The 115,343-nt window shown below is 67.8% G+C and carries 102 protein-coding genes (2 of these 102 only partly in view); 67 read left to right on the top strand and 35 right to left on the bottom strand.

The window, feature by feature from the left end; genetic code table 11:
- Positions 1 to 241 carry the 5' end (the start) of an SDR family NAD(P)-dependent oxidoreductase gene (locus G6N09_RS10590; RefSeq protein ID WP_083022634.1) on the bottom strand. It extends 671 nt beyond the left edge of the window, so the window shows 241 of its 912 coding nt (coding positions 1-241); it begins with the start codon at positions 239 to 241; the stop codon falls past the left edge of the window.
- A 100-nt stretch (positions 242 to 341) separates the two neighbouring features.
- Between G6N09_RS10590 and G6N09_RS10595 the strand changes: the two genes are divergently transcribed.
- The 3 genes from G6N09_RS10595 (at position 342) to G6N09_RS10605 (ending at position 4,190) form a co-directional block, all read left to right on the top strand.
- Complete coding sequence (locus tag G6N09_RS10595; protein ID WP_083022635.1) at positions 342 to 896, top strand: TetR/AcrR family transcriptional regulator; 555 nt, start codon at positions 342 to 344, stop codon at positions 894 to 896.
- A gap of 199 nt (positions 897 to 1,095) precedes the next feature.
- Positions 1,096 to 2,721, top strand: coding sequence for a chaperonin GroEL (gene groL, locus G6N09_RS10600; protein ID WP_083022636.1), 1,626 nt, complete (start codon positions 1,096 to 1,098; stop codon positions 2,719 to 2,721).
- A gap of 131 nt (positions 2,722 to 2,852) precedes the next feature.
- The gene (locus G6N09_RS10605; protein ID WP_083022637.1) at positions 2,853 to 4,190 is read left to right on the top strand and encodes a bifunctional adenosylcobinamide kinase/adenosylcobinamide-phosphate guanylyltransferase; all 1,338 of its coding nucleotides are present in this window, start codon (positions 2,853 to 2,855) and stop codon (positions 4,188 to 4,190) included.
- Here the strand turns inward: G6N09_RS10605 and G6N09_RS10610 are convergent.
- A complete protein-coding gene (locus tag G6N09_RS10610) occupies positions 4,177 to 4,563 on the bottom strand; it encodes a pyridoxamine 5'-phosphate oxidase family protein (protein ID WP_083022638.1) in 387 nt (128 codons plus the stop codon). The genes G6N09_RS10605 and G6N09_RS10610 overlap by 14 nt on opposite strands.
- Before the next feature lie 60 nt (positions 4,564 to 4,623).
- Here G6N09_RS10610 and G6N09_RS10615 point away from each other — a divergent pair, with 60 nt between their 5' ends.
- Complete coding sequence (locus G6N09_RS10615; protein WP_083022639.1) at positions 4,624 to 5,640, top strand: aldo/keto reductase family protein; 1,017 nt, start codon at positions 4,624 to 4,626, stop codon at positions 5,638 to 5,640.
- Between the two features lie 4 nt (positions 5,641 to 5,644).
- Here G6N09_RS10615 and G6N09_RS10620 read toward each other — a convergent pair whose 3' ends face one another.
- Positions 5,645 to 6,457: a class I SAM-dependent methyltransferase gene (locus tag G6N09_RS10620; RefSeq protein WP_083022640.1), complete on the bottom strand. Its 813-nt coding sequence runs from the start codon at positions 6,455 to 6,457 to the stop codon at positions 5,645 to 5,647.
- A 25-nt stretch (positions 6,458 to 6,482) separates the two neighbouring features.
- On the bottom strand, positions 6,483 to 8,207 hold the full coding sequence (locus G6N09_RS10625) for an N-acyl-D-amino-acid deacylase family protein (RefSeq protein WP_083022641.1): 1,725 nt from the start codon (positions 8,205 to 8,207) through the stop codon (positions 6,483 to 6,485).
- A gap of 45 nt (positions 8,208 to 8,252) precedes the next feature.
- Here G6N09_RS10625 and G6N09_RS10630 point away from each other — a divergent pair, with 45 nt between their 5' ends.
- Genes G6N09_RS10630 through G6N09_RS10645 form a run of 4 tightly spaced genes read left to right on the top strand, consistent with a single transcriptional unit; the run spans position 8,253 to position 11,578 of the window.
- Positions 8,253 to 8,630 (top strand): VOC family protein, encoded by a 378-nt coding sequence (locus G6N09_RS10630; RefSeq protein WP_083022801.1) that lies wholly within the window; start codon positions 8,253 to 8,255, stop codon positions 8,628 to 8,630.
- Positions 8,631 to 8,640: 10 nt separating this feature from the next.
- A complete protein-coding gene (locus G6N09_RS10635) occupies positions 8,641 to 9,174 on the top strand; it encodes a mycothiol transferase (protein ID WP_083022642.1) in 534 nt (177 codons plus the stop codon).
- Positions 9,175 to 9,227: 53 nt separating this feature from the next.
- Entirely contained in the window at positions 9,228 to 10,748 is a 1,521-nt protein-coding gene (locus G6N09_RS10640) for an aldehyde dehydrogenase family protein (RefSeq protein WP_083022643.1), read from the top strand.
- The gene (locus tag G6N09_RS10645) at positions 10,748 to 11,578 is read left to right on the top strand and encodes a hypothetical protein (protein WP_083022644.1); all 831 of its coding nucleotides are present in this window, start codon (positions 10,748 to 10,750) and stop codon (positions 11,576 to 11,578) included. The genes G6N09_RS10640 and G6N09_RS10645 overlap by 1 nt, the downstream gene beginning before the upstream one ends.
- A 39-nt stretch (positions 11,579 to 11,617) precedes the next feature.
- Here G6N09_RS10645 and G6N09_RS10650 read toward each other — a convergent pair whose 3' ends face one another.
- Positions 11,618 to 13,660 carry a prolyl oligopeptidase family serine peptidase gene (locus G6N09_RS10650; RefSeq protein ID WP_083022645.1) on the bottom strand — a complete coding sequence of 681 codons (2,043 nt, stop codon included), beginning with the start codon at positions 13,658 to 13,660 and terminating at the stop codon, positions 11,618 to 11,620.
- A gap of 65 nt (positions 13,661 to 13,725) precedes the next feature.
- Between G6N09_RS10650 and adh the strand changes: the two genes are divergently transcribed.
- The 8 genes from adh to G6N09_RS10690 all read left to right on the top strand — a co-directional run bounded on the left by adh (position 13,726) and on the right by G6N09_RS10690 (position 21,091).
- Positions 13,726 to 15,249, top strand: coding sequence for an aldehyde dehydrogenase (gene adh / locus G6N09_RS10655; RefSeq protein ID WP_083022646.1), 1,524 nt, complete (start codon positions 13,726 to 13,728; stop codon positions 15,247 to 15,249).
- A complete protein-coding gene (locus G6N09_RS10660) occupies positions 15,249 to 15,665 on the top strand; it encodes a DUF779 domain-containing protein (protein ID WP_083022647.1) in 417 nt (138 codons plus the stop codon). The genes adh and G6N09_RS10660 overlap by 1 nt, the downstream gene beginning before the upstream one ends.
- Positions 15,666 to 15,694: 29 nt before the next feature.
- Positions 15,695 to 15,973: a putative holin gene (locus tag G6N09_RS10665; protein ID WP_083022648.1), complete on the top strand. Its 279-nt coding sequence runs from the start codon at positions 15,695 to 15,697 to the stop codon at positions 15,971 to 15,973.
- Entirely contained in the window at positions 15,966 to 16,490 is a 525-nt protein-coding gene (locus tag G6N09_RS10670; protein ID WP_083022649.1) for a hypothetical protein, read from the top strand. The genes G6N09_RS10665 and G6N09_RS10670 overlap by 8 nt, the downstream gene beginning before the upstream one ends.
- A 33-nt stretch (positions 16,491 to 16,523) precedes the next feature.
- Positions 16,524 to 17,918: a dihydrolipoyl dehydrogenase gene (lpdA, locus tag G6N09_RS10675; RefSeq protein WP_083022650.1), complete on the top strand. Its 1,395-nt coding sequence runs from the start codon at positions 16,524 to 16,526 to the stop codon at positions 17,916 to 17,918.
- Between the two features lie 197 nt (positions 17,919 to 18,115).
- Positions 18,116 to 19,402 carry a PPE family protein gene (locus tag G6N09_RS10680; protein ID WP_109558783.1) on the top strand — a complete coding sequence of 429 codons (1,287 nt, stop codon included), beginning with the start codon at positions 18,116 to 18,118 and terminating at the stop codon, positions 19,400 to 19,402.
- Between the two features lie 25 nt (positions 19,403 to 19,427).
- On the top strand, positions 19,428 to 20,762 hold the full coding sequence (locus tag G6N09_RS10685; RefSeq protein WP_083022652.1) for a PPE family protein: 1,335 nt from the start codon (positions 19,428 to 19,430) through the stop codon (positions 20,760 to 20,762).
- 14 nt (positions 20,763 to 20,776) lie between these two features.
- Entirely contained in the window at positions 20,777 to 21,091 is a 315-nt protein-coding gene (locus G6N09_RS10690; RefSeq protein ID WP_244959503.1) for a DUF732 domain-containing protein, read from the top strand.
- A gap of 10 nt (positions 21,092 to 21,101) precedes the next feature.
- Here the strand turns inward: G6N09_RS10690 and G6N09_RS10695 are convergent, their stop codons facing one another.
- The 3 genes from G6N09_RS10695 to ramB are packed head-to-tail and all read right to left on the bottom strand — an operon-like array spanning position 21,102 to position 24,529.
- Positions 21,102 to 22,559 (bottom strand): DUF92 domain-containing protein, encoded by a 1,458-nt coding sequence (locus G6N09_RS10695; protein ID WP_234806891.1) that lies wholly within the window; start codon positions 22,557 to 22,559, stop codon positions 21,102 to 21,104.
- Positions 22,560 to 22,565: 6 nt separating this feature from the next.
- Entirely contained in the window at positions 22,566 to 23,105 is a 540-nt protein-coding gene (locus G6N09_RS10700; RefSeq protein WP_083022655.1) for a carboxymuconolactone decarboxylase family protein, read from the bottom strand.
- Entirely contained in the window at positions 23,102 to 24,529 is a 1,428-nt protein-coding gene (gene ramB, locus G6N09_RS10705) for an acetate metabolism transcriptional regulator RamB (protein ID WP_083022802.1), read from the bottom strand. The genes G6N09_RS10700 and ramB overlap by 4 nt, the downstream gene beginning before the upstream one ends.
- A gap of 85 nt (positions 24,530 to 24,614) precedes the next feature.
- On the opposite strand from ramB, the gene G6N09_RS10710 reads away from it, so the two are divergent.
- The 3 genes from G6N09_RS10710 to G6N09_RS10720 all read left to right on the top strand — a co-directional run bounded on the left by G6N09_RS10710 (position 24,615) and on the right by G6N09_RS10720 (position 28,064).
- A complete protein-coding gene (locus G6N09_RS10710; RefSeq protein ID WP_083022656.1) occupies positions 24,615 to 25,430 on the top strand; it encodes an acyl-[acyl-carrier-protein] thioesterase in 816 nt (271 codons plus the stop codon).
- Between the two features lie 311 nt (positions 25,431 to 25,741).
- Positions 25,742 to 27,028 (top strand): isocitrate lyase, encoded by a 1,287-nt coding sequence (gene aceA / locus G6N09_RS10715; protein WP_083022657.1) that lies wholly within the window; start codon positions 25,742 to 25,744, stop codon positions 27,026 to 27,028.
- A gap of 220 nt (positions 27,029 to 27,248) precedes the next feature.
- A complete protein-coding gene (locus tag G6N09_RS10720; protein WP_234806901.1) occupies positions 27,249 to 28,064 on the top strand; it encodes a 3-hydroxybutyryl-CoA dehydrogenase in 816 nt (271 codons plus the stop codon).
- Between the two features lie 43 nt (positions 28,065 to 28,107).
- Here the strand turns inward: G6N09_RS10720 and G6N09_RS10725 are convergent, their stop codons facing one another.
- Both G6N09_RS10725 and G6N09_RS10730 read right to left on the bottom strand, forming a co-directional pair.
- Positions 28,108 to 28,572, bottom strand: coding sequence for a hypothetical protein (locus tag G6N09_RS10725; protein ID WP_083022659.1), 465 nt, complete (start codon positions 28,570 to 28,572; stop codon positions 28,108 to 28,110).
- A gap of 171 nt (positions 28,573 to 28,743) precedes the next feature.
- Complete coding sequence (locus G6N09_RS10730; RefSeq protein WP_083022660.1) at positions 28,744 to 29,493, bottom strand: TetR/AcrR family transcriptional regulator; 750 nt, start codon at positions 29,491 to 29,493, stop codon at positions 28,744 to 28,746.
- A gap of 203 nt (positions 29,494 to 29,696) precedes the next feature.
- Between G6N09_RS10730 and G6N09_RS10735 the strand changes: the two genes are divergently transcribed.
- The 6 genes from G6N09_RS10735 (at position 29,697) to deoC (ending at position 33,642) form a co-directional block, all read left to right on the top strand.
- Positions 29,697 to 31,049, top strand: coding sequence for a DUF445 domain-containing protein (locus G6N09_RS10735; RefSeq protein ID WP_407662605.1), 1,353 nt, complete (start codon positions 29,697 to 29,699; stop codon positions 31,047 to 31,049).
- An 87-nt stretch (positions 31,050 to 31,136) separates the two neighbouring features.
- Complete coding sequence (locus G6N09_RS10740; RefSeq protein WP_046190363.1) at positions 31,137 to 31,529, top strand: helix-turn-helix domain-containing protein; 393 nt, start codon at positions 31,137 to 31,139, stop codon at positions 31,527 to 31,529.
- 61 nt (positions 31,530 to 31,590) lie between these two features.
- Complete coding sequence (locus G6N09_RS10745) at positions 31,591 to 32,205, top strand: heparin-binding hemagglutinin (RefSeq protein WP_083022661.1); 615 nt, start codon at positions 31,591 to 31,593, stop codon at positions 32,203 to 32,205.
- A 60-nt stretch (positions 32,206 to 32,265) separates the two neighbouring features.
- The gene (locus G6N09_RS10750) at positions 32,266 to 32,535 is read left to right on the top strand and encodes a DUF2516 family protein (RefSeq protein ID WP_083022804.1); all 270 of its coding nucleotides are present in this window, start codon (positions 32,266 to 32,268) and stop codon (positions 32,533 to 32,535) included.
- A 4-nt stretch (positions 32,536 to 32,539) separates the two neighbouring features.
- A complete protein-coding gene (locus G6N09_RS10755; protein ID WP_109558784.1) occupies positions 32,540 to 32,950 on the top strand; it encodes a DUF2599 domain-containing protein in 411 nt (136 codons plus the stop codon).
- Positions 32,950 to 33,642 carry a deoxyribose-phosphate aldolase gene (deoC, locus tag G6N09_RS10760; RefSeq protein ID WP_083022663.1) on the top strand — a complete coding sequence of 231 codons (693 nt, stop codon included), beginning with the start codon at positions 32,950 to 32,952 and terminating at the stop codon, positions 33,640 to 33,642. Before G6N09_RS10755 ends, deoC begins: the two co-directional genes overlap by 1 nt.
- 14 nt (positions 33,643 to 33,656) lie before the next feature.
- On the opposite strand, the gene G6N09_RS10765 is transcribed toward deoC, so the two are convergent.
- The 4 genes from G6N09_RS10765 to G6N09_RS10780 form a co-directional block, all read right to left on the bottom strand.
- A complete protein-coding gene (locus G6N09_RS10765; RefSeq protein ID WP_083022664.1) occupies positions 33,657 to 34,421 on the bottom strand; it encodes an LmeA family phospholipid-binding protein in 765 nt (254 codons plus the stop codon).
- A gap of 9 nt (positions 34,422 to 34,430) precedes the next feature.
- Positions 34,431 to 35,288 carry an LmeA family phospholipid-binding protein gene (locus G6N09_RS10770; protein ID WP_109558785.1) on the bottom strand — a complete coding sequence of 286 codons (858 nt, stop codon included), beginning with the start codon at positions 35,286 to 35,288 and terminating at the stop codon, positions 34,431 to 34,433.
- 119 nt (positions 35,289 to 35,407) lie between these two features.
- Positions 35,408 to 36,226: a carbon-nitrogen hydrolase family protein gene (locus G6N09_RS10775; RefSeq protein WP_083022666.1), complete on the bottom strand. Its 819-nt coding sequence runs from the start codon at positions 36,224 to 36,226 to the stop codon at positions 35,408 to 35,410.
- A gap of 9 nt (positions 36,227 to 36,235) precedes the next feature.
- Entirely contained in the window at positions 36,236 to 36,757 is a 522-nt protein-coding gene (locus G6N09_RS10780) for a DUF2505 domain-containing protein (RefSeq protein ID WP_083022667.1), read from the bottom strand.
- 26 nt (positions 36,758 to 36,783) lie between these two features.
- On the opposite strand from G6N09_RS10780, the gene G6N09_RS10785 reads away from it, so the two are divergent.
- Positions 36,784 to 37,842, top strand: a complete 1,059-nt coding sequence (locus tag G6N09_RS10785; RefSeq protein ID WP_083022668.1) for a UDP-N-acetylmuramate dehydrogenase — start codon at positions 36,784 to 36,786, stop codon at positions 37,840 to 37,842.
- 64 nt (positions 37,843 to 37,906) lie between these two features.
- Entirely contained in the window at positions 37,907 to 39,187 is a 1,281-nt protein-coding gene (locus G6N09_RS10790) for a L,D-transpeptidase (protein WP_275985652.1), read from the top strand.
- Between the two features lie 167 nt (positions 39,188 to 39,354).
- Here the strand turns inward: G6N09_RS10790 and G6N09_RS10795 are convergent, their stop codons facing one another.
- The gene (locus G6N09_RS10795; protein ID WP_083022670.1) at positions 39,355 to 40,122 is read right to left on the bottom strand and encodes an SDR family NAD(P)-dependent oxidoreductase; all 768 of its coding nucleotides are present in this window, start codon (positions 40,120 to 40,122) and stop codon (positions 39,355 to 39,357) included.
- 234 nt (positions 40,123 to 40,356) lie between these two features.
- Here G6N09_RS10795 and G6N09_RS10800 point away from each other — a divergent pair, with 234 nt between their 5' ends.
- The 11 genes from G6N09_RS10800 to G6N09_RS20305 all read left to right on the top strand — a co-directional run bounded on the left by G6N09_RS10800 (position 40,357) and on the right by G6N09_RS20305 (position 65,117).
- Complete coding sequence (locus tag G6N09_RS10800; protein ID WP_234806902.1) at positions 40,357 to 41,613, top strand: ROK family protein; 1,257 nt, start codon at positions 40,357 to 40,359, stop codon at positions 41,611 to 41,613.
- Between the two features lie 22 nt (positions 41,614 to 41,635).
- Entirely contained in the window at positions 41,636 to 42,964 is a 1,329-nt protein-coding gene (mshA, locus tag G6N09_RS10805) for a D-inositol-3-phosphate glycosyltransferase (RefSeq protein ID WP_109558786.1), read from the top strand.
- Positions 42,961 to 43,473, top strand: a complete 513-nt coding sequence (locus tag G6N09_RS10810; protein WP_083022672.1) for a type III secretion system chaperone family protein — start codon at positions 42,961 to 42,963, stop codon at positions 43,471 to 43,473. Before mshA ends, G6N09_RS10810 begins: the two co-directional genes overlap by 4 nt.
- A 13-nt stretch (positions 43,474 to 43,486) precedes the next feature.
- Positions 43,487 to 44,236, top strand: a complete 750-nt coding sequence (locus tag G6N09_RS10815; RefSeq protein WP_083022673.1) for a phosphoglyceromutase — start codon at positions 43,487 to 43,489, stop codon at positions 44,234 to 44,236.
- A gap of 129 nt (positions 44,237 to 44,365) precedes the next feature.
- On the top strand, positions 44,366 to 45,544 hold the full coding sequence (locus G6N09_RS10820) for a sensor histidine kinase (RefSeq protein WP_083022674.1): 1,179 nt from the start codon (positions 44,366 to 44,368) through the stop codon (positions 45,542 to 45,544).
- A gap of 52 nt (positions 45,545 to 45,596) precedes the next feature.
- Positions 45,597 to 46,280: a two-component sensory transduction protein RegX gene (regX, locus tag G6N09_RS10825; protein WP_024443448.1), complete on the top strand. Its 684-nt coding sequence runs from the start codon at positions 45,597 to 45,599 to the stop codon at positions 46,278 to 46,280.
- A gap of 164 nt (positions 46,281 to 46,444) precedes the next feature.
- A complete protein-coding gene (locus tag G6N09_RS10830) occupies positions 46,445 to 53,593 on the top strand; it encodes a type I polyketide synthase (protein WP_083022675.1) in 7,149 nt (2,382 codons plus the stop codon).
- Positions 53,590 to 58,995, top strand: coding sequence for a non-ribosomal peptide synthetase (locus G6N09_RS10835; protein WP_083022676.1), 5,406 nt, complete (start codon positions 53,590 to 53,592; stop codon positions 58,993 to 58,995). The genes G6N09_RS10830 and G6N09_RS10835 overlap by 4 nt, the downstream gene beginning before the upstream one ends.
- Before the next feature lie 5 nt (positions 58,996 to 59,000).
- On the top strand, positions 59,001 to 59,990 hold the full coding sequence (locus G6N09_RS10840) for an NAD-dependent epimerase/dehydratase family protein (RefSeq protein ID WP_083022677.1): 990 nt from the start codon (positions 59,001 to 59,003) through the stop codon (positions 59,988 to 59,990).
- Between the two features lie 223 nt (positions 59,991 to 60,213).
- On the top strand, positions 60,214 to 62,454 hold the full coding sequence (locus tag G6N09_RS20300) for a PE family protein (protein WP_163752763.1): 2,241 nt from the start codon (positions 60,214 to 60,216) through the stop codon (positions 62,452 to 62,454).
- Positions 62,455 to 62,885: 431 nt separating this feature from the next.
- Positions 62,886 to 65,117: a hypothetical protein gene (locus G6N09_RS20305; RefSeq protein WP_163752766.1), complete on the top strand. Its 2,232-nt coding sequence runs from the start codon at positions 62,886 to 62,888 to the stop codon at positions 65,115 to 65,117.
- A gap of 108 nt (positions 65,118 to 65,225) precedes the next feature.
- Here the strand turns inward: G6N09_RS20305 and G6N09_RS10855 are convergent, their stop codons facing one another.
- The 5 genes from G6N09_RS10855 to G6N09_RS10875 all read right to left on the bottom strand — a co-directional run bounded on the left by G6N09_RS10855 (position 65,226) and on the right by G6N09_RS10875 (position 72,565).
- On the bottom strand, positions 65,226 to 66,671 hold the full coding sequence (locus G6N09_RS10855; RefSeq protein ID WP_083022678.1) for an amidase family protein: 1,446 nt from the start codon (positions 66,669 to 66,671) through the stop codon (positions 65,226 to 65,228).
- Between the two features lie 93 nt (positions 66,672 to 66,764).
- On the bottom strand, positions 66,765 to 68,132 hold the full coding sequence (locus tag G6N09_RS10860) for an FAD-binding oxidoreductase (protein WP_083022679.1): 1,368 nt from the start codon (positions 68,130 to 68,132) through the stop codon (positions 66,765 to 66,767).
- 29 nt (positions 68,133 to 68,161) lie between these two features.
- Positions 68,162 to 70,693 (bottom strand): FtsX-like permease family protein, encoded by a 2,532-nt coding sequence (locus tag G6N09_RS10865; RefSeq protein ID WP_234806893.1) that lies wholly within the window; start codon positions 70,691 to 70,693, stop codon positions 68,162 to 68,164.
- Positions 70,675 to 71,499 (bottom strand): ABC transporter ATP-binding protein, encoded by an 825-nt coding sequence (locus G6N09_RS10870; RefSeq protein WP_234806894.1) that lies wholly within the window; start codon positions 71,497 to 71,499, stop codon positions 70,675 to 70,677. The genes G6N09_RS10865 and G6N09_RS10870 overlap by 19 nt, the downstream gene beginning before the upstream one ends.
- Before the next feature lie 271 nt (positions 71,500 to 71,770).
- Positions 71,771 to 72,565, bottom strand: coding sequence for a DUF3109 family protein (locus tag G6N09_RS10875; RefSeq protein ID WP_083022680.1), 795 nt, complete (start codon positions 72,563 to 72,565; stop codon positions 71,771 to 71,773).
- Between the two features lie 71 nt (positions 72,566 to 72,636).
- On the opposite strand from G6N09_RS10875, the gene G6N09_RS10880 reads away from it, so the two are divergent.
- The 9 genes from G6N09_RS10880 (at position 72,637) to G6N09_RS10920 (ending at position 80,306) form a co-directional block, all read left to right on the top strand.
- Positions 72,637 to 73,632: a Ppx/GppA family phosphatase gene (locus tag G6N09_RS10880; protein WP_083022681.1), complete on the top strand. Its 996-nt coding sequence runs from the start codon at positions 72,637 to 72,639 to the stop codon at positions 73,630 to 73,632.
- Positions 73,629 to 74,633: an Rv0497 family membrane protein gene (locus tag G6N09_RS10885; RefSeq protein WP_083022682.1), complete on the top strand. Its 1,005-nt coding sequence runs from the start codon at positions 73,629 to 73,631 to the stop codon at positions 74,631 to 74,633. Before G6N09_RS10880 ends, G6N09_RS10885 begins: the two co-directional genes overlap by 4 nt.
- A 17-nt stretch (positions 74,634 to 74,650) precedes the next feature.
- On the top strand, positions 74,651 to 75,493 hold the full coding sequence (locus G6N09_RS10890) for a sugar phosphate isomerase/epimerase family protein (protein WP_083022683.1): 843 nt from the start codon (positions 74,651 to 74,653) through the stop codon (positions 75,491 to 75,493).
- Between the two features lie 42 nt (positions 75,494 to 75,535).
- Positions 75,536 to 76,375: a thioesterase family protein gene (locus G6N09_RS10895; RefSeq protein ID WP_083022684.1), complete on the top strand. Its 840-nt coding sequence runs from the start codon at positions 75,536 to 75,538 to the stop codon at positions 76,373 to 76,375.
- A 208-nt stretch (positions 76,376 to 76,583) separates the two neighbouring features.
- The gene (proC, locus tag G6N09_RS10900; RefSeq protein ID WP_083022685.1) at positions 76,584 to 77,444 is read left to right on the top strand and encodes a pyrroline-5-carboxylate reductase; all 861 of its coding nucleotides are present in this window, start codon (positions 76,584 to 76,586) and stop codon (positions 77,442 to 77,444) included.
- Positions 77,445 to 77,582: 138 nt separating this feature from the next.
- On the top strand, positions 77,583 to 77,792 hold the full coding sequence (locus G6N09_RS10905) for a helix-turn-helix domain-containing protein (protein WP_024442553.1): 210 nt from the start codon (positions 77,583 to 77,585) through the stop codon (positions 77,790 to 77,792).
- Positions 77,793 to 77,975: 183 nt separating this feature from the next.
- Positions 77,976 to 78,077 carry a 30S ribosomal protein bS22 gene (locus tag G6N09_RS10910; RefSeq protein WP_003402602.1) on the top strand — a complete coding sequence of 34 codons (102 nt, stop codon included), beginning with the start codon at positions 77,976 to 77,978 and terminating at the stop codon, positions 78,075 to 78,077.
- Positions 78,078 to 78,160: 83 nt separating this feature from the next.
- Entirely contained in the window at positions 78,161 to 79,276 is a 1,116-nt protein-coding gene (locus G6N09_RS10915; protein ID WP_083022686.1) for an SDR family oxidoreductase, read from the top strand.
- Between the two features lie 4 nt (positions 79,277 to 79,280).
- Positions 79,281 to 80,306, top strand: coding sequence for a lysophospholipid acyltransferase family protein (locus G6N09_RS10920; protein WP_083022687.1), 1,026 nt, complete (start codon positions 79,281 to 79,283; stop codon positions 80,304 to 80,306).
- A gap of 95 nt (positions 80,307 to 80,401) precedes the next feature.
- Here G6N09_RS10920 and G6N09_RS10925 read toward each other — a convergent pair whose 3' ends face one another.
- The 3 genes from G6N09_RS10925 to G6N09_RS10935 are packed head-to-tail and all read right to left on the bottom strand — an operon-like array spanning position 80,402 to position 82,394.
- Positions 80,402 to 80,929, bottom strand: a complete 528-nt coding sequence (locus G6N09_RS10925) for an FAS1-like dehydratase domain-containing protein (RefSeq protein WP_083022688.1) — start codon at positions 80,927 to 80,929, stop codon at positions 80,402 to 80,404.
- Between the two features lie 59 nt (positions 80,930 to 80,988).
- The gene (locus G6N09_RS10930) at positions 80,989 to 81,879 is read right to left on the bottom strand and encodes an HAD family hydrolase (RefSeq protein ID WP_083022689.1); all 891 of its coding nucleotides are present in this window, start codon (positions 81,877 to 81,879) and stop codon (positions 80,989 to 80,991) included.
- 56 nt (positions 81,880 to 81,935) lie between these two features.
- The gene (locus G6N09_RS10935; RefSeq protein ID WP_083022690.1) at positions 81,936 to 82,394 is read right to left on the bottom strand and encodes a nuclear transport factor 2 family protein; all 459 of its coding nucleotides are present in this window, start codon (positions 82,392 to 82,394) and stop codon (positions 81,936 to 81,938) included.
- 36 nt (positions 82,395 to 82,430) lie between these two features.
- On the opposite strand from G6N09_RS10935, the gene G6N09_RS10940 reads away from it, so the two are divergent.
- The 6 genes from G6N09_RS10940 to G6N09_RS10965 all read left to right on the top strand — a co-directional run bounded on the left by G6N09_RS10940 (position 82,431) and on the right by G6N09_RS10965 (position 88,457).
- Positions 82,431 to 82,691 (top strand): glutaredoxin family protein, encoded by a 261-nt coding sequence (locus G6N09_RS10940; RefSeq protein WP_083022691.1) that lies wholly within the window; start codon positions 82,431 to 82,433, stop codon positions 82,689 to 82,691.
- Between the two features lie 190 nt (positions 82,692 to 82,881).
- Positions 82,882 to 84,261 (top strand): glutamyl-tRNA reductase, encoded by a 1,380-nt coding sequence (locus tag G6N09_RS10945; RefSeq protein ID WP_083022692.1) that lies wholly within the window; start codon positions 82,882 to 82,884, stop codon positions 84,259 to 84,261.
- A 5-nt stretch (positions 84,262 to 84,266) separates the two neighbouring features.
- A complete protein-coding gene (hemC, locus tag G6N09_RS10950) occupies positions 84,267 to 85,202 on the top strand; it encodes a hydroxymethylbilane synthase (protein WP_083022693.1) in 936 nt (311 codons plus the stop codon).
- 33 nt (positions 85,203 to 85,235) lie between these two features.
- The gene (locus tag G6N09_RS10955; RefSeq protein ID WP_083022694.1) at positions 85,236 to 86,948 is read left to right on the top strand and encodes a bifunctional uroporphyrinogen-III C-methyltransferase/uroporphyrinogen-III synthase; all 1,713 of its coding nucleotides are present in this window, start codon (positions 85,236 to 85,238) and stop codon (positions 86,946 to 86,948) included.
- Positions 86,949 to 87,039: 91 nt separating this feature from the next.
- A complete protein-coding gene (hemB, locus tag G6N09_RS10960; RefSeq protein WP_083022695.1) occupies positions 87,040 to 88,020 on the top strand; it encodes a porphobilinogen synthase in 981 nt (326 codons plus the stop codon).
- Positions 88,017 to 88,457 (top strand): hypothetical protein, encoded by a 441-nt coding sequence (locus G6N09_RS10965; RefSeq protein ID WP_083022696.1) that lies wholly within the window; start codon positions 88,017 to 88,019, stop codon positions 88,455 to 88,457. Before hemB ends, G6N09_RS10965 begins: the two co-directional genes overlap by 4 nt.
- Before the next feature lie 6 nt (positions 88,458 to 88,463).
- Here the strand turns inward: G6N09_RS10965 and G6N09_RS20310 are convergent, their stop codons facing one another.
- The 4 genes from G6N09_RS20310 to G6N09_RS10985 all read right to left on the bottom strand — a co-directional run bounded on the left by G6N09_RS20310 (position 88,464) and on the right by G6N09_RS10985 (position 96,481).
- Positions 88,464 to 90,806, bottom strand: a complete 2,343-nt coding sequence (locus tag G6N09_RS20310) for a cellulase family glycosylhydrolase (RefSeq protein WP_083022808.1) — start codon at positions 90,804 to 90,806, stop codon at positions 88,464 to 88,466.
- A gap of 27 nt (positions 90,807 to 90,833) precedes the next feature.
- The gene (locus tag G6N09_RS20315; protein ID WP_083022809.1) at positions 90,834 to 93,092 is read right to left on the bottom strand and encodes a cellulase family glycosylhydrolase; all 2,259 of its coding nucleotides are present in this window, start codon (positions 93,090 to 93,092) and stop codon (positions 90,834 to 90,836) included.
- A gap of 167 nt (positions 93,093 to 93,259) precedes the next feature.
- Positions 93,260 to 94,204 (bottom strand): LysR family transcriptional regulator, encoded by a 945-nt coding sequence (locus G6N09_RS10980; protein WP_163752768.1) that lies wholly within the window; start codon positions 94,202 to 94,204, stop codon positions 93,260 to 93,262.
- Between the two features lie 63 nt (positions 94,205 to 94,267).
- Positions 94,268 to 96,481, bottom strand: coding sequence for a cellulase family glycosylhydrolase (locus G6N09_RS10985; protein ID WP_234806895.1), 2,214 nt, complete (start codon positions 96,479 to 96,481; stop codon positions 94,268 to 94,270).
- A 158-nt stretch (positions 96,482 to 96,639) separates the two neighbouring features.
- Between G6N09_RS10985 and G6N09_RS10990 the strand changes: the two genes are divergently transcribed.
- Genes G6N09_RS10990 through G6N09_RS11005 form a run of 4 tightly spaced genes read left to right on the top strand, consistent with a single transcriptional unit; the run spans position 96,640 to position 99,887 of the window.
- Positions 96,640 to 97,179 carry a transport-regulating membrane protein Mce1N gene (locus tag G6N09_RS10990; RefSeq protein ID WP_083022698.1) on the top strand — a complete coding sequence of 180 codons (540 nt, stop codon included), beginning with the start codon at positions 96,640 to 96,642 and terminating at the stop codon, positions 97,177 to 97,179.
- Positions 97,176 to 97,466 (top strand): hypothetical protein, encoded by a 291-nt coding sequence (locus G6N09_RS10995; protein ID WP_407662606.1) that lies wholly within the window; start codon positions 97,176 to 97,178, stop codon positions 97,464 to 97,466. Before G6N09_RS10990 ends, G6N09_RS10995 begins: the two co-directional genes overlap by 4 nt.
- 26 nt (positions 97,467 to 97,492) lie before the next feature.
- Positions 97,493 to 99,571: a heavy metal translocating P-type ATPase gene (locus G6N09_RS11000; RefSeq protein ID WP_083022811.1), complete on the top strand. Its 2,079-nt coding sequence runs from the start codon at positions 97,493 to 97,495 to the stop codon at positions 99,569 to 99,571.
- 16 nt (positions 99,572 to 99,587) lie between these two features.
- Positions 99,588 to 99,887 (top strand): hypothetical protein, encoded by a 300-nt coding sequence (locus G6N09_RS11005; RefSeq protein ID WP_083022699.1) that lies wholly within the window; start codon positions 99,588 to 99,590, stop codon positions 99,885 to 99,887.
- Between the two features lie 4 nt (positions 99,888 to 99,891).
- Here the strand turns inward: G6N09_RS11005 and G6N09_RS11010 are convergent, their stop codons facing one another.
- From G6N09_RS11010 to G6N09_RS11020, 3 genes are read right to left on the bottom strand one after another with little or no spacing between them, the layout of a single operon-like run.
- Entirely contained in the window at positions 99,892 to 100,722 is an 831-nt protein-coding gene (locus G6N09_RS11010; protein WP_083022813.1) for an alpha/beta hydrolase, read from the bottom strand.
- A 47-nt stretch (positions 100,723 to 100,769) separates the two neighbouring features.
- The gene (locus tag G6N09_RS11015; RefSeq protein ID WP_083022700.1) at positions 100,770 to 101,759 is read right to left on the bottom strand and encodes an ABC transporter ATP-binding protein; all 990 of its coding nucleotides are present in this window, start codon (positions 101,757 to 101,759) and stop codon (positions 100,770 to 100,772) included.
- A 3-nt stretch (positions 101,760 to 101,762) separates the two neighbouring features.
- The gene (locus tag G6N09_RS11020; RefSeq protein ID WP_083022814.1) at positions 101,763 to 102,806 is read right to left on the bottom strand and encodes an ABC transporter permease; all 1,044 of its coding nucleotides are present in this window, start codon (positions 102,804 to 102,806) and stop codon (positions 101,763 to 101,765) included.
- A gap of 170 nt (positions 102,807 to 102,976) precedes the next feature.
- On the opposite strand from G6N09_RS11020, the gene G6N09_RS11025 reads away from it, so the two are divergent.
- Complete coding sequence (locus tag G6N09_RS11025; protein WP_083022701.1) at positions 102,977 to 104,353, top strand: PPE family protein, SVP subgroup; 1,377 nt, start codon at positions 102,977 to 102,979, stop codon at positions 104,351 to 104,353.
- Between the two features lie 7 nt (positions 104,354 to 104,360).
- Here G6N09_RS11025 and G6N09_RS11030 read toward each other — a convergent pair whose 3' ends face one another.
- Positions 104,361 to 104,741 (bottom strand): nitroreductase family deazaflavin-dependent oxidoreductase, encoded by a 381-nt coding sequence (locus G6N09_RS11030; RefSeq protein ID WP_083022702.1) that lies wholly within the window; start codon positions 104,739 to 104,741, stop codon positions 104,361 to 104,363.
- A gap of 3 nt (positions 104,742 to 104,744) precedes the next feature.
- The gene (locus tag G6N09_RS11035; protein ID WP_083022815.1) at positions 104,745 to 105,128 is read right to left on the bottom strand and encodes a nitroreductase family deazaflavin-dependent oxidoreductase; all 384 of its coding nucleotides are present in this window, start codon (positions 105,126 to 105,128) and stop codon (positions 104,745 to 104,747) included.
- Between the two features lie 83 nt (positions 105,129 to 105,211).
- On the opposite strand from G6N09_RS11035, the gene hemL reads away from it, so the two are divergent.
- From hemL to G6N09_RS11070, 7 genes are all read left to right on the top strand, one after another.
- Positions 105,212 to 106,540 carry a glutamate-1-semialdehyde 2,1-aminomutase gene (hemL, locus tag G6N09_RS11040; protein WP_407662691.1) on the top strand — a complete coding sequence of 443 codons (1,329 nt, stop codon included), beginning with the start codon at positions 105,212 to 105,214 and terminating at the stop codon, positions 106,538 to 106,540.
- Positions 106,540 to 107,148 (top strand): histidine phosphatase family protein, encoded by a 609-nt coding sequence (locus G6N09_RS11045; protein WP_083022704.1) that lies wholly within the window; start codon positions 106,540 to 106,542, stop codon positions 107,146 to 107,148. Before hemL ends, G6N09_RS11045 begins: the two co-directional genes overlap by 1 nt.
- A gap of 2 nt (positions 107,149 to 107,150) precedes the next feature.
- On the top strand, positions 107,151 to 107,741 hold the full coding sequence (locus tag G6N09_RS11050; RefSeq protein WP_083022705.1) for a TlpA disulfide reductase family protein: 591 nt from the start codon (positions 107,151 to 107,153) through the stop codon (positions 107,739 to 107,741).
- A complete protein-coding gene (locus G6N09_RS11055; protein ID WP_083022706.1) occupies positions 107,738 to 108,517 on the top strand; it encodes a cytochrome c biogenesis CcdA family protein in 780 nt (259 codons plus the stop codon). Before G6N09_RS11050 ends, G6N09_RS11055 begins: the two co-directional genes overlap by 4 nt.
- A complete protein-coding gene (gene resB, locus G6N09_RS11060; RefSeq protein WP_109558790.1) occupies positions 108,517 to 110,076 on the top strand; it encodes a cytochrome c biogenesis protein ResB in 1,560 nt (519 codons plus the stop codon). Before G6N09_RS11055 ends, resB begins: the two co-directional genes overlap by 1 nt.
- Positions 110,077 to 111,054 (top strand): c-type cytochrome biogenesis protein CcsB, encoded by a 978-nt coding sequence (ccsB, locus tag G6N09_RS11065; protein ID WP_083022707.1) that lies wholly within the window; start codon positions 110,077 to 110,079, stop codon positions 111,052 to 111,054.
- A 91-nt stretch (positions 111,055 to 111,145) separates the two neighbouring features.
- Complete coding sequence (locus tag G6N09_RS11070) at positions 111,146 to 112,468, top strand: MinD/ParA family ATP-binding protein (RefSeq protein WP_109558791.1); 1,323 nt, start codon at positions 111,146 to 111,148, stop codon at positions 112,466 to 112,468.
- A 25-nt stretch (positions 112,469 to 112,493) separates the two neighbouring features.
- On the opposite strand, the gene G6N09_RS11075 is transcribed toward G6N09_RS11070, so the two are convergent.
- Positions 112,494 to 112,643 (bottom strand): hypothetical protein, encoded by a 150-nt coding sequence (locus tag G6N09_RS11075; RefSeq protein ID WP_109558792.1) that lies wholly within the window; start codon positions 112,641 to 112,643, stop codon positions 112,494 to 112,496.
- Positions 112,644 to 112,719: 76 nt separating this feature from the next.
- On the opposite strand from G6N09_RS11075, the gene G6N09_RS11080 reads away from it, so the two are divergent.
- Positions 112,720 to 113,016, top strand: a complete 297-nt coding sequence (locus tag G6N09_RS11080) for a DUF4229 domain-containing protein (RefSeq protein ID WP_179959828.1) — start codon at positions 112,720 to 112,722, stop codon at positions 113,014 to 113,016.
- Positions 113,017 to 113,083: 67 nt separating this feature from the next.
- Here the strand turns inward: G6N09_RS11080 and G6N09_RS11085 are convergent, their stop codons facing one another.
- Positions 113,084 to 113,953, bottom strand: coding sequence for a 1,4-dihydroxy-2-naphthoate polyprenyltransferase (locus G6N09_RS11085; RefSeq protein WP_083022709.1), 870 nt, complete (start codon positions 113,951 to 113,953; stop codon positions 113,084 to 113,086).
- 74 nt (positions 113,954 to 114,027) lie between these two features.
- Here G6N09_RS11085 and G6N09_RS11090 point away from each other — a divergent pair, with 74 nt between their 5' ends.
- Positions 114,028 to 114,804: an S-methyl-5'-thioadenosine phosphorylase gene (locus G6N09_RS11090; RefSeq protein WP_083022710.1), complete on the top strand. Its 777-nt coding sequence runs from the start codon at positions 114,028 to 114,030 to the stop codon at positions 114,802 to 114,804.
- Here G6N09_RS11090 and G6N09_RS11095 read toward each other — a convergent pair.
- Positions 114,780 to 115,343 carry the 3' portion of a DUF7937 domain-containing protein gene (locus tag G6N09_RS11095; RefSeq protein ID WP_275985638.1) on the bottom strand. The gene runs 849 nt beyond the window's last position, so 564 of the gene's 1,413 nt are visible here — the last part of the coding sequence; its start codon lies beyond the right edge, outside the window; it ends in the stop codon at positions 114,780 to 114,782. The genes G6N09_RS11090 and G6N09_RS11095 overlap by 25 nt on opposite strands.

Consider the following 115,343-nt stretch of genomic DNA (forward strand, 5'->3'; position numbering starts at 1 on the left):
GGATCGAGTCCAGTGACGTGAGGTCGAGCTCCTGCAACGACACGTGGGCGCCCGGATTGCGCCTGCTGATCAGGGTGGCGGCGTCCTTGCCTTTGTCGCGATTGCGCACGGCCAGAACCACGTGGGCGCCCCGCGCGGCGAGCGCGGCAGCGGTCTCGTAGCCGAGGCCGGTGTTGGCTCCGGTGATGACGGCGACGCGGCCGGCCTGGTCGGGGATGTCTGCGGTGGTCCACTTGGCCATGGGGTGCTCCTGAGCGGTAGGGTAAGCGGGGCGATCGCTCCGGTTAACCGAGACTATACGGAACGTGCGCCCCGTTTTGTCAACCGATAGGGGCTGTCTAGTGGCTGAGCAGGCACGTCCGTTACGCGCCGACGCGGCGCGTAACCGCGCCCGTGTGCTGGAAGTCGCCTACGAGACGTTTGCCTCCGAGGGTCTGTCGGTGCCCATCGATGAGATCGCCCGGCGCGCCGGCGTCGGGGCCGGGACCATCTACCGTCACTTTCCGACCAAAGAGGAGCTGTTTCGTGCGGTGGTCCAGGACCACATCCGGCGCCTGATCGACGGGGGCTACGCCCTGCTGGAGTCCGACGGTCCCGGTGAGGCGCTCTTCGGTTTTCTGCGCACGATGGTGAGGTGGGGGGCGAAGGACCGCGGGGTGGTCGAGGCGCTTGCCGGACTCGGCATCGACGTCGGGCAGGAGGCGGAGGAGGCATTTCTCGCCCTGCTCGGGGAGCTGCTGCGGTCCGCTCAGGATGCGGGCACCGCACGTCGTGACATCGGCACGCGCGAAGTGAAGTCACTCCTGGTCGGCTGTCAGGCGATGGAGTCCTACCATCCGGAGTCGGCGGAGCGGGTGACCGACGTCGTCATCGACGGTTTACGCGCTCCGAGATAGGGGCTGAGCTTCACCGTCCCGACCTTGCACTCTCCATGGGCGAGTGCTAAAAATGACGTTGGCACTCGCGACCAGTGAGTGCTAGGTCGGGACGGTGAGGCAGGGGCCGCACCTGCGGAGCACACCCACAGCCGTCCGTCGCGGGCACTGAACCCGACCAACAAGACGTGCACCCCCTAACCGGAGGAAACACTTCGCAATGGCTAAGCAAATTGCGTACGACGAAGAGGCCCGTCGCGGCCTCGAGCGGGGCCTGAACGCCCTCGCCGACGCCGTCAAGGTGACGCTGGGCCCCAAGGGCCGCAACGTCGTCCTGGAGAAGAAGTGGGGCGCCCCCACGATCACCAACGATGGTGTGTCCATCGCCAAGGAGATCGAGCTGGAGGACCCGTACGAGAAGATCGGCGCTGAGCTGGTCAAAGAGGTCGCCAAGAAGACCGACGACGTCGCGGGTGACGGCACCACCACCGCCACCGTGCTGGCCCAGGCCCTGGTCAAGGAAGGGCTGCGCAACGTAGCCGCCGGCGCCAACCCGCTGGGTCTGAAGCGCGGCATCGAGAAGGCCGTCGCAAAGATCACCGAAGGCCTGCTCGCCACGGCCAAGGCGATCGAGACCAAGGACCAGATCGCGGCCACGGCCGGTATCTCCGCTGGCGACCAGACCATCGGTGACCTGATCGCCGAGGCCATGGACAAGGTGGGCAACGAGGGTGTCATCACCGTCGAGGAGTCCAACACCTTCGGCCTGCAGCTCGAGCTCACCGAGGGCATGCGCTTCGACAAGGGCTACATCTCGGGCTACTTCGTCACTGACGCCGAGCGTCAGGAAGCCGTCCTGGAGGACCCCTACATCCTGCTGGTCAGCTCGAAGATCTCGACGGTCAAGGACCTGCTGCCCTTGCTGGAGAAGGTCATCCAGTCCGGCAAGCCGCTGCTGATCATCGCCGAGGACGTCGAGGGCGAGGCCCTGTCGACCCTGGTCGTGAACAAGATCCGCGGCACCTTCAAGTCGGTGGCCGTCAAGGCCCCGGGCTTCGGTGACCGTCGCAAGGCGATGCTGCAGGACATGGCGATCCTCACCGGTGGCCAGGTCATCAGCGAAGAGGTCGGCCTGTCGCTGGAGAGCGCCGACGTCGCCCTGCTGGGCACCGCCCGCAAGGTCGTCATCACCAAGGACGAGACCACCATCGTCGAGGGCTCGGGTGACTCCGACGCCATCGCCGGTCGGGTGGCCCAGATCCGCGCCGAGATCGAGAACAGCGACTCCGACTACGACCGCGAGAAGCTGCAGGAGCGCCTGGCCAAGCTGGCCGGCGGTGTTGCGGTGATCAAGGCCGGGGCTGCCACCGAGGTGGAGCTCAAGGAGCGCAAGCACCGCATCGAGGACGCGGTGCGCAACGCCAAGGCCGCCGTGGAGGAGGGCATCGTCGCCGGTGGCGGCGTGGCTCTGCTGCAGGCCGCTCCGTCGCTCGACGAGCTCAAGCTCGAAGGTGACGAGGCCACCGGTGCCAACATCGTGCGCGTCGCGCTGTCGGCTCCGCTGAAGCAGATCGCCTTCAACGCGGGCCTGGAGCCCGGCGTTGTCGCCGAGAAGGTCACCAACTCGCCCTCGGGAACCGGCCTCAACGCCGCGACCGGTGTGTACGAGGACCTGCTCAAGGCCGGCGTTGCCGACCCGGTGAAGGTGACCCGCTCGGCGCTGCAGAACGCGGCGTCCATCGCGGCACTGTTCCTGACCACCGAGGCCGTTGTCGCCGACAAGCCGGAGAAGTCGGCCGCACCCGCGGGCGACCCGACCGGTGGCATGGGCGGCATGGACTTCTAAGAGTCTGAGCACGACAGGGCCCGGTCTGCCTTCGGCAGGCCGGGCCTTCGTCGTCTACGTTGACTCTGCGCACACCGGGCAGAAATGCGAGTGGAGTGTCTGGTCAACGCAGAGTCAACGAGGATGAGTGCATGGAGATCCTGCTGCTGGGCACTGGCAGCGCCGACGGCTGGCCGAATCCGTTCTGCCGCTGCACGTCCTGTACCTCGGCGACCCAGGTTCGAGGCCAGACCGCCGCGCTGGTCGACGGTGTCCTACTGCTGGACTGCGGGCCAGAGGTGCCGCGCGCCGCGATGCGCTTCGGGCGGTCCCTGGCAGGCGTGCGTCACATCCTCTTCACTCACGGCCACCCCGATCACGTCGGCCCGGCCGCGCTGCTGATGCGGCACTGGACCGGGGCGACCGAACCGCTCGACGTGGTCGGCCCGCCCAGCGCGCTCGAGCAGTGTGAACACTGGGTGGGGCCCGACGACCCGGTGCGATTCATCACCGTGCAGTCCGGCGACCGAATCCGACTCGGCGACTACGACGTACGGGTGCTGGCTGCCAACCATGGGGCCGACATCGGCGGCGACGCAGTGCTCTATGACCTGGAATCCGATGGTGGCCGGATTTTCTGGGCCACCGACACCGGCCCGCTCCCCGACGCCACCCACCTCGCCGTGACCGGCGCCGGATACGACGCGGTGTTCCTGGAAGAGACCTTCGGGACCTACGCCGAACATGGCACCGAACACCACGACCTGCTCGAGTTCGCGAACACGGTGGCGCACCTGCGGACCGTCGGCGCCGTCACCGACACCACCGACGTGGTCGCGATACACCTGAGCCACCACAATCCTTCCGAGTCGGAATTGACTGCCGTACTGTCGGATTCAGGTGCTCGACCGGGACGCGACGGTGAGGCGGTGTGCGTGGGTGCAGCAACGAATGCCCCGACCCGGACCCTGGTGCTGGGCGGCGCCCGCTCCGGCAAGTCAGCGCACGCCGAGGCACTGCTGGCCGCCGAGCCGGCCGTGACCTACCTGGCGACCGGCGGAGTTCGCGAGGGTGACCCGGAATGGGCGCAGCGGGTGCGGCTGCACCGGGCCCGGCGCCCGGACTGCTGGCGCACGGTGGAGACCACCGAGGTCGCCGAAGAACTGCGGTCGGCCACCCACGCGCTGCTACTGGACTGCCTGGGCACCTGGCTCACCGCCCGCATGGACCTGCACCACGTCTGGGACGGCGGCGCGCTGGAGCGCGTGCACGCCGATATCGACGAGCTGGTGGCGGCCTGGCGGGCGTGCCCGGCACCTGCGGCGGCGGTGAGCAACGAGGTGGGTAGCGGGGTGGTACCGGCTACCGCGTCGGGGCGACTGTTCCGCGACCTGTTGGGAGTGCTCAACGCGCGGATGGCCGCGGCCTCCGACGACGTGGTGCTGATGGTCGCCGGGCGACCGCTCAAGCTGCCCGTCAGTGCGCCTTGAGTTGCACACAGTCGTGGGCGGTGCCGACCGCTCGCTGTGTCCCGGGTTCGAACATCGGCCGGTGCAGCAGGGCTTTCGTCGGGGTCACCAGCACCGGGACCGCTGGATCCTCAGGGAGCTCGGCCTGGCCGTCGACGAGCAGTGAGTACTGGTCGACGTCGGTGGCCGGCCAGACCAGGGTGACAGCGTTGCGACGGGACAGGTTCTCCCGGCCGTGCGGACCCACCGGCCCGATGTCCAGGCGGTTGCCGTCGAATCGTGGTGTGATCGCGGTGGTGCGGACCCGGTAGTCGTCTCCGACGGTGACCAAGAAGGCGAAGCGGTAACCGCTCAGCAACTCGGCCAGGCGTGGCAGATCGACGGTGGCGGCCATGGTGTCGAGGATAGTTATCCGGCAGGAGACTCGCCGCCGGTTGTGGGCCATGATGGCGCTATGGAATTTCGCTACCTGGGCAACTCCGGCCTGCAGATCTCGGAAATCACCTACGGCAACTGGCTGACCCATGGTTCGCAGGTGGAGAACGACGTCGCCACCGCCTGTGTGCATGCCGCGCTGGATGCCGGGATCACCACGTTCGACACCGCCGACGTCTATGCGAACGGGCGCGCCGAAGAGGTGCTGGGCGCGGCGCTGCAGGGCCGGCGGCGGGAATCGTTGGAGATCTTCACCAAGGTCTACTGGCCGATCGGGCCGGCGCCGTTGGGCCGCAACGACACCGGCCTGTCCCGCAAGCACATGATGGAGGCCATCGACGGGTCACTGCGCAGGCTGGGTACCGACTATGTGGACCTGTATCAAGCGCACCGGTATGACTCCTTCACTCCGCTGGAGGAGACCATGCAGGCCTTCGCTGACATCGTCCGGGCGGGCAAGGCCCTCTACATCGGAGTCAGTGAATGGACTGCTGAACAGATCCGCCAAGCCCACGGCCTGGCCCGCCAGCTCGGCATCTCGCTGATCTCCAACCAGCCGCAGTACTCGATGTTGTGGCGGGTGATCGAGCCTGAGGTGGTGCCGACCTGTCGAGAGCTGGGCTTGAGGCAGATCGTCTGGTCGCCGATGGCCCAGGGCGTGCTGTCGGGCAAGTATCTGCCGGGGCAACCGCCGCCGGCGGGCTCGCGGGCCACCGACGAGAAGGGCGGGGCGAACTTCATCAAACGGTTCATGGCCGACGACGTCCTGACCCGAGTGCAACAGTTACAGCCCATCGCCGCCGAGCTGGGTCTCACCACGGCACAGTTGGCGATCGCCTGGGTGCTGCAGAACGACAACGTCGCCGCCGCGCTGGTCGGGGCATCACGCCCGGAGCAGGTCACCGAGAACGTCAAAGCCGCCGGTGTTCAGATCCCCGACGAGCTGCTGGCCCGCGTCGATCAGGTGCTGGGCGACGCGGTGACCAGCGACGCCGAACTGGTCGCCCGGTCCACCCCGCCGAAGCGGCTGATCTGAGGCGTCACACCCGGCACAGGATCTGGCTGTGCGGGATCATCAAGTAGCCGTCGGGGTGCTCGGCCCAGCTTTGCCAGGCAAGTGAAATTGCCTGCAGCTTGGCCTGATCGGCGGCCCCGCTGACCAGCAGCTGTTCGGCGATCGCGGATTGCAGGATCCGGTCGGCCCACATCCCGCCCCAGTGCTCCCGATCCGCCGGGGTGGCAAAACACGATGCGCTCGCGGTCGGGGTGATGTCGGTGAAGCCGGCCGCGTGGGCCCACGCCAGCAGGTGCCGGCCCGCGTCGGGCTCGCCGCCGTTGGCCCGTGCGGCGTCGCGGTAGAGCCGCAGCCAGTCCTCCAACTCCGCCGACGCCGGGTACCAGGTGAATGCCGCGTAGTCGCTGTCGCGTGCGGCGACCACGCCCCCGGGCCTGCACACCCGTCGCATCTCGGACAGCGCGGTCACCGGGTCGGCAACGTGCTGCAACACCTGATGGGCGTGGACGACGTCAAAACTGTTGTCGGGGAACTGCAGTGCGTGCACGTCGGCGACCACGAAGTCGATGTTGCGCTGCCCGCGCTGCGCGGCGCAGTCGCGAGCCAGGTCCAGCGCCTCGGGGACGGGTTCGATGGCGGTCACCTGGCCGGGCGCGACGAGAGCGGCCAGGTCCGCGGTGATGGTTCCCGGGCCGCAGCCGACATCCAGCAACCGCAGGCCAGGTTTCAGCTCCGGCAACAGGTAGGCGGCGGAGTTCTGTGCCGTGCGAGCACGGTGGGCGCGCAGCACCGATTCGTGATGGCCGTGGGTGTATTTGGGCTCCGAAGGCTCGGTCACATCTGCGAACGGTACTCCGGTGATTTCAGGCCGGCGCGGATCGGCGGCCGCGCACCAGCTTGCCCGGCCGGGCCGCGGTGGGCTTGCCGTTCTCGGCGATCACCTCGCCGGCGACGATCGTCGCGACGTAACCGTCGGCGGTCTGATCCAGGCGGCGTCCACCGGCGGGCAGGTCATAGGTGACCACCGGCTTATGTAGGCGCAGGTTCTGGTGATCGATGACGTTGAGGTCGGCTTTGTAGCCGACCGCGAGGCGGCCCCGGTCACCGAGCCCGGCGACGTTGGCCGGAGTAGAGGTGAGTTCACGCACCGCCGCTTCGATGCTGAGGCGGCCGGATGCGCGATCACGGGCCCAGTGGGTCAGCACGTAGGTGGGAAAGCTGGAGTCGCAGATCATTCCGTAGTGCGCTCCGCCGTCGCCCAGGCCCAGCACCACATCATCGCGGCGCATCAGCGTGCTGACGGTGTCCAGCGAGTTGTTCTCGAAGTTGGCCAGGGCATCGAGCATGATCGCGTGGCCGTCGTCATCGAGCAGCCGATCGTAGGCCTCCTCGGCCGGCGATACCCCGCGTGCCCGGGCGCGTGCCGCGATGCTCTGTGCTGGATCCGGCTCATAGTCGGGCTCATCGCCGAGGGGGAAGGTCCAGTCCCAGGACTGGGCCAGGTAGGCCAGCGGGTTGGTCGGGACGATGGTGGGCTGGTCAGCCAGAATCCGTTGCCGTACCTCGGGTCTACGCATCTCGGCGACCCGCTCCGCCAGCGGCAGGCGGGCGATCTCGTGATAGCTCGGGTACAGCACGAACGGGTGGATGCTCAGGTCCAGGCCGACCATGAGTCCGATGGGGCGGGGAAAGATCTGAGCGGTGATCGTGGCGCCAGAGCCGTTGGCGGCCTCCACCATGGCCATGGCGTCGCGCCACAGTGGCGCACCGGCGTTGCCGATCAGCAGGCTGAAGGTGACGGGCAGGCCGGCCAGGGTGGCCGCGTCGAACACCTGCTGCAGGACGGGTTGATAGGCGCCGTCGGGCAGATCGGGCACGAACTGGATCAGGCCGCCGCCGCCCTCGGCCAGGCCACGGCTGATCGCGAGGATCTCGGCGTAGGAGGCGTCGTAGCTGGGGATCTGGGAGCCGGTCTTGGTGCGGTGGGTCATCAGCCGTGACGAGGAGAACCCCAGTGCCCCGGCTTGGACGGCCTCCTGGGCCAGCCGACGCATCTGCGCCAAATCTGCGGGTGTGGCCGGCTCGCGGTCCGCGCCGCGCTGGCCCATCACGTAGACGCGCAGCGGCGAATGCGGCAACAACGCCGCCACGTCGATATCCCGATGCCGTTTGTCGACGGCGTCCATGAACTGTGGGAAGGTCTCCCAGGTCCATGGCAGCCCGTCCGTCATCACCACGCCGGGGATGTCTTCGACGCCGGCCATCAGGTCCACCAGTACGTCGTGGTCGTCGAGGCGGCACGGCGCGAAGCCCACGCCGCAATTGCCCATCAGCGCGGTCGTCACGCCATGCGCCGAGGAAGGGTTGAGCCGGTCAGACCAGATGGACTGGCCGTCGTAGTGGGTGTGCAGGTCTACAAAACCCGGTGTGACCAGCAGTCCGGTCGCATCGATCACGTGGCGTGCGCCGCCGGACACCGCGCCGATCTCGGTGATCACCCCGTCGCGGATCGCGACGTCGCCGACATACGGCCGGCCACCCAGACCGTCGACGATCGTGCCGTTGCGGACCACGAGGTCGAGGCTCATCTGGACAATCTACGACCCGTCGGTGCCGCGTGCCAGGATGATGGCGTGATCGATCACTTCGGCATTAACTGCACTGACTACGCCAGTTCACAGGAGTTTTACGACGCGATCCTGGCGGTCCTGGGCTACACACGGCAGATGGATGTCGGCCCGGCCACCGGCTACGGCACCGAGGGCAAGCCGACGTTTTGGATCGCCGACGCTGCAGCGGGTGATGCCTCGGGCGCCAACCGGGAAGTGCACATCGCTTTCAGCGCCGCCGACCGTGCGCAGGTGCAGGAGTTCTACGACACCGCGCTGCGGCTGGGCGCGGAGTCGCTGCATGCCCCGCGGCTGTGGCCGGAGTACCACCCCGGATATTTCGGCGCGTTCGTGCGCGATCCGGATGGCAACAACGTCGAGGCGGTCTGCCACCAGGCGTAGCGTCGCCCCTATGACGGGCAACGAGAGCGCTGCAGTCGCCGCGTTGCGGGTGCTGCTGGCAGATGCGTTCACTCGGCTGATCGAACACGTCGACCAGCTCACCGACGGGCTCACCGACGCTGTCGCAGAGTATCGGCCGACGGCACAGGCCAACAGCATCGCCTGGCTGCTCTGGCACAGCGCCCGGGTGCAGGACATCCAGATCGCGCAGATCGCCGGTGTCGAGCAGGTGTGGACACGCGACGGCTGGGTGGACCGGTTCGGCCTGGACCTGCCGGCGCAGGACAGCGGCTACGGCCATGGGCCAGACGATGTCGCCAAGGTCAAAGCCCCGCCGCAGCTGCTTGCCGGGTATTACCGCGACGTGCATCAGTTCACGCTGGGCTACCTCGACGGTGTCACCGCGCAGGAGCTGGCCCGGGTGGTCGACACCCAGTGGGATCCACCGGTCACGGCGGGTGTGCGGGTGGTCAGCATTCTCGACGACTGCGCCCAACACCTGGGGCAGGCCGGGTACCTGCGCGGTATCGTGCCAGTGACTTGACACCTGTCGAGGCCCGGTGCGATCCGCGTCACAGACCGGGTTAGCATGGCGCCATGACCGCCACCAATTCAGTCGCCAGCTTCACCGGCACCGGAACCGTGTTCAGCCCCGCCACCGGGGAGACTGCCGGTGAGGTGCGCTGGACCGATTCTTCCGACGTCGCCACGATTGCGGCCGGGCTGCGCACCGCCCAGCGCGAGTGGGAGCACCGCGGTGCCAAGGGCCGGGCCAAGGCCCTGGCACGTTTCGCGGTGTGGCTCGGCGACAACCGGGACGAGATCGAGAAGCTGCTGATCGCCGAGACCGGCAAATCCAGCACTGACGCCGCCCAAGAAGTCCCACTGTTGATCATGATCCTGTCGTACGTGATCAAGGTGATGGAGAAGGCGGTCGCCCCGGAGACCCGGCCGGCGTCGACGCCGGTGTTGAAGGTCAAGAAGATCACCATCCACTACCGGCCGCGGCCGGTAGTCGGCGTGATCGCGCCGTGGAACTACCCGGTGGCCAATGCCTTGATGGATGCGATCGGCGCATTGGCGGCCGGGTGCGCCGTCTTGCTCAAGCCGTCCGAGCAGACCCCGCTGACCGCTGAGCTGTTGCGCCAGGGCTGGCTGGCCTCGGGCGCACCGGATGTGTTCGCGGTGGTGCAGGGCGCCCGCGAGGTGGCCGAAGCGGTGATCGACAACTCCGACTACGTGCAGTTCACGGGTTCCACCGCTACCGGGCGCAAGGTCGCCGAGCGGGCCGCGAGCCGGCTGGTGCCGGTCAGCCTGGAACTGGGCGGCAAGGACCCGATGATCGTGTGCGAAGACGCCGATGTCGACCTGGCCGCGCATGCCGCGGTCTGGGGCGCGATGTTCAACGCCGGGCAGACCTGCGTGTCGGTCGAGCGGGTCTATGTCCTCGAACCCGTCTACGACAAGTTCGTCGCCGCGGTCGTCCGCGATGTCGAGGCCCTGCAGATGGGCGTCGGCGAAGGCAAGCACTTCGGTGCCCTGATCAGCGACCAGCAGCTGGCGATCGCCGAGCGGCACGTGAAGGAGGCGGTGGCCGCCGGAGCGCGGGCATTGACCGGTGGAGAACGCGCGAGCGGTCCCGGCAGCTTCTTTGCGCCCACCGTGCTGGTCGATGTGGATCACTCGATGGCCTGCATGACCGAGGAGACCTTCGGCCCGACCCTGCCGATCATGAAGGTTGCCAGTGTCGAAGAGGCGATTCGCCTCGCCAACGACAGCGTCTACGGGCTGAGCGCATCGGTGTTCTCCCGCGATGTGGCGCGCGCCAAAGACATCGCACTGCAGCTGGACTGCGGGGCGGTCAACGTCAACGACGTGATCTCCAACCTGATGTGCACCACGGCTCCGATGGGCGGGTGGAAGACGTCGGGTATCGGGGCGCGTTTCGGCGGCGAGGACGGCATCCGCAAGTTCTGCAAGCAGGAGACTGTCGTGGTGCCGCGCACGAATGTCGGCGCCGGCGGTAACTACTACCACAACTCACTGGCCACACTGGCTCGCACCAACCGGTTGCTCACCCGCATCGTGTTGGCGCGACCGCGACGCACCGCGAAATAGTGCGCGTCTTCTCGGCGGCGCTGTTCTGGCTGCTGGCCACCGTGACATTTGCGGTGGCGCTGCCGACGGCGTGGGCGCAGACCAACCTCATCGATGCCGACGGTTACGCGCGCCTGGCGTCCCATGCCGCGACTCAACCGGCCTTGCAGGACGCGGTCGCCGCTGAGCTGAGCGCCCAGACGGTGCTGTTGATCCGGGCCAGTGGTTTCAGCATCGACCCGTCGGAGGTGCGGGCGGCGGCCCGTTCCTTCACCACCGGGCCGTCCTTTCCGGCACAGTTCGTTCGGGTCAACCGGGACGGGCACGCCTGGCTGCTCAATGTCGGCGATCCGGGTCCCTGGGAGATCGACGTGATCCCGATGCTGCGCGACGACGCGTTCGCGCAACTGCTGGCCGACTACCCGATCACGTTGCCCGCCTCGCTGACGATCCCCCTGACCTCGACGTCGACGGAGGTCATGCGCCCCGGCGGTCTGCACCGGCTGTCGGTGTGGGGGCCGCTGCTCAGCGTCGTGCTGGGTGCGATGGCCGGCCTGTGTGCGATCCTGACGCTGGTCGCGGCCCGCCACCGCGGTAGGGCACTGGCGAGCCTGGGTGTGTCGGCCCTGCTGGTGGGTGCGATCGGCTGGTCGGGGATCGAAGTGGCGCGGCGCCTCCTCAGCCAGGTGCTCAGTCAGGCCACCGGCGATGTCCGCCGGATCGCTGATGCCCTCGTGGACGTGGCCGAAGACAGCTTGCACCAATGGCTGGGCGTGACCCTGGCAGCCGGGGCGGTGCTGGTGGTGGTGGGAGTCGGCGTCGCGGTGCTGGGTGGACTGCGCAAGTCCTGACTGCCCGGCGCTACACCCACGGCCGGCACTGCGGCGTTCTCAGCGCGCAGTGCCCAGCATCCGCCACAGGAACGAGAAACTCAGCGCGGACTTGAACGCCGCCTGCGCGTTGTCGGCCGCCCCGCCGTGCCCGCCCTCGATGTTCTCGTAGTAGGCGACGCGGTGTCCAGCGTCCTGAAGCGCCGCAGTCATCTTGCGGGCATGGCCCGGATGTACGCGGTCATCACGGGTGGACGTGGTGATCAGAACCGGCGGGTACGCCGCGTCGGCCGAAATATTCTGATACGGCGAGTATTTGCTGATGAATTCCCATTCCTCGGGGTCGTCCGGATCGCCGTATTCGGCGACCCAGGAAGCCCCGGCCAACAGCAGGTGGTAGCGCCGCATGTCCAGTAGCGGCACCTGGCACACCAGCGCCCCGAACAGCTGCGGATACGCGGTCAGCATGATGCCCATCAGCAGGCCGCCGTTACTGCCTCCCACCGCGCCGAGCTGATCCACGGTGGTGATGCCGCGCTCCACCAGATCGGTTGCCACCGCGGCGAAGTCCTCGGCCACCAGGTGTCGGCCGGCGCGCATGGCCTGGGTGTGCCAGCTCGGACCGTATTCGCCGCCGCCGCGGATGTTGGCCAGCACGTAGGTTCCGCCGCGCGCCAGCCACAATCGGCCCAGCACGCCGTCGTAGCCGGGTGTGCGCGCCACCTCGAAGCCGCCGTAGCCGCCCAGCAGCGTCGCGCCGGTGGCGTTTGCCGGGCGCACCACGAAGTAGGGGATCGCGATGCCGTCTTGAGAAGTGGCGAAGTACTGGTTGACCGCCAGGCCTTCAGCGTCGAAGAATGCCGGTGCAGACTTGATCTCGGTCAGGGGACCGCCCACCGGCCCATGTAGCAGTCGAGACGGCCGGTCGAATCCGCTGGAGTCCAGGAAGATCTCGTCCCCGGTGTCGTCGGCGGCCGCGATCACGGTGTTGGTGTTTTCCGGTACTTCGGCAACGGGCCGGCACTGCCAGTCGCCAGGCCTGACGATCTCGACCCGGCTGGCCACGTCGTGCAGGGTGACCAGGACCAGTTGATCGCGAGTCCACGCGTAGTGATGAAGCGCGGTGTGGTTGTCCGGTTCGAAGACAACGGTGCACTGCGCGGTGCCGGCGAGGAACTCGTCGTAGTCGGCGGCCAACAGCGAGCCGGCCCGGTAGGACGCGGTGCCGGTGTCCCAGTCGGTACGCAGGTCGATCAGAATCCATTGCCGGTGCACCGACACCGAGGCGTCGGTGGGCGCGTCGATGCGGATCAGCTCTTGCTGGCCGGGGAGGCCGCGCAATTCATAGACTTCGTCGTTGAAGAAGTCGATCGCCCGTGACACCAAGGTGCGCTCGAATCCGGGGGTGCGGTCGCGACCTGCGGCAACCACCACATCGGAGGCGGATCCGGTGAACACCGTCTCCGCCTGTGCCAGGTCCTGGCCTCGGCGCCAGCGCTTCACCATCCGGGGATATCCGGATTCGGTCAGGGACTCAGGCCCGAAGTCGGTGCCCACCAGAACGGTGTCGTGGTCTTCCCAGCTGATCCGCGTCTTGGCCTCGGGAAGCTCGAAGCCCTGCCGGTCAGGCGCGACGAATTCTCTTGTTGCCATGTCGAATTCGCGAACCACCACGGCGTCCGATCCGCCCCGGGACAGCGATATCAGGGCGCGGCTGTGGTCCGGTTCGATGACGTTGGCGCCACCCCACACCCAGTTCTCTCCGTCGGCGCGTCCCACCGCGTCGAGGTCGATCACCACATCCCACTGCGGACTGTCGGTGCGGTAACTGTCCAACGTGGTGCGCCGCCACAGCCCACGCGGATTGGTGGCATCACGCCAGAAGTTGTAGAGGTACTCACCGCGGCGTCGCACGTACGGGATGCGGGCGTCGGTGTCGAGCACTTCGCGAGCGGCGGCGCGCATGGCTTCGAACTCGTCGCCGGCGAACTCGTCGACCGTCGGGGTGTTGTGGGCGCGCACCCAGTCCAGCGCCCGCTCGCCGGTGACATCCTCGAGCCACAGGTACGGATCCTCGACGTCATGAGCAGGCTGCGCGGGCATGGAAACCATTGTGACCGTGACGGTAATGTGAGGTGCGTAACACCCACGGCTAAGGAGCAGCATCGATGACCGTTTTCGCACGTCCGGGTTCCGCAGGCGCACTGATGAGCTACGAATCCCGCTACGGCAATTTCATCGGGGGCCAGTGGGTGGCGCCGGTCGGTGGAGAGTATTTCGAGAACACCACACCGGTCACCGGTGAGCCGTTCTGCGAGATCCCCCGCTCCACCGCGGCCGACATCGACCTGGCGCTCGACGCCGCGCATGCCGCCGCCCCGGCGTGGGGCAAGGCCTCGCCGGCGGACCGCGCGGATGTGCTCAGCAAGATCGCCGACCGGATCGACGCGCACCGCGAGGCGCTTGCGGTCGCCGAGGTGTGGGACAACGGCAAGCCGATCCGGGAGACGTTGGCCGCCGACATCCCGCTGGCCGCCGACCACTTCCGTTATTTCGCGGCCGCGATCCGCACCCAGGAGGGTGCGCTGAGCCAGCTCGACGACGACACCGTCGCCTACCACTTCCACGAGCCGTTGGGCGTGGTCGGCCAGATCATCCCGTGGAACTTCCCGCTGCTGATGGCCGCCTGGAAGTTGGCGCCCGCCCTGGCCGCCGGCAATGCGGTGGTACTCAAGCCGGCCGAGCAGACCCCCGCCTCGATCCTGTTCCTGATGAGCCTGATCGGCGACCTGCTGCCGCCGGGAGTCGTCAACGTGGTCAATGGATTCGGCGTCGAGGCAGGCAAGCCGCTGGCGACCAGCAACCGGATCGCCAAGATCGGCTTCACCGGCGAGACCACCACCGGGCGGCTGATCATGCAGTACGCCAGCCAGAACCTGATCCCGGTCACCCTGGAATTGGGCGGCAAGAGCCCCAACATCTTCTTCGCCGACGTGCTTGCGGCCAACGATGACTTCCAGGACAAGGCGCTCGAAGGGTTCGCCGGGTTCGCCCTCAACCAGGGCGAGGTGTGCACCTGCCCGTCACGCTCGTTGCTGCAGGCCCCCATCTACGACGAGTTCCTGGAGCTGGCCGCCATCCGCACCAAGGCGATCCGCCAAGGTGACCCGCTGGACAGCACCACGATGATCGGTGCCCAGGCCTCCAACGATCAGCTGGAGAAGATCCTGTCCTACATCGAGATCGGCAAGGGGGAGGGCGCGAAGGTCGTCACCGGCGGTGAGCGCGCCGAGCTCGGCGGCGAGCTGTCCGGCGGCTACTACGTGCAGCCCACGATCTTCGCCGGGCACAACAAGATGCGGGTGTTCCAGGAGGAGATCTTCGGGCCGGTGGTGTCGGTGACCTCGTTCACCGACTACGCCGAGGCGATCGCTATCGCCAACGACACCCTCTACGGCCTTGCCGCCGGCGTCTGGAGCCGCGACGGCAACACCGCCTATCGGGCCGGACGCGACATCCAGGCCGGACGGGTCTGGGTCAACTGCTATCACGCCTATCCCGCCCACGCGGCGTTCGGCGGCTACAAGCAGTCCGGCATCGGCCGGGAGAACCACAAGATGGTGCTCGACCACTACCAGCACACCAAGAACCTGCTGGTGTCCTACTCCCAGACGGCGAACGGCTTGTTCTGATGGCGGCACCGGCGCGGGTGCTGATCACCGACGCCGCCACCGACCTGGTGACCCGGCTGGTGGCACGTCACGGTCCGGTGATGTTCCACCAGTCCGGAGGCTGCTGCGACGGTTCGGCACCGATGTGTTACCCCGACGGGGACTTCATCATCGGTGAGCACGACGTGCTGCTCGGTGTCCTGCACCTGGACAACGGGGGCGCCGGTATCGACGTGCCGGTCTGGATCTCCGGTCCGCAGTTCGCCGCCTGGAAACACACCCAGGTGATCATCGACGTGGTTCCCGGTCGCGGCGCCGGTTTCAGCCTGGAGGCACCCGAGGGCTTGCGGTTCCTGACCCGGGGCCGGGCCTTCACCGCAGCCGAGAACACGGAGCTGGAAACAATCCCGGTGATCACCGGGTCGCTGCCACGCTGACCACTTAGATCGCCGTAAAATCTACTGGTGTGATCCCGCTGCCGCGCCCCTGGTTGCTCAGCAGCGCGATGCTGGTCGGGGCCGCAGTCGGCGTGCTGATCGGGATCGGGTTGAGCCTGCTGGTCGCCGCGCCGATTCGTCCGGATGTCGCGATCACGCTGGTGCTCGGAGCGCCCAGCGTCGCCGGTCTGGTGTTGTTGTTCGTGGCGTCGCGTCGATGGGTTGCGGCGCTGGGGGCGTCTCTGCTCGCGATGGCCGTGGGGTGGTTCGGCGCGCTGGCTGCGATTCAGGTGGTGTCGGGTGTCTGAGGACATCGACACCGGAGCATTGCCGATGACCGAGCCGCACATGGCCCCGATCTTCGACACCGGCCCGCACCCAGTGCCACTGCCCGGGGCGTCGGCCGCACCGGAGCAGCCGAGGACCGGTCCCGAACAGATTCCGGTGCCGGTCGTGCTGTCGCCGGCCAAGCCGCCCAAGCCGGTGGTCGTCGCGGGCCAATACCGGTACCTGAAGTGGTGGCAGCTCGCCCTTGCACTGGTTGCGGTCTGGATTCCGGCGGCCGGGATCGGCCTGGGACTGTTCGCCTGGTGGTATTCGCTGGCCGATAAAACCCCGGCCGTCTTCGTTGTGCTGGTCTACGCGGTGGTCTGTACCGTCGCCGGGCTGATCGTCGCGATGGTTGCTGAGCGGCCGGTGCTGTCGGCGGTGGCGATAGCGCTGCTGTCGGCCGTGTTCGCCTCCGCGCTCGCCGCGGCGCCGCTCTACGGCCACCACTACTGCCAGCATGTGAGTCGTTGCGTAGCCGGAATCCTGCCGTACTGAGGCGCCGCGGTCGATGCCCGTTAGGGTGGTTCTGTGACCCACTTTGACGTTGTCGTAATCGGAGCCGGCCCCGGCGGTTATGTCGCGGCCATTCGCGCTGCCCAGCTGGGCCTGAACACCGCCATCGTCGAGCCGAAGTATTGGGGCGGGGTGTGCCTCAACGTCGGCTGCATCCCCTCGAAAGCGCTGCTGCGCAACGCGGAGCTGGCACACATCTTCACCAAGGAAGCCCAGACCTTCGGCATCTCCGGAGAAGCCACCTTCGACTACGGCGCGGCGTTCGATCGCAGCCGCAAGGTCGCCGAGGGCCGGGTCGCCGGCGTGCACTTCCTGATGAAGAAGAACAAGATCACCGAGATCAACGGCTACGGCCGGTTCACCGACGCCCACACCCTGGCGGTCGACCTCAACGAGGGCGGAACCGAAACCGTCACCTTCGACAACGCGATCATCGCGACCGGTTCGAGCACCCGGTTGGTACCGGGCACGTCGCTGTCGGACAACGTGGTCACCTACGAGCAACTGATCCTGAGTCGGGAGCTGCCGAGCTCGATCATCATCGCGGGCGCCGGAGCCATCGGCATGGAGTTCTCCTACGTGCTGGCCAACTACGGCGTGGACGTCACCGTGGTGGAATTCCTGCCACGGGCGCTGCCCAACGAGGACGCTGACGTCTCCAAGGAGATCGAGAAGCAGTTCAAGAAGCTGGGTGTCACGATCCGCACCGGGACCAAGGTGGAGAGCATCACCGATGACGGGTCCGCGGTCACCGTCGTGGTCAGCAAGGACGGTAAGACCGAGGAGCTCAAGGCCGATAAGGTCCTGCAGGCCATCGGGTTCGCGCCCAACGTCGACGGCTACGGACTGGAGGCGGCCGGCGTCGCCCTGACCGAGCGCCGCGCCATCGGTGTCGGCGAGTACCTGCAGACCTCGGTGCCGCACATCTACGCCATCGGCGATGTCACCGGGCTGCTTCAGCTGGCGCACGTCGCCGAGGCGCAGGGCGTGGTGGCCGCTGAGACCATCGGCGGGGCCGAGACCATGTCGCTGGGTGACTACCGGATGATGCCGCGGGCCACCTTCTGCCAGCCGCAGGTGGCCAGCTTCGGGCTCACCGAAGAGCAGGCCAAGGCCGAGGGTTACGACGTCAAGGTGGTGAAGTTCCCGTTCACCGCCAATGGCAAGGCGCATGGCGTTGGGGACCCGAGCGGGTTCGTGAAGCTGATCGCCGACGCCCGCTACGGCGAGCTGATCGGCGGTCACCTGGTGGGCCACGATGTGTCGGAGTTGCTGCCGGAGCTCACCTTGGCCCAGAAGTGGGACCTGACCGCACATGAGCTGGCCCGTAACGTGCACACCCACCCGACCATGTCCGAGGCGTTGCAGGAGTGCTTCCACGGCTTGACCGGCCACATGATCAACTTCTAGCTGCGGATTTCGGTGAAACTGCCCAGCGTGTAGAGGCTGAAGCAGTAGTTTGAGCGTGTCTCTGACAGGTGGACGCGCCCAGGCGGTGGGGTTCGCCACAACCGCGGTCACGAGTCAAAGACGGCCAACGGTCCCTGCGGGGGTCGGGTGCCGGACTGCCAGTCATGCAGTCCTTCGTGACGCGGAGGAATGTTCAGATGGGTGCTCAGGGTTGGTTGGTCGACTTCGGAGCGTTGCCGCCCGAAATTAACTCCGGCAGAATCTATTCCGGCCCTGGATCGGCACCCATGTTCGCCGTCGCCAATGCCTGGGATGGGTTGGCCGGCGAGTTGCATTCCGCGGCCGCGTCCTATGAGACGGTGATCTCGGATCTGACCAGTGCCGGTTGGCACGGCCCCTCGTCGGAGTCGATGGCCGCCGCGGCGGGACCGTATGCGGCGTGGCTGGCCGCCACTGCGGCACAGGCCGAGCGGACGGCCCTGCAGGCCAATTCTGCGGCGGGCGCCTACGAGGCCGCCTTTGCCGCAACAGTGCCACCGCCGGTGATCGTGGATAACAGGATTCTCACCGCGTCACTGATCGCGACCAACATTCTGGGGCAGAACGCCGCGGCGATCGCCGCCGCCGAGGCGCATTACGCGCAGATGTGGGCCCAGGATGCCGCGGCGATGTACGGCTACGCTGGAGCCTCCGCGGCGGCGACCCAGCTGGGGGTGTTCGCCTCGCCGCCAACCACCACCGACGGCGACGGCCTCTCCGCTCAGCCGAACTCCGTGGCGTCGGCCGCCGGATCTGCGGTCGCGACTACCGCGCAATCCCTCATTGCCGGGGCTGCCGCGCCCACCTCGGCGGGGGGTGAACTGGCCGAAATCTTGGCCACGCTGACCAATCTCATCAACACGATCGCGGGGCCCTACACGCCGATTGGCGTCGCCGGTCTGCTGAAGAGCTGGTGGCAGGTCGCCATCAGCATTCCCAACCTGGGAACCGGCATACAAAGCCTGGGCCCGTTCCTCACTCCCAAGATTCCGACCGGCCTCTTGGCGCCATTGCTCTCCAGCGAATTGCTCACAACGTCATTCACGCACCTGGCGACTCCGACGGCGGCCCTAGGACGGGCGGGGCTGATCGGGTCGCTTTCCGTCCCGCAGAATTGGGCTGCGGCTGTGCCCGCGATCCGTTCGGTGACAACGGCTTTGGACGCGGGAGCGGTAGCGGCCGGTCCTGCGCTTGCCGGCGAGGCGCAGAGCGCCATGTTCGGCGAGATGGCCCTGTCGAGCGTCGTCGGGCGGGCGCTCGGAGGGGGAGCCACGGCTGCGATCGCCGGCCCGGCCGCAGCGGGAACCCAGACAAGCGGCCGCGCAGCGGGTCGCCCGGTCAGTCGCGTGCTTGCCGGCGGGCCCGGCCGTCTCACCAGTGCGGAGGTTGCCGAAGAAATCGCTACCACATCCACCGTCATCGTCATCCCGCCGAACCGGAAGTAGCTTCCGGTCGAGGAAGGAAACAGCAATGGTCCTAGGGGATTTCGCCGCGCGGACGCCGGAGGTCATCTCCGGTCAGATCCACGCCGGCCCGGGTTCTGCGTCACTGCTGGAAGCGGCAGCCGGGTGGGACCTGCTGGCTGCGGAGCTGAACTCGTCGGCGGCGTCCTACGGTGCGGTGATCGCCGGACTGGCCGGCGAGTTATGGCTGGGTCCGTCGTCGGCGTCCATGGCGGCCGCCGTCGCACCCTACGTGAGCTGGATGTCGACCACGGCTGCTCAGGCGGCGCAGGCCGCCGCCGAGGCCCGAGTCGCCGCCGCGGCCTATGAGACGGTACTGGCGGCCACGGTGCCACCGGAGATGATTGCGGCCAACCGCAGTCAACTGGTGACGCTGCTGGCCACCAACGTGGTGGGACAGAACTCCGCGGCGATCGCAGCCACCGAAGCCCAATACGCACAGATGTGGGCGCAAGACGTCGCGGCGATGTTGGGCTACGCCACCGCATCGACCGCCACCGGAACACGGTTGAGGCTGTTCACCAAACCCCCGCAAACCAGCAGCGGCAGCGCGCAGTCGACGAATGAGCCCGGCGCTGCTGCGACGGGCCCACTGCAGTCGATCCTCGACCTCATCAACGACCTCACCGCGGGCTACAAGAGTTTCTGGGAGGCATTGCTGGGGGCACCGGCTTCGGCCCTGTGGGAGGCGTTTTTCGGCTTCGCTCAGGCAGTGGGCAACCAAGCCACCTGGACCAACGTCGTCAACGGTACGACCAGCTTGGGTATCGGGCAGTTCAAGAATTTCTACCGAGTACCGGTGGTCACCGTTTCGAAGTCGCCGCTACAGGCCGGTCTCACCGGGCCCGGGCTGAGACCACCCGCTGGTGGTGCCACGACGGCCGTTTCGGCCACTGCAGGCGGCGCGCCAGCGGTCGGGGCGCTGAAGGTTCCCCCGAGCTGGGCGGGCGCCGCCCCGGCGATCAGGCTGGCCTCCGCAGGTTTTCCGGTTACCGGAGCGGCAGGGTTGCCACAGACAGGGCTCGCGGCGGGACTACCCGGCGAGGCGGCATTGGGCGCTATGACAGGAGGCATGTTGGGCAGTCCGGCAGCTCGGGTGGTCAGCTCGGCCAAAGTCCCCTCGAAGGTACCCACCGCCAAGCGGCTCAAGGAGCCGGTTCAACTCGACCGGCTCATCGAATGCCTGCAGGAGCAGCCCGATGCGGTCCAGCATTGGACAGTCGATGAAGCCGGGCTCGATGACCTTGTTGCGGAGCTGACCCTGAAACCCGGGATACACGCGGTTCACGTCCTCGATGAGGAAGACGAAGCGGTGGTTCCCGGGCAATTCGGCGCGACATGATGAAGGTTCCACTGGTGCTCATCGGTGCAGCGATATTCGGGTGCGCCGTGGCTCATGCTGAGCCCACGGGAGCAGCCGACCCGGTGGGTGACGACTCGGCCTTCCTTGCGGAACTGCAGCAGGCAGGGATCTCCTACCCCGGGGACGACGGAGCTGTGGAGGCTGGAAAAACCGTGTGCCGGTTAGCCAACAACGGTGAAACGGCTCTGCAGGTGCTCAATGACCTGCGAGCTGCCGACCCGGAACTGAGTCTTCAGGGTGCAGCACTGTTCGTGACCATCGCCGCGCGGACCTACTGCCCGCATCAGCTCGACGCGCTGGGTTCGTGACCGGGTGTGCTCAACTCCCGAAAAGCCCGAAGACCGCAAGTCCCACCACCATGCCGGCCAGGTTCGCGCAGGCATTGACGGCGTCGTTGCCCATCCACCGCCAACCGGTGGACGCACGTGTCGGCGCGCCGCAGTGCAGGTTCTCCTCCACCGTGGCACCGCACGTCGCGCAGCTGAAGCGGGCCTGCATGCTGGCGCCGATCGCGGTGTCGACCAGGGAACCGAGGATTCCTGCGGCCAGCCCCACCGGCACCATCAGTACGCCGCCGAACAGGGCACCGAATGCGCCGACGGCCAGCGCCCCCAGCACCGTTGCACCCGAACCCAGCGGAGACACCGCACCGGAGGTGCCCTTGGGCACCCGCGTCCAGGTGCGCACTGACAGCGGCTCGTGCGCGGAGAAGCGGCCGATCTCCGAGGCCCAGGAATCGGCGATGCCAGCCGCGATCCCACCGATCGACACGGCGTACCAGAGCGGGTCACCGGTGAACGCATAGCCGATCACCGGGACCAGCACCGGCAGGCCGGCGTTCACCGCCACCTGGCTCAAGCTGCGCATACCTGTGGCCCGGGTGGGCCGACGGTACGCGGTGAGCAGGCTGGTCAGCGAGAAGAACACGGCGGCCGGGATGATCCACGGCCACCCGCCCAAGCCGACTGCCACACCGGCGATCAGGCCCCCGCCCAGCGCGCCCGGTAGATCCAGCCACCGCATCCGCAGCATGAACGGCACAATGGCGCAGCCGAACGCCAACGCGGCCAGCCACCGCAGCGCGTCGTCGGTGGACAGATCCCGCGCTACGTGCAGCAACAGGGCAACCCACGGCGTGATCAGCAGGTTGTCTGCGGCCGGCAACACCAGCAGCTCAACAGCGGCGGTGGTGATCGCGACGAAAAGTGAAACCGAGACCGCCATGAACGTGTTCAGCTCCAGGCCGAACCGGCAGAACGCCCACGACACGGCGAAGGCGATGACGACGAAGCCGAGCGACCCCTCCAGGGAGCGCACTCCGCCGCCGGCCTCGACCCGATGTCTGCCGTATCGATCGCCGATCAGCGCGGCACCGGCGTCGGCCAGTCCCAGCACCAGGACACCCGCCGCGATGGCGATCCGGTCCGGCCAGAACGCCAGCACCGCGATCAAGGCCCCGGCGGCAAAACCCACCAACCCGTAGTCGCGGGACCGGGTGCCGTCGAAGACACCCGGCACCGGGATGAGGCCCCGCTCGACGATGATCGTCAACGCCACCGTCGCGGCGGCCAACACGCCCGCCACCACGGCTCCGTGCGACAACTGAAACGCGGCCAGCGCAGCGAACACCCCACACAACGCGTGCGGGATCTTGCGGGTGACCAGTGGCCCGGCCCCGCGCCGGGCCAGGGCTCGTCCCACGACGATCAGTACTGCTGCGATCAGCAGGACCCCGCCGCCGGCGACGGCCAGGTCATGGCTCACGGGAGTGGTCACGCAGTACTACTCATCGAAGTCCAACGGCACCCGCAATGCGCTCAGGGTGGCGGCCAATGCGTCGTACTGGCTGGTCAGCATCACGAACTCGATCAGCCGAGGGCGATCGAGGTGGGTGGCCAGTTGGCCCCAGGTCGCATCGGAGAGGGTCCGGGTCTGCACCAGTTCGTCGACCGCGGTGAGCAGGATGTGCTGGCGGTCGGTGAGTCCGGCCGCGCCGGGGCCTTCGAAGATCAACGCCTGGGTGGCGTCGTCGAGACCGACCGCCCGGCCCATCCGACGGTGGTGCTGCAGTTCGTACTGGCTGTCGCGCAGGTGGCCGACTCGCAAGATCACCAGCTCGGTGTCGCGGTTAGGGAGCTTGCCGCCGCGCATGAGTACTCCGCCGAACGGCAACCAGGACCACATCAGCCGCCGGTGCTGTCCCAGCGTGGTGAACAGGTGCGCACGGGGCACACGTTGACGCAGCGCGATGACCTTACAGACCAGCCAGTTGGCGGCACCGAGGTCGCGCAGGCCGGGAGATTCAGGAATGCGAACAGTCACCGCTGTTGCTTTACCAGATACGGCGAGACGGTGCTGCGATGTTCGTTGAGATCCAGGTCACGGCCTAAAGCGGGGAAGGCCCGCTGCGGGCAGTTGTCGTGGTCGCACACGCGGCAGCCCACCCCGATCGGGGTGGCTGGAACATCGTGGCCGGCCGCCAGATCCAGGCCCTCGGAGTAGACCAGCCGGTGGGCGTGGCGCAGTTCGCAGCCGAGCCCGATCGCAAAAGTCTTGTCGGGCTGTCCCCAGCGGGACGCGCGGCGTTCGACGGTGCGCGCCACCCACATGTATTTTCGGCCGTCGGGCATCTCAGCGATCTGCACCAGGATTTTGCCTGGATTGCCGAAAGTCTCGTAGACGTTCCACAACGGGCAGGTGCCTCCGCTAGAGGAGAAATGAAAGCCGGTGGCGGACTGACGCTTTGACATGTTTCCGGCTCTATCGACCCGGACGAAGGAGAAGGGCACCCCGCGCATCGACGGCCGCTGCAGGGTGGACAATCGGTGAGCGATCGTCTCGTAGCTGACCCGGTAGAACGCCGAGAGTCGTTCGATGTCGTAGCGGAAAGTCTCGGCGCTGTCGTGGAATTGTCCGTAGGGCAACACGATTGCCGCGGCGAAGTAGTTGGCCAGTCCGAGGCGGGCCAGCGTGCGCGCATCTTTCGAGGTGAACTTGCCCTCGTCGACCATGGTTGAGATCTGGCCGTCGAATTCCAGGTATGCCAGCTCGGCGGCCATCTTGAAGACGCGCTGCCCCCAAGACAGGTGGTTGGAGATGTCCAGAGTCCGGGTGCCCGCGTCGTAGCGGTGCAGCACCGTCTCGCCCAGGTCGATTCGACGGTTGATGTGCACCCCGTGCACCTCGGTGAGTCGATTGGCCAGTTCGACCGCTAACTCGCCTTGGTGCCTGCGCATCCGGGTCGCCAGTTCCTCGGCGGCGGTGTCGAGTTCGTGCAGGTAGTTCTGGCGTTGGTAGAAGTAGTCCCGAACCTCTTCGTGCGGCATGGTGATAGCGCCGGTGCCACTGCCGTCGGAGAAGCGTTCCTCGGTGGCAGCAGCCAGCTGGGCTGAGGTGTTGCGGTACCGACGGTGCAGGTTGACCATCGCGCGCGCCAATTTGGGGTGGGTGCTGACCAATTCGGCCACCTCGGCCAGATCCACGTCGATGTCGAGGTCGCGATCCATCGCGACTTCACGTAACTCCGCCACCAGCCGGGTGTCGTCTTGGGAGGAGAAGAAACTGGCGTCCACCCCGAAGACTTCGGCAATGCGCAGGAGCACTGCGACGGTCAGTGGGCGAACATCATGTTCGATCTGGTTGAGGTAGCTCGGCGAGATCTCCAACATCTGCGCCAGAGCAGCCTGGCTGAACCCGCGCTCGCTGCGCAATTGGCGCACCCGGGAGCCGACGTACGTCTTGGCCACCACGCTGACCCTACCCGCTGTGAAGGCCGCATTCGCATTGTTGGCATGGCATGATCCGCGCAGGCAAAGACATACGGGAGCATCGATGCAACAAACACAGGAGTCGACCGGCCTCGCCAAGGCTCTGATGCCGGTACCGGACCCCCATCCCGACGTGTTCGACCGCCAGTGGCCGCTTCGGGTCGCCGATATCGACCGGCTGGGTCGCCTGCGGATGGACGCGGCCGCCCGCCACATTCAGGACATCGGCCAGGATCAGTTGCGCGAGGGCGGATTTCAGGAGACGCATCCGCTGTGGATCGTTCGGCGCACCATGATGGATCTGATCGCGCCGATCGAGTTCCAGGACATGCTGCGGATGCGCCGCTGGTGCTCGGGTACTTCCAACCGTTGGTGCGAGATGCGGGTCCGAATCGATGGCCGTAAGGGCGGTCTGATCGAATCCGAGGCATTCTGGATCAACATCAACCGTGAGACCCAGGGGCCGGCGCGCATCTCCGAGGACTTTCTGGCCAGGCTCAAGCGCACCACCAGCATCGACCGGCTGCGCTGGAAGGCCTACCTCAAGGCCGGTGGTCGTGAGGACGCGGATGCGATCCATGAGTACCCGCTGCGATTCACCGACATCGACCTGTTCGACCACATGAACAACTCGGTGTATTGGACCGTGGTCGAGGACTACCTGTCGAGTTATCCCGAGCTGCTCGCCGCGCCGCTGCGCGTCACGCTGGAACACGACGCCGCCGTCGCGCTGGGCGACAAACTAGAGATCGTCTGCCATGTCCACCCGGCCGGGTCGACGGAGATGTTCGGGCCCGAACTGGTCGATCGCACTGTTAGAACGCTCACATACCTGGTGGGTGACGAGGTCAAGGCGCTCGCCGCGATCTTCTCGCTGTAACACGTTCTAGTCAGTACGAGCGTACTGCTAAAACCGGCGCTGACCTGTGAGGATATGTTACCGACCGGTAGCTTTTCTGTCGTTTTCACGACGAATTGTCCCGACCGTTCTTTGCAACCTTAGCAATTAGTCGCTGATGCATGGCTGAAATTGGCAATGGAAACGGCTGGACCTGGGGAGATGTGCTGTGCCAAGGTCGCATTAACACACCAGTGAATCGTTCGGGGTGTTAGCAAAGGCGGGAAGGGGAGCGCAGCGCGCTTCACTCGCCCACCAGCCCCGACGATCGAGAACGCAAAGGAGCGGATCCTATGTCGACCGTCGGCACGCCGAAGAGCCCTGAGCAGATCCAGCACGACTGGGACAGCAACCCGCGGTGGAAGGGCGTCACCCGCACCTACACCGCCGAGGACGTCGTCGCGCTGCAGGGCCACGTCGTCGAGGAGAACACCCTGGCCCGCCGCGGCGCTGAGGTGCTGTGGGAGCAGCTGCACGACCTGGACTACATCAACGCCCTCGGCGCGCTGACCGGCAACATGGCCGTCCAGCAGGTCCGGGCCGGTCTGAAGGCCATCTACCTGTCCGGTTGGCAGGTCGCCGGTGACGCGAACCTGTCCGGGCACACCTACCCCGACCAGAGCCTCTACCCGGCTAACTCGGTCCCCCAGGTGGTTCGCCGGATCAACAACGCACTGCTGCGCGCCGACGAGATCGCCAAGGTCGAGGGCGACACCTCGGTGGAGAACTGGCTGGCCCCGATCGTGGCCGACGGTGAGGCCGGCTTCGGTGGTGCGCTCAATGTCTACGAACTGCAGAAGGCGATGATCGCCGCCGGTGTCGCGGGTTCGCACTGGGAGGACCAGCTGGCCTCGGAGAAGAAGTGTGGCCACCTGGGCGGCAAGGTGCTGATCCCCACCCAGCAGCACATCCGGACCCTGACCTCGGCGCGTCTGGCCGCCGACGTGGCCGATGTGCCGACCGTGGTGATCGCCCGGACCGACGCCGAGGCTGCCACCTTGATCACCTCCGACGTCGACGAGCGTGACCAGCCGTTCATCACCGGTGAGCGCACGAAAGAGGGCTTCTTCTACACCAAGAACGGCCTGGAGCCCTGCATCGCCCGGGCCAAGGCGTACGCCCCCTACGCCGACCTGATCTGGATGGAGACCGGTACCCCGGACCTGGAGCTGGCCCGCAAGTTCGCCGAGGGCGTCAAGTCCGAGTTCCCCGACCAGATGCTGGCCTACAACTGCTCGCCGTCCTTCAACTGGAAGCAGCACCTGGACGACGCCACGATCGCCAAGTTCCAGAACGAGCTGGGCGCGATGGGCTTCAAGTTCCAGTTCATCACGCTGGCGGGCTTCCACGCCCTGAACTACTCGATGTTCGATCTGGCCCACGGCTACGCCCGCAAGCAGATGAGTGCTTACGTCGAGCTGCAGGAGCGCGAGTTCGCTGCCGAGGAGCGCGGCTACACCGCCACCAAGCACCAGCGCGAGGTCGGCGCGGGTTACTTCGACCGGATCGCCACCACGGTCGACCCGACGTCGTCGACCACCGCGCTGGCGGGTTCGACCGAAGAGGGTCAGTTCCACTGAGCCGAGTGGCGCCAGCCACGAGGCGAAGTGGAACCGAAGGTGTGAGCCACTGAGCCTTACTAGCGGTAAAGACATTTCCCGCGGTGGAAGTCGGATTGCGCCGCGGGGGAGTTGACAGCGCAGGCCCCGCCCAGCCAGCCTGGGCGGGGCTTGTTGCTGCGTGTTGACGGAAAGGGAGACAGTGTCGATCCAACGAGTGGGTGTTATCGGGGCCGGGCAGATGGGCGCCGGGATCGCTGAGGTTTCGGCACGTGCCGGTGTCGAGGTGAAGGTCTTTGAGACCACCGAAGCGCTGGTCACCGCGGGCCGCAATCGGATCGTCAAGTCGCTGGACCGCGGTGTGAGCGCCGGCAAGATCACCGAGCGTGAGCGTGACGACGCCGTGGGCAACCTGACCTTCACCACCGACCTCGGCGACCTGGCGGATCGGCAGTTGGTGATCGAGGCGGTCATCGAAGACGACACCGTCAAGTCGAAGATCTTCGCCGAGCTTGACCGGGTGATCACCGACCCGGACGCCGTGTTGGCATCGAACACCTCATCCATTCCGATCATGAAGATCGCGGCCGCCACGCAAAACCCGAAGCGCGTGCTGGGCCTGCATTTCTTCAACCCGGTACCGGTACTGCCGCTGGTCGAGTTGGTCAGCACCCTGGTCACCGACCCCGCCGCTGCCGACCGCACCGAGCAGTTCGCCAGCGCGGTGCTGGGCAAGCAGGTGGTGCGCTGCTCGGACCGGTCCGGTTTCGTGGTCAACGCCTTGCTGGTGCCCTACCTGCTGTCGGCGGTTCGCATGCTGGAGTCCGGATTCGCCACCGTCGAGGACATTGACAAGGCCATCGTCGCGGGGCTGTCGCACCCGATGGGCCCGCTGCGACTGTCCGACCTGGTCGGCCTGGACACCCTGAAGCTGATCGCGGACAAGATGTACGAAGAGTTCAAGGAACCGCTCTACGCCGCACCGCCGCTGCTGTTGCGCATGGTCGAGGCCGGCCAGCTCGGTAAGAAGTCCGGCCGGGGTTTCTACACCTACTGATCCTGCCGATCGGCGATTCGCGGCGGGGCCTGACGCCCAGGCGTCAGTGCGTGGGGGCCACGCCGTACGCCGCCCAACAGGGTTTACCTTCCATGGGCGAGTCGAATGGCGACGCGGTACGGGTCAACCCCTCGGGCGGGATCAGGGTGGGGACGCCGTTGAAGATGACGCACTTGGTGTTGGTGATGAGGTCCTGTGGTGGTCGGTCACTGGCCGGGGCATTCTGGTTTGCCTGATTTGCGGCACGATTTGCCTGGTCGGCGGCGCTGCGTGCCTCATTGACGGCGCGGTTGGCAATTCCGGCGCCACAGGCCAGTTGCTGCTGTTGCTGCTCTTGCGGTGACTGGCCCGGGTCGTCGGCGGAGCATGCCTCCTGCCCCTGGCCGCCCGGCTGATCCGGTTCGTCGGCGCCGGCGGGCGGGGCAAACGACAGGACTGCTCCGGCGATCAAGGTCGACAACACAGTCTTGGCGACCAGTCTGGAACCCTGGGCGATCTGTGCGCTCATGGGGAGCACCTGCCTTCGGCCGATCGGTCTGAGATCGTGCGGCACCACAGCGAGCGAACTCCCCGGTTGTGGCGTACTGCCTCCGACGGTAGGAGCTGGTGCCGTGCACAGATACAGGGATTTCCCTGGTATTCGGCAGTGGCGCCGGTGCACCGGAGGTGCGCGCCCCGTTCAGCGGGCGGGGTTCGCCGACGCGTCGGTGGCGCGTGCTTGTGCACTGGCCGCGCGGCGCCACGGCAGCACCGGCGAGGGGTGCGGACCGGAGTTGAACTTATCCAGCGACCCACCGACCTCGACAATTCCGCACAGGGCGTTCCAGCTCAGCATCGTCAGGTAGTCGATCAGGTCGTCGGCGCTCATCCGTGGGTCCAGCAGCCACGAGTGGGTGGCCAACTGCACCCCGCCGACGATCATGTACGCCCACGGCTCCACCCCGTGGGTGTCCATGCCGACCACCTTCATCCGGCGGCGCAGCATCACCGCGAGCATCCGGGCGATGATCCGCTCGGAGTCGGCGATCACCTTGCTCTTGCTGGCCGAACTGTTGGCCATCACGAACCGGTACGGCTCGGGCTCGTTGGCGACCGTTTGCACGTACACCCGAATGATTTCGCGAACCAGGTCGAATCCATCCAGGTTGGCCGACAGTGCCGCCGCCATGTTCGGGATCAGGGTGGTCTGCGCGAATCGCATCATGACCGCGGTGGTGAGGTCGTTCTTGTCGACGAAATACCGGTATAGGACCGTCTTGGAGACGCCGATCTCCGCGGCGATCTCGTCCATGCTCACATAGCGGCCGCGGCGCCGAATCGCCTCGATCGTGCCGTCGGTCAGGTCATTGCGACGGTCGACCTTGTGCTGGTGCCAGCGCCGCTTTCGACCGTCGGTCTTAGCGGTACCGGCCTGGAGCTGTTCTGCCACTATTGGGGGTTCCCATTCACTAGACGCAATAGATAATACGGCCTGGTCCAGCAACCTTGGTGATGCGGTAACAGTTACCGGTGGTTCAGCGAGGCTCGCCGGAGGCGAGGTGAAGCTGGAACCGCCGCATGTGCCCGGTGGTTCAGCGAGGCTCGCCGGAGGCGAGGTGAAGCTGGAAGCGCCGCACACCCCCCGCGGCGAACATGGCGGATGATGGTGGGGTGGTGCTGCCAGAGAACCAGTCGGGTCGGTCGGGTGTCGTACAAACTGTGCACTCGTTGGCGGAGTCTTTCGCCGGCGCCGATACGGTCGCAGACGCCGCCCGGTTGCGTGATCTGCGCCGGATGAAAGTCGTTGCGCTGAGTTTCCTGCTTGGCGCGACCGTGGTCTTCGTGCTCTGCCGGTGGGCGCAAGCGGACGGACTGGCACCTGGCTGGGTGGGCTACCTCGGTGCTGCCGCGGAGGCCGGCATGGTCGGTGCACTGGCGGACTGGTTCGCGGTCACCGCGCTGTTCAAACATCCGCTGGGCATTCCCATACCCCACACCGCGATCATCAAGCGCAAGAAGGACCAGCTCGGGGAGGGGCTGGGCACCTTTGTGCGGGAGAACTTCCTGTCACCGCCGGTGATCGAGACCAAACTGCGGGACGCGGAGATCGCCGGACGGGTGGGCAAATGGCTCTCGGAGTCGACCCACGCCGACCGGGTGGCTGCCGAGACGGCGACCGTGCTGCGGGTCCTCATCGAGATGCTTCGCGACGACGACGTCCAGGACGTGATTGACCGGATGATCGTGCGCCGCCTCGCTGAGCCGCACTGGGGCCCGCCAGTAGGCCGAGTGCTGGGGTCCCTGCTGGCAGAGAACCGGCAGGAGGCGCTGATCCAGCTGCTGGCCGACCGGGCGTTCCAGTGGTCGCTGAATGCCGGGGAGGTTATTCAGCGCGTGGTCGAGCGTGATTCGCCGACGTGGTCACCGCGCTTCGTGGACCACTTGGTGGGGGATCGCATCCACCGTGAACTGATGGATTTCACCGACAAGGTGCGCCGTAATCCTGATCACGAACTGCGACGCAGCGCCACCCGATTTCTGTTCGAGTTCGCCGACGATCTGCAGCATGACCAGGCGACCATCGCCAAGGCCGACGCGGTCAAAGAGCAGCTGATGGCCCGCGAGGAAGTGGCCAATGCCGCAGCGACGGCCTGGCGAACACTGAAGCGACTGGTGCTCGAGGGTGTCGATGACCCGTCAAGCGCGCTGCGAACGCGGGTGGCCGCCACCGTAGTCCAGGTCGGAGAAGCGTTGCGCGACAAGGCAGAACTGCGTGACAAGGTGGACAACTGGATCGTGCGGGCCGCGCAGCATCTGGTGGCGCATTACGGGGTGGAGATCACCGCGATCATCACCGAGACCATCGAGCGCTGGGACGCCGCTGAGGCGAGTCGGCGCATCGAATTGCACGTCGGGCGCGACCTGCAGTTCATCCGGATCAACGGGACGGTGGTCGGCTCGCTGGCCGGCTTGGCGATTTACGCCATAGCGCAACTTATGTTCTGACCTGCGCTAGCAAGTGCTTGCAAAAGTTAGCACCCCCCAGTATCGTGGCACGTGTCAGCAATCGCCAGTCCACGAAAGGGGTCACCGGTGTCGCAGGATGACAAGCTCACCGCGGTGGTCTCCACGGCGGCGGCGGATATCGGTAGCTTCATCCGGTCCCAGCGCGAAGCGGCGCAGGTGTCCATGCGTCAGCTGGCCGACAAGGCCGGTGTCAGCAACCCGTATCTGAGCCAGATCGAACGTGGCCTGCGCAAGCCTTCCGCTGACGTCCTCAGCCAGATCGCCAAGGCCCTGCGGGTTTCCGCCGAGGTGCTCTATGTCCGGGCAGGAATCTTGGAGCCTAGCGAGAAGAGCGAGGTCCGTGACGCGGTGATTTCCGATGCGGCGATCACGGAACGGCAAAAGCAGGTTCTGCTCGACATCTACACCTCTTTTCTGCAGCAGAACGAGGCCGACGGTGAGGAGACGCCACCTGACTGATTCTCTTGCGTTCTCCTGACTGAAATACCGACACACGATTTCCACCTGAAAGGAACCCGACATGGCCGAGAACCCGACCATCGAAGAACTGAAGGCCCCGCTGCTCGCCGCGATCGGCGCAGCCGACCTGGCCCTGGCCACCGTGACCGACCTCGTCGCCAACCTGCGTGAGCGTGCCGGTGACGCCCGCGAGGATGCCTCTACCCGCGTCGAAGAGAGCCGTGCCCGCCTGACCAAGCTGCAGGAAGAGCTGCCCGAGCAGTTCGCCGAGCTGCGTGAGCGCTTCACCGCCGACGAGCTGCGCAAGGCCGCTGAGGGCTACGCGGAGGCAGCCAGCGGACGGTACAACGACCTGGTGGCCCGTGGTGAGGCCGCCCTGGTACGGCTGCGCAGCCAGTCCGGTCTGGACGACGCCTCGGCGCAGGTCGAGGGCTACGTGGAGCAGGCCGTCGAACTGACCCAGGAGGTGCTGGGCAACGTCGCGACGCAGACCCGCGAGGTCGGCGAGCGCGCCGCCAAGCTGGTCGGCATCGACCTGCCCGCGAAGGACGAGCCGGCTCCGGCGCCCGCCAAGAAGGCTCCGGCCGCCAAGAAGGCCCCGGCCAAGAAGGCGGCCCCGGCCAAGAAGGCTCCAGCTGCCAAGAAGGCCCCGGCCAAGAAGGTCACCCAGAAGTAGTCGGGTTCGACGCCCGGGACGGTGCCCGCCTAGGCTTGTAGCGTGATCGCTGCGAACCTGGTGGGTACCGTCCTTTTCGTTCTGCAGATCGCCGTTTTCGCCACGGCGGTATACGCCTTCGTTCACGCGGCGATGCAACGTTCGGATGCCTACACCGCCACCGACAAGCTCACCAAGCCGGTGTGGCTGGTGATCCTGGGCGTGTGCGGGCTGCTGTCCCTGATGCCGGGTCTGCAGGTGATGGGAATGGCCATCGCGGCCTGTGCGGCCGGCGTTTACCTGGTGGATGTACGTCCCCGACTCCTCGAGGTTCAAGGCAAGTCCCACTAACGCCATGGTGCGTTCGCTCGTCCTGACGTGGGTATCGGCCGCTGCGGCCACGGTGCTGAGCGCTGCACCGGCTGCCGCCGACACCGAATCGCCCGGCTACATCGACCACACCGAATGGGTCAGCTACGCCAATAGATCAAGCCTGCGGGTGTACCCCACTCCGGCTGCGCGGGCGGCGGCCCTGCGCCTGGAGGCCGGAGCCGTCAGCGAGCGGGCGTGGCATGAGGTGCTCGCGCAGGCGCCCGACGCCGACACCCCGGGCATGCGCGATCAGTTCGTCTGCCACTGGAGCTACGCCGAGTTTGCTCGCCCCGGCAAGACCAGCTGGAATCTGGAGCCCTGGCGGCCCGTGGTCGACGACGTGACCATGCTCGAATCCGGTTGCAACCCAGGTGCGGCTGAGGAGGCCTTCTGATGTCGGTGACGCCCGCGCCCCGTTGGGGCCGTGAGCAGGTGGCGCAGTTGGTCGACCACACGCTGCTCAAACCCGAGGCGACCGCGGCCCAGGTCGCGGCCCTCGTCGCCGAGGCCGCTGAGCTGGGGGTCGCCGCGGTCTGCGTGTCGCCGTCGATGGTCGCTGTTGCCGCGACGGCAAACACGGCCGGAGTCCCAATCGCGGCGGTGGCGGGTTTCCCATCCGGCAAGCACCTACCGGCAGTCAAGGGCCAGGAGGCTGCGCTGGCCGCAGCGGCGGGGGCCGCCGAAATCGACATGGTCATCGACGTCGGTGCGGCGTTGGCCGGTGATTTCGCAGCCGTCGGCGCCGACATCGCGACGGTGCGCGCCGCGGTGCCCCGCGCCGTACTCAAGGTGATCGTCGAATCGGCCGCGCTGCTGGAGTTCGCCGGTGAGGCCGCCCTGGTGGCCGTCTGCCGTGCCGCCGAGGATGCCGGTGCGGATTTCGTCAAGACCTCCACGGGATTCCATCCCTCCGGCGGGGCTACGGTGCACGCGGTAGAGCTGATGGCTCAGACCGTCGATGGCCGGTTAGGGGTCAAGGCCAGCGGCGGAATCCGTGGTGCCCAGGACGCGCTGGCCATGCTCGGCGCCGGCGCGACCCGCCTGGGGTTGTCGGGCACGCGGGCGGTGCTCGACGGGTTGGGCTAACGCGAACCCACCGGCTAGAACGATTCGAAGCACTGACTTGACGACTGCCCCGAGAGGGCGGCGTCGCGCGTCGAGAACTTCACCACGACACCGGTATCGGTGACCTCCACGCTGTCGAGGTGGATCCCCAGCGGCAGATCGCCCGTCACTTTCGCGGTGAGTTCGTCGAGCCGGCGCTGCACGGTGTCGGTGTCCAGGTCGTGGCCCAGCGCCTCCAGATCGACCACATGCAGCGACAGGCCGTTGCCGGCCAACTGCGGCTTCACGGTCGCCTTGTTGAGCAGGCCCTTGAGCCTGACGGTGCCGGCGTCGGGATCAGTGGTGACGGAGCCGGTGACGATGCTGCCGATCATCGGGACCACGTCCTGGATCGACTGCTTGATGCCGTCGGCCGGCCAGGTGATGGTGCCGTCCAGAGAGCCGATGGTGCCGGCGGGATCCTGAGCGCCCGCGCCCTTGTTCAACCGGACATCGCGGATATCGAGCTCCAGCCGCATGCCCTTGGCCTGCCGGATTTGGTTGCCCGCGGTCTTGACCGAGATGTGCGGATACTCGTCGTTGAAATACTGCGCCAGCACCGGGGGAGTGGTCCCGAAGGAAACGCTGGCGCTGTCCTGCGCCTCGCACGAGACGGCGTCGGCGACCAGAGTGTTGGCTCGATGACGGGCGTAGAGCTCGCCGCCGAGCATCCCTACCAGCATGATGGCCAGCACAGCGGTCAGCGCCAGCATGACCGCCGGCAGACCGGAAAACCTATGACTGGGTCCGGGAGCACTCATTGTGCAAGGTTACAGATTGGCGAAGCAGGGGTCGTCCGTCCGCGGGATGGAGGCGTTCTGCGTGGAGAACCGCGCCACCACACCGGAATCGGTGACCTCGATGCTGTCGGCGTGCAGACCGAGCGGATACCGCTTGGTCAGCTGCGCGGCAAACCTGTCCAGCTCGGGCTGCAGCGTCTCGCGTGGCAGTGTCAGCGCGCCCAGTCCGGTCAGTTTCTGCACCTGCAGCGACAGTCCCCCGTTGACGACTTCGGGCTTCACGACGACAGTGGCCAGGCCGAACGCCCCCCGCAGCTCCACGGTGCCGTTCTGGGCATTGGTCTTGAGCTCCGAGACCAGGTTGCCCAGGAGCGGCACCATGGACTGAACGGTCTCCTTGATGCCGGCCGCCGGCCAGGTCAGGGTGGCCTGCAGCGAGCCGATGGTGCCTCGCGAGTCACCGGTGCCGTGCAGGTCGACGTCGGAGATGCTCAGGTCGGCGGTCATCTGCTTGGCGTCTTTGACCTGATTGCCCGCCGTGTGGATCGAGATGTTGGTGTAGTTGCCGGTGATGTGCTGCCACAGGAACGGCGGCGTCACACCGAACGAGGCGGTGGCCTTGTCGTTCACCACGCATTCGGTGGCCTTGGCCACTTTGCTGTCGCCGATGCGGCGGGCGATCAGCTCAGCGCCGATCAGTCCGGCCAGCGCCAAGGCGACCACGGTGACCAGGATCAGCACCAGGGCCAGGGGGTCACGCAGGACCGAGGCCGTCCGCGACACGATGCCCGGGGTTTCGAGCACGGTGGTGGGTGCCTCACCGGGCGGCGCCTGCGGGGGCGTCGCGGGAATGTGGGTGGTGGGCTCTTCGCCCCCGCCCGCTGGCATCTGACGGGTCGGCGGCGCTGACGGCTCCGGTGGAGGCGGCGTCGAGTTCCCGTGCGGTTCGGGCTGGCCGGTGGGGCGAGCCCACGCTGACTCGCCGTGGGGAGGTCCGGGCGGAGTGCTCACCCGGGCGATTCTGCCTTACCGACCTGAAGGAAGGCCGCGCGATTGCTCAACACGGCCAGCGTCCGGCGGGCGTCTGCGACCGTGTCGAGGTCGATGTCGCACACCAGGAGCTGCGGCGACGCACCGGCCGTGGCGACCACCTCACCCCATGGCGAGACGACCACACTGTGCCCCACGCCGGTCGGCGCGCCGGAGGAATCCGCCGGCATTCCCGGATCAGCCTGCCCGACGGCGGCGACGTAGCTGGTGGAATCCAGGGCCCGGGCCCTGGCCAGCAATTCCCATTGAGAGACCTTGCCCGGGCCCGCGCCCCACGACGCACAGACCGCGATCAGCCGCGCGCCGCGGTCGGCCAGCTCGGTGTAGAGCGCCGGGAACCGAATGTCGTAGCAGGTGGACAATCCAACGCCGACCCCCTCGACATCGATGACCACGGGTTCGAATCCCGGCGCCACCGTGCGTGATTCGGTAAAACCGAAGGCGTCATACAAGTGCACCTTGTGATAGTGCGTGTCGGTCTGCGGGCCGACGGCCAGCAATGTGTTGGTGACGCGGCCGTCCTCGGCGGGGGTGAACATTCCCGCGACAACGGTGATCCCGGTTCGCGCCGCCACCGCACGGACTCCGTTGGCCCATGGCCCGTCCAGCGGTTCGGCGACCGGCCCCAGCGGCACACCGAACCGGCACATGGCGGCCTCCGGGAACACCACCAGTGCGGCCCCCTGCGCCGCGGCCCGCTCGGTGTAATCGGTCACCAACTCCAAGTTGGCCACCGGGTCGGCGCCGCTGAGCATCTGCGCACACGCAATCCGCATGGACCCAGCCTATGTCGTCGACGCCGCGCCGCCCTGCCGCAGCCATGCCAAGGTGAAACGCTGTTCGGTGTTCATCAGCTCGGCCAGCTGGCCCCCGATGAAGCTTTCGATCTTGCCGCCTACCAGCGGGATGTCGACCTGCACGGTAGCGGTCAGCCGCAACTCGCAGCCGCCTGACGACGGCGCCAGCACCGCGTCACCGGACAGCTTCGCCGGTGCGCCGACGACCTTGCCGACCACCTGTGCGCGGGCGCGGCCGTCCCGGACCGGATGCCAGGTCTCATGGCGCGCCAGATCGAGGTTGCCGGGATGAAACTGCGCGGCCAGAGCGGGCAGCTTCGCCCGGTGAATGCCCTGTTTGGTGAGGACGTCGACGCCGCCGTCGGGGCCAACCGTGATCTCCTCCAACGCCACCACGTCGGCTCCAGATTCGGCCAGTCGTGCCCGCCAGTAATGCTCGTCGGCAAAGACGGCGTACACCTGCTCGACGCTCGCCGGGTAGTGCTCGGAGAGCGTGAATGTACGCGGCATAGCTGGTCACGCTACCGTTACCGGCCGTGGCGGGTTCCGAGTTCGCGGGCGCGCGTGTCGCCGAGGCGGTGTCGCTGGCACCGCTGACCACGCTGCGGGTCGGACCGGTCGCCCGGCGCGTGATCACCTGCACCGACAGTGCGCAGATCGTTGCCGCGCTGGGCCGGCTCGACGAGGCCGGCGACAACCCGCTGGTGCTGGCCGGGGGCTCCAACGTACTGATCGCCGACGACTTGGAGGATTTGACCGCCGTCGTGCTGGCCAACGACGAGATCAGCATCGAGGGCAACCTGTTGCGAGCCGAGGCCGGTGCGGTGTGGGACGACGTCGTCGCCCGGTCGGTTGCGGCGAATCTGGGCGGGCTGGAGTGTCTGTCGGGCATTCCCGGCTCGGCCGGGGCGACCCCGGTACAGAACGTCGGGGCCTATGGCGTGGAGGTCGCCGATCGGCTCACCCGGGTGCTGTTGCTGGATCGGCACTCCGGCGAGGTGCGCTGGACGCCGGCGGCGGACTTGGAGCTCGGCTATCGCACCAGTGTGCTCAAGCGCTCCGATGCGGCGGTGGTGCTGGAGGTCGAATTCGAACTGGATCCGTCCGGGCGCAGCGCACCGCTGCGCTACGGCGAGCTGGCTGCGGCTCTTGATGCTGCCGACGGTGAATCCCGTCACCCGGCGGCCGTTCGCGCCGCGGTGCTGGCGCTGCGGGCGGCAAAGGGCATGGTGCTCGACTCCGCCGATCACGACACCTGGAGCGTCGGCTCGTTCTTTACCAATCCTGTTGTGCCACAAGATATCTTCTCTGATATTGCTGACCGGACGCGCGGACCGGTGCCGCACTGGGACGCTCCCGGCGGCGTGAAACTGGCTGCCGGTTGGCTGGTGGAGCGATCGGGATTCGGCAAGGGATATCCAGGTGCGGAGGCTACTGCGCGTCTGTCCACCAAACATGCCCTGGCGCTGACCAATCGGGGCGGCGCCAGCTCCGCCGACATCGTGGGTCTGGCCCGTGCCGTGCGGGACGGGGTGCACGACACGTTTGGTATCACCCTGCACCCCGAGCCGGTGCTTGTCGGGTGCGCGCTATAGACCCGGTGTAATCAACATCGCAGGTGGCCGGGCATTTGGGCCGGTATCTTGGAATGCCGTGACCCTGAACCGGCGGCAAGCGTTGACGGCGCTGGCCGCCGGCGTGCTGGCGCCGACGGCGGTGGCGGGGTGTTTCGGCCGATCGGGCACGAGCGCCGAGAAGGCGCCGCCCTCGGCCCCCACGGTGGTCTTCGAGCCGGCACTGGAAAACGGGGCCGTCACCGATGTGCTGCCTACCGCCCCGGTGGGCATCACGGTCCGCGACGGCTGGCTTCAGCGGGTGACCTTGACAAGTCCCGCGGGAAAGGTGCTCGCAGGAACCTTCAACCGCGAGCGCACGCGCTACACCGTCACCGAACCGCTGGGCTACGACGCCGCCTACACCTGGAGCGGGTCGGTGGTGGGCCACGACGGCAACGCCGTAGCGGTCAGCGGCCGCATCACCACGGTCACGCCTTCCGCTGTCATCGACGGCGGTTTTCAGCTGGCCGACGGCCAGACCGTGGGGATAGCCGCGCCAGTGATCCTGCAGTTCGACGGGCCGATCGCCGATAAGGCGGCCGTCGAACGAGCGCTGAGCATCGTCACCGAGCCCCCGGTGGACGGCAGCTGGGCCTGGTTGCCCGATGAGGTGCAGGGGGCGCGGGTGCACTGGCGCAGCCGCGAGTACTTCCCGGTCGGAACCACCGTGCACGTCAGCGCCAAGCTGTACGGTCTGGCGTTCGGCGAGGGTGCCTACGGGGCGCAGGACATGTCGCTGGACTTCGCGATCGGGCGGCGCCAGGTGGTGAAGGCAGAGGTCTCCTCGCACCGCATCCAGGTGGTCCGCGACGAGGGCGTGATCATGGACTTCCCCTGTAGCTACGGGCAGGCCGACAAGGCCCGCAACATCACCCGCAACGGCATCCATGTGGTCAGCGAGAAGTACGCCGACTTCTACATGTCCAACCCCGCGGCCGGCTACAGCAATATCCATGAGCGCTGGGCGGTCCGGATCTCCAACAACGGCGAGTTCATCCACGCCAACCCCTCCAGCGCCGGCGCCCAGGGCAACACCAACGTCACCAACGGCTGCATCAACCTGTCCACCGAAGACGCCGAGCAGTACTTCTACAGCGCGATCTATGGCGACCCGGTCGAGGTCACCGGTAGCTCCATCGAACTGTCCTACGCCGATGGGGACATCTGGGACTGGGCCGTGGACTGGGACACCTGGGTCTCGATGTCGGCGCTGGCGAGCCCTGAGCAGTCCCGAACCTCGCTGCCCAGCGCGGCGCCGGCCACTCCGACCGACGCGCCGACCCTGTCGGGCACACCGACGACGAGTCCTGTGCCCGGCGGCTAGCGAGGCTCGACGTAGGAGAGGCGATGCTGGGGCGCCGCATTGGGGCCCGGCGGCTAGCGAGGCTCGACGTAGGAGAGGCGATGCTGGGGCGCCGCATTGGGGCCCGGCGGCTAGCGAGGCTCGACGTAGGAGAGGCGATGCTGGGGCGCCGCATTGGGGCCCGGCGGCTAGCGAGGCTCGACGCGGTGAGCCCGGGTCGCCGACGCCTGATCGCGCGGGCGAATGACGATCTGGTCGAGGTCGACGTGGGGTGGCCGGGAGGCCACGAACCCGATTACCTCGGCGATGTCGGTCGCCGTCAACGGCGTCAAGCCGTGGTACACGCCGTCGGCGCGCTCGCGGTCGCCGTCAAAGCGCACCAGCGAGAATTCGGTGTCCACCATGCCGGGGGCGATCTCGGTGAGCCGCACCGGCTTTCCCAGCAGCTCGCCGCGCAGCGTGCGGTGCAGCGCGCTCTGGGCGTGCTTGGCCGAGGTGTAGCCGGCGCCGCCGTCATAGATCTCTAATGCCGCGATCGAGGTCACCGTGACCACCAGGCCGTCGCCGGAGGCGACGAGCTTGGGCAGCAGGGCCCGAGTCACGTGCAGGGTGCCCAGTACGTTGGTCTCCCACATCCAGCGCCAGTGTTCGAGGTCGGCCTGTTCCACCGACGCCAGACCCTTGGCCCCGCCCGCATTGTTGACCAGCACAGAGACCGAGCCGGGAATTCGATCGCACGCCTCGGCCAGCGCCGCGACCGCGTCCGGGTCAGTGACGTCGGTCACAACGGCGGTGCCGCCGATCTCGTCGGCCAGCGCCGCTATCCGATCGGCGCGCCGTGCCGCGGCGACCACGTGGAAGCCCTGTGCGGCAAGAACTCTCGCCGTCGCCTCACCAATACCCGAACTGGCGCCGGTGACCACGGCAATGCGCTGGTCGTGCCCAGAAGTCGTCATCGCCTCAACCTTAGTGATCGTGATAGATTCTCAGCCATGTCCCGCAGTGCCCGCTTTCTGACAGCGGTCTGTCTTGTCGCCAACGGCGCATGTTGTTGCGCGTGTTGCTGCGCCTGACCTGCTGCGAGTAGCGCTCCTTAGGAGAGTCCGCCGGGTCGAAGGCGTAACCGGCCCCGAATCGGACTTTCCTGAAGACAAGGACATCTCGTGCGTACTACCTCTCTCACCGCTCACCTGGCCAACCACCGCAATGACCGGCCGCGTTCCCATCCCCGCGTCGTCGCACCGGCGCTACAGCTGGCCGACTCGGCCGGCGCGGAGGTCTTCGCCGCCGTGCGCCAGCATGGCCCGGTCGCCCGCGAGGCGATCGCCGGCGCCACCTCGCTGAGCGTCGCCACTGTCAACCGCCAGGTCAGTGCCCTGCTGGAAGCCGGATTGCTGCTGGAGCGCGCCGACCTGGCCACCTCTGGGGCGATCGGTCGGCCCCGGCGGCCTGTGGTGGTCAACCATGAGCCGTTCCTCACCCTGGGCCTGCACATCGGGGCCAAGACCACCAGCATCGTGGCCACCGATCTGCTCGGCCGCACGCTCGACGTCGTCGAGACCCCGACCCCCAACAAGGGCGCGGGGCCGGCGCTGGCGTCGTTGGCGGCCAGCGCCAGCCGGTATCTGACCCGGTGGCAGAAGCGCCGTCCGTTGTGGGTCGGGGTGGCCATCGGTGGCGCGGTCGACGGCGCCACCGGGCATGTGGATCACCCGAGGCTGGGCTGGACGGCCGCCCCGGTCGGTCCGGTGCTGGCCGAAGAGCTTGGCCTGCCGGTGTCGGTGGCCTCCCACGTGGACGCCATGGCCGGGGCTGAGCTGCTGTTCGGTGTGCGGCGGCCGACGGCCATCAGTACCACCAGCCTCTACGTCTACGCCCGGGAAACGGTGGGCTATGCCCTGGTGATCGGCGGGCGGGTGCACAGCCCGGCCAGCGGTCCCGGCACCATCGCCGGCCTGCCGGTCTACTCCGAGCTGCTCGGGGGTTCGGGACATCTTGAGTCCACCGTCAGCGACGAGGCAGTCCTGGCCGCAGCCCGGCGGCTGCGGCTGCTGCCCGAGGGCAGTGGGGCAGTGGCGGCGGCGGTCACCACCCTGGTGCGCGAGGCGCGGGGCGGCGACGAGCGGGCCGCGGCCCTGCTGACCGAGCGCGCGCGGGCGCTGGGGGAGGCGGTGGCGTTGCTGCGCGACGTGCTCAACCCCGATGACCTGGTGGTAGGTGGCCAGGGATTCACCGAATATCCGGAGGGTATGGCCGAGGTGGAGCGGGCGTTTCGGCAGCGATCGGTGTTGTCGGGGCGCAGCATCAGGGTCACCGCGTTCGGCAACCGGGTTCAGGAGGCCGGTGCCGGCACCGTGTCGCTGGGCGGGCTCTACGCCGACCCGGTCGGTGCCATGCGCCGGTCCCGTGGGCCGGTCGCCCGCGTGGTCCCGGAAGTGTCCGCCTGAACCGACCTGTCAAGATGGCGGGGTGGGCCATGGAGTCAGATCCGATGTGCACCGGGTAGCGCTGCTGTCGGTACACACCTCGCCGCTGGCCCAACCCGGCACCGGGGATGCGGGCGGCATGAACGTCTACGTCCTGCAGAGCGCACTGCATCTGGCGCGTCGCGGGGTCGCCGTAGAGGTGTTCACCCGCGCCACGTCGTCGGCCGACCCGCCGGTGCAGCACGTCGCACCCGGCGTGCTGGTGCGCAACGTTGTGGCGGGGCCTTTCGAAGGCCTGGACAAGAACGACCTACCCACGCAGCTGTGCGCGTTCGCCGCCGGAGTGCTGCGCGCCGAGGCCGCCCACGAGCCCGGCTACTACGACGTGGTGCATTCGCACTATTGGCTCTCCGGCCAGGTCGGATGGCTGGCAGCTGACCGGTGGGCGGTGCCGCTGGTGCATACCGCGCACACCTTGGCCGGGGTGAAGAACGCCGCGCTCGCCGCGGGCGACGCCCCCGAGCCGCCCCTGCGCATGGTCGGCGAGCAACAGGTCGTCGACGCCGCGGATCGGCTGATCGTCAACACCGAAGACGAGGCCCACCAACTGGTGGCGCTGCACGATGCGGACCCGCGCCGGATCGACGTGGCGCACCCGGGCGTCGACCTGGAGGTGTTTCGGCCCGGCGACAGACTTGCGGCCCGCGCCGCGTTGGGCCTGTCGGACCACGAACCGATCGTGGCGTTCGTCGGCCGTATCCAGCCGCTCAAGGCGCCCGACATCCTGCTGCGGGCGGCGGCGAAGCTGCCCGGCGTGCGGGTGGTAGTGGCCGGTGGGCCGTCGGGAAGCAGCGGATTGGCGGAACCGGGCGGCCTGGTTCGGCTGGCTGCCGAACTGGGTATCAGTGAGCGGGTGACCTTCCTGCCGCCGCAGTCCCGTGAGAATCTGGCGGCGCTGTTCCGGGCCGCCGACCTGGTGGCCGTGCCGAGCTACTCCGAGTCGTTCGGCCTGGTGGCGCTGGAGGCGCAGGCGTGCGGGACACCGGTGGTCGCCGCGGCCGTCGGCGGGCTGCCGGTGGCGGTGCAAGACGGCGTCACCGGGCGACTGGTCGACGGGCACGGCATCGAGGCATGGGCGAGCGGCCTGGACGAGCTGCTGCGGTTGGGCTCCGGACCCCGGGGATGGGCGATGCGCCGGGCCGCGGCCGCACATGCGACGAAGTTCTCCTGGGAGCGCACGGTCGACGCCCAACTGGCCAGCTACGCCCAGGCTATCGACGACTTCGCCGCGGCCCGGAGCGGGCGGATGCGGGTGCTGGGATCCGCACGACGGCCCCGGCGCTGGCCGGCGCGGCGTGGAGCGCGCGCGTGAATCGCTGCGAGGTCCTGGAACTCATCGAGAGCACGCTGCAGGTGGCCGAGTTGACCTACGCACCCACGCCGGGTTCCCACGGCGGACTGCCGGGTCTGATCGTCGAACTGCCCGGCGAGCGCAAGCTCAAGACCAACACCATCCTCAGTGTCGGGGAGCACTCGGTGCGCATCGAGGCGTTCGTCTGTCGCAAGCCGGACGAGAACGATGCCGGCGTCTATCGGTACCTGCTCAAGCGCAATCGCCGGCTCTACGGCGTGGCCTACACGCTGGACAACGTCGGCGATATCTACCTGGTGGGCCGGATGGCCCTGGCATCGGTGTCCGTCGAGGAGATCGACCGGGTTCTCGGGCAGGTGCTCGAAGCGGTCGATTTCGACTTCAACACGTTGCTGGAGTTGGGATTCGCCACATCGATCCAGAAGGAATGGGACTGGCGGGTGTCGACCGGGCAGTCGCTGAAGAACCTGCGGGCGTTTGAGCATTTGATCGACAGCAATGACGACTGAGACACTGACGCCCATGTCTGACACTGCCACCTTGGTGCTGCTGCGCCACGGCGAAAGCGAATGGAACGCCAGCAACCAGTTCACCGGTTGGATGGACGTCAACCTGACCGACAAGGGCCGCGCAGAGGCGGTCCGCGCCGGTTCACTGTTGGTAGAACACGGCCTGGCGCCGGATGTGGTCTACACCTCGCTGTTGCGCCGGGCGATCACCACCGCGAACCTGGCGCTCGACGCCGCCGACCGGCACTGGATCCCGGTGCATCGCACCTGGCGGCTCAACGAGCGTCATTACGGTGCGCTGCAGGGGCTGGACAAGGCCGCCACCAAGGCGCGCTACGGCGACGACCAGTTCATGACGTGGCGGCGCAGCTATGACACCCCGCCGCCGCCCATCGAGGCCGGCAGTCGCTACAGCCAGGACACGGACGCCCGGTACGCCGACATCGGCGGTGGACCGCTGACCGAATGCCTGGCCGACGTGGTGGCGCGCTTCCTGCCGTACTTCACCGACGTCGTCATCCCGGACTTGCGGTGCGGCAAGACGGTGCTGATCGCGGCGCACGGCAACTCGCTGCGGGCGTTGGTGAAATACCTCGACCAGATGTCGGATGACGACGTGGTCGGGTTGAACATCCCCACGGGTATCCCGCTGCGTTACGACTTGGACGCCGACCTGCGCCCGAAGGTGGCCGGCGGTGTCTATCTGGACCCGGAGGCGGCCGCCGCAGGGGCCGCTGCAGTGGCAAACCAGGGCGCCAAGTAGCGACTACGGGCCGTCCAGTGTGAATGCGGGGTGGAAACCGGGTGAAATCTTCGCGATGAATTCACATTCGGCGCACGTCGTGGTCCAGCGCTGGTCAGGTCGGGTTGCCCGACTGCGTACGATTTTGCCGTGGCTGCGACCTCGGCGCTGACGCTTGCTGCAGCGTCGGCGATTCCTGCGCTGGCGGCCGGCGTGGCAGCCGGCGTGTGGTTGTCGCCGCGGCTGGCCGAACGGCGTCGCAAGGCCGCCACGGACCGATCCGGGATCACCGTCGCCGAGATGCTCCAGCAGATCGTGTCGCACGCCTCGCTGGGGATCGCCGTCGTCGACTCCCACCGTGACGTCGTCTATCTCAACGAGCGGGCCACCGAGCTGGGACTTGTGCACGGCCGTCTGCTCGACGACGAGGCCTGGGCGGCCGCCCAGCGTGCACTGTCGGGCGAGGAAGTGGTCTTCGACCTGACGGTGGCCAAGCGGGCGCCCGGTGCCACCCGGGCGGATCTGTCGGCGGTGCGCGGTTATGCCCGCTTGCTGTCGGAGGACGATCAGCGGTTCGCGGTGGTGATCGTCGACGACCAGTCCGAGCAGGCCCGCATGGAGGCCAGTCGCCGTGACTTCGTGGCCAATGTCAGCCACGAACTCAAAACCCCGGTGGGGGCGATGGGGTTGCTTGCCGAAGCACTGCTGGCTTCAGCCGATGACCCCGAGGCGGTGCGGCCGTTCGCCGAGCGGGTGTTGGTGGAGGCCAACCGGCTCGCCAGCATGATCGGTGAGCTGATCGAGCTGTCCCGGCTGCAGGGGGCCGACCCGCTGCCGGACCTGGGTGTCGTCGACGTCGATGCCGTGGTCAACGAGGCGATCTCCCGGCACAAGGTTGCCGCCGACAATGCCGAGATCACGATCACCACCGATGCCGCGAGCGGGCTGCGCGTGCTCGGCGACGAACCGCTGCTGGTGACTGCGCTGGCCAACCTGGTGTCCAATGCCATCGCCTACTCACCGCACGGTTCGCCGGTGTCGATCAGCCGGCGTCGCCGGGAGGGGTCTATCGAGATCGCCGTGACCGACCGTGGCATCGGCATTGCGCCCAAAGATCAGCAGCGCGTGTTCGAACGGTTCTTCCGCAGCGACAAGGCCCGTTCACGGGCCACCGGGGGGACCGGGCTGGGGTTGGCGATCGTCAAACACGTGGCCGCCAACCACAACGGCACCATCACGCTGTGGAGCCAGCCGGGCACCGGTTCGACATTCACCTTGGCGATTCCGGCATACCAGGGCAGTGTGGACCAAGATAAGGAGGAGCCGTGATCAGACCCGCTGTTGATGACGCAGAGGGTTCCTACCGGGAGGAGCAGCCGGGATGACGCACGTCTTGATCGTCGAGGACGAGGAATCGCTGGCAGACCCGCTGGCATTCCTGCTGCGTAAAGAGGGTTTCGAAGCCACGGTGGTGGGTGATGGAACCGCGGCACTGGCCGAATTCGACCGGGCCGGCGCCGACATCGTGCTGCTGGATCTGATGCTTCCGGGCATGTCCGGCACCGACGTCTGCAAGCAACTGCGTGCGCGTTCCAGCGTGCCGGTGATTATGGTCACTGCCCGCGACAGTGAGATCGACAAGGTCGTCGGCCTGGAATTGGGCGCCGACGATTACGTCACCAAGCCGTACTCGGCTCGCGAGCTGATCGCCCGGATCCGTGCGGTCCTGCGTCGGGGTGGCGACGACGAGGGCGGCGTCGGTGAGGGCGTGCTGGAGTCGGGTCCGGTGCGCATGGACGTCGAGCGGCACGTGGTGATGGTCAACGGCGAGCAGATCACCTTGCCGCTCAAGGAGTTCGACCTGCTCGAGTACCTGATGCGCAACACCGGCCGGGTGCTCACGCGCGGACAGTTGATCGACCGGGTCTGGGGCGCCGACTATGTCGGTGACACCAAGACCTTGGACGTCCACGTCAAACGACTTCGGTCCAAGATCGAGGCCGATCCGGCCAATCCAGTGCACCTGGTTACCGTGCGTGGACTCGGGTACAAGCTGGAGGGCTGATTCCGGGCGACCACGTGATGGGGTCTCCTAACTTGCTCGGCGGGGTAGTCGTCGCCGAAAATCTCCGGATTGGACGTCCGGCTTCTTAAGGTAGCCTTAATCAAGGTTGCCTACGGAGTTTTTGGGCCCCATCTACTACCCCAGCTATACGGGAGATGTGATCGATGAGCGGGCCGGACGACACGGCGCATACTCTGCGCACGCTGGTTGACCTTCTGACGCAGCGTGCGGCGCGGCGCGGTGACAACCTGGCATTCACCTTCTCGCGCGACGGCGATGAGCACGAAACCAGCCAGGTGACCTATGGCGAGCTGGACCGGCGCGCCCGCCAGATCGCCGCTGAACTGCAGGGCCAGGGAGCGTCCGGACAGCGGGTCCTGGTGTTGTGTCCTCCGGGCCTGGACTTCATCGCCAGTTTCTTCGGCTGTCTGTACGCCGGAGCCATCGCGATCCCGGTGCATCCGCCCATGCGCGAACACCTGTTGCCGCGCGTCGAGTCGATCATCGCCGACGTCCAGCCCGGCTACGCGCTCACCACCAGTGAGATCGAGCCCAGGATCAAGCCCGCGATCGACGCCCTGCCCGGTGGGCAGGCGCTGCGCTGGACGCTCACCGACGGCGATGCCGCCGGCAGCGAGGCGAACTGGGTGCCTCCGCAGATCGATGGCGAGAGCATCGCCATGCTGCAGTACACCTCCGGGTCCACCAGCGCGCCCAAGGGCGTGGTGCTGACCCACGGCAACCTGGTGCACAACCTGGTGACCATTGCCGAGGCCTGGGGCGCGAACCCCGACATGCCGCATGTGACCGGGGTGTTCTGGCTGCCGCCGTACCACGACATGGGTCTGATCGGCGGCTTGTTGGGAACGATGTACGTTGGCGGCAGTTCGATCCTGATGCCCCCGACCGCGTTCATCAAGCGTCCGATGCGGTGGCTGGAGGCGATCTCGCGGCATCGCGCGATGATCACCGCCGCACCCAACTTCGCCTTCGACCTGTGCGTCGAGTTGAGCACCCCGCAGGAGCGCGCTGCGCTCGACCTGTCCAACTGGTCGGTGGCGCTGTGCGGCGCCGAGCCGGTCCGTACCGCCACCCTGGACAGCTTTGCCGAGTTGTTCGCACCGGCGGGCTTCCGGCCTCAGTCGTTCTACCCCGTGTATGGACTGGCCGAGGGCACCCTGCTGGTGTCCGGTGGGTCGGACCTGCCGGTGCCGATGGTGCAGCACGTGGACCGGGTCGCGCTCGGCGACAACCGGGTGATCGACGTCGCCGCTGACGATCCCAACGTGGCGACCATGGTGGGCTGCGGTAAGCCACGCGGCGGCCAGCGGGTGATCATCGTCAACCCCGAGACCCGGCTGGAATGCGCCGGCGACCAGGTCGGTGAGATATGGGTGTCCGGGGGCAGCGTCGCGCATGGCTACTGGGGCGCCCCGGAGCTGTCCGCCGAAACCTTCTCCGCGACGCTGGCCGACACCGGTGAGGGCCCGTTCCTGCGGACCGGCGACCTGGGCTTCCTGCATTCCGGGGAGCTGTTCGTCACCGGTCGCCGCAAGGATCTGATCATCATCCGCGGCACCAATCACTATCCCAACGACATCGAGCTGACCGTCCAGGACACCAACCCGGCGCTGCTGCGTGGGCGCGGCGCGGTGTTCTCGATCGCCCCGGAGCCCGGCGCAGCCGAGCAGCTGGTGGTGGTCCAGGAGGTTGACCCAAGCCGGGTCAGCGGCGAGCAGGCAGACGAGGCCATGCAGGTCATCCGCGCCGCCGTCACCCAGAACCACTCGGTTCGCACCCACGCCGTGGTGCTGGTTCAGCCGTTGCAGTTGCCCACCACCTCCAGCGGCAAGATCCAGCGCAGCGCGTGCAAGCAGCAGTACCTCGACGGTGAGCTGCCGGTAGTGGCGCAGTGGCCGTCGGCGGCCGCAGCCGCCGCTTCGCAGGCCCCCGCCGAGCCGGCGCCGGCGCCGGCGCAGGCCGCACCGGGCGGCCGCAGTGCCGACGAGATCAGGGCGTGGCTCATCGAGCGGCTAGCCCAGGATCTCGAGCTGCCCATCGCCGAGATCGACCCCGCCAAGCCGTTCGCGTTCTACGGCCTGGACTCTATTCACGCGGTCCGGCTCTCCAGTGCCCTCGAGAACTGGCTGGGCTGCGAGCTGGTCCCGACCATCGCCTACGAATACCCGTCGATCGACATCCTGTCGGCGCACCTGGCCCGGGTCGCCACGGCAACGCCGGTGGCCCCGGGTGCCGGGGCCGCAGCCGAGCGCGCCGAGCGCCCCGCTGCCGACGAGCCCATCGCGATCGTCGGTATCGGCTGTCGATTCCCGGGTGCTGACGGGCCCGACGAATTCTGGCGGCTGCTGTCGGGTGGGATGGATGCGACCACGGATGTTCCGGCGGACCGCTGGGACGTCGATGCCTTCTACAACCCCGACCCGTCGGTTCCGGGCACCGCGGTCACCCGCCGCGGCGGGTTCCTTGGCCAGGTTGACCAGTTCGATTTCCAGTTCTTCGGGATCTCACCGCGCGAGTCCGCGCAGATGGACCCGCAACAGCGGCTGCTGCTCGAGGTGGCCTGGGAAGCACTGGAGGACGCCGGTCAGGTTCCGGACGCGCTGGCGGGCAGTCGCACCGGTGTGTTCGTCGGAATCTCCACCAATGACTACGGCTTCCTGCGGTTGGGGCAGCCGCAGCTCGTCGACGCCTACACCGGAACCGGCAACGCGCTGAGCATTGCCGCCAACCGGCTGTCGTACACGTTCGACTTCCACGGGCCCAGCATGTCGATCGACACCGCCTGCTCGTCTTCGCTGGTTGCCGTCGATTTGGCGTGCCGCAGTCTGCGTGACGGTGAATGCACCATGGCGCTGGCCGCCGGGGTGAACGTGATCCTGTCGCCGGCGTTGGCGATCAACTTCAGCAAGGCCCGGGTGATGGCTCCCGACGGCCGCTGCAAGACCTTCGACGCCGATGCCGACGGCTATGTCCGCGGTGAAGGGGCCGGAGTGGTAGTGCTCAAGCCGCTGAGTCGGGCGCTGGAGGACAACGACCCGGTCTACGCAGTGATCCGCGGCAGTGCCACCAACTCCGACGGCCGCACCAACGGCCTGATCGCCCCCAGTGGGCGCGCGCAGGAGGTCGTGGTCAACGAGGCGTTCCGCCGGGCGGGCCTGCCGGCCAGCGCGGTCCAGTACATCGAGGCGCACGGCACCGGCACATCGATCGGCGACGCCATTGAGGCCAACGCCTTGGGCGCCGCGCTGGCCGAGGGCCGCCCGGAGGGCAGTCGCTGCCTGGTCGGCTCGGTCAAGACCAACATCGGCCACCTGGAGGCGGCGGCCGGTATCGCCGGCCTGATCAAGGTGGCGCTGTCGTTGCAGCACCGGGAGATCCCGGCCAGCCTGAACTACACCGAGCCCAACCCGCACATCGGATTCGACCGGTTGCCGCTCGAGGTGGTCCAGAAGTTGACCCCGTGGCCGGCGGGCAGCCGGGCGATCGCCGGGGTCAGCTCGTTCGGGTTCGGCGGAACCAACGCCCACGTTGTGCTCACCGAGGCTCCGCAGGCACGCAGCGGCTACCACGACGACACCGCGGCACCGCGAGCCGAGCTGCTGGCGTTGTCCGCACGATCGCCTGAGGCGCTGACCGCGTTGGTCGGCGAGTACGAGATGGCCCTATTCTCGGGCGGACTCATGGGCGGAGCCGCATTGACCGACCTCTGCTACACCGCCGGTGCCCGCCGCGGCCACCACGACTACCGCCTCTCGGTGGTCGGTGACACCCCGGCGGCCATGTTCGAGTCGCTGTCCGCCTACCGGCAGGGCGAGTCGCGGCCTGGACTGTCCGTGGGGCACTGTGCCCCGAATCGGCCAGGTCCCGGTGTGACGTTCATCTTCTCCGGTCAGGGCTCGCAGTGGCACGGCATGGCGAGTCGGCTGCAGGCCGACGAGCCGGTGTTTGCCGAGGCCCTGGCAGCCTGTGATGACGCGCTCTTCCCGCATTTGGGGCACTCGATCCTCAAGGAATTGGCCCGCGGCGAGGACAAATCCAAGCTCAAAGACATCGGCATCCTGCAGCCGACGATCTTCGCCATCCAGGTTGCCCTGGCGGCGCTGTGGCGGTCGTGGGGCGTCGAGCCCACCGCGGTGGTCGGGCACAGCCTCGGTGAGGCCGCGGCCGCACATGTCGCGGGCGCCCTGAGTCTCGATGACGCGGCCCGGGTGATCTGTGCCCGCGCCAGGATGCTGCGCGGGGTTCGTGGCCGCGGAGCGATGATGGTCACCGAGACCACGTTGGTCGAAGCGCAGGAGCTCATCGCCGGACACGAACGCGAGGTAGCCGTCGCCGCGAGCAACAGTTACCGCTCGACGGTGCTCGCCGGTGAGCGCAAGGTTCTCGAGCAGTTGATGGACAAGCTGGTGGCCCGGGACCGGTTCTGCCGCTGGATCGACGTCGACGTCGCGTCACACAGCCCCCAGATGGAGGCGCTCGCCGCGGGCCTGCGGGGGAGTTTGGTGAAGCTGAAGCCGACCGCACCGTCGGTTCCGATGTATTCCACGGTCACCGGCGAACTGGTGGCCGAGAAGCTGCTGGACGCCGACTACTGGGTGGCCAACCTGTGCTCCCCGGTCAGGTTCTCACCGGCCCTGCGACGGCTGCTCGAGAGCGGGCACTCGACGTTCGTCGAACTCAGTCCGCACCCGATTCTGTTGACCGGTGCTCGCGAGGATGCCGAGCACCTCCACCGCAGCGCCACCCTGCTGCCATCGATGCGCCGTGACGACGGGGTTTTCAGTGGGCGCTCGACCATGCTCAGTTCGCTGGGCACTCTCTACACGCTGGGACAGCGGGTGGCGTGGGACGCCATCTATCCCGAAGACAGTCGCTGTGTTCCCGCCCCGACCTACCCCTGGCAGCGGGTGCACTCCTGGCTCAACGCCGGGTCCATCGCCGCGCCGCGGCACAATTCCGGCGCCCCCGGCGGGGGTTGGCGCGGACCGATCCGGTCGGCGGCGCAGCCCGACACCGTGCTGGCCGAGATCGATCTGACCACCTCGACACTGTCGGCCGAGCAGCTGGCCGAGTTGGCGCTGACGGCGGCTGAGGTCGCGTTCGGCCCCGGCACCCGCTCGGTCGCCGAGCTCAGCGTGCGCGGTGGTCTGGGGCAGGCCCGCACCGTGCAGTTCGCCCTGACCGGTGAGGTGTTCGAGTGCTACGGCAATGCGGGCGCAGACTGGTCATTGCTGGCCACCGGCACGCTGTCTGCGGATCGGTCGCACGTGCCGGCCGTCATCACCGCCCCGGTGGATCCGCGGGAGCGCAGCTACCGGATTCGCTGGCAGCCGGCCTCTCTGCTTGTTGACGGCGAGAGCCGACCCGACAGCCGGCCCGCCGAGGCCGGAAGTTGGCTGATCCTGTCCGACGGCCCGGTGGCCGACACCCTGCGCGACCACCTTGAGGCGCTGTCCCAGTCATGTGTGCTGGTGGAGCCGGTGGTCGGACTCGCCGAGATCGAGCGGGTGAGCGCCGACAGCTACCGGATCGATCCGGGCCGGCCGGAACACTTCGCCGAGCTGCTGCGCGCCGCGTTCGGTGGCGACCGTCCGCACTGCCGTGGTGTGGTGCACCTGTGGAACCTGTTGGCCGCACCGTCGGCTGAGACCACCCCGGAGTCGCTGGAGACGGCGGCAGTCCTGGGAACACTGAGCGTGGTGAACCTGATCCAGGCGCTGACCCTGGCCGGTTGGCCGGAATCGCCGCGATTGTGGCTGGTGACGCGGGGGGCACAGCCCGCCGGGGACCACCAGCCCGAGTCGCTGTCCGTCGCGCAGTCTCCGGTCTGGGGACTCGGCCGCTCCATCGACCACGAATACCCCGAGTTGCATGCCACCGGCGTCGACCTGTCCGCCGACGGTGGCCCCGAGGAACTTCGAGGCCTGTTCAGCGAGATCTGGTCGAACCGCGGTGAGACCGACAACCGTGAGTCCGACGTGGCTCTGCGCGGCCACCGCCGCTATGTCGCCCGGCTGGAGCCCTACACGGCGCCGTCGGAGCAGGCGGGCGGGCTGCGCGGTGGCGATATTCACGGCGAAGCCACCTACTTGGTCACCGGTGGACTCGGCGCAGTCGGCGGCAAGGTCGCCGACTGGCTGGTCGACAACGGTGCCCGCCACCTGGCCCTGATGGGTCGCAGTGTGCCCTCTGCGGCGGGGCAGGCGACGCTGGAGAGCTTGCGGGCACGTGGCGTGGAGGTGACGATCGTGCAGGGCGATGTCACCGAGGCTGACGATGTTGCCGCAGCGCTGGCCACCATCGAGGCGTCCATGCCGCCGCTGCGCGGTGTCATCCACGCTGCCGGCACCGTCGACGACGCGATTCTGGCGCGCCTAGATGCGGCGAAGTTGCGTGCGGTGATGGCGCCCAAGGTGCAGGGCGCCTGGAATCTGCACACCGTGACCGCCGATGCCGAGCTGGATTTCTTCGTGCTGTTCTCCTCGGCGGCGTCGGTGTTGGGTTCGCCCGGTGCCGCCAACTACGGGGCGGCGAACGCCTTCCTGGACGCACTGGCCTGGCATCGCCGGGCCGCGGGGCGGCCGGCGCTGAGCATCAACTTTGGTCCCTGGGCTGGGCTGGGCATGTTCACCAATTCCGAGCTGCACCGGCACTTCTCCCACTACGGGGTCGAAGGCCTGTCGGCCCAGACGTACGTCGCGGCCTTGGCGGCGCTGCTGGCCGATGACGCGACCGAAGCGATGGTGCTCGACATCGACTGGGCGCGGTGGCGTCCGAGCGCGCAGTCGTCGCTGCTGCGTGACCTGCAGGCAACGGCAGCCATCGGGACTAAAGATGCGGGAGCCGGCAGCGGCCTGTTCGAGACGGTGCAGGCGGCCGACCCGCACGAGCGTCAGCAGCTGTTGGCGACCTATCTGCGCGATCTGGTCGCCGGCAAGCTAGGCCTGGCTCCGGCCGGTCTGGACGTGAACGCCCCGCTGAACAGTCTCGGGGTCGACTCGCTGATCACCCTGGAACTTCGCATCCAGGTCGAACGTGAGCTCGGTATCGTGGTTCCTGTTGCCCGGTTGCTGGACGGTCCCAGCGTGGTCAGCCTGTCCAGCTGGCTCGCCGAGCAGTTGGCCGCCGCGCCGGACCGGGTTGTGGCCGACGAGGGACCCGCGGCGACGGCGAACGCCGAGGCGGCGGCCTCGCAGGAGATGGAGTTGCTGGCGCAGGTCACCGAGCTCTCCGACGAGGCGGTTGACGCACTGCTGGCCAAGATGATGGCCGAGGATGGGGGTGGGGCGTGACGGATCGTCCCGACGTGCCCTCCGACATCGCCAGCCTGTCGCCGGAGAAGAAGCGTGAGCTGCTGGCTCAGCTCCTGATGGCCAAGGCGCAGGATGCTGCGTCCGAACACGAGTTGTCCTACGGGCAACGCTCGATGTGGTTTATGCACCGGCTCGCGCCCGACAGCGCTGCCTACACTGTCGCCTACGCGGGACGCATCACCGGCGGCCTAGACCTGCCGGCCCTGGAGCGAGCCGCCCAAGCACTGGTGGATCGACACCCGATGCTGCGCACCACCTACACCGAGCGGGACGGCCAGCCGGTGGCCCTGGTCCACGCGCACTGGCCACTGCGCATCGCCACCCATCGGATCGGTGCGGACGCCGCTGAGCTCGACCAGTGGGTCCAGGCCGAGATCGACCGGCCCTTCGATCTGCGCACCGGACCGGTGCTGCGGCTGACCTTGCTGCAGCGGCCCGACGACCAGGTGCTGCTGCTGACCGTGCACCACATCGCCGTCGACTTCTGGTCCATCGACATCATCCTCGACGAGCTGCGTTCGCTCTACGCCTCCGAACACGGCGCCGACGGTCCGGAGGCGACCGCCGACCGCTACGTCGACTACGCCGGTCAGCAGGCCCAGATGCTCGCCGGGCCGGACGGCGAACGTCTGTGGGAGTACTGGCGTGAGGAGCTCCGCGGTGAGCTCCCCACCCTGGCGTTGCCCACCGACCGGCCGCGGCCTGCCGTGCAGACCTACGACGGCGCGTTGCACCGATTCAGCGTGGACGCTGCGGTCACGGCCGGGATCAAGCAGGTGGCACGGACCGTCGGAGCCACGCCGTACATGACTCTGCTGGCGGCCTACGCCGTGCTGCTGCACCGCTACAGCGGCCAGGAAGATCTGGTGATCGGCTCGCCGTTCGCCTGCCGCGACCGTGCCGGGCTGATGGGCATGGTCGGCTACGTCACCAACCCGCTGCCGCTGCGCGTCGATCTGGCCGGTGACCCGAGCTTTGCCGCATTGCTGGGACAGGTCAAAGACACCGTCCTGGGCGCGATCGGCCACCAGGAATACCCGCTGCCGTTGCTCGTCGAGCGGCTGCGGCCGGTGCGTGACGCCGCGCGAACCCCGCTGTTCCAGGTGTCGTTCGCCTGGCAACAGGTGCGGCTGTTCGACGAAGACTCGGCCGGCGCGGCATCCGACAGCGTGCTGCACCTGGAGACCCTCTACATCGGTCAGGGCGGCTCACCGTTCGACATCACCATGCAGGTCGGCGAGCAAGGCCCAGATGACGCCCGGGAGCTTCAGGTCGCGCTGCAGTACAACACCGACCTGTTCGACGCGGCCACCATCGAGGCCATGGGTCAGCACTTTGCGTTGCTGCTGACCGGGCTGGCTCAACCCGGGGCGGCGGACGCCCCGGTTTCGGCGCTGAATCTGCTGACCGAAGCCGAGCGCGCCACGATCGCGTCGTGGAACGACACCGCCGTCGACTACGCGGTTTCCGCGGAGGCACCTCCGACTCTGGACCAGATGGTCGCCGCCAGTGCCGCGCGTACCCCGGACGCGGTCGCGGTCAGTTACGACGGCCGCGATGTCAGTTACGGCGAACTGGACAGGCGGGCCAACGGATTGGCCCACCGGTTGCGTCAGTTCGGGGTCGGAACCGGCCCAGGACCGGCTGTGGTCCCGGTCCTCATGGAGCGTTCCGAGGACCTGGTGATCGCGCTGCTCGGCGTGCTCAAGGCCGGCGGCGTCTTCTTGCCGTTGGACCCCGCCCAGCCCGTCGGCCGGCTGGAGGCGATGCTCGCCGACATCCCCGATGCCCCGGTCTGTGTGACCCACCGCGCGCATCTGTCGCACGTCCCGCCAGGTTTCACCGGGGCCCGGCTGTGTCTGGACCAGTCGTCCACTGCGCCGGCCGAGGAAGCGTCGGCTCCCGAAACTTCTACCACCGCCGACGATCTCGCCTACCTGATGTACACCTCGGGTTCGACCGGGACGCCGAAGGGCGCGCTGAACAGTCACGCCGGCATCCGCAACCGGTTGCTCTGGATGCAGGACGCCTACCAGCTGAGCGCCGAAGACCGGGTGCTGCACAAGACTCCGATCAACTTCGACCCGTTCGTGTGGGAGATCTTCTGGCCGTTGACAGTCGGCGCCAGGGTGGTGATCGCCAAGCCTGAGGGTCACAAGGACTCCGCTTATCTGGCGCGCACCATCGTCGATCAGCGGGTCACCACCATGCATTTCGTTCCGTCGATGCTGCGGCGCTTCTTGGCTGACCCCGAATCGGCCTCCTGTACCGGGCTGCGCCGGGTGTTCTGCAGCGGTGAGGCGCTCACCGCGGACCTCCGCGATGCGTTCTTCGCCGCGTTGCCCGCCGAGCTCTACAACCTCTACGGCCCCACCGAGGCCGCGATTGACGTCACCCATTTTCATTGTCTGCGTGGTACTTCCGATCCGATCGTCCCGATCGGCCGACCGATCGCCAACATCGCGATCCACCTGCTGGACGCGGCAGGAAAGCCTGTTCCGATCGGGGTTCCCGGCGAGTTGCACATCGGTGGCGTGGGTGTGGCCCGCGGCTACCTGAACAGGCCCGAGGCAACCGCGGCCGCATTTCTCGCCGATCCGTTCAGCTCTGCGCCGGGCGCCCTGCTCTACCGGACCGGCGACCTGGCCCGCTACCGACCGGACGGCAACATCGAGTACCTCGGTCGGCGCGACGACCAGGTGAAGATCAACGGGTTCCGGATCGAGCTCGGCGAGGTGGAGGCCGCGCTGGCCCAACACCCCGGAATCGCCGAGTGTGCCGTCGTGGCTCGCAAAGACGCCGCCGGCAACACCTCGCTGATCGCACATATCGTGCCGGTCGCCGCCGCACCCGGCACCGCCGAACTACGCCGATTCCTGCTCGATCTGATTCCGGCAGCAATGGTTCCGGCGGTGTTCCGCGCGGGCGATCTGCTGCCGCTGTCGGCCAGCGGCAAGGTGGATCGCCGAGCGCTGCTGGCTCTCGACCAGGAACTCGACACCGAGCAAACGGAGTTCGTCGCACCCCGCGACGCCACCGAAGAGTCGCTCGCCCAGATCTGGCGCGAGGTGCTCGACGTGGAGCGAGTCGGCGTGACCGACGACTTCTTCGCTCTGGGCGGCGCATCCACCCAGGCGCTCGAAGTCGCCGTTCGGGTGGGAGAGCTCGGTCTGGAACTACGGCCGGAATCCCTGTTCGTCTACGGCACGATCGCGGAGCTGGCCGCGGAATTCGGCCCGATCGGTGGACAACCGGCCGTGGAACCAAAGCCGTCGGCGCCCGTCGAGGCTGCGCCGACAGCACCCAAAGCGGTTGCCACGCCGGTGATCAAGCCGGTGCAGACCGGGCCGGCCCGCAACGTCGTGATCGAGAGCCTGGGCGTCTACCTGCCGCCGCGGGCGGTCTCCACCGAACAGGTGCTGGCCGACTGCGTCAACGAGGTCAAGATTCCGCTGGAACGGCTCACCGGCATCAAGAACCGACGAATGGCCGGCCAAGACGAGTTCTCGATCGACTTGGGCCGCAAGGCGATCGCCGACTGCCTGTCACGGTCGAGCTACGCCCCCGAAGACATCGACCTGGTCATCGCCTGCAATATCTCGCGTTGCGACGGCCCGGAGCACATGTTCACCTTCGAGCCGAGCACCGCCTCGCAGTTCCGTGACCAACTGGGGCTGACGGGCGCCGTCTGTTTCGACATCAACAATGCCTGTGCGGGCATGTTCACCGGTGTCAGCGTGGCCCAGGACTTCCTCAAGACCGGACTGGTGCGCAACGCGCTGGTGGTCAGCGGCGAATACATCAGCCACATCACCGAAACCGCGCAGCAGGAGATCGAAAGTGCGATGGACCCGCGGCTGGCCTGCCTGACCGTCGGTGACGCCGGGGCCGCTGCGGTGCTCGAACTCGGACCCAACGACCGGGTCGGCTTCCACGACCTGGACCTGGCCACGTTCAGCGAATTCGCCAAGCTGTGCATCGCCAAGGCCACCGAAGGCCCGCACGGCGGCGCGATCATGGTCACCGACTCGGTCACCCAGACCGCGATCGCGGTGAAGCACTCGGTGCCGTATGTGGCCGCGGTCATGCAGCGGCACGGCTGGCGGCCCGAGACGGCCGATCAGCTGCTGATGCACCAGACCTCAGAGGCGTCGATCAACGACGCCATCCTGACCATCAACCGCGTCTTCGGTGCTGGCGCCGCGAGCCGGGCCAACACCATCTGCAACCTCGCGGAGCGCGGAAACACTGCGACCACAACGCATTTCGTGGCGCTGTATGACTACATCAATGCCGGTCGGATCAATTCAGGTGACAACGTCGTCCTGTCGATCACCGGCTCCGGGCAGACCATCGGTACCGGGCTCTACACCTTCGACGACCTGCCCGATCGGATGCGCCGGGCCGCCCACGGCCAGGCAGGCCACGGCGCTCGCGGCTCTCGCTCGGGCGGCGGTCGCCGCGACCTGCCGGCCACGCCGCGGGTCCGGATCGAAGGCATCGGGATGGCGCTGCCGGGTTCCAGCCCGGACGCGGCGAAGCCAAGCTCGATCCAGTTCGCCACCGATGCTGCCGCCGCCTGTCTGGCCGACAGCGGTGTCGAGCGCACCGACGTCGGCTTGGTCATCCATGCCGGCATCTATCGAGATGACTTCCTGTCCGAGCCGGCAGTGGCCACGTTGGTCGCGGGCGAGGTGGGGATCAATGCCGAGCCTGAGTCCGCGGACGCCCCCAAGACCTTCGCGTTCGATGTTCTCAATGGGGCGGTCGGCTTCCTCAACGGCTGCCATGTCGCGGCCGGCATGATCGGCGCCGGCCGGACCGCACATGCCCTGGTGCTTGCCTCGGAAGTGGAGAACAACGCACCGGAGAGCGGCTACGCCCGTAACGGCATCACCGAGATGGGTTCGGCGATCATGCTCAGCCCAAGCCACGGGCCCGAGGGCTTCGGCCGATTCGTCTTCGGCCACCACCCGGAACACCGCGGCGCGTTGGCCACCTACACCCAGGAACGCGAGGGCCGGATGTGGTTGCGGATCGACCGCGACCCGAACCTGGCCGCGATCTACGTCAGCTGCCTGCCGCCCTCGGTCAAGGAGCTGCTCACCCTGGAGCGTTTGGAACCAGCGGACATCGCAGTGGTCTTCCCGCCGTACCTGCCCGCTGCGGCACTCGACGAGCTGGCCGCGCACATCGGTGTGGACCGGTCGCGGTTCGTCGACCTTGAGGCCCACGGCGTCAACAGTGACCCCTTCACCTCGACCCTGCCCTACCAGATCGCCGACGCACGCCGGCGCGGGCTGGTTAAGCCGGGCGACGTCGCGCTGATCATGGCGGTTGGTTCGGGCGTCGAGGTCGGCGTCACCACCTACAGGTTCTGATCGGCATGCGCGCATTCGTCACCGGCGGAACCGGTTTCGTCGGATCGAACCTGGTCGCCGCGCTGTTGGACCGCGGTATGCAAGTCCGAGTCCTGCGCCGGGCGACCTCACCGATGGCAGCGTTGGAGGGATTGGACTGCGAGACCCGCATCGGTGACGTCAACGACGGCGTGGACGCCCTTGCCGAGGCGATGGCCGACTGTGACTGGGTGTTCCACACCGCGGCAATCTCGGACTACTGGCGCTATCGCACCCAGACCCGGCTATACCGCACCAACGTCGATGGCACCCGCGATATGGCCGCCGCCGCCGCGCTGGCGGGGGTCAAGCGGTTCGTCTACACCAGTTCTCTTGCTGCCCTGGGTATTCCGGAGCGTGGACATCTCCTGGTCGAGACCGACAAATTCAACATTCGACCGAGGCAGTTCCCGTACGCGCATAGCAAGCACCTCGCCGAGCTTGAATTGCAGAAGGCTGTCGAGGCGGGACTGCCCGTGGTGATCGTCAACCCGTCGGCGGTCATCGGTCCCCGCGACGTCAACCGCATCGCCAGCGCCATGCTCGTCGAAGCGCAGCGCGGCCGCTTGTGGTTCGCCGCCCCCGGCGGCACCAACTTCGTCTCTGTCGACGACGTCGTGGCAGGCCACATCGCCGCCGCCGAGCGGGGGCGAATCGGGGAGCGCTACATCCTGGGCGGTGAAAACCTGCTGTTCCGTCAGGCTTTCACCGAAGCCTGCGCCCTCTTCGGGCGTCCTGGACCGTCGGTCATGCTGCCACGCTGGTTCATTCCGGTGGCCGCGGCGGGGGTGAGTGCCGCACGTGCCGTGGTGGGTCCGCGGCTACCGATCGATGCTCGCCAGATGCGACTGTCCACGTCGGAGATCTTCGCCGATGCCAGCAAGTCTCGCGAGGAGTTAGGCGTGCCGTTCACTCCGTTCGCGACCGCGTTGCGTGCCGGCTACGAGTGGTACCTCGCCAACGGTTACCTGGACTAGCCGGACCAATCCCGTGGCTTGATGGCCTGGGATGCGCCGACTTCAAAAAAGTTAACGACCGCGTGCGATTATTGGGCATTTAAGTAGATCTAAGTTGATGAAAATAATGCTACAGTCTGTCTTAATCAAATCTAAGCGTTAGCTCAGGCAGGTGCGTCGCGCGTCGTGCGACGTATCGCAGTCGAAGGAGGCCGGGTTGTCGGAACGTAGGCGTCATGAGAGTGTGCTTCCTGGTCGTAGCCGCCGGATGCTCGGTGCTGCGACGTCGGTGGGGGCGTTTCTTGCGTTCGGGATGACGCCGCTGGCGGCGACCCCCGCGCAGGCGGAGTTTGATCTGTGGGATCCGTTGTCGTGGTTCGGTGTGGACACCGGCGATGCGGGCCTGCCTTTGGGGCTGGAGGCCGGTGGTTTGTTCGAGGCGCTGGCGTCGGGCAGCGCTGAGGCCACCGGTAGTTGGTTGACGTCGGCTTGGGCGACGTTTGATGAGCAGCTGTACAGCGCGATCTATGACCCGGTTCAGGCGTTGATCGACAACCAGGCCAATGCATGGTGGTTGGATCCGCTGAATAGCGTGTTCGCGGTCGGTGCTTCGTGCGGCATCGTGTGTAACGGTGCTGACGCGTATTTCGACACCGATGCCGGCCAGCTGGTTGGGGCGCAGGATGGCGGCTGGCTGTTTGGCAACGGTGGCAACGGCATTGACGGTTCCGATGGCGGAGCAGCCGGGATTTTCGGTGATGGTGGCGCCGGCGGCGCGGGTGCCACGGTGACGATCGACGGCCTGGTTGTGACCGGCGACGGTGGCGACGGTGGCGACGGCGGTGTGGGCGGTCTGCTGATGGGTCACGGCGGAGCTGGCGGAGCCGGTGCGGCCGCAGGAATCGACACGTTGGGCAATGTGGTCGCTGCGGGCAACGGTGGCAACGGCGGCGACGGGCGGACCTGGTTCGGCATCGGCAACGGGGGTGCCGGTGGCAATGGTGGCCAGGGCCTCGACGCCGCCGGCGATCAGCAGGCGACCCTCGGCGGTAACGGTGGCAACGGCGGCAACGCCGGTATCCACACCGGCAACGGCGGCAACGGCGGTGTGGGTGGTAACGGTGGTGCGGGGCTGACGGGCTCGGACGGCACGTTCGAGGGCAACGGAACCGGCAACGGTGAGACCGGCACCGCAGGCGCTAGTGGCGGTAACGGCGGCAGTGGTGGTCGTGGTGCGTTCTTGATCGGTAACGGCGGCAGCGGCGGGGCCGGTGGCCTCGGTGGCGACGGCGGTTCCGGAGGCGGCGGCGCCGGGGGCGCGGCAGGCAGCTTTGCTGAGGGCGGCAACGGTAACGGCAGCGCCGGCGGCAACGGGGGTTACGGAGGGAACGGCGGGTCCGGTGGCAAGGGCGGCGCCGCCGGAACGGCACAACACTCCTGGAGCGGCATCAACGGCACCGGCGGTGTCGGCGGCAACGGTGGGTCAGCGGGCGAGGCCGGTGACGGCGGCCGGGGTGGCAACGGTGCCAACGGCAGTGCAAACGCCAGCGTCATCGGCTCCACGGCCGGCGGCAACGGCGGCCGCGGCGGCGACGGCGGCAACAACGGCACCGCGGGTACTGGCGGTGCCGGGGGCAGCAACGCCGACGGCACCAACGCTGCTGGCGGCGACGCCGGTGCGGCTGCAGGCCCGGCTGGCAACGGCGGTGACGGCGGCAGAGGCGGCATCGGCGCGGCCGGTTCCACCACCGGGTTCGCCGGCGGCAATGGCGGTGACGGCGGTAACGCGGGGAATGACGGATTGTTCGGTGGTGACGGTGGTAATGCCGGCGGCGGCGCCACCGGCTACGACGGAATGGGTGGCGTCGGTGGCAACGGCGGCAACGGCGGCAACGCGGTGAACGGGACTGGCGGCTACGGCGGCGCCGGCGGGGGTGGTGGCGCGTCGCCGACCGAGCTCCCCGGTGGCAACGGCGGCAACGGCGGCAACGGCGGCAACGGCTTGTACGGCGGCGGCGGGGGACCGGGCAACGGCGCCAACGGCCACGCCGGTGCCATCGGCGGGTCCGGCGGAGCCGGGGGCACCGGTTCGTCCGGCAAGTCCGGAGGTGCCGGCGGAGCCGGCGGCAACGGCGGCGCGAACTCCCCGGACGGTGCCGTCGGTGCCCCCGGCGGGATCGGCGGTAGTGGCAGTGCGGGCTCGGAGAACGGTTCCGGTGGCGCCGGTGGCGCCGGCGGTGACGGCGGTGCCGGAACGGGCAACGAAAACTCGGGCGGGATCGGCGGTCGTGGCGGTGACGGTGGGACCGTCGGCCCCAACGGCAATGGCAAGGGTGGCGACGGCGGCATCGGCGGCAACCAGGGGCCGGACGGCTACGGCGAGGGCGGTAACGGCGGCGACGGCGGCAGCGACGGAACGCCCGGCGGCAACGGCGGCCCCGGCGGCGCCGACGGCTCCCACGGAACCAACGGCGCCGATGGGTAAGCCAGCCCGAACATGAGTTGCATTGACGAAACCCAGTTGTCCGAACTGGGTTTCGTCAATGTCGCTGCTGAAGTCAGGCTCAGCTGACTTGCGATAGCAGCGCTTCCGTCGGAGGCCGGCGCTGTGTCCAGGGCTGTACCGACTCGATCTGGCCCGCCAGGGAGGCCAGGGTGGCCTCGTCGTTGGTCCGGACCGAAATAGCCGGCTGACCGCTGTACCTCCCGCGTTTGCTGAACTGACGTTCACTTTCATTGGCCCAATTCGTCTGGCGCGGTTGATGATCCGGCTTCGAGAGAAATCTTGGTCAATGTCGCCGATTCGCGACATCCGCTGCCAAAAGCGGTGCTAACCTCCGCCTTGCTCAAAATCTAAGGATTAACTCAGGCAGCGCCTGGTTTCTGGTGCGTCGTATCTCAGCTAAGGGAGGCCGTGTGTCGGAGTGGAACCGCAACGGGGGAGTACGTCCAGGTCGTGGTCGTCGAGTGGTGGGCGCCGCAACCTCGGTGGGAGTGTTTCTCGGGTTCGGGATGACGCCATTGGTGGCGGCTCCCGCGCAGGCGGACTTCGACCTGTGGGACCCGCCGTCCTGGTTCGGTGCGGACGCCGGCGACGTGGGACTGCCTCTCAGTCAGGAAATCGACGGCGTGACCGACCTGTTGTTGTCGGGCAGCGCAGAGGCCGGAAATTGGTTGACTTCCGCCTGGACGGCCTTCGATGAGCAGCTCTACAGCGCCATCTACGAGCCGGTCCTGGCGATCATTGACAACCAGGCCAACGCCTGGTGGTTGGACCCGTTGAACAGCCTGTTTGCCACCGATGCATCGTGCGGCATCGTGTGCAACGGCGCTGACGCATATTTCGACACCGACGCCGGGCAACTGATCGAGGCCCAGGACGGCGGCTGGCTGTTCGGCAACGGCGGCAACGGCATCGATGGCTCCGACGGTGGTTCGGCCGGCATCTTCGGTGATGGCGGCGTCGGCGGGGCGGGCGCCACTGGGACGATCGACGGGCTGTTCGTGACCGGCGACGGTGGAGACGGCGGCGTGGGCGGTCTCCTGATGGGGCACGGCGGAGCCGGCGGTGATGGTGCCGCCGCACGAATCGACACCCAGGGCAATGTGGTCGCCGCGGGCAACGGTGGCAACGGTGGCGACGGGCGGACCTGGTTCGGCATCGGTGACGGCGGCAACGGCGGTGCCGGTGGTCAGGGACTCGACGCGTCGGACGAATACCAGGCCACCATCGGAGGTAACGGTGGCAACGGCGGCAGCGCGGGTATCCACACCGGAAACGGGGGTAACGGCGGCGCGGGTGGCAACGGCGGCGCGGGAACGTCGGGCTCAGATGGCACATTCGACAACAACGGATCCGGCAACGGTGAATCGGGTGCGTCCGGCGCCAGCGGCGGCAACGGCGGTAGTGGCGGCCGCGGTGCGTTCTTGATCGGCAACGGCGGTAGTGGCGGGGCCGGTGGTGTCGGCGGTCGTGGCGGTTCGGGTGGGTCCGGCGCCAACGGTGCGGACGGCACCTTTGCCGAGGGCGGTGACGGCAATGGTGTCGCGGGCGGTGATGGCGGCTCCGGTGGGAACGGCGGGTCCGGTGGCAAGGGTGGTGCGGCCGGTACGGCACAGAACTTCTGGAGCGGCGGTAACGGAACCGGCGGCGCCGGCGGTGGCGGCGGCACGGCGGGAAGGGCCGGCGACGGCGGAAGCGGCGGCCACGGTGCTTGGGGCAGCGTCGGGGGGCCCGAGGAAATGGGCGAACGCACCGGCGGCAACGGCGGCGCCGGCGGCAACGGCGGCGACAACGGCACTGCCGGGTCGGGCGGTGGTGGGGGCAGCAATAGCGACGGTACGACAGCGGCCGCCGGCGCCGCCGGTGCGGCTGCGCGCCCGGGAGGCAACGGCGGCGACGGCGGCGACGGAGGATACGGATCTGCCGGGCGCGCCGATGGGTATGCGGGCGGCAACGGCGGCCAGGGAGGAGACGCTGGGAATGCCGGGTTGTACGGCGGTGACGGCGGGAACGGTAGCGCTGGCGGTACCGGATACAAGGGCACCGGCGGCACCGGCGGTGGCGGGGGCGAAGGCGGCGACGCGGTGAACGGGACTGGCGGCAACGGCGGTACCGGTGGTCTCGGTGGGCTGGGAGTCTTCGGCGGCAAGGGCGGTGCCGGCGGCGACGGCGGAGACGGTCTCTACGGTGGCGGCGGCGGCGCGGGCAATGGTGGCAACGGCTCTGCCGGCCCCGGCGGGGCTGGGGGAGCAGGTGGCCTAGGCTCGACCGGCAATGACGGCGGCGCGGGCGGCGACGGCGGCACGGGTGGCGCCGAGTACGGCGGTAGCGGCGGCGTCGGTGGACAGGGCCACGTGGGCTCCGGGCGGGGCGACGGCGGCGACGGCGGCAACGGCGGTGACGGCGCCCGGGGTACTGGCGGGGTCTATGCACCCGGGAACGGCGGTCCCGGCGGCGACGGCGGGATCGTCGGACCGAACGGTGACGGACGGGGCGGCGACGGCGGCGTCGGTGGCTACAAGGGTCGCGTCGGTGACGGCACCGGCGGTACCGGTGGTACCGGTGGCGCCGACGGCACGCCCGGTGGCAGTGGCGGCGCGGGCGGTAAGGATGGCTCGCGGGGGACGCCTGGTCTCGACGGCTGAGCGACGCCTAACGTTGCCAGGAGCGCTCGGTTATCGCAGTGGGAGTTTCGCGGACTGTTTTGGGAAACTCCCACTGCGGCAACGCATTACCGGGTTCGGGATGACGGACTAGCTGACCTGCGTCAGCAGCTTCTCGGTCGGCGGCCGACGCTGTGCCCACGGTTGTACCGACTCGATCTCGGCGGCCAGCGAGATCAGCGTCGCCTCATCGCTAGCCCGCGCCACCAGGTGTACCGCCTCGGGCAGGCCGTCGTCGGCGACACCGGTCGGGACAGAGATGGCCGGCTGGCCGCTGTAGCACTGCGGGAACGTGAACGGGATGAACTTCAGCATCCGCAGCATGGCGCGCGTCGGACCGAGGCCCTCGAAATAGCCCACCCGCACCGGGGGAATAGCCAGCACCGGAGTCATCAGGATGTCGAAGTCGGCGATTCTGCGTTGGGAGCGGGCGGTGATCCGGGGCTCCGCAGCGACGGCTCGATGCGCCAGCCAATCCGGAACCAGTCGGGCGGTTCGCGCTTCGGCCTGCATACGCCGTTCCAGCAGTTCGGTTTCCGGGAGACGCTCGATCTCATGGGCGAACCCGTTCATGAACAGTGCGAGTACCGAGGCAATGCCCGTGATCGGATAGACCGGATCGCGCTCGACCACTTCGTGGCCCAGCGACCGCAACAGCTCTGCGGTCGCAAGGACCGGGCGTCGTACCTCATCGCTGACGTGAACCGGGACCACCGGCTTGAAGGACATCGCGATCCGCAGGCGCCGCGGCGGCGCGAGCAGTGCCTCCATCAACGGGGGTGCCGGTGGCGGAGAGGGAATTTCATCGTCGGGCTCGGGACCGGTCATGGCGTCGTGCAGCAGGGCGGCGTCGGTGACACTGCGCGCCAGCGGCCCGATGTGGTTGAGCCCGTGGAACCGGTAGGCCCGCTCCGGCGACTCCTTGGTGCTGACTCGGCCGCGCTGGCCCTTAAGCCCGACCAGTCCACAACAGGCCGCCGGGATACGCACCGAGCCACCGCTGTCGCTGCCGGTGGCCCCTGGCACCATGCCGGCGGCGACAGCCGACGCCGAGCCACCACTGGAGCCGCCGGTGGTCCGGTAGAAATCCCACGGGTTGCGGGTGACCCCCCAGGTCGCTGATTCGCTGACCGGGTAGGCGCCGAATTCCGAGAGGTGGGTCTTGCCGATGATCACCGCGCCGGCGGCCCGCAGCCGGCGTACGGCGGCGCTGTCGGAGCTCGCCGGACCGGCGTCAATTCCGGTGCCGCACATCGAGGAAACGCCGGCCACGTCGGTGTCGTCCTTGACCGCGATCGGCACGCCGGCCAGCGGCAGGGCTTCGCCGGCAGCCAGCCGTTTCTCGACGTGTGCTGCCTCGGCCATCGCCCGGTCGCCCAGCACAGTGCGGAAGGCGTTCAGCACCGGGTCGAGCCGGGCGATCCGATCGAGGTACAGAGTCACCAGCTCGCGCGGGGATACCTCGCGCGCGTGCACCAACTGCGCCAAGCGCGCGACGCCAGCGAAGGCCAACTCATCATCGTGCGCGGCAGACATCCCTTGCGTCCTTTCCCCGCGGACAACAATACCTACCGTGCGCCTGCGTAAATGTGTGTCCGCGTTGGCGACACACTGAGAACTCGGGGAGGGTCAGGCGCCCGTAGCGGGCTCGATGTTGTGGTTGAGGGTGAACCGGTTGTGCGGGTCCAGCTGCGCCTTCAGCTCGGCGAGACGCTGGTACCCGGCATCGCCGAATGTCGCGCGGATGCGGTCCTGCCCTTCATCGCCGACGAAGTTCAGGTAGGCGCTGTCCGGGCCCAGTGGCCGCAGGATCTCGAAAGCCTGCCGGGCCCACGCCGTGCAGCGCGCGCTCTCGGCGGGATTGGTCCACGTCGCCATCAGATGAATGATGTACGGGTGCGAGCGGGCGACGATGGCCGTCGACTCCGGGGGAACCCGGCTGGCGTAGCCGCCGAGCCGGATCAGGTGCAGCCGGGTCTGTGCCGAGGGCCGCGACCGACCGAGCAGCGCGATGCGCCGGATCGCCTCGTCGGTGAGTTCGGTGACGAACAACGACTTCCAGTAGTTGAGCCAGCCGTAGGGCGCCGTGTAGTCCAGCGCCTGCTGCCACGTCGAGTAGTCCAGCTTGTGTTGGACGGCGACCACCGGCTTGGTCGCCGCGCCCCGGACGTTGAGTAGCGCGGTGACGTCATCGTTGCCGATCGCGTCGGTGCGCGTCGAGCAGGCCAGCACGTTGACCAGCGATTGACCCGTGGTCAGGTCGGTGGAGAAGTCCAGGATGGAGGCCAGATGGTCGGGGGCATTGTCCATCTGGGCCCGGAAGTGCTTGAGGGCTGCTTCGGCGTCGCTGTCGGGGTAGGACTGCACGCCGGCCACCACGCCGTCGATCGGGTGCAGGCGCAGGACGAACTGTGACACGACGCCGAAGTTGCCGCCCCCGCCACGCAGGCCCCACAGCACCTCAGCGTTTTCGGTCTCGCTGACGTTCATCACTTCGCCTGATGCCAGCACCAGGGTTGCGCCGATCAGGTTGTCGCACGTCATGCCGTGGGCACGCGAGAGCCACCCGATACCGCCGCCGAGTGAAAAGCCGCCAACGCCCGTCGTCGACACCACCCCGCCCGGGCAGGCCAGCCCGTGGCGGCTCGTGACCGGGTCCACGTCACCCCAGGTTGCACCCGCGTCGACGTAGGCGATCCGCGCCTGCGCATCGACCCGCACCCCGCGCATCTGGGTCAGGTCGATCACGATGCCGCCCTCGGTGGCCGAGTGGCCGGCGACGCTGTGCCCCCCACTGCGCACCGCAATCTCGGCGCCGGAGTCCACGGCATACCGGACGGCGGCCACGATGTCGTCCTGCGATTGGCACTGCAGCACCACCCGGGGGCGCTTATCGATCAAACCGTTGAAGACCTGCCGCACCTCGTCGTAGCGGGCGTCGGCCGGGTAGACGGCATCACCGGTGAAGCCGGGCACGGTGGGGGTGGTGGCTGTCATCGCATCCTTAACAGGTCAGCGCGGCGAGCTCACTCGTCGCGAAGTTCGGTCGCCGGCGTGGACCGGGTGCTCTTCCAGGCGGGAATGATGGCGGCGAAGACCGCGGCGACGGTGGCCAGTACGGCGTAGAGCACCGCGTCTGTCCAGGGGAACACCAACGGGGTGACCAGACCTACGTTGACGACGGCCGCCCGGCGCACGGCCTCGGAGATCGCGATCGAGAGCACCGCTCCGAACAGGCCACCGGCGGCGCCGGCGACGACCGCCTCGATCGTGGTGATGCTGAACACCCGCGTGCGGGTGGCTCCCAGGGCTTGAATCAGGGCAACCTCTCGCCTGCGTCGGATCCCGACCAGCAGCAGGGTGGACAGCACCGAGATGAAGGCGATTGCCAACAGGCCGTACTTGAGCGTGTTCAGCGGGGTGAGGTAACGCCCGATCGAGGTTGCGATGTCGGAGGCGTAGCCGTCGGTGTCGACTGCGGTCAGTGGCTGGTCGAACTGCGCTGCCTGGATGTTCTCGATGACCTGGCCGGCGGTGAATCCATCCGCCGGAGTGGCGAAGATCAGGCCGGCGGGCTGGGGGCCGTAGATCTGTTCGGCGATCGAGTACGGCATGTAGATCCGGCGGCCACCGTATTCCGGCGTGGCGACAATGGTGCCGATGCTCATCGCCTGCGCGTCGAGTCCACTTCCAAATACGAGAGTGTCACCGATGTGGAGGTTCTTCTCGCGGGCCAGAACGCTGCCGATGACGACTTGATTGGCTTTCTGGCTTGACTCCGGAGATTGCCCGGCGAGCAAACCGAACGGAAAGGTCGGGCGGTCCTGGGCCTGAATATGCGCCAGCGAACCGTCTTTGAGACTGATCTCGATTTCGGCCATCCGCTCAGTCTTTTCCACACCGGCAACCGAGTTCAGCTTGTTGACCGTCTGCGGCGCGAATCGAGCGTCAATGGGCCCGTAATCGGCGAACTGTGTCGTGGTGATCGCAATGCGGCCGTCCGCCTGCGACTCGGCGACTTTGGTGGCGCCGATGTGGATCGCCACCAGGAACCCGGACAGCAGGATGGCCACCACGACGGGAACCGCAATGGCGCCCGAGATGGCCGCGGTGCGCGACCGGTCCGAGCGCAGGGCGTTGAGCGCGATCGTCAGTGTCGCCCCACTCGCCTTGTCGGGTCTGGGGCGCACGCTGGTGATTGCCTGCGCACTCAGGTACGCCGTGGCCAACAGCAGTCCGATCAGCGCGACCACTGCACCGATATCGGCGATGATGGCCTGCCAGGCGACCAGGGCGCCGGACAGCGTCGCCAGCCGCGCCGCAATCACGCCGGTCAGTCCGATCGCCAGCAGCAGGAGCGCCTTGAACCAGATCTTGCGCTGCGTGGTCTGTTCCTGGGCCGCGCGCCCGGACAACTCGGCCGCGATAGGGGTGTTGGACGCCGAGAGGGCGGGGCCGATCGCGGCTCCGACCGCCAACAGGATGCCGGCCACGACGCCGACGATCAGGATCACCGGCTTGAGGATGACCGGGACGGTGACCCCGACGAAGCGCTCGGTCAGCTCGCTGGCGCTGGCCACGATGGGTTCGGAGATCACGATGCCGGTCAGCACGCCCATCGCCGAACCCACGGCACCCAGCAAGGCAGCCTCGCTGAGGAAGCCGGTCATGATCGACGCCGGGGATGCGCCGAGTGCGGAGGCGATCGCGATCTCGCGCCGGCGCTCCTCGACCGAGAGCCGGGTGATCTGGGTGATCAGGATGACCCCGACGCCGATCGAGATCAGGGCGAAGATGCCCAACAGGGGCAGCAGTACGTCGTTGACGTTGTAGCCCTTCGCCGGCTCGCTGCGGGGCTGCACGTTGTAGGTGGGGCCGAGGGTGGTTTTCAAGCGCTGCTGAACTTCGCCGGCGTCGGCGTCTTTGTCCAGGGTCACGTACAGCATGTCCACCCGGTCGCCGCGGGCGAACTGCACCTTTGCCATGCTCAGCGGCAGCACCGCGACCAGGCCGTTGTTGACATCGTCGAGGTCGGCCACCCGCTGGAACTTCTCCAACGACAGTTGCCCGACGTCGGTGACCAGGGTCGCCGAATCATTTAGCGAGTCGCCCAGCGACTTCGAGATCGCCGGCGGGGGCTCGGCCTGCCCGGCCTGGCAGACCTTCGGGTCGACGATCCACTGAGCCGAGCAATCCACGCCCAGGGCCAGCCCGAAGCTCTCCTTGCCGTCGTTGCGGATCATCGTGACACCGCGGATGACCGGCACCACGGCCCCGACTCCGGGCACGGCGCGGGTGTCGTCGACGACGGTGGGATTGATGCCGCCGCGGGTGGCCGCACCGACCACGCGCAGCGGCGCGGGCCCGGCGATCTGGTAGCCGACGTCCTCGACGGCCTTGGAGACGCTGGTGACCTCGATCATGACGGCCACCACCACGGCGACGCCGCCGCCGAGGGAGAACGCGGCCAGTGCGGCCCGGAAAGCGTGTTTACGGACGGCTCGGAAGTTGATTATCCGGAGCAGGCCGAAAGTCGCGGCTAGTGTTCCGCGAGCCATGTCACATTGTTTGCCGCGTGAGCCATTCCACTGTCGGTCTCGACTTCGCCATCGAGCAGCGAAATCAGGCGGGGTGCGTCATCCGCAATTTTCCGGTCGTGAGTCACCAAAACAATTGTCTGGCCGGCTGCATTCAGGTTGTACAGCGCGTCGATAACCCGCTGGCCATTTACCGTGTCCAGGTTGCCGGTCGGTTCGTCGGCGAGAATGACGTCGGGCTTCATGAACAGCGCCCGCGCAACGGCGACGCGTTGTTGCTCGCCGCCGGACAATTCCGAGGGAACGCGCTTGGACTTAGCAGCCAGGCCGACCTGGTCGAGCAGGCTCATCGCATGGGCATGCTGGCTGCGGCCCGATTTGCCGGCCAACAGGCCCGGGAGCATGACATTTTCGACCACCGAGAGGCCCGCCAGAAGATTGAAGGCTTGGAAGACGTAGCCGAGGGTCTGGCAACGCACGGTGGCCAGTTGCCGGCGCGAGAGCTGGGAGACGCTCTGGCCGTTGATGAGGACGTCGCCGCTGGTTGGCATGTCCAGCAGGCCCAGGATGCTGAGCAGGGTGGACTTGCCCGAGCCGGAGGGTCCGACCATCGCGACGAATTCGCCGCGGGTTATCTGGATATTGATGTTGCGCAAAATGGGAGTGGCGGTATCGCCCTCACCGAACTGTTTGTCGAGATTGCGAGCCTCAAGGACCACGGGCGGCCGGAGAACGACCGGCGGCGTGTGTCCGTTCCGGTCGAGCGCGATATCCACGGTGTGCATCTCGGTCCTGATCTTGAATCTCCAGCGGGCGTCGTAATGCATCCGATCATGCCCGCGTTGGGCGCGTTTCTCAATTCCTTACGCACTCCGCGAAGTTGGTGCGTTACGCGGCGCTCTGGGCCGATCATACCGACGTTCCCCGCCTGCCGAAAATCGTTCGGCGACGACACCTACCACGGGCAGCGGCGGTGGCCCCGGGGCCTCCGCACGGTCAGACTCCGTCGCCGGCGGCCCCGCCGCGGCGAAAATGTGGGCGCTGACCTGGGGCTATTTCCTCATGGATTTGCGGCCACCCAAGTGCACCATGCTCCGGTCAGGTAGGCCGGGCGGCGGCCGTGGCCGGGTGCACAGCCACCAGGCCGAGCTCGTTGCGACGCTCGCAGATCGCCGCCAATTCCGCGTAGGCCTTGGCTCCCAGCAACTCGGTCAGCTCGGGCCCCAGACTCTGCCAGACCTGGCGTGCGCCGACGTGCGTCGCCGGGTCCCCGGTGCAATACCAGTTCAGATCCTCGCCGCCCGGCCCCCAGCCGCGCCGGTCGAATTCGGTGATCGTGGTCTTGAGGATCTCGGTGTCGTCCGGGCGGGTGATCCAGTCCTGACTGCGGCGGATCGGCAGCTGCCAGCACACCTCGGGTTTCATCGTCAGCGGTTCCACGCCCAGCCGGACGGCCTTGAGATGCAGCGCACAGCCCGCGCCACCGGCGAAACCGGGTCGGTTCAGGAAGATGCAGGCACCCTTGACGGTACGGGTGCGGAGTTGCTCCTGGCCGTCGTTCTCGTCGTACTCCAGATACCCCTTCTTGCCCAGCCCTTTGTCGCGCAGCTGCCAGTCCGCGTCGGTCAGCTGGGCGACCGCGTCATCGAGATTGGCCCGGTCGTCGTCGTCACAGAGGAACGCGCCGTGCGAACAGCATCCGTCGTCGGGCCGACCGGCCACGATGCCCCGGCAGGCCGGCGTCCCGAAAACACAACTCCAGCGGGACAACAGCCAGGTGAGGTCCGCGGCGATCAGGTGTTCAGGGTTGTCCGGGTCGTAGAACTCCACCCATTCGCGGGGGAAGTCCAGTTCGACCTCACCGGGGTGAGAACGGGTCTGAGCGGGGGTCACAAAACTCCACGCTAGACCAGAAATTCACGTTGCCTCACCTTGTCCGGGCCTCGCACCACTAAGTTGGGTGCGTGCGATTAGGGGTGCTCGACGTCGGCAGCAACACCGTCCACCTGTTGGTGGTCGATGCCCACCGGGGCGGTCACCCGACTCCGATGAGCTCGACCAAGGCCACGCTTCGCCTGGCCGAGGCAACCGACAGCTCCGGCAAGATCACCCGGCGCGGCGCTGACAGACTGGTCTCGACGGTCGCCGAATTCGCCACGATCGCAGCGAGTTCGGGCTGTGCGGAGCTGGTCGCCTTCGCCACCTCGGCGGTGCGTGACGCGTCCAATTCCGAGGATGTGCTGGCCCGGGTGCGCTCGGAGGCCGGTGTTGAGCTCCAGGTGCTTGCCGGGGAGGACGAATCCCGGCTGACCTTCCTGGCGGTGCGGCGCTGGTTCGGCTGGAGTGCCGGGCGGATCAACAACCTCGACATCGGCGGCGGGTCGTTGGAGATGTCCAGCGGTGTCGACGAGGAGCCCGATGTGGCCCTGTCGCTGCCGTTGGGCGCCGGCAGGCTCACCCGCGAGTGGCTGACCGAAGACCCACCCGGGCGGCGCCGGGTGGCGATGCTGCGGGACTGGCTGGACACCGAACTGGCCGGAGCCGCGGCGGCGGTTCTGAATGCCGGCCCGCCCGATCTGGCGGTCGCCAGCTCCAAGACATTTCGTTCGCTGGCTCGGCTCACCGGGGCGGCTCCGTCGGCCGCCGGGCCGCGCGTTCGGCGCACACTGACCGCCACGGGCCTTAGGCAGCTCATATCATTCATCTCTAGGATGACCACGGCTGATCGGGCCGAATTGGAAGGAGTGAGCGCCGACCGAGCGCCACAGATTGTGGCCGGTGCTCTGGTGGCGGAAGCGAGCATGCGAGCGCTGTCTATCGAAACGGTGGAGATTTGCCCGTGGGCGCTGCGGGAGGGCTTGATCCTGCGGCGGCTCGACAGTGAAGCCGACGGTGTCACCCTGCTCGGATCCCCGGCGATGAATCTCGCCGCGGCACGGTCGAAGGGAGGGGATCGATGACTGAATCCAAACCCGACCCGCGCGATGTCGAGACGCGACCCATCTCGGTCGCCGAACTGCTCGCCAAGAACGGCAGCATCGGTTCGCCGCCGGTCACCGGGCGACGTCGGCGCAGACGTGGCAATGCCGACGCCGTCACCGTCGCGGAATTGACCGGCGAGATCCCGATCATCCGCGACGAAATCCCACCCGAGCCCGCGCCCGAGACCCCTCCGGCGGGCGGTGCCGACGGCGAGCCGAGCGGTGCGCTGCCGATCGGTCCGGCGCCCGGCTTCGTCGAAGACGAACAGCCCACGACCGGACCGCGCCCCGCGCAACGGGTGGAGTCCGCCCCACGCCGGTCCGCCGAGCAGCGCTGGCCCAAGTCGCCGCCGCAGCCCCCGCGCGTCACCGGCCCGCAGCAGAGCCCCTATCCGCGGCCGCAGCGCCGGTCCGAGCCGCCCGTCGTCGAGAAACCGCAGCCCGACGATGTCCGGGCGGCGGGTTCGGGTGCTGAGCGGATGCGGCCGGATCCGGTGGACGTCTATACCGGGATCGACCTCGACGCGCTCAACGCCGAAGCTCGCGGTACCGAACTGAACACCGGGGACTCCGCCTTCGTGCGGTCGATCCTGACCCAGGGCAGCCCCACCGAGCGTGCGATCGGGTCGGCCCTGGCCGCGGACCCCGACGTCGACACCGTGGACGCCGGCCGTGACGGGGCGACCGCCGAAGCCGACCCCGCTGACCAGTACGTCGGTCGGCCGGGCGTGGTCGGCGGCCTTCTGGTCGTGCTGCAGTCGATCCTTGCGGTGGCGTTCGGTGGTGGCCTATTCATCGCCTTTGACCAGCTGTGGCGGTGGAACAGCATCGTGGCCCTGGTGCTGACGGTCCTGGTCACCCTAGGTCTGGTTGCCGCGGTGCAGGCGGTCCGCAAGACCGTCGACATCGTCAGCACGTTGATCGCGGTGGCGGTCGGTTTGCTGGTCACACTGGGGCCGCTGGCGCTGCACGCCAATTAGCCGTTCAGTATTAGTCCGTGCGCCCTGCCATCAAGGTCGGATTGTCGACCGCGTCGGTCTACCCACTGCGGGCCGAGGCCGCCTTCGAATATGCCGCCCGACTCGGCTACGACGGCATCGAACTGATGGTGTGGGGTGAGGCGGTCAGCCAAGACATTGGTGCTGTCAAACAGCTGTCGCGCAAGTACCGGATTCCGGTGCTCTCGGTGCACGCGCCGTGCCTGTTGATCTCGCAACGAGTATGGGGCTCCAACCCGATCGCCAAGCTCGAACGCAGCGTGCGAACCGCAGAACAGCTCGATGCCCAGACCGTGGTGGTACATCCACCGTTTCGCTGGCAGCGGCGTTACGCCGACGGCTTCAGCGATCAGGTCGCCGAATTGGAGTCCACCAGCGACGTGGCGGTTGCGGTGGAGAACATGTTCCCTTTCCGGGCCGACCGGTTTTTCGGCGCCGATCAGTCCCGCGAGCGGATGCGTCGTCGTGGTGGTGGACCCGGCGCCGGTATCTCGGCGTTCGCGCCGTCCCACGATCCGCTCGACGGCAATCATGCGCACTACACCCTGGATCTGTCCCACACCTCGACGGCCGGCGCGGACGGGCTGGAGATGGCACGGCGGATGGGTTCGGGCCTGACCCACCTGCACCTGTGCGACGGCACTGGATTGCCGGCCGACGAGCATCTGGTGCCAGGTCGTGGGGACCAGCCAACCGCCGAGGTGTGTCAGCTGCTGGCCGCCAGTGACTTCACCGGTCACGTGGTGTTGGAGGTGACCACCGCGCAGGCGCGTACGCCGCAGGAGCGCGAGGCGCTGCTGGCCGAATCGCTGCAGTTTGCCCGGACGCACCTGCTGCGCTGATCGGGCGCACCTGCGGATCGTTGAGACACAAGGAGCACACCTGTGACCGCATCCACCCTGTTCACTGACGCCATGTCCCTGGTGCGCATCGACGGCCACGACCACGGCGACGATGTCGCGGTGTTCGCCGGGGAGCTCAACGAGCACTGGACCATCGGCCCGAAGGTGCATGGTGGCGCCATGCTGGCGCTGTGCGCCAACGCCGCCCGCTTGGCGTGTGGCGCCCCTTCGGATGCGCTGCAGCCGGTCGCGGTGTCCGCCAGCTATCTGTGGGCGCCCGACCCCGGTCGGATGCAACTGGTGGCCACGATCCGGAAGCGCGGTCGCCGCGTCAGCCTCGTCGATGTCGAACTCAACCAGGGCGAGCGCACCGCGGTGCGCGCCGTCGTCACCCTCAGCGAACCCGAGCATCAGGCCCCGCCGTTGCTGTCGTTCAACCCGGTGGTGCCGCTGATGACGCCCGAGCCGCCACCCGGCCTGGAACCGATCGGTCCGGGCCATCCGATGGAACACATCGTGCATCTGGCGCACGGGTGCGACATCCGGCCGGCGCTGACGACGCTGGGCCCGCGCTCGGACGGTGGCCCGCCGGTGATCGAGATGTGGGTGCGCCCCAAGGACGCCGTGCCCGATGTGCTTTTTGCGCTGCTGTGCGGCGACGTGTCGGCGCCGGTCACCTACGCCGTCAATCGCAACGGTTGGGCGCCCACCGTTCAGCTGACGGCCTATCTACGTGCCATCCCGGCCGACGGCTGGTTACGGGTGATCTGCAGCTGCGTGCAGATTGGGCAGGACTGGTTCGACGAGGACCACACCGTCGTCGACTGCGAGGGCCGAATCGTGGTGCAGACTCGCCAACTTGCGATGGTGCCCAGCCGGTAGCCACCCGCCGCGCTTGCGATCGCCCGGGTTTTATTTGCGGGCGACCCGCCGCGCGTGGCTGCGCCACGCTCGCGATCGCCCGGTGTTGGTTCGGGCGACCCGCCGCGCGTGGCTGCGCCACGCTCGCGATCGCCCGGTGTTGGTTCGGGCGACCCGCCGCGCGTGGCTGCGCCACGCTCGCGATCGCCCGGTCTGACATGCTGTCGCCATGGCCAGAATTGCGATCATCGGCGGCGGCAACATGGGCGAAGCGTTGCTGGCGGGGCTGCTCGCTGCCGGTCGCCCGGTCAAGGACTTGGTGGTCGCCGAACGCTACGGCGAGCGGGCTCGGCAGCTGTCCGAGAAGTACTCGGTGCTGGTGACGTCGGTCGCCGATGCCGTGGAGAACGCCGCCATCGTGATCGTCGCGGTCAAGCCGCAGGACGTGGACTCCGTGATCGAGGAGTTCGCCAAGAGCGTCACTGCGTCCTCCGGAGACACCGCCGAACAGGTGCTGGTGACCATCGTGGCCGGCCTCACCACCGGCTACGTGGAGTCCAAACTGCCCGCGGGCTCCGCGGTGGTGCGTGTGATGCCCAACACCCCTGTCAAGGTCGGGGCGGGCGCCAGCGCGCTGGCCAAGGGGCGGTTTCCCAGCAACGAGCAGGTCGCCGATGTGGCCGCCTTGTTCGAGTGCGTCGGAACGGTGGCGATCGTTCCGGAGGACCAGCTGGACGCGGTCACCGCGGTGTCGGGTTCTGGGCCGGCGTATTTCTTCTTGATGGTCGAGGCGCTGGTGGATGCCGGGGTCGCAGCGGGACTGAGTCGGCAGGCGGCCACCGACCTGGCGGTACAGACGATGGCCGGTTCGGCGCAGATGCTGCTCGACGACCGCGGCGCCGGGGACGGGGCGGTAACCGCGGGCATCGATACCGCTCCGGCCTACCTGAGAGCGATGGTGACGTCCCCCGGCGGCACCACAGCAGCGGCACTACGCGAGTTGGAGGCCGGTGGCCTGCGGACCTCGGTGGATCGGGCCGTTCAGGCGGCAAAAACCCGCTCTGAGCAGCTAAGAATTACATCAGAGTAGTTCACTTATTTTTCACATATTGGCCCTCAGTAGTCGCAGGAACCCCATCTGTCCCGCTATTCTCCTTTTGTCTGTGCGTGTGGGCGCAGCGGAGGGGAAGCCGCTGAGACTGCACGTGCCTGATTGAAATGGGTAACGATGACGTCTGCGAACGGGCCTTCGGCGCGTGACACGACACAATTTCTCACCGTGGCCGAGGTGGCCGCGCTGATGCGGGTCAGCAAGATGACGGTGTACCGCCTGGTGCACAACGGCGAGCTGCCCGCGGTACGGGTGGGACGGTCTTTCCGGGTGCACGCCAAAGCGGTGCACGACCTGCTGGAAACGTCCTTCTTCGACGCGGGCTGAGCGCCGGTCGTCACGCAAGCGCCCCCCGGGCGTCGCCGCACGGCGACGCCCGGGGTCGGCTGTGTTGGCGGCCCGGCCAGGTGCGGTTTTCCGGTCCGTGCCTGCCTACGGGTAAAGTAATCGGGTCGATCAAGTTCAGCAGCGCCCACTCGTCGGCGCGGGCAGAAGCAGATAGCGGAGTTCATGGGTTCAGTCATTAAGAAGCGGCGCAAGCGCATGTCGAAGAAGAAGCACCGCAAGCTGCTTCGCCGTACCCGCGTGCAGCGCAGAAAACTCGGCAAGTAACTCCGCTCAGGCCCGTCCACTCTCAGGTAAGCCGAAGCCGATCGCCGGTATTGCTTTTCCGGCGCGGCCGTTAGGCTGGCGGGGTGGACGAGGCCGGACCCCCGAGTGACGGCACGCGAAGTGACGCCCGGCATTACCCCAAGGTTGTGTTGGTCACCGGTGCGTGCCGGTTCCTGGGTGGATTCCTCACCGCGAGGCTTACGCAGAACCCGTTGATCAATCGGGTGATCGCTGTGGACGCGGTGATGCCGAGCAAGGACATGCTGCGCCGAATGGGGCGCGCCGAGTTTGTCCGTGCCGACATCCGCAACCCCTTTATCGCCAAGGTGATTCGAAACAGCGAGGTCGACACCGTCGTGCATGCGGCGGCGGCGTCGTACGTGCCGAGGTCTGGCGGCGGTGCTGCGCTCAAAGAGTTCAACGTGATGGGCGCGATGCAGTTGTTCGCGGCCTGCCAGAAGGCGCCGTCGGTGCGGCGGGTGGTGCTCAAGTCGACCTCTGAGGTTTATGGGTCCTGCTCGCGTGACCCGGTGCTGTTCTCCGAGGACACGTCGAGTCGCCGACCGCCGACACAGGGCTTTCCCCGTGACAGCGTCGATATCGAGGGCTATGCCCGCGGCCTGGGTCGGCGCAGGCCCGACATCGCGGTCACCATCCTGCGGATGGCCAACATGATCGGCCCGGCCATGGACACGGCGCTGTCGCGCTACCTGGCCGGCCCGCTGGTTCCGATGGTGCTCGGCCGAGACGCTCGCCTGCAGCTGCTGCACGAGCAAGACGCGCTGGGCGCGTTGGAGCGGGCCACCACGGCCGGCAAGGCCGGCACCTTCAACGTCGGCGCGCACGGCATCATCATGATGTCGCAGGCGATTCGCCGGTCGGGCCGCATTCCGATCCCGTTGCCAGGGGTCGGCTTGTGGGCATTGGATTCACTGCGGCGGGCGAATAACTACACCGAGATCAACCGGGAACAGCTCGATTATCTGAGCTTTGGTCGGGTGATGGACACGACTAGAATGCGAACCGAGCTCGGTTACAGCACCAAGTGGACCACCGCAGAGGCATTCGATGACTATGTGCGTGGTCGAGGGCTCAGCCCGATCGTTGACCCCAAGTGGGTCCGTTCGGTGGAGCAGCGAACGGTGAGCGCAGCGCAGCGCCTGGGGGAGATTGGCGTGAACAAGGTGCGGGGAGGGTAACGGTATGGCGGATGATTCGAGGGCGAAAGTCATTCCGCTGCACAAGCATTCAGGCTCTGTGCGGCGACATCCATCAATGCTTGCCGGCCCGTCCAAACAGGCCTCGCCTAAGCAGGCCGCGGCCGTCGTCAGCGAACTTGACGAGCGCCGCGGCGGCGGCGCGGCGATAGCGGCAACGCCTACCCCGAGCGAATTCACCAACCGGGTGGCCGCCATGGCGGCGTTCCTGCGTGAACGGATCACCGGGGACTACCAGGTCGACGAATTCGGGTTCGATCCGCACTTCAACGAGGCCGTCGTGCTGCCGTTGCTGCGCGTGTTCTTCAACGACTGGTTCCGCGTCGAGGTCAGCGGCATCGAGAATCTTCCCGTCGAGGGGCCCGCGCTGGTTGTCGCCAACCACGCCGGAGTGTTGCCGATGGACGCGCTGATGCTCTCGGTGGCGGTGCACGACCACCATCCCGACCACCGGAATCTGCGGATGCTCGCAGCTGACCTGGTCTTCGATCTGCCGATGATCGGCCCGACGGCCCGCAAAGCCGGTCACACGATGGCCTGCACCGGTGACGCCAACCGGTTGCTGGAGGGTGGCGAGCTGACCGCCGTCTTCCCCGAGGGCTACAAAGGCTTGGGAAAGCGGTTCAAGGACCGCTACAAGTTGCAGCGGTTCGGGCGAGGTGGATTCGTCTCGGCGGCGCTGCGCAACAAGGCACCCATCGTGCCGTGCTCGATCGTCGGCTCCGAGGAGATCTACCCGATGATCGCCGACGTCAAGCTGCTGGCCCGGTTGCTGGGCGTGCCCTACTTCCCGATTACGCCGCTGTTCCCGCTGGCCGGTCCGGCCGGTCTGGTGCCGATGCCGTCCAAGTGGCATATCGCCTTCGGTGAGCCGATTCCGACCACCGACTACGAAGCAGGTGCCGCCGACGACCCGATGGTCACCTTCGAGCTCACCGATCAGGTGCGCGAGACCATTCAACAGACGCTGTACCGGCTGCTCGCCGGTCGCCGCAACATGTTCTTCGGCTGAGCTGCGCGGAGCCGCGTTCACTCCGTGAGATTGCGGTCAGGGCTGTGCGAAAGTCGTGCTCACAGCCGCACACGCAATCTCAGCGGCCAAGCGGCCTACTTCTTGCCCAGCGCCCGGTCGCGCATTGCCTCGAGGGCCGCGATTGTCTTGGCCTCGGTGTCGGCGTCCTGGTTGACCGACTCGCCGAGCATGGTGACCACACTGGTCACCACCGGCTCGCCGTTCTCGTCGGTGACCTCGCTGCGGACCTCACTGACAACCGTGCCGTGCGATTCGATGACCGAGTCCAGGTAGGTGTCGAAGAACAGCTTGTCGCCAGCCACGATCGGCCGGTGGAAGGTGAACTTCTGGTCGCGGTGCAGCACCCGGGCGATGTTGATCGGGAGGTCGAACTTGTCGAAGATCTCCAGCTGCACCTGACGCCCGGCGACCGCCAGGAACGTCAACGATGCCACGAGGGTCTGGTGGCCGGATTCGGCGGCTGCGGCTTCGTCGAAGTGAGCCGGGTGCTCATCTTTGACCGAGCGGGCGAACTCGCGGATCTTTTCCCGGCTGACCTCGAAATAGTCCGGGAACCGGTAGTGGGCGCCGATCATCCGCTGCGACTCGGTGTGTACTGACATGCCGGTTTACCCCTCTGCTCGCCGTGCTGCTCGGCGGCGGAAGCCTATCAGCGAGCAGCTCAGCCGCGCTCGTTCCGGTGCGCCACGGCCGCCGCCAGGGCCCCGCCGACGGCCCCCAACGCCAGCGCCGACGGCACGCCGATCCGTGCCGCCCGTCGCGCGGTGCGGAAGTCGCGGATCTCCCACCCTTGCTTGCGTGCCATCTCCCGCAGCGCGGCGTCGGGGTTGATCGCCACCGCCGTGCCCACCAGCGACAGCATCGGCACGTCGTTGAAGCTGTCGGAGTATGCCGTGCAGCGGCGCAGGTTCAGGCCCTCGCGGATCGCCAGCGAACGCACCGCGTGGGCCTTTCCCGGTCCGTGCAGGATCTCGCCGACCAGCCGGCCGGTGAAGACCCCGTCGACCGACTCGGCGACAGTGCCCAGCGCGCCGGTCAGCCCGAGCCGCCGGGCGATGGTCTCCGCCAGCTCATAGGGCGTCGCGGTGACCAACCACACTTGCTGGCCGGCATCGAGGTGCATCTGGGCCAGCTCGCGGGTTCCCGGCCAGATCTTGTCGGCGATGATCTCGTCGTAGATCTCCTCGCCCAGATCCACCAGCTCTGACACCGGCCGACCTTCGATGAACGCCAGTGCCTTGCGTCGTCCGGCGGCGACATCGTCGCTGTTCTCCTTGCCGGTGAGCTGGAATTTGGCCTGGGCATAGACGAACCCGAGGACGTCGCCGTAGGTGAAGTAATTGCGCGCGGCCAGCCCCCGGCCGAAGTGCACCATCGAGGAACCGTGGACCAGGGTGTTGTCGACGTCGAAGAACGCGGCGGCGGTCAGGTCGATCGGTGCGGGGTTGTCGGACTCGGTCACGTCGACGAGCGCCCGCTCGACACTGGGATCGCTGCTCAGCGCGGTCACCGCGGCTGTCGATTCCCGTTTGGCAGGGTCCGGCGACGCCATCACCCGACTCCTTCCGCCGCAGGGCTTGAGGGCCGGTGCTCCGGCCGCCATCAACCCTATCCGGCAGTCCCGCCGATGACCCCCAGGTGATCGCGTAGATCACCTTTGAGGTCGAACATCGAATAGTCGCGGAAACTGAATCGCCAGCGATCGTCGACGCGCTCGAATTCGTCGTGATAGCGGCCAGCGGCGATCACCTGCAAGGCGACGGCTTCGGTCTGCTGCAGCACCGTGTAGTAGGAGCGGCAGGTCGCGGTCCCCGCGGCCTCATCGATCTCGAGGATCGGGTTGGTGATCACATGCTTGGTGCGGGGCGTGCCGTCGGCATGGATGGTCACGAGCCCGCGCCACAGCTGCAGAATCCCGGCACTGTCGAGGATCACGGTGCCCACTGGGTCCGCTTTGATGCGGGCGTGAGCGAAGAGCGCCGCCGCGGCGTCCAAGTCGCCGGCGTCCATCAACTCCGCGTAGCGGTACAACAGGTTCGTGATCGACACTGCACTTCCGCTGGGCATAGCCACAACATAACCACCGTGCGCCACACTGGAGCCATGACCCGCCACCAGGTAGAACTGCTCACCCGCGAAGGCTGCCCGGTCTGCGTACAGGTGCACACACAGCTGACCAAGCTGTCCGGCGAACTTGCGTTCGACCTCCGTTCGGTCGACGTCGATGTTGCTGCGGCAGCCGGTGACACCGGGCCACGGGCGGAATTCGGCGACCGCCTGCCAGTGGTGCTGCTCGACGGGCGCGAGCACAGCTACTGGGAGGTCGACGAGCCACGGCTACGTGCTGATTTGGCGGGTTCGTGAGGCGGTCCCAGCTTCGCCTCTCCTGCGTCGAGCCTCGCTGAACCGCGGGGCCATGAGGCGGTCCCAGCTTCGCCTCTCCTGCGTCGAGCCTCGCTGAACCGCCGAATTTGGTGGCCCAGCGACTTAGCCTTTACCGTGGAGTCAAGTTTTTGTTCACAGGTGAGCAAGGAGCGGGCCAGGTGATATTGCCGTGAGCGTCCTGCTCTTCGGGGTCTCGCACCGCAGCGCCCCCGTCTCGGTACTCGAACAGCTCAGCACCGCTGAATCCGATCAGGTCAAGATCGTCGAGCAGGTGCTGCAATCGCCGCTCGTCACCGAGGCGATGATCCTGTCGACCTGCAACCGGGTCGAGGTGTATGCGGTCGTCGACGCCTTCCACGCCGGATTGTCGGCGATCGGGCAGGTCCTCTCCGAGCGTTCCGGCATGACCATGGCCGACCTGACCAAGTACGCCTACGTCCGCTACAGCGAGGCCGCCGTCGAGCACCTGTTCTCGGTGGCCAGCGGCTTGGATTCGGCCGTGGTGGGCGAACAGCAGGTGCTGGGCCAGGTGCGACGCGCCTACGCGTCTGCAGAAGCCAACAGCAGTGTCGGTCGGGTGTTGCACGAACTGGCGCAGCGGGCGCTGTCGGTGGGCAAGCGGGTGCACTCCGAGACCGGCATCGATGCCGCAGGCGCTTCGGTGGTCTCGGTTGCGCTGGGCATCGCCGGAAAGCAGTGGGGTGACGACGCACTGCTGGGCCGGACCGCAGTGGTGATCGGGGCCGGGTCGATGGGAGCGCTGTCAGCGGCACATCTGGTGCGCGGCGGCGTCGAACACATCCACGTGGTCAACCGCTCGCTGCCGCGGGCTCAGCGACTGGCCCGCAAGATCCGGGAGAGCGGCGTGAGCGCCGACGCCGTGGCGTTGGAGCGGATGCCCGCGACTTTGATCGGCGCCGACATCGTGGTGTCCTCCACCGGTGCGGTCAGCCCGGTCGTCTCCCTGGCCGACGTGCACCACGCGCTGGTCGGGGGCAACCGTGACGAGGCGACCCAGCCGCTGGTGATCTGTGACCTCGGTATGCCGCGCGACGTGGATGCTGCGGTCGCTGGACTGCCCGGGGTGCGGGTCATCGACATGGACCGAATCCAGCGCGAGCCGTCGGCGCAGGTCGCGACGTCGGACACCGAGGCCGCACGCCGCATTGTGGCCCGCGAGGTCGCGACGTACCTGGCCGGGCAGCGGATGGCTGAGGTCACCCCGACCGTGACCGCGCTGCGCCAGCGCGCCGCAGACGTGGTTACCGCCGAACTGCTGCGGCTGGATCACCGGCTGCCGGACCTGGAGGTCGCCCAGCGCGAGGAGGTGGCCCGAACCGTGCGCCGCGTCGTCGACAAGCTGCTGCACGCGCCCACGGTGCGGGTCAAGCAGCTGGCCAGCTCGCCCGGTGGCGACAGCTACGCCGAGGCGCTACGTGAGTTGTTCGAGCTCGACCCGACCGCGGTGGACGCGGTCGCGACGGCCGGTGAACTGCCAGTGGTGCCGGGCGGACTCGATGTCGGCGCCGAAACCGGGTCGGCCGGGTAGACGTTTTGGGTGACGTAATCCGCATCGGTACCCGGGGCAGCTTGTTGGCCACCACCCAGGCCGGGACCATTCGTGATGCCTTGGTGGCCGCGGGGCATCGCGCTGAGTTGGTCATCATCAGCACCCAGGGAGACCGTTCCTCGGGCCCGATCGTCGACATCGGGGTGGGTGTATTCACCGCGGAGCTTCGGGAGGCCATCCTGGACGGCCGAGTCGATGCCGCTGTGCACTCGCACAAGGACCTGCCTACCGCGCCCGATGCCCGCTTCCGGATCGCCGCCATCCCGCCGCGTGAGGACGCGCGGGACGCTTTGGTGGCGCGGGACGGATTAGTGCTGGGTGAGTTGCCGGCGGGTGCCATGGTGGGCACCTCCTCGCCCCGGCGGGCGGCACAGCTTAGAGCACTGGGTCTCGGTTTGGAAATTCGCCCCCTACGAGGCAACCTAGATAGCAGGTTGAACAGGGTAAGCAGCGGCGAACTTGACGCCATCGTGGTAGCCCGGGCGGGCCTGGCCCGGCTGGGACGCCTCGATGCGGTCACCGAGACGTTGGAACCGGTACAGATGTTGCCGGCTCCGGCTCAAGGGGCGCTGGCGGTGGAATGTCGCGCCGGTGATACCGCATTGGCGGAGCTGCTGGCGGAGTTGGACGACACCGACACCCGCCTGGCGGTCACCGCCGAGCGGACCCTGCTCGCCGAACTGGAGGCGGGTTGTTCCGCACCGGTGGGAGCGATCGCCGAAGTGGTCGAGTCCATCGATGAGGAAGGCCGGATCTTCGACGAGCTGTCGCTGCGCGGTTGCGTGGCGGCGCTGGACGGATCCGACGTGATTCGCGCGTCCGGCATCGGCAGTCCGGACCGGGCCCGGGAACTGGGTGTCTCGGTCGCGGCGGAACTGTTCGAGTTGGGTGCGCGCGAACTCATGTCGGCGGCACGGTGAAACGGTGCGTGGGGAAGTGACTGGGAGTAACGAATGGCTCGCCAAGTGAGCGTGCGTGGGCAGAAGCCCAAGCCGGGGCGCATTGTGTTCGTCGGCTCGGGGCCTGGTGACCCGGGTCTGCTGACGACACGGGCGCGGACGGCCCTGACGAATGCCGCGCTGGTGTTCGTCGACCCCGACGTGCCCGAGGCGGTGCTGGCGCTGGTAGGTCTGGACCTGCCGCCGATCGTGGGGCCGGTGCCCCCGGCTCCCAAGACGGACAAATCCGATGACGCGGCCGACGGCACCGATGCCGCTGACGACGCGGTCGGCAGCGCTCCCGCGACCGTTCCGGGTGGCCCCGACATCCGCCCCGCGCTGGGCGAGCCGGCCGAGGTCGCCAAGATCCTGGCTGCCGAGGCGCGTTCCGGCGCCGATGTCGTGCGCTTGGTAGCCGGTGACCCGCTGTCGATCGACGCGGTCATCACCGAGGTGAACGCGGTGGCCCGCACCAGCATTGCGTTCGAGATCGTGCCGGGACTGCCGGCCACCAGCGCGGTGCCCACCTACGCAGGTCTGCCGCTCGGGTCTTCGCACACTGTTGCTGACGTTCGTGACCCGCAGGTGGACTGGGCCGCCTTGGCTGCTGCTCCGGGTCCGCTGATCCTGCAGGCCACCACCTCGCACCTTCCTGAGGCGGCTCGCACCCTGATCGAATACGGCCTGTCGGACAACACCCCGTGTGTGGTCACCACGTCGGGCACCACTTGTGCTCAGCGGTCGATCGAGTCCAGCCTCGGCGGCCTGACCGACGCTGCGGCGCTGGCCGGTATCGACCCGGTGATCCTGCCCAACGGCCAGGAGACGTCGGCTGGTCCGCTCGTGGTCACCATCGGCAAGACGGTGACCAGCCGCGCCAAGCTGAACTGGTGGGAGAGTCGCGCCCTGTACGGCTGGACCGTTCTGGTGCCGCGCACCAAGGACCAGGCCGCCGAAATGAGCGACCGGTTGGTCGGGCACGGCGCCTCGCCGATCGAGGTTCCGACCATCGCGGTGGAGCCGCCTCGCAGCCCGGCCCAGATGGAAAGGGCCGTCAAGGGTTTGGTGGACGGTCGCTACCAGTGGGTGGTGTTCACCTCGACCAACGCCGTGCGCGCCGTGTGGGAGAAGTTCGCCGAATTCGGTCTGGATGCTCGCGCGTTCTCCGGTGTGAAGATCGCCTGCGTGGGTGAGGCCACCGCGGAGCGGGTTCGGGCGTTCGGGATCAGCCCTGAGCTGGTGCCGTCCGGCGAGCAGTCCTCCCTGGGCCTGCTCGACGAATTCCCGCCCTACGACGACGTTTTCGACCCGGTGAATCGGGTGCTGCTGCCGCGTGCGGACATTGCCACCGAGACGCTGGCCGAAGGCCTGCGGGAACGGGGCTGGGAGATCGAGGACGTCACCGCTTACCGCACCGTGCGGGCCGCTCCGCCGCCCGCCAACATCCGCGAGATGATCAAGACCGGTGGGTTCGACGCGGTCTGCTTCACCTCCAGCTCGACGGTCCGCAACCTCGTCGGCATCGCCGGCAAGCCGCACGCCCGCACCCTGGTGGCCTGCATCGGACCCAAGACCGCTGAGACAGCAGCAGAATTCGGGCTGCGGGTAGACGTGCAGCCGGAGACCGCGGCAGTTGGTCCCCTGGTCGATGCACTGGCCGAGCACGCGGCGCGACTGCGGGCCGAGGGTGCGTTGCCGCCACCGCGTAAGAAGAGCCGCAGGCGATGATCCACCCTGCGTTGACTCTGCACGCAGGGCGACGAAGTGCGACTAGCCTTCGCCCTGACCGCAGAGTCAACGCGCATGGGGCTCGTCGCTGATGGCGTTTCCTCGGCAGCGTCCGCGCCGGCTGCGATCTACTGCGGCACTACGCCGCTTAGTGGCTCAAACATCTCTGGAGCCAAGGCATCTGGTGTTGCCGATGTTCGTGGCCGACGGCATCGACGAGCCGCGGCCGATTGCGTCCATGCCGGGCGTGTATCAGCACACCCGTGATTCACTACGCGCGGCGGCGGCCCAAGCGGTGTCGGCAGGTGTGGGCGGTCTGATGCTGTTCGGAGTTCCCGCGGAGGCAGACAAAGACCGCGTCGGATCGGTGGGTGCGGATCGCGACGGGGTGCTCAACGTCGCGCTGCGCGACCTGTCGGCTGACCTCGGCGATGCCACCGTGTTGATGGCCGACACCTGCTTGGACGAATTCACCGATCACGGACACTGCGGCGTGCTCGATGATCGGGGCCGGGTGGACAACGATGCCACGCTGCGCTGCTATGTCGAACTGGCGCTGGCCCAGGCAGAGTCCGGCGCTCACGTGGTGAGTCCGAGCGGGATGATGGACGGCCAGGTGGCCGCCATCCGCGACGGCCTGGATTCCGCTGGGCACAGTGACGTGGTGATCCTGGCCTATGCGGCCAAGTTCGCGTCGGCGTTCTACGGTCCCTTCCGTGACGCGGTCGGCTCTACCTTGACGGGCGATCGCCGCACTTACCAGCAGGAGCCCGGCAATGCCCGCGAGGCGATGCGGGAGGTCGATCTCGACCTCGCCGAAGGTGCCGACATCGTGATGGTCAAGCCCGCGATGGGTTACCTCGACGTGATCGCAGCGACAGCCGCGGTCTCCTCGGTTCCGGTCGCCGCGTACCAGGTGTCCGGCGAGTACGCGATGATCGCGGCGGCCGCGGCCAACGGCTGGATCGATGCGCGGGCCGCCGCGCTGGAGTCCCTGGTCGGTATCCGGCGAGCAGGCGCCGACATCGTGCTGAGTTATTGGGCGGCCGAAGCGGCCGACTGGCTGGCGTGAGCGCTCCACTCGAGCCGCCGCGATCCCCGGCGGAGCCCCTGCCCGGGCGCCCTGTCGATGTCGACACGGGCTTCTGGCTGTGGCTGGTGGCCTTGCCGTTGATGACGTGCGGCTATGTGGTGAGTCTGCTCAGCGCCCCGGAGCTCCCGCCGACGGTGGTCACCTACGCGGTTGTCGGACTGATGGCGCTGGTACTCGGCGTGCTGGTGGCGACTTTTCTGATGTTGATGCGCTCGGGGTACCGCTGGGCGCGCACGGTGTTGACCGGCGGCGGGATCGCCGCGATCGTGTACACGGTCAGCGGGCTGACCACCGCTGATCCGCGGCCCGCGGTGGCCGTGATCATGGCGACCACCGGCATCGTGGGATCGGTGCTGATCGCCGCGGGAACCTTCCTGCTGCACCGTTCCGAGGCCCAGGCCTACTTCACCCGGTAGCTCGGTCTACGAACCGCCGCCCGCGGGCGTCACGGTCACGTTGACGGTGCCGGGGCCGTCCGAGGCGATGATCAGGATCGGGGCTCCGGGGGCCGAGACGACGTGACCGCCAAGGACGCTGACCTGATAGCCGTCTGGATAGACGATGTCCGGCACCGAGATCTCGGTCTGTGTGCCGGCGGCGAAGTGTCCTGTACCGCTGGCCATCTCGGTGGAGTAGCTGAACTGGAAGGTGCCAGAGCCGGCCGAGTCGAACGACCAGGAGTCCGGGGTACCGGCAACCGCAAGCGGGTACGGCTCGGACAGTTGCGTCAGGAGGTCCATGTTGATGTTCTCTTCGGTCATCGGCTGGTTCAGGTCCCAGTACCGGAGCATGGTGTAGTCCCAGAACATCCAGTTGTAGCCGTAGCGGTTGGCCGCGTTGAGGGTGTCCGCTATCGAGCCGGCGTTGGTGGTTGCGCCGTACTCGGTGATCGCCACAGGTAGGTCGTATCTCGACGCGTAATCGTCGGCGTTGCCGTGGACGATGGTTTCCCACAGTGAGCAGCCGAAGTTGCTGTCCATGAAAGCCGTTGTGGTGCAGTAATCGTGGAACGCGAAGACGACGCGCGGATCGTCCACCTCGCCCAGGTAGGTGGGTATCGGAAGATTGCCGGACAGGACGCTGGGTTCGATGTACAGCGGTGTGGCCGGGTCAACGGACCGGACCGCCGAAGCCAGCTGGTTGTAGAAGGGGGTCAGCTGCTGGCCTTCGAAGAACGAGCTGCCGAAGATCGTCGACAGCCAGGTCGAGCCCGGCCACGGCTCGTTCATGAGTTCGTATCCGATCACGTTGGCGTCGTCTTTGAAGTAGTTCGCCACGACTTGCCACATCAGCGCGTAGTGGTTCTGCAGCCCGACGCCGTCGGGTCCGTCGGCGTTGGTCCAGAACGCATCCCAGGCGTAGTTCTCCGCGGGGCTCATGATGTAGCGGAAGGGAAACGGGGTGTGGGGGTTGGGCAGGTCGCCGGTTTGCGCAGCCCACGCGGGTGCACCATCGCCCCAGAAGGTGGTGCCGTAGTTGTCCTGGTGCATGTCGAGGACGACGCGGATGCCATGGTTGGACAGCGTCTGCGCGGTCTGGTTGATCAGGTCCAGATATTCGTAGTCGTAGACGCCGGGTTCGGGTTCGACCCCGGCCCAGATGATGCCGAGCCGCACCACGTTGAAGCCGTTGGCGGCCAGCAGGGCAGCGTCGGCGTCGCTGAACCCTTCGGCGGCGGGGTAGAACGGCGGGTCTTTCACCACCTCGCCGAATCCGTGCAAGATGACGACCCGTCCGTCACCGTCGACCAGCCAGCTACCGGCGGTGCTGATGTCGGAGACGCCGCCGGGCGGGGCGCCGTCGAGCGTGCCGAAATGGCCGTGATCGCCGTGGAGGCCGAACAGGCCGCCGCTGCCACCGGCCCCGCCGAGGGCGGGTAGATCGCGCGGGCCGTCGTAGACGCCGTTTCCGGCGTCGCCGCCTAGGCCGCCGCTGCCGAATAGCCCGGTGGCACTGCCGCCATCGCCCCCATGGCCGCCGGAGACGCCGGCACCGCCCTCGGCGCCGTCGCCGCCATGCCCGCCGCTGCCGCCGAGGCCGAAGAGCCAGCCGGTCGCGTCGCCGCCGTCGCCGCCGGCCCCACCGGCACCGCCGTTGTAGCCGAGGTCGCCGTCACCACCGTCACCGCCTACCCCGCCGATCCCCATCAACACCCCACCGGCGCCGCCGGCACCACCGGAAGCACCGAGACCGCCGTCGCCGCCGGCTCCGCCGATGCCGAACAGTCCGCCGTGTCCGCCGTTACCACCGGGGGTGTGGTCTACGGCGCTGTCCCAGCCTTTGCCGCCATCGCCGAACAGCCACCCACCGTCGGTGCCGTTGACGTGCAACGGGTCACCGTCGACGCCGTCGCCGACCAGAGCGCGGCCGGTGAGGTCGATGAACGGCTGGTTGATGACGTTGTTGATCTGTTGGCCAAGGTCGCTGTGGATCCAGTCTTCGATGCCGTTGTGGATCGGGGTGTAGAAGTACTGCAGCAGCCAGGTGTTGGGGTCGGCGACCGCAGGGCCGGCCACGGTGGTACCGCTCAGTTCGGTCAGGACGGTGTCCCAATGCGCGGGGGTCAGGAAGGTATCCCAGGCGGCCGGTGAGAACACTGCGTCCCAGTCGAGGTCGCCGGTTGCCGCGTCCAGGAATGGCGTCATGGCTGTTTCGATCGCATCGTCGAAGTCGGCCTGGGCTGCCGGTGCATTGGCCAGTGGTGCCAGGCCGAACGTCAGGAATGCGCCTGTGGCAGCAGTGAATCCGACCGTCCGGCTGCTCATGCGGTCTGTCATGGTGGCGGGTATCTCCTAGCTTGCGGGGGTGACGGTGACGGTGACGGCGCTCGCGCCGCTGTCCGAGGCGATCACGAGGACCGGGGCGCCCGGCGCGGAGACGACGTGTCCTCCGGTGACGCTGACCTGGTAGCCGTCGGGGTATTGCAGTGTCGGGACCGAAATCTCGGTTTGGGTGCCGGCGTCGAAGTGTCCCGAGCCACTAGCTATCTCGGTCGAGTAGCTGAAATTGAAGGTGCCGTCCGCGAATGACCAGGCCCCCGGGGTGCCGGCCACCGCCAGCGGGTACGGCTGGGCCAGCGTGGTCAAGGTCGCATAGTCGACGGTGTCTTCGGATATCGGGGTGTGCAGGTCGTGGTTGCGAATCAGGGTGTAGTCCCAGAACATCCAGCTGTACCCGTACCGGTTGGCCTCGGTCATGGTGTCGGTGATCGAGCCGGTGTTGGTGGATGCACCGAATTCGGTGATCGCCACTGGGACGTCGTATTTGGACGCGTACGCGTCGGCGTAGCCCTGGACGATCGTCTCCCACAGTGAGCAGCCGAAGTCGGTGCCCAGCAGGGCCGTCATGGTGCAGTAGTCGTGGAACGCGTAGACGACGTTCGGGTCGTCCACCTCGCCCAGGTACGTCGGGATCGGCAAGTTGCCGGACAGCGTGCTCGGCTCGACGTACAGCGTGGTGGTCGAGTCGACGGATCGGATCGCCGAGGCCACCTGGTCGTAGAACGAGGTCAGCTGCTGGCCCTCGAAGAACGCGTTGCCGAAGATGGTCGACAGCCACGTCGAGCCCGCCCACGGTTCATTCATCAGCTCATAACCGACGACATGGGCGTCGTCTTTGAAGTAGTGCGCAACGGCTTGCCACATCTGCGCGTAGTGGTTCTGCAGCCCGACGCCGTCGGGTGCGTCGGAGTTCCGCCAGAACGCATCCCAGACGTGGTTCTCCGCCGGGTTGAGCGCGTAGGTCCACGGCCAGCCGGTGTCGGGATCGGGCATCCCACCGGTCTGCACCGCCCAATCCGGGGCGCCGTCGCCGTAGCCCATCGGGCCCCCGAGTCCGGCAGCGTAAAGATCCTGGTGCATGTCGAGCACGGTGTAGATGCCGTGGTTGGCCAGCGTCTGAATGGTCTGGTTGATTGCGGCGAGGTAGTCGTAGTCGATGACGCCGGGCTGGGGTTCCACCCCTTCCCAGAGGATGCCCACCCGCACCACGTTGAAGCCGTTGGCGGCCAGCAGTGCCGCGTCTTGATCGCTGAATCCCTCGTTCTCAGCGGCTGGGAAGAACGGTGCCCGCTTGTTCACCTCGCCGAATCCGTGCAGGACGACGACTCGGCCGTCGTTGTCGGTGATCCAGGCGCCGGTGGTGCCCAGATCCGAGACGCCGCCGGGTGGCGCGCCCTCGAGGGAGCCGAACTCGCCGTGGGTGCCGTGGGCGCCGAGCAGCGAGCTGCCATTGCCGCCGGCTCCGCCGAGGGCGGGCAGCTCGCGGCCACCGGTGTACAGGCCATCACCGGCATCGCCGCCGTTGCCGCCGATCCCGAACAGTCCGATCGCGCTACCGCCGTCACCGCCATAGCCACCGACACCGCTGTCGCTGCTGCCGCCGTCGCCACCGTCGCCGCCGACGCCGATCAACCATCCGCCGTCACCGCCGTGGCCACCGACGGCGCCCGCGCCGCCGTCACCGCCGGCCCCTCCGGTGCCGAAGAGCCCGGCCGCGCCGCCGTCACCGCCGGCGACGCCGGCCTCGGCGCTGTCCCAGCCTGCGCCGCCGTCGCCGAACAGCCATCCGCCGGCGGTGCCGTTGGGGATCGCTGCCGTTCCGTCGACGCCGTTGCCGATCACCAGCGAGCTGAACGCCGTGTTGATCACGTCGTTGACCGATTTGCCGAAGTCGCTGGTGATCCACGCTTGCATGCCGTCGTGCATCGGGGTGTAGAGGTACTGCTGCAGCCAATCAGCCAGGTCTGCCTGGTCGAAGCTGGCCGCTCCGGGCACCGCGAGGGCACCCAGTTCGGCCAGCACGCCGTCCCAGTGAGTGGGGGCCAGGAAGGTGTCCCAGGCGGTGGGGGAGAGCACCGCGTCCCAGTCGAGGGTGTTGGTGGTGGTGTCGAAGAAGGGGGCGATGGCGGCGTCGATCGCGTCATCGATGTCGGCCCAGGCCGCCGGGGCTGCCAGTGGTGCCAAGCCGAACGTCAGCAACGCGCCGGCACTGGCACTGACGCTGAGTAAGCGACGTCGTGTCCGAGCCCGACACAACCGGTGAGTTCGCATGGCGAAACGCTGACGAGTCATTGCCGACACCCCTGGCGACGAAATTTCTCAGGTAGGCAACACCCTGAGCAGGAATTCTAATAATTCCCTGCATCAATGCTGATCAATATCAACCGCGAACGGAAACACCTAACCGTCGCGTCATTGACAACGCCGACGTTATGAATTCAGGTGGTCGTAGGCCTGCTCTCCATGGTGTGGACGAGCTCGGTCTCCCGGTCCCGTACCGAGAGCGCAACGTCGAGGAACTGGGCGACCAAGGGAGAGCGTTCGTCGCGGTGCCAGCCGAGGGCGATCGCCGAGCCGGGCCAGTCGTTGATCTCCAGGAATTCCACTCCGGGCATCGGCATGTGGTGCATGACGACTGTGCTGGTGACCGCGATAGCTGCGCCGGCCGCGACTAGTTGTGCTTCCTCGGTGATCGAGTTGATGGGAACGAGGCGGGCTCTGGTTGATTCGTCGCGTGCCGCGTCCAGACACCAGAACGCGCGATAAGCCTCGTCAAGGGTGTCCCCATTGGTGATCGGGTCGGCGACGAGTTCCCGCGCGGACACCGAAACTCGCCCGACGAGGTGGTGCGAGCTCGGCACCATCGCCACGACCGGGTCGACGAACAAGACTTCGGTCTCGATGTTGGGTATGCCCTTCGGCAGTCGGACGAATGCCACGTCGGTGGCCCCCGACGCCAGCCCTGCCGACGAGTCGTGAACCGGGAACTCCTGCATCTCAACTACGACACCTGGGTGGCGTTCGCCGAACTCGGTCAAGATGAACGGCGTCAGCTCGAGTGCGGCACCGGGGACGTAGCCCAACCGCAGCGTGCCGGCCAACCCGCGCTCGGCCCGTCGGGCGGTAGCTGCAGCCTCTTCAAGGGCTGCGAGCGCGGTGCGCGCTCCTTCCAGGAAGGCTTCACCGGCGGGAGTCAGGGTCACCTTGCGGGTGGTGCGCTCCAGTAGCTTCGCGCCGACCTGGTTCTCGAGTTCTTTGATCTGGCGGCTGAGGGCCTGCTGGGCCAGATGAACCCGTGCTGCGGCCTTGCTGAAGTGCAACTCTTCGGCAACCGCCACGAAGTAACCCAACTTGCGGGTGTTGATCTCAATGGGGCTAACCATAGACCGGTCGCTCGATCTGTCCGCGTTCAGCAGTTCCGGGAACATCGCGGGTTATCCCACGAGTCACGGCGACCCGGGCGCGCCGCCTGTCGCGGGTGTCACGGTCACGTTGACGGTGCCGGGGCCGTCCGAGGCGATGATCAGAATCGGTTCTCCCGGCGCGGACACGATGTGCCCGCCGGTGACACTCACCTGGTAGCCGTCCGGGTATTGGATGGGCGGTACCGAGATCTGGGTCTGGCTGCCGGCGGCGAAGTGACCGGTGCCGTCGGCCATTTCGGTGGAATAGCTGAGCTGGTAGGTGCCAGCGGCGAACGACCAGGAGGTCGGCGTGCCGGCGACGGCCTGCGCGTAGGGAGCCGACGAGACCTCCAACCTGGACCAATCGACATTGTCGCCAACGGGTGGCTTGCTCGGGTCGAAGACCAGCGCATTGCCCGGAGCAGTGCCGGTGATGGCGGGAACGCCGTTGTAGGCCCACTGCGACCAGCCCCACATGCGCTGGTCCGAGGCATTCATCACTTGGCTGATCTCGGCTGCGCCGTTCGCGGAGCCGAATTCCGAGACCAGCCCCGGGACGCCGTACTTGCTGGTGTACGCCTCGCCGTTGCTGGCAACGAGTTCGATGTAGTCGGGGCACCACGGCATGAAGATGGAGCCGAAGACGTTCAACATGCAGTAGTCGTGGAATGCGAAGACACCGTGCGGGTCGTCGACCTCACCGAGCTGCGTGGGCAACGACTGGTTGAACAGGGCGCTCGGTTCGTAGATCAACGGAGTGGTGGGGTCAACGGAGCGGATTGCCGCACTCACCTGGTTGTAGAACGGGGTCAGTTGTTGGGCCTCATAGTAGGAATTGCCGAAGATCGTTGACAGCCAAGAGGAACCGGCCCACGGCTCGTTGATGATCTCGTAGCCCGCGATGCTCGGGTCGTCCTTGAAATAGTCCGCGACAGCTTGGGTCATCCGCGCGTAGTGGTTCAGCAATCCCACGCCGTCGGGGCCTTTGGCGTTGGACCAGAACATGTCCCAGGCGTGATTCTGGGCGGGGTTCAGCGGGTAGTTGAGCCCGAAGCCGAAGTCGGGGTTGGGCAGCCCGCCGGTCTGGGTGGCCCACTCCGGCGCGCCTTCGCCGCCGAAGACCGGGCTGTAGTCGTCCTGGTGGAAGTCGATGATGCTGACGATGCCGTACCTGGCCAGGATCTGCACGGTCTGGTCGATCGAGGCCAGGTAGTTGTAGTCGATGACTCCGGGTTGCGGCTCCACTCCCGCCCAGATGACCCCCAGCCGTACCGAGTTGAATCCGTTGGCGGCCAGGAACGCTGCATCGTCTTCGTCGAAGCCGCCTGCCGACGGCTCATACGGCGCAATCTTGTAGACCTCGTTGAACCCGTGCATGACGAGGACCCGTCCATCGGCATCGATGAACCAGGTGCCCGCGGTGCTGATCCCCGCGACGGCTGCCGGTGCACCGTCGAGGACGCCGAACTGGCCGTGGTCGCCGTGGGCGCCGAGCAGGAGGCCGGCGTTGCCGCCGGCGCCGCCGAGCGCGGGTAGGTCGCCGGGTCCGGTGTAGGTGCCGTCGCCGGCGTTGCCGCCGAGGCCGCCGATACCCATCAGCCAGCCGCCGTTGCCACCGTCACCACCGTTGCCGCCCAGGCCGCCGTCTGCGCCGGCGCCACCGTCACCGCCATTGCCGAACAAGCCGGCGTTGCCACCGGCGCCACCCATGCCCCCGGCTTCGGTGTTGCTCCAGCCGTTGCCGCCGTCGCCGAACAGCCATCCGCCGTCGCCGCCATTGGCGTTCTCGACGGTGCCGTCGGCGCCGTCGCCGATCAGGGGGCGGCCGGTGAGGAGCTGCGAGGGACTGTTGATCAGGTCGGTGAGGAGTCGGCCGAGGTCGCTGTTGATCCCGACTTCGAGGACGTCGTGGACCGGGGTGTAGACGTACTGGAGCAGCCAGGTATTTGGGTCGAGCGCGGGCCCGGCCAGGGCAGAGCCGCTCAGTTCACCCAGCGCGTTGTCCCAATGCGTGGGGGCCAGGAAGGTGTCCCAGGCCGTGGGGGACAACACCGCCTCCCAATCGAGGCCGCCGGTCGTGGCGTCCAGGAAAGGCGCCATCACTGCCTCGATCGCATCATCGAAGTCGGCCTGTGCTGCGGGGGCGGTGGCCAGCGGGGCCAACCCGAATGTCAGGAACGCGCCCGTGGTCGCGACAAAGCCGCTGGCCAAGGTGCGTAGGGGGCGATCGGCGGCGGAGCCATTGCGACGCATCATCGGCGGTGCTCATCTCCAAGGTATGGAAAACCTGTGTAGAACATATATGCAGACGGAATATAGCCCCAGGTACTGGCCTGCAACCTAAGAAAGGTCAAACTGCGTGGTCTTTACCGCCGCGCGCCCGCGGCGTCGTGCCCGCGTTAGGCTGACCCGACATGACTGAACCTCACGCGCACACCGCGCCGCTGTTCCTCGAGCGCGGCGCCAGCTGGTATTGGGTGCTGTTCGGTCCGATCTCCGCGGGGCTCCTGTTGGTCATCCAGAACTCCAGTGGCTTCGGATTTCAGCCCCTGGTGCCCATGGTGTTGCTGGTGCTGGTCTCGCTGATGCTGGCCATTCAGGTGAAGGCCGCACGGATCCATACCTCCGTCGAACTCTCACAAGAGACGCTGCGGCAGGGCACCGAGACCATTCGGGTCGCCGACATTCTGGCGATCTACCCCGAGGCGGAGCGGCCCACCGGCTGGGGCAAGTCGCAGCTGCAGAAGTGGCAGGAATCCCGAGCGCTGGGTGAGCTGAGCGGAGTCCCCCGACGCCGGATGGGCATCGGTCTGCGGTTGACCGGGCGACGCACGGTACAGGCGTGGGCGCGCGACCACCGCAGGCTGCGTGCCGCGCTGAGCGAGCTGATTCCCGAGACCGTCTCTCCCGGTGGACCTGCCGAGACCGACATCGATGACGGGTCGCCCTGGTGAGGACCACTGCGATCGTCCGGGCCCTTGTCGAGCTGGCCGCCGCCGTTGCGGCCGCGGTGGGTTGCGCGGTCAGCTGGTCGCAGGTGCGGTACCTGGTGCTGGTCGCGCCGGTCACCAGCGGCGAACCGGAGACCAGTTCGGTGAGCTATCACCCGCAGATGTTGCTGCTGGCGGGGGTGTGGGCGACGGGTGCCGGGGTGCTCGCCGTGGTCGGTATCGCGCGGTTGCGCCGGGCCGCCCGCGGCACCGGGGTCGAATACCCCACGGGGGTATCATCGTCAAGGTGACCACCACCGATCTCACACTGCGGGGAATGACGTGTGCGTCGTGCGCGGCGCGGGTGGAGCGCGGATTGAACGCGCTGGACGGAGTCAGCGCGACGGTGAATTTCGCCATCGAACGGGCACACGTCCAGCACGAGGCCCACGTCTCGGCCCAGGACCTGGTGCGCGCCGTGGAATCCGCCGGTTATCAGGCCGCCGTGGCCGGTGCCGCTCACGAACACTCCGCTGAGCACGCCGATGTGCCGGCCGGCCAGTTGCGAACCCGGCTGATCGGCTCGGCCCTGCTGGCTGTGCCCGTGGTGGCGCTGTCGATGGTGATGCCCTGGCAATTCAGCGGCTGGCAATGGCTGGTGTTCGCGTTGACCACGCCGATCGTGGCATGGGGCGGCTATCCATTCCACCGCGCTGCGCTACGCACCGCAGTCCATCGGGCCGCCACCATGGACACCCTGGTTTCACTGGGCACCTGTGCGGCCTACCTGTGGTCGGCGGTCGCGGTCCTCACCGGGGCGGGGCACCTGTATTTCGAGGTGGCCGCCGTGGTCACGGTGTTTCTGCTGGCCGGACGCTACGCCGAATCCCACGCCAAACGCTCGGCCGGTGCCGCACTGCGGGAACTGCTCGAACTCGGGGCCAAAGACGCTGCTGTCCTGCGCGGCGATGACGACGATCTGACCGAGGTCCGGGTGCCCATCGCCGACCTTCGAGTCGGTGACGTGATCGTGGTGCGCCCGGGAGAGCGGGTCGCCACCGACGGCGTCGTCGTCGGCGGCACTACGGCGCTGGACACCTCGGCCATGACGGGCGAGTCGCTGCCGGTGGATGTCGCCGACGGTGATCCGGTGCTGGGCGGCTCGCTCAACACCACCGGACTGATCCGGATCCGTGCCACCAAGGTGGGTGCGGACACCCAGCTGGCTCGGATGGCCAAGCTGGTCACCGACGCCCAGGCGGGCAAGGCGTCGATCCAGCGACTGGCCGACCGGGTATCGGCGGTGTTCGTGCCTGCGGTGCTGGTGATCGCTGCGGCCACCCTCGCCGGCTGGCTGCTGGCGGGGCAATCGGCCGCGGCGGCGTTCACCGCGGCCGTCGCCGTGCTGATCATTGCCTGCCCCTGCGCGCTGGGGCTGGCCACACCGACCGCGATCCTGGTCGGCACCGGCCGCGGCGCGCAGCTGGGCATCCTGATCAAGAATCCGCAGGTTCTGGAGAGCGTCCGCGACATCGACACCGTCGTGCTGGACAAGACCGGCACCGTCACCTCCGGCGTGATGTCCGTCGGCGGCCTGACAGTCAGTGAGGGCGAGACTCCCGACACGGTGTTGGCGCGCGCCGCCGCCGTCGAAGCGGCCTCCGAGCATCCGATCGCGGCGGCCATCGTCGCCGGGGCCAAAGCCGCCGGCCTGCCGATCGCGCCGGTGAGTGAGTTCTCCAGCCGCCCAGGCCACGGGGTGACCGGATTGGTGGACGGTGTGCGGGTCGATGTGGCCCGCTCGGCCGTTGCCCAGCAGGCCGGTACGGCCGTCGAGGTCTCCTGGGACGGTCGGGCCCGCGGGACGATCACCCTGACCGACACCGTGCGGCCTACCAGCGCGGCCGCGGTGGCGGAGCTCAAGGCCATGGGGATCACCCCGATGCTGCTCACCGGGGACGCTGCGGCGGTGGCGCGCGTGGTGGCTGGTGCGGTCGGGATCGACCCGGACCACGTGATCGCCGACGTGTTGCCTTCGGACAAGGCCGATGCCGTCACGGCCCTGCAGGCCCAGGGACGACGCGTGGCCATGGTCGGCGACGGCGTCAACGACTCGGTGGCCCTGGCCACCGCCGACATCGGCATGGCCATGGGAACCGGTACCGACGCCGCCATCGAGGCCGGCGACGTGACGCTGGTGCGCGGCGACCTTTCCACGGTTCCGACCGCGTTGCGGTTGTCCGCGCGTACGCTGCGAATCATCCGGCAGAACCTCATCTGGGCGTTCGGCTACAACGTCGCGGCGATTCCGCTCGCGGCGGCCGGGCTGCTCAACCCGATGATCGCGGGCGCGGCGATGGCCGCCTCCTCGGTTCTGGTGGTGACGAACAGCCTGCGGCTGCGGGCGTTCCGGTAGTCCTGAGGAGGGCCAGATGAGAATCGCTTTTTCAGCTTCGGTCGCCGTGTGTGCGTTGGCGTTTGCGGTACCCGCCGCGGCGGACCCCGCCGATCCCGACCCGTTCAACCCGGCTGACTGCATGGCGAACGCCAATGCCGTCTGCAATGTTGGACCCTACGGCCCCGACAGCCTGACCAATCCGGCCAACATCAACAGCCCGCTCAACCCGGCCAATCCGGACAACCCGGCCAATCCGATGAATCCGGCCAACCCGGAGAGCCCGATGAACCCGATGAATCCGGCGAACCCGGCCAGCCCGATGAACCCGGCGTAGCTGCTCACGAGTCCAGCCAGGCCAGCTGCGCCGGCAGCTGGGCTTGCCAGTAGGACACGTCGTGACCGCCGGGGGAGAACCCGCCCGCCGGCGGCGGATTCAATTGGCCGATGAAACTCTTCGTCGCATAGGCGAAGCTGTCTGCGGTCCCGCAGTCGACGCGTAGCGGGAACGGGGCCAGCCTGGGCGCCAGGTTGAAGACCGAGTTCGTTCGCCAATCGTCGACGCTGTCGAAAGCGCCAGCCGGAGCGCCGAAGTAGGTCATGTAGATCGCCGGGCTGACGGCACAGATCCCTGCGGTGCGCGACGGGCCCAGCCGGGTGCCCAGCTGCAGCGCGCCGTAGCCACCCATCGACCAGCCCATGAATCCCACGCGGGTGATATCGATGCCCTTCTCGGGCAGCATCGGGATCAGCTCATTGAGAACCATCGCACCGGAGTCCTCACCGGAACTGTGCCGGCGCCAGTAGGTGTTGCCGCCGTCGACGGCCACCACCGCGAACGGTGGGCGGCCCGCTGCGGTCAACTTCGCCAGCTCCTCTTCCACGCCCAGATCCATCACCCAGGCTGCGTCGCCGTCCTTGCAGTGCAGGGCGATCACCGGCCGCAGCGCAGCGGTCTGCCCCGGGGGGCGCGCGATGATCCAGTTGGTCTCCACCCCGCCGCGGGCCGCCGACACAAAGGACCCGGTCTCGAGGGTCGGGTAAAAATTTCCGGTCGCCCGCGATGGAGCCGGGCGCCACGCTGCCCCCGCCCCGAACAGTCCCGCTGCCCCCGCGGCACCGACCCCGAGGCGCAAAGCAGCCCGGCGGGTCATATCAGCCATGGGCTGCATCATCGCGCGCGCACTGCATGGTTTGGCCCGGCATGCCGCGTTATTGATCAGGTTGATGCCGGTTCGTTAGGAACCTCGGCAACCGGCGGGCGACCGAACTGTTGACGGAACGCATCCACGGTGTAGCTCACCACGGTGGCCTCGCCCAGGGCGCGAACGGTGGCCGAGCGGGGGATCCGCACCATGGACCCGAGCTCGCCCGCGTAGTGGTCTGGCCGGCCGATCTTGAGCAGCCCGTCACCGGCACCGGCCGAATCCGGAGCGATCTCCACCGCACCTTCGGTGACGACATAGATCAGGTCCTCGACGGTGCCCTGTTCCAGGAGAACCGAGCCGGGTCCCAGCCGAACCGGCACCTGCTGTGGGCGCGCCGGTGCGGCCGTTGGCGACAGCTGCACGACGATGTCGGCCAGCGGGACGATTCGGGTGTCGTGGGTGGCCACCACCACCACGCGGTCCCCGGCGGCCAGCACCCGGAGCAGTTGCACGATCTCGCCGGCCCGCACGTAGTCCAGTTGGGCAGTGGGCTCGTCGGCCAGGATCAGGGGCGGATCCAGGGCCAGGGCGCGGGCCACCGCGACGCGCTGCTGTTGGCCGCCGCTGAGCCGGCCGGGCCGGTGGTGGGTCCGGTCGGCCAGGCCGACCCGAGCCAGCAGGTCCCGGGCGCGTTCTTGGGCCGACCACTGGGTCCAGCCGGCCGCCCACAGCGGCACCATCACGTTCTCCAGGGCGGTCAGGCTGGGCACCAGATTGAACGCCTGGAACACGATTCCGACGGTGCGGCGGCGGTAGGAGGTCAGGTCGCGGCGGCCCAGTGCCGTCACCTCGGTGGCGCCGAACTGGATCTGACCGCTGGTGGGGCTCAAGATGCCGCCCAGGCAGGACAACAAGGTGGTTTTGCCGCAGCCGCTGGGACCGAGCACCACCACCAGCGAACCCGCCGGAACGTCCAGGCTCAGGCCATCAATGGGACGGATCGGTTCCCCGCCACCAGCGGTGTACTCGATGACCAGCTCACGGATCCGTAGGTCGCCCACGAGTCAGGGCCCCCCGAACGCGAGCACGGGGTCGACAGATACAGCGTGCCGCAGGCCGGCCAAGCTGGCCAGGAGCCCGATCCCGACCGCGGTCAGCACCAGTAGTGCGAACGACGACGCGGTCACCGCCACCAGCATCGGGAACAGTGGTCCGAGAGCCACCGCCAGCACGCCGCCGAGCACGGCCGCGGTCACCGCGACCACCACCGCCTGCAGGGCCAGCCCGGCCAGCACCATCCACGTCGTGACGCCCAACGCCTTGAACACCGCGAAGTCGCGGGTGCGTTCCAGCGCCGAGAGATAGATCAGTGAACCCACGATCAGCGCGGCGACCGCCCAGAGCAGCACCGACATGTAGGACAGGGCCATCTGCGCCCCCGCCAGCGGGCGAACCATGTCGTCGACGGCGGCGCCCCGGTCCACCACGCGGTAGCCCTTGGGCACGTGCGCGGGGACGCCCCGCAGTCCGATCGCGGAGACCACCGGCTGCCCCGAATACATCAGCCGCTGGGCACCCGCCACAGTCAAAAAGCCATTGGGTTGGCCGGCCAATGTCGTCGACTTGTCCACCAACCCGACGATCCGCAGCTTTGCCGCACCCAGTTCGACTTCATCGCCGACCGAGCGGTGGAGCGCGGTCGACATCGCGATCTCGTTGGGCTCGGTCGGGGCGCGCCCCGCGCTCACGGGTGGCATTGCAGCCTTGGGCACGCCGTAGATGTTCACGTTCAACGGCGAACGGTCGTCTTGCGCAATGGTGTTGCCGTAGACCACGGGAAGGGCCGCCTGCACACCGGAGATCCCTGCGACGTCGCCGGCGTCGGCCTGCGGGAAGCGCGACGAACCCATGAACGGACCCACCGCTCCCGATTGGATCAGGTAGCTGTCGATGTGCAGGGAATCGACCACGTGCTTCGCCTCAACCCGGAATCCGTGGGTCAATCCGGCCAGCACCAGGGTCAGGGCGAAAACCATGGCGGTGCCCACGGCGGCGACGATGAACCGGCGCAGTCGCCACTGCAGGTCACGGAACGCGGTGATCAACATCCGCACTCCCGCGATGCTATCGCAGGCCCCGTCTGAGCCGGTGGTCTCCGGTTGCGGCCAGACCCGCCCCGCAAATCTGGAAATGCCCGGTCGATCGCGGATTGTTGGGCTACAAATACACTCACGCAGCTGTCATTGAACCTGGTGGTTGTCCGAGGGAGGGGCCGGTGATGGATTACGCGGCTCTGCCCCCGGAGATCAACTCGTTGCGGATCTACAGCGGACCGGGTTCGGCGCCGCTGCGCGCCGCCGCCGCGGCGTGGGGCGTCCTGTCTGCTGAATTGCATGCTGCGGTCGCGTCCTACGAATCGGTGGTCACGGAGTTGACTGCCCAGGCCTGGCGGGGGCCGGCATCGGAAGGGTTGTCCAGGTCTGCGGGGCGGTATGCGGCCTGGATGGCTGTCACTGCGGCCCAGATGGACCAGACTGCCGCGCAGGCGAGCGCGGCGGCGGCCGCCTATGACGTGGCGCACAGCGCGACGGTGCCCCCGTCGGTGGTGGCGGCCAACCGAGCCCAACTGCTGCTGCTGATAGCCACCAATGTCTTGGGCACCAACACTGCGGCCATCGCCGCCAATGAGGCCGAATACGGCCAGATGTGGGCTCAGGACGCCGCAGCCATGTACGGCTACGCCGCGGCGTCGGCGGCGGCCACCGGACTCACCCCGTTCGAGCAACCACCGCAGACCAGCAATCCCGCTGGCCTGGCCGGCCAGGCGGCCGCGGTCGGGAGCGGTGAGGCAACCTCGTCGTCGTCGAATGTCCAGTCCCTGCTGGGGCAGTTGGCTTCGGGTTTGTTCGGAGATCCCAGCAACGCGCTGCTGCAGGCGGCGGCCACCGTCCCCGGCGTGGCGGCTGGGCCCGAGGACCTGATCGTCTGGCCCAGCCTGTCGGATCTGCTGGGTGTCAGCGTGGTGTCGGGCGCGGGACTCATCATGTCTGCCGGTGCCTGGGCGGCCGGCGATGCCAGCACTCGAGAGATTCTCTCCGAGCAGGACCAGTTGGCACTGGTGGAGTTTGAGATCCTGCGCAATATCGATCTGTTCTCCCCGCTAACCCCGTCGCGGCCGATGGTGCCCGGCTCCGCGGCGCTCTCGGCGGCGATGGGCGAGGCGATCAGCGCCGGCAACTTGTCGGTGCCGATCAACTGGGCGGCCACCGCACCGGAGATCCGCGGCCTGTCCTACACCAAGCCCCTGGCCGGACCCGGTCTCGGCGGTGCCCCGGCGGCTTCGCTCAGTGGTGCCGGCACCGCATTCAGCCAGATGGCCCTGGCGGGTATGGGGGGCAGCGCCCTGGCGGGTTCGGTCAGCCGCGGCCGCGGCCGCGGCGGTGCCGACGCCGAATCTTCAGCGCGCGTGCCGATGCCGCAACGCGCGGCGGCCGATCCGGCTGGCGAGACGTCGACCGGTGGCGCGGACGGAGCGCCCGGGCCCACGACGATGGGCATCGCCGCAGAGATCCGCGAATTCGCCGAGCTGCGTGACCGTGGACTGATCACCAACGACGAGTACCACGAGCAGAAAGCGCGCCTGCTCGGCCAGTAGTTCGGACTCAGGCGCGGGTGAGCAGCAAGGTGTGCGGTACCCCGGCTTTGCCGAGGAGTTGGCGCCAGGGTGCTTTCAGCTGCCCCAACGCCGCATCGGTGGTCACCACCCGCGGATTGGTGACGGCGAAAGTCTTGCCACCGACCTTGACCCGTCCACCGTTGGCGGCGTGCAGGTTCTTCACCCAGTCACGTCCGGTGCCATAGGGCAGCAGCACCGCCACACCGTCGGGGGTGTGGAACATCGAGACCGGGGTTCGATACACCGCCCCGGAACGTCGGCCGGTGTGTTCGACGATCGACCACATCGGCACCCAGCCGCAGATCGGGCGGAACAGCGGATTGGTGACCACGCGGTTGAACCGGGCCCGCCGCTCGGAGAACTGCACCGCTCAGCCTTGCCGGGTGAGCAGCACGGCCTGCTCGAACGGTAGCCGGGCGAAGACCCTCCGAGCCCGCGGACTCACGTGCTCGGCCGCTTCTGCCTTGCTGACCACCCGCGGTTCGGTGACGCCGAAGGTCTTCCCGTGCCGGCGCATGGTGCCGCCGCCGGCAGCGGTGATGTTCTTCAGCCAGTCGCGGTCCGGGCCATAAGTCAGCAGGATGGCCACCCCGTTATCGGTGTTGAACACCGTCAGGGGGGTGCGGAAGGGCTTGCCGGAGCGTCGGCCGACATGCTCAAGGATTCCGAACGTCGGCGCCCAGCCGGCCCACATCCGTTGGATCGGGTTGGTGACGTGCCGGTTGAACCGGGCCAGTCGTTGCGGTAGTTGCATGCCTGCCATCCAACTCCGGCCGACGAGCCACATCAAGCCTCAACTACACCCGGTAGTCGGATGACGCCGCGGCGGCTGGGACACTGGTCGCCGTGGGTAATGCGGATCGTGGCACGGCGGCCTCGCAGCGGCTGTTCTCCGAGGCCTGCGCGGTGATCCCCGGCGGCGTCAACTCACCGGTCCGTGCGTTCGCCGCGGTCGGGGGCACACCTCGCTTCATCGCTGAAGCGCAAAGCTGCTGGCTGACCGACGCCGACGGCAATCGTTACGTGGACCTGGTCTGCTCCTGGGGGCCGATGATCCTCGGCCACGCGCATCCCGCGGTGGTCGAGGCGGTTCGTGCCGCCGTCGGAACCGGCCTGTCCTTCGGGGCGCCGACCCGGGGTGAGACCGAGCTGGTCGCCGAGATCATCGCCCGGGTGCCGGCGGTGGACAAGGTCAGGCTGGTCAACTCCGGTACCGAGGCCACCATGAGCGCGCTGCGGTTGGCCCGTGGTTTCACCGGCCGGGCCAAGGTCATCAAATTCTCCGGCTGCTACCACGGTCATGTTGACGCGCTGCTCGCCGACGCCGGTTCCGGCGTCGCCACCTTGGCGCTGCCGTCATCGCCCGGAGTCACCGGCGCCACTGCCGCTGACACGATCGTGTTGCCCTACAACGACATCGCAGCGGTACGCGGGGCATTCGCCGAGTTCGGTGACCAGATCGCGGCCGTCATCACCGAGGCCAGCCCCGGCAACATGGGGGTGGTGCCGCCGGCGCCCGGCTTCAACGCCGAGCTGCGGGCCATCACTGCCCAGTACGGTGCGCTGCTGATCATCGACGAGGTGATGACCGGTTTCCGGGTCAGCTCCAGCGGCTGGTACGGGATCGACCCGGTGGATGCGGATCTGTTCACCTTCGGCAAGGTGATCAGCGGCGGGCTTCCTGCCGCGGCATTCGGTGGCCGGGCTGAAGTCATGGACCGGCTGGCGCCGCTGGGGCCGGTCTATCAGGCCGGCACGTTGTCGGGGAACCCGGTGGCCACCGCCGCCGGCCTGGCGACCCTGCGCGCCGCCGACGCGGATGTCTATGCCGCGCTCGACAAGAATGCCGACCGTCTGACGGCCATGCTGGCCGAAGCACTGACCTCTGCCGGTGTGCCGCATCAGATTCCGCGGGCCGGAAACATGTTCAGCGTGTTCTTCGCCGAACAGCCCGTCACCGACTTCGCCGCGGCCCGAGCCAGTGACACCTGGCGTTTCCCGGCGTTTTTCCACGCGCTGCTGGATGCCGGTGTGTACCTGCCGTGCAGTGCCTTTGAGGCCTGGTTTGTCTCGGCCGCCCTCACTGACGAGGCCTTCGACCGGATCGCCAGTGCACTTCCCGCCGCGGCGCGCGCCGCCGCCACCACCCGAGAGCCGAAATCCTGATGGCAGAAGAAACTCGCGTCCACCTGATCCGCCACGGCGAAGTCCACAATCCCGACGGCATTCTGTATGGCCGACTGCCCGGATTCCGGCTCTCGGAGACCGGGCAGGGCCAAGCGATCGCCGCCGCCGAGCTGCTGGCGGGCCGCGACATCGTGGCGGTGATCGCTTCGCCGCTGCAACGTGCCCAGGAGACCGCCACTCCTATCGCCGCCCGGCACGACCTGCCCATCGACACCGACGCTGACCTGATCGAGTCGGCGAACTTCTTTGAGGGAAAACGTGTTTCACCTGGCGATGGCGCCTGGCGCAACCCGCGGTTCTGGTGGCATCTGCGTAACCCGTTCACTCCGTCGTGGGGTGAACCCTATGACCAGATCGCCGCTCGGATGGCCAATGCGGTGAGCAGGGCACGGTCGCGGGCCGCCGGCCACGAGGTGGTGTGCGTCAGCCACCAGCTGCCGGTCTGGACTGCGCGCCAGCACCTCACCGGCAACCGGCTCTGGCACGACCCGCGCCGGCGCGAATGCGGCGTGGGCTCGGTCACCACGCTGATCTACGTCGGTGATCGCCTCGTCGAAGTCGATTACCAGGTCCCGGCCGGCGGCTGAGGATGCGAGCAGTACTGATCGTCGCGGCGGTGCTGGCCGCCCTGACCTCGGGCTGCTCGGTCGGCGACGACGCCGTCACCCAAGGTGGCACCTTCGAATTCGTCTCGCCCGGCGGCAAAACCGACATCTTCTATGACCCACCGCAAGCCCGCGGCCGGCCCGGCCCGATCTCGGGGCCGGATCTGATGGACCCGTCGCGCACCATCGGCGTCGACGACTTCGCGGGCAAGGTCGTCGTCGTCAATGTCTGGGGGCAGTGGTGCGGGCCATGCCGCACCGAAATCACGGAACTTCAAAAGGTTTACGACGACACCCGCGCCCAGGGAGTGGCATTTCTGGGTATCGACGTGCGCGACCCCGAGCCGCAGGCTCCCCGCGATTTCCTCACCGACCGCAAGATCACCTATCCCTCGATCTACGACCCGGCGATGCGCACCATGATCGCCTTCGGTGGCCGCTATCCGTCGTCGGTGATCCCGGCAACCATGGTGCTTGACCGGCAGCATCGGGTGGCGGCGGTGTTCCTTCGTGAAGTGCTCGCCGAGGATCTGCGGCCGGTGGTACAGCGGCTGGCCGGCGAGGCCGCGTCGTGAGCGGTCTCACCGCCACCGCCACCACCGGCCCGCTGCTGCTGGCCGTGGCGGTCTCGGCGTTGGCCGGTCTGGTGTCGTTCGCTTCACCGTGCGTGGTGCCGCTGGTGCCGGGCTACTTGTCGTATCTGGCCGCTGTGGTGGGCGTCGACGAACAGCCCGATCCGCACAGTGGCACCGTCCCGTCGTCGGCGAAGTGGCGTGTCGCCGGATCGGCTGCGCTGTTCGTTGCCGGGTTCACCGCGGTGTTTCTGCTCGGCTCGATCGCGGTGCTGGGCATGACCACCAGCTTGATCACCAATCAGGTGCTGCTGCAGCGTATCGGCGGTGCGGTGACCATTGCGATGGGATTGGTGTTCGTCGGATTTGTTCCGGCGCTGCAACGCCCGCTGCGTTTCACCCCGCAGCAGCTGTCCACAGTGCTGGGCGCGCCACTGCTGGGTGCGGTCTTCGCGCTGGGCTGGACGCCTTGCCTGGGTCCGACCCTGACCGGCGTGATCGCGGTCGCCTCGACCACCGACGGCGCCGGGGTGGCCCGCGGCGTGGTGCTGGTGATCGCCTACTGCCTGGGCCTGGGCATCCCGTTCGTGGCGCTGGCGTTCGGGTCGGCCAGCGCTGTCGCCGGGTTGAGCTGGCTGCGCCGGCACACCCGCGCCATCCAGATTCTCGGCGGGATACTGCTGATCGCGGTGGGGCTGGCGCTGGTCACCGGCGTGTGGGACCATTTCGTGGCCGCCGTCCGCGACGGCCTGGTCTCCGACGTCAGGCTGCCGATCTGATGGGCATGTCACCCCTGCGTCTGCTCGCCGGCAAGGCCCGCAACACCTGGCGGGCGCTGACCTCGATGGGCACCGCCCTGGTGCTGCTGGTGCTGCTCGCGCTGGCCGCCATCCCCGGAGCCCTGCTACCGCAACGCAGCCTCAACGCCGCCAAGGTCGACGAGTACCTGACGCTGCACCCGGACCTGGGGCCCTGGCTGGATGGACTGGAGGCCTTCGACGTCTTCTCCAGTTTCTGGTTCACCGCCATCTACGTGTTGCTGTGTGTGTCGCTGATCGGCTGTCTGACCCCGCGGACCTTCGAGCACCTGCGCAATCTGCGGGCCACCCCGGTCAGCGCCCCGCGCAACCTGGCCCGGCTGCCCAAGCATGCCGCCACCCAGCTGACCGGCGACGCCGAAGAGCTCGCAGCGCAGATGGCTGACCGGCTGCGCGGCTGGCGGAAGATCGTCCGCTCCGATCAGGGCATCGTCGAGGTGTCCGCCGAGAAAGGCTATCTGCGCGAATTCGGCAACCTGGTCTTCCACTTCGCGTTGCTGGGCCTGTTGGCCTCGGTGGCGATCGGACGCCTGTTCGGCTACGAGGGCAACGTGATGGTGATCGCCGACGGCGGACCCGGGTTCTGCTCGGCCTCGCCGGCCGCGTTCGACTCGTTCCGCGCCGGCGCCACCGTCGACGGGACCAAACTGCATCCGCTGTGCCTGCGGGTCAACGACTTCACCGCCGACTATCTGCCCACCGGGCTGGCCACGTCCTTCACCGCACACATCGACTACCAGGCCGGCGAGGATCTGCGCACCGATCAGTGGCGGTCCTATCAACTGGAGGTCAACCATCCCCTGCGGGTCGGCGGCGTGCGGGCCTACCTGCAGGGCCACGGCTACGCCCCCACCTTCACCGTGATCTTCCCGGACGGACAGACCCGTACCCAGACCGTGCAGTTCCGGCCGGACAACCCGCTGACTCTGCTGTCGTCGGGTGCGATCCGGATTGATCCGCCGGCCGGTGTCTACCCCGACGCCGCCGAGCGTCGCAAACACCAGATCGGCATTCAGGGCCTGTTCGCCCCGACCGAACAGCTCGACGACCGGTTGTTGTCCTCGGCGTTCCCCGCGTTGAACGATCCCGCGGTCGCCATCGACGTCTACCGCGGCGACACCGGACTCGACACCGGCCGCCCGCAGAGCCTGTTCACCCTGGATTCTCGGCTGATCGAGCAGGGCAGGCTGACCAAGGCGGCCCGGTCCAACCTCAAGGCCGGCGAAGAGCTCCGCCTCGATGACGGCACCCGGGTCCGCTTCGACGGTGCGGTGCCGTTCGTCAACATCCAGCTCTCGTACGACCCGGCGCAGCTCTGGGTGTTGGGGTTCGCCATGACAATGATGGCCGGTCTGGTGGTGTCGCTGCTGGTTCGCCGCCGACGGATCTGGATCCGCATCACGCCCGAGCGGGCCGGTACGGTGAGCGTCGAGCTCGGCGGGCTGGCTCGTACCGACAACTCCGGCTGGGGTGACGAGTTCGAGCAGCTGTGCACCCGCTTGGTCGGCAAGGAGGTCTAGATGAACACCAGTCACATCGACGTCGGGCTGGCGCGGTACTCCGACTGGGCCTTCACCTCGGCGATGGTGGTGCTCGTCATCGCGATGCTGCTGCTGGCCGTCGAACTGGCCTCCAGCCGGGGCCGCGCGCCCGCCGAAGCCGAGCTGGTGGCGGCCGGGGCGGTGCGCGCCGACAGTACGACCCCCGGTGTGGTGTTGCCCGCGCCGCGGCGTTCCCTGGGCGAGCGGGTGGGCCGCGCGGGCCTCGCCCTGGTCTATCTGGGCATCGGCTTGTTGCTGGCCTGCATCGCGTTGCGCGGCGCCGCCACGTTGCGTCCACCGTGGGGCAACATGTACGAGTTCATCAACCTGACGTGTTTCTCCGGGCTGGTTGCTGCTGCCGTGGCGCTGCGCCGTCCCCAGCACCGCAGCCTGTGGGTGTTCGTGCTGCTGCCGGTGCTGATCCTGCTGACGGTCTCCGGGCGCTGGCTCTACGCCACGGCAGCGCCGGTGATGCCCGCCCTGCAGTCCTACTGGCTGCCCATCCACGTCTCGGTGGTCAGCATCGGGTCGGGAGTGTTCTTGGTGGCCGGGGTGGCCAGCATCCTGTTTCTGATCCGCTCGTCGCGGCTCAGCGACCCCGACGCCCCCGGGCCGCTGGCCCGCATGGTGCGCCGGCTGCCCGATGCGCAAACCCTGGACCGGATCGCCTACCGAAGCACGATCTTCGCTTTCCCGGTGTTCGGGTTCGGGGTGATCTTCGGTGCGATCTGGGCCGAAGGCGCGTGGGGCCGCTACTGGGGCTGGGACCCCAAGGAGACGGTGTCGTTCGTGGCCTGGGTGGTCTACGCCGCCTATCTGCATGCCCGCTCGACGGCGGGTTGGCGGGACTACAAGGCGGCCTGGATCAACGTGGTGGGTTTTGCGGCGATGATCTTCAACCTGTTCTTCGTCAACCTGGTGACGGTGGGCCTGCACTCGTATGCCGGAGTCGGCTAATACAGCTGACAGTTTCCTTTATGGCTGCTGCGCTACCCTGCGGTTAACGACATCCATTGACGTCCTAACCACTGTGACGGGGGAGATACCAGTGTCCGACCATGCACCCGGTGATGTCACTGCGGGCCACGATGTGACCGACCATCCGACCACCCAGTTCCGGCCGTATCAGCACGTCGGCGACGCGGCGGACAGGCCAGCGGAGGCCGGGGCCACCGGCTCGATCAGCGCGCGGTCCGAAGGGCCGGAGACCCGCTCGTTCGGCGGCTTCCGCACCGAGCGCCGGTTCTCCGACCCGGTCGACCCGTGGCCGCCGGCCCCGGTGGAGCCCCCGGCCACCCAGCAGTCGTGGAACCCGGGCGCATCCACCGGCTGGGCCCCCCAGCCCATGGAGAACCCCGCCCCGGTCTACTACGGCGGCAATCCCGGCGGGTCCGGTCAGGGGCCGCATCGTCCCGCCGAGAACATCGCTCCGTTCTCCGATCTGTCCACCACCTCACTGTTGCGTCAGGTCAAGCCGCCGCCGACCACGGGCTGGCGTCGACTGCTCTATGTGTTGTCCGGCCAGCTGATCAACGTCGGGGAGAGCCCGCGGACCACCCGCTTCAACGACTTGGTGGTGCAGGTGAACCGGCCGTTGCAGGGCTGCCACCGGATCGCGGTGCTGTCGCTGAAGGGCGGTGTCGGAAAGACCACGATCACCGCGACCCTGGGCGCCACCTTCGCCTCCATTCGGGGCGATCGGGTGGTGGCTGTGGACGCCAACCCGGACCGGGGCACCTTGAATCAGAAGGTGCCGATGGAGACCCCGGCGACGGTGCGCCACCTGCTGCGCGATGCCGACGGCATTCAGCGTTACAGCGACGTCCGCAGCTACACCAACCAGGGCCCCAGCAGGCTGGAGGTGCTCGCCTCCCACAGCGACCCGGCGGTCTCCGACGCGTTCAGCGCCGAGGACTATGCCAGCACGCTGCAGGTGCTGGAGCGGTTCTACAGTCTGGTCCTCACCGACTGCGGCACCGGTCTGATGCACTCGGCCATGTCGGCGGTGCTGGCCAAGGCCGACACCATGATCGTGGTCAGTTCCGGCTCGGTCGACGGCGCCCGCAGCGCCTCAGCGACCCTGGACTGGCTCGACGCGCACGGTCACGAAGACCTGGTGCGCAACTCGATCGCGGTGATCAACGCGGTACGGCCGCGATCGGGCAAGGTCGACATGCAGAAGGTGGTCGACCACTTCTCCCGGCGATGCCGCGCGGTGCGCCTGGTGCCGTTCGACCCGCACCTGGAAGAAGGCGCGGAGATCGACCTGCTGCGGCTGAAGCGTGAGACCCGCGAGGCGCTGGTGGAGTTGGCCGCGGTGGTGGCCGAGGCATTCCCGGGCGACGACCGGTTCAACCAGCACTTCGTCTAGGCCCGGGGTGTGACGGGGCGGTTCCCTAGGGCTGATTGTCGCCGTGACTGATCCGCCACAGGAACTCCGGATCGTCGTCCGGACCGATGACACGAGTCTTCGGCCGGGCACGGACAGTGCGCAGGCTGAGGTAGAGCAGCGTTCCCAAGGTCAGAACGAGGAGCAGGTAGAGCACTCGCGACACCTCCTGGCGCCGAATATACCGTTTGCGTTGTCCACGCAGGTCCGGCCCGCCAGTAGGCTGGACCACCGTGGCAACAGGTCGGGCCCCGTGGGGCCGTGCGGTACTCGATGTGGCGGTGTACACCGCGGCGCGGCTAGCGCTGCTGGTGGTGCTGACCGGGGTGATCTACGGAGCGGGCAGACTGCTCGGGCTCAATGACTTCCCGCCGATCATCGCGGCGATGTTGGCGTTGATCGTCGCGCTGCCGTTGGGGATGTGGGTGTTCACGCCGTTGCGTCTGCGGGCGACACAGAGCTTGACGGTGGCCGGGGAGCGTCGGCGGCGGGAACGCGACGAGCTGCAGGCCAGACTGCGCGGGGAGTGATGCCCTGCTGCGTTGACTCTGCGCTCACGGCGGGGAAGTGCGAGTAACCCCCGCCCTCAACGCAGAGTCAACGAAGAAATAGTGCGGTTGCCTCCGCTGTAGACCACACCAGCATGGTCAGCCCGGTGTCCCGCAGTACCGGGATCAGCGCAGCCCCGCCCTGCCCGGAGCGCACCGGGGCCAGCGCCCGCAACGCCAGCGGGGTGGCGATCAGCCCGGCGGCACACCACGGCGTGGCCCGCATCAGCGCCAACGTCAGAAAGCCGGCCAGGGCCAACAGCAGGGTAAATAGCGCACGGGTGCGGGCGTCGCCCAGACGCACGGCCAGCGTGATCTTGCCGGCAGGCTTGTCGGTGGCGATGTCGCGTAGGTTGTTGGCCACCAGCACGGCCGAGGACAGCGCACCGACGCCGACGGCTAGCGCGCCGCCCACCCAGTCCACGCGCAGCGCCTGGGTGTACTGGGTGCCCAGGACGGCCACCAGACCGAAGAACACGAACACCGCGATCTCACCGAAGCCGGCGTAGCCATAGGGCTTGGAACCGCCGGTATACAGCCAGGCTCCGGCGATGCAGGCCGCTCCCACGGCCAGCAGCCACGGTGCGCTGACCAGGGCCAGCGCCAACCCGGCCAGCGCGCCGATCGTCAGCGCGATGATCGCTGCGGTCAGCACCGCCCGTGGGCTTGCCAGCTTCGAGCCCACCAGGCGCACCGGGCCGGTGCGGTCGTCGTCGGTGCCACGGATGCCGTCGGAGTAGTCGTTGGCGTAGTTCACCCCGATGATCAGCGCCACGGCGACGGCCAGGGCCAGCAGTGCCTTCCACCACACCGCGGCGCCCAGCCAGGCCGCCGCGCCGGTGCCGGCGATTACCGGCGCGATCGCGTTGGGCAGGGTGCGGGGACGCGCCCCTTCTATCCATTGTGCGAAGCTGGCCACCGCACGATCCTTGCACGCGGCAGGAACTGAACCTGCTCGGCGGTGACCACGCGATCAGGAGGAAGCGGCGCGACATGCTCGGCGTGATCGGCGGTAGCGGTTTCTACGCGTTCTTCGGTGACGATGCCCGACGTGTCCGCTATGACACCCCCTACGGGACACCCAGCGCGGAGATCACGGTGGGCACCATCGGTGGCCATGAGGTGGCGTTTCTGCCGCGGCACGGCGCATCGCACGAATACTCAGCCCACACGGTGCCCTATCGCGCCAACATGTGGGCGCTGCGCGCGCTCGGGGTGCGGCGCATCCTCGCCCCGTGTGCGGTCGGCAGCCTGACTCCGGAGCTGCCCCCCGGTTCTGTGGTGGTGCCCGACCAGTTGGTCGACCGCACCCGTGGCCGCGTCGACACCTATTTCGATGACGGGGGAGTGCACGTCGACTTCGCCGACCCGTACTGCCCAACGTTGCGGACCGCGGTGACCGCGCTGCCCGACGTTGTCGACGGCGGAACCATGGTGGTGATCCAGGGGCCGCGATTTTCCACCCGCGCCGAGAGCCAGTGGTTCGCCGCAGCGGGATTCCGGTTGATCAACATGACCGGGTATCCCGAGTCGGTGCTGGCACGTGAACTGGAGATGTGTTACGCCGCAGTGGCTTTGGTTACCGATCTGGATGCCGGGGTGGATGTCGGCAGTGGTGTGAAGGCCGTCGACGTGTTCGCGGAGTTTCAGAAGAACATCGAGCCCTTCAAAAAGCTGGTGCAGCAGGCCATCGAGCGCATCGACACCGAGCGGACCTGTACGCACTGCCTGCCGCACGAGGGCATTCAGCTGCCGTTCGAGCTGCCCTGAGCTCCGTCGCCGCCCGCGCTGGGATCGTCTGCCCCACGATAGATCTTCGGGCCACTCGCGGGCGGCTCGAGCGCGGGCTCCGGTGATCGAAAGATGCGCGGTGCGCCGGGCTCGCCCGGCTTGGGGCGGTCGTCGGCGTGCACCGTGAGCCGTCCGGAGACGATCGCCACCACCAGCCCGCACAACGCCAGCCCGCACAACGCCACGTCGAACGTGCTGGTGATCTGTTGTGCGAGGCCGTTGCCGTAGACCGGGTTCGCCCACGCGTCGACACGCTGGGCGTCGGCCAGCCGCGGAGCCAGGCCCACTCCGACCACGACGCGGGCGATGGTGAAGCCGAACAAGACGGCGCTCACCGACCAGACCGCGGCAGCGGGAAGGGAGCGATTGGTCAGGTTGAGCCGCAGCCACATCGCGATGGCAGCCGTCACCACGTCGAAGGCGGCCATCGCGGCGCTGTCATAGGGCGAATACGGCAGGTCCAGGCCGATCGCTGCGCTGAGATCGACCAGACGCATCAATGCTGATCCCAGGCTCCA

The organism is Mycolicibacter minnesotensis, assembly GCF_010731755.1.
Lineage (GTDB): Bacteria > Actinomycetota > Actinomycetes > Mycobacteriales > Mycobacteriaceae > Mycobacterium > Mycobacterium minnesotense.

Excerpts from the sequence above, each read along its gene's own strand:
- groL (WP_083022636.1), top strand. The coding sequence starts at position 1,096 with ATGGCTAAGCAAATTGCGTACGACGAAGAGGCCCGTCGCGGCCTCGAG.
- G6N09_RS10605 (WP_083022637.1), top strand. The coding sequence starts at position 2,853 with ATGGAGATCCTGCTGCTGGGCACTGGCAGCGCCGACGGCTGGCCGAAT.
- G6N09_RS10610 (WP_083022638.1), bottom strand. The coding sequence starts at position 4,563 with ATGGCCGCCACCGTCGATCTGCCACGCCTGGCCGAGTTGCTGAGCGGT.
- G6N09_RS10615 (WP_083022639.1), top strand. The coding sequence starts at position 4,624 with ATGGAATTTCGCTACCTGGGCAACTCCGGCCTGCAGATCTCGGAAATC.
- G6N09_RS10625 (WP_083022641.1), bottom strand. The coding sequence starts at position 8,207 with ATGAGCCTCGACCTCGTGGTCCGCAACGGCACGATCGTCGACGGTCTG.
- G6N09_RS10635 (WP_083022642.1), top strand. The coding sequence starts at position 8,641 with ATGACGGGCAACGAGAGCGCTGCAGTCGCCGCGTTGCGGGTGCTGCTG.
- G6N09_RS10640 (WP_083022643.1), top strand. The coding sequence starts at position 9,228 with ATGACCGCCACCAATTCAGTCGCCAGCTTCACCGGCACCGGAACCGTG.
- G6N09_RS10650 (WP_083022645.1), bottom strand. The coding sequence starts at position 13,660 with ATGCCCGCGCAGCCTGCTCATGACGTCGAGGATCCGTACCTGTGGCTC.
- adh (WP_083022646.1), top strand. The coding sequence starts at position 13,726 with ATGACCGTTTTCGCACGTCCGGGTTCCGCAGGCGCACTGATGAGCTAC.
- G6N09_RS10660 (WP_083022647.1), top strand. The coding sequence starts at position 15,249 with ATGGCGGCACCGGCGCGGGTGCTGATCACCGACGCCGCCACCGACCTG.
- G6N09_RS10680 (WP_109558783.1), top strand. The coding sequence starts at position 18,116 with ATGGGTGCTCAGGGTTGGTTGGTCGACTTCGGAGCGTTGCCGCCCGAA.
- G6N09_RS10685 (WP_083022652.1), top strand. The coding sequence starts at position 19,428 with ATGGTCCTAGGGGATTTCGCCGCGCGGACGCCGGAGGTCATCTCCGGT.
- G6N09_RS10710 (WP_083022656.1), top strand. The coding sequence starts at position 24,615 with ATGCAACAAACACAGGAGTCGACCGGCCTCGCCAAGGCTCTGATGCCG.
- aceA (WP_083022657.1), top strand. The coding sequence starts at position 25,742 with ATGTCGACCGTCGGCACGCCGAAGAGCCCTGAGCAGATCCAGCACGAC.
- G6N09_RS10720 (WP_234806901.1), top strand. The coding sequence starts at position 27,249 with ATGGGCGCCGGGATCGCTGAGGTTTCGGCACGTGCCGGTGTCGAGGTG.
- G6N09_RS10725 (WP_083022659.1), bottom strand. The coding sequence starts at position 28,572 with ATGAGCGCACAGATCGCCCAGGGTTCCAGACTGGTCGCCAAGACTGTG.
- G6N09_RS10735 (WP_407662605.1), top strand. The coding sequence starts at position 29,697 with ATGGCGGATGATGGTGGGGTGGTGCTGCCAGAGAACCAGTCGGGTCGG.
- G6N09_RS10745 (WP_083022661.1), top strand. The coding sequence starts at position 31,591 with ATGGCCGAGAACCCGACCATCGAAGAACTGAAGGCCCCGCTGCTCGCC.
- G6N09_RS10755 (WP_109558784.1), top strand. The coding sequence starts at position 32,540 with ATGGTGCGTTCGCTCGTCCTGACGTGGGTATCGGCCGCTGCGGCCACG.
- deoC (WP_083022663.1), top strand. The coding sequence starts at position 32,950 with ATGTCGGTGACGCCCGCGCCCCGTTGGGGCCGTGAGCAGGTGGCGCAG.
- G6N09_RS10765 (WP_083022664.1), bottom strand. The coding sequence starts at position 34,421 with ATGAGTGCTCCCGGACCCAGTCATAGGTTTTCCGGTCTGCCGGCGGTC.
- G6N09_RS10770 (WP_109558785.1), bottom strand. The coding sequence starts at position 35,288 with ATGCCAGCGGGCGGGGGCGAAGAGCCCACCACCCACATTCCCGCGACG.
- G6N09_RS10775 (WP_083022666.1), bottom strand. The coding sequence starts at position 36,226 with ATGCGGATTGCGTGTGCGCAGATGCTCAGCGGCGCCGACCCGGTGGCC.
- G6N09_RS10780 (WP_083022667.1), bottom strand. The coding sequence starts at position 36,757 with ATGCCGCGTACATTCACGCTCTCCGAGCACTACCCGGCGAGCGTCGAG.
- G6N09_RS10795 (WP_083022670.1), bottom strand. The coding sequence starts at position 40,122 with ATGACGACTTCTGGGCACGACCAGCGCATTGCCGTGGTCACCGGCGCC.
- G6N09_RS10815 (WP_083022673.1), top strand. The coding sequence starts at position 43,487 with ATGTCTGACACTGCCACCTTGGTGCTGCTGCGCCACGGCGAAAGCGAA.
- regX (WP_024443448.1), top strand. The coding sequence starts at position 45,597 with ATGACGCACGTCTTGATCGTCGAGGACGAGGAATCGCTGGCAGACCCG.
- G6N09_RS10830 (WP_083022675.1), top strand. The coding sequence starts at position 46,445 with ATGAGCGGGCCGGACGACACGGCGCATACTCTGCGCACGCTGGTTGAC.
- G6N09_RS10840 (WP_083022677.1), top strand. The coding sequence starts at position 59,001 with ATGCGCGCATTCGTCACCGGCGGAACCGGTTTCGTCGGATCGAACCTG.
- G6N09_RS10855 (WP_083022678.1), bottom strand. The coding sequence starts at position 66,671 with ATGTCTGCCGCGCACGATGATGAGTTGGCCTTCGCTGGCGTCGCGCGC.
- G6N09_RS10860 (WP_083022679.1), bottom strand. The coding sequence starts at position 68,132 with ATGACAGCCACCACCCCCACCGTGCCCGGCTTCACCGGTGATGCCGTC.
- G6N09_RS10865 (WP_234806893.1), bottom strand. The coding sequence starts at position 70,693 with ATGGCTCGCGGAACACTAGCCGCGACTTTCGGCCTGCTCCGGATAATC.
- G6N09_RS10870 (WP_234806894.1), bottom strand. The coding sequence starts at position 71,499 with ATGCATTACGACGCCCGCTGGAGATTCAAGATCAGGACCGAGATGCAC.
- G6N09_RS10885 (WP_083022682.1), top strand. The coding sequence starts at position 73,629 with ATGACTGAATCCAAACCCGACCCGCGCGATGTCGAGACGCGACCCATC.
- proC (WP_083022685.1), top strand. The coding sequence starts at position 76,584 with ATGGCCAGAATTGCGATCATCGGCGGCGGCAACATGGGCGAAGCGTTG.
- G6N09_RS10905 (WP_024442553.1), top strand. The coding sequence starts at position 77,583 with ATGACGTCTGCGAACGGGCCTTCGGCGCGTGACACGACACAATTTCTC.
- G6N09_RS10910 (WP_003402602.1), top strand. The coding sequence starts at position 77,976 with ATGGGTTCAGTCATTAAGAAGCGGCGCAAGCGCATGTCGAAGAAGAAG.
- G6N09_RS10920 (WP_083022687.1), top strand. The coding sequence starts at position 79,281 with ATGGCGGATGATTCGAGGGCGAAAGTCATTCCGCTGCACAAGCATTCA.
- G6N09_RS10925 (WP_083022688.1), bottom strand. The coding sequence starts at position 80,929 with ATGTCAGTACACACCGAGTCGCAGCGGATGATCGGCGCCCACTACCGG.
- G6N09_RS10930 (WP_083022689.1), bottom strand. The coding sequence starts at position 81,879 with ATGGCGTCGCCGGACCCTGCCAAACGGGAATCGACAGCCGCGGTGACC.
- G6N09_RS10935 (WP_083022690.1), bottom strand. The coding sequence starts at position 82,394 with ATGCCCAGCGGAAGTGCAGTGTCGATCACGAACCTGTTGTACCGCTAC.
- G6N09_RS10940 (WP_083022691.1), top strand. The coding sequence starts at position 82,431 with ATGACCCGCCACCAGGTAGAACTGCTCACCCGCGAAGGCTGCCCGGTC.
- G6N09_RS10955 (WP_083022694.1), top strand. The coding sequence starts at position 85,236 with ATGGCTCGCCAAGTGAGCGTGCGTGGGCAGAAGCCCAAGCCGGGGCGC.
- hemB (WP_083022695.1), top strand. The coding sequence starts at position 87,040 with ATGGCGTTTCCTCGGCAGCGTCCGCGCCGGCTGCGATCTACTGCGGCA.
- G6N09_RS20310 (WP_083022808.1), bottom strand. The coding sequence starts at position 90,806 with ATGAGCAGCCGGACGGTCGGATTCACTGCTGCCACAGGCGCATTCCTG.
- G6N09_RS20315 (WP_083022809.1), bottom strand. The coding sequence starts at position 93,092 with ATGCGAACTCACCGGTTGTGTCGGGCTCGGACACGACGTCGCTTACTC.
- G6N09_RS10980 (WP_163752768.1), bottom strand. The coding sequence starts at position 94,204 with ATGGTTAGCCCCATTGAGATCAACACCCGCAAGTTGGGTTACTTCGTG.
- G6N09_RS10985 (WP_234806895.1), bottom strand. The coding sequence starts at position 96,481 with ATGATGCGTCGCAATGGCTCCGCCGCCGATCGCCCCCTACGCACCTTG.
- G6N09_RS10990 (WP_083022698.1), top strand. The coding sequence starts at position 96,640 with ATGACTGAACCTCACGCGCACACCGCGCCGCTGTTCCTCGAGCGCGGC.
- G6N09_RS11000 (WP_083022811.1), top strand. The coding sequence starts at position 97,493 with ATGACGTGTGCGTCGTGCGCGGCGCGGGTGGAGCGCGGATTGAACGCG.
- G6N09_RS11005 (WP_083022699.1), top strand. The coding sequence starts at position 99,588 with ATGAGAATCGCTTTTTCAGCTTCGGTCGCCGTGTGTGCGTTGGCGTTT.
- G6N09_RS11010 (WP_083022813.1), bottom strand. The coding sequence starts at position 100,722 with ATGCAGCCCATGGCTGATATGACCCGCCGGGCTGCTTTGCGCCTCGGG.
- G6N09_RS11020 (WP_083022814.1), bottom strand. The coding sequence starts at position 102,806 with ATGTTGATCACCGCGTTCCGTGACCTGCAGTGGCGACTGCGCCGGTTC.
- G6N09_RS11025 (WP_083022701.1), top strand. The coding sequence starts at position 102,977 with ATGGATTACGCGGCTCTGCCCCCGGAGATCAACTCGTTGCGGATCTAC.
- G6N09_RS11035 (WP_083022815.1), bottom strand. The coding sequence starts at position 105,128 with ATGCAACTACCGCAACGACTGGCCCGGTTCAACCGGCACGTCACCAAC.
- G6N09_RS11045 (WP_083022704.1), top strand. The coding sequence starts at position 106,540 with ATGGCAGAAGAAACTCGCGTCCACCTGATCCGCCACGGCGAAGTCCAC.
- G6N09_RS11050 (WP_083022705.1), top strand. The coding sequence starts at position 107,151 with ATGCGAGCAGTACTGATCGTCGCGGCGGTGCTGGCCGCCCTGACCTCG.
- resB (WP_109558790.1), top strand. The coding sequence starts at position 108,517 with ATGGGCATGTCACCCCTGCGTCTGCTCGCCGGCAAGGCCCGCAACACC.
- ccsB (WP_083022707.1), top strand. The coding sequence starts at position 110,077 with ATGAACACCAGTCACATCGACGTCGGGCTGGCGCGGTACTCCGACTGG.
- G6N09_RS11090 (WP_083022710.1), top strand. The coding sequence starts at position 114,028 with ATGCTCGGCGTGATCGGCGGTAGCGGTTTCTACGCGTTCTTCGGTGAC.